The organism is Candidatus Blochmanniella vafra str. BVAF, assembly GCF_000185985.2.
GTDB lineage: Bacteria > Pseudomonadota > Gammaproteobacteria > Enterobacterales > Enterobacteriaceae > Blochmanniella > Blochmanniella vafra.
The window spans coordinates 519,043-634,385 of sequence record NC_014909.2; the positions used below are offsets into that span (position 1 = coordinate 519,043).

The 115,343-nt window shown below is 28.7% G+C and carries 90 protein-coding genes, 4 tRNA genes, 2 rRNA genes and 1 other RNA gene (2 of these 97 only partly in view); 36 read left to right on the forward strand and 61 right to left on the reverse strand.

Going from position 1 to position 115,343, the window contains the following annotated elements; translation table 11 throughout:
* The 9 genes from sbcB to hisIE form a co-directional block, all read left to right on the forward strand.
* Positions 1-1,354 carry the 3' portion of an exodeoxyribonuclease I gene (gene sbcB, locus BVAF_RS02295; protein ID WP_013516773.1) on the forward strand. It extends 122 nt beyond the left edge of the window, so 1,354 of the gene's 1,476 nt are visible here — the last part of the coding sequence; its start codon lies off the left edge, out of view; the stop codon is at positions 1,352-1,354.
* Positions 1,355-1,655: 301 nt separating this feature from the next.
* Positions 1,656-2,555: an ATP phosphoribosyltransferase gene (gene hisG, locus BVAF_RS02300; RefSeq protein WP_013516774.1), complete on the forward strand. Its 900-nt coding sequence runs from the start codon at positions 1,656-1,658 to the stop codon at positions 2,553-2,555.
* Between the two features lie 5 nt (positions 2,556-2,560).
* Positions 2,561-3,874, forward strand: coding sequence for a histidinol dehydrogenase (gene hisD / locus BVAF_RS02305; RefSeq protein ID WP_013516775.1), 1,314 nt, complete (start codon positions 2,561-2,563; stop codon positions 3,872-3,874).
* 1 nt (position 3,875) lies between these two features.
* Positions 3,876-4,946: a histidinol-phosphate transaminase gene (gene hisC / locus BVAF_RS02310; protein ID WP_013516776.1), complete on the forward strand. Its 1,071-nt coding sequence runs from the start codon at positions 3,876-3,878 to the stop codon at positions 4,944-4,946.
* A gap of 22 nt (positions 4,947-4,968) precedes the next feature.
* A complete protein-coding gene (gene hisB / locus BVAF_RS02315) occupies positions 4,969-6,045 on the forward strand; it encodes a bifunctional histidinol-phosphatase/imidazoleglycerol-phosphate dehydratase HisB (protein ID WP_013516777.1) in 1,077 nt (358 codons plus the stop codon).
* On the forward strand, positions 6,042-6,632 hold the full coding sequence (gene hisH / locus BVAF_RS02320) for an imidazole glycerol phosphate synthase subunit HisH (protein ID WP_013516778.1): 591 nt from the start codon (positions 6,042-6,044) through the stop codon (positions 6,630-6,632). The genes hisB and hisH overlap by 4 nt, the downstream gene beginning before the upstream one ends.
* A 3-nt stretch (positions 6,633-6,635) precedes the next feature.
* Positions 6,636-7,397 carry a HisA/HisF-related TIM barrel protein gene (locus tag BVAF_RS02325; RefSeq protein WP_013516779.1) on the forward strand — a complete coding sequence of 254 codons (762 nt, stop codon included), beginning with the start codon at positions 6,636-6,638 and terminating at the stop codon, positions 7,395-7,397.
* The gene (gene hisF / locus BVAF_RS02330) at positions 7,367-8,143 is read left to right on the forward strand and encodes an imidazole glycerol phosphate synthase subunit HisF (protein ID WP_013516780.1); all 777 of its coding nucleotides are present in this window, start codon (positions 7,367-7,369) and stop codon (positions 8,141-8,143) included. The genes BVAF_RS02325 and hisF overlap by 31 nt, the downstream gene beginning before the upstream one ends.
* Positions 8,137-8,796: a bifunctional phosphoribosyl-AMP cyclohydrolase/phosphoribosyl-ATP diphosphatase HisIE gene (gene hisIE / locus BVAF_RS02335; protein ID WP_013516781.1), complete on the forward strand. Its 660-nt coding sequence runs from the start codon at positions 8,137-8,139 to the stop codon at positions 8,794-8,796. Before hisF ends, hisIE begins: the two co-directional genes overlap by 7 nt.
* A 252-nt stretch (positions 8,797-9,048) precedes the next feature.
* Here hisIE and gndA read toward each other — a convergent pair whose 3' ends face one another.
* Complete coding sequence (gndA, locus tag BVAF_RS02340; RefSeq protein ID WP_013516782.1) at positions 9,049-10,476, reverse strand: NADP-dependent phosphogluconate dehydrogenase; 1,428 nt, start codon at positions 10,474-10,476, stop codon at positions 9,049-9,051.
* Positions 10,477-10,836: 360 nt separating this feature from the next.
* Here gndA and metG point away from each other — a divergent pair, with 360 nt between their 5' ends.
* Positions 10,837-12,486 carry a methionine--tRNA ligase gene (gene metG, locus BVAF_RS02345; protein WP_013516783.1) on the forward strand — a complete coding sequence of 550 codons (1,650 nt, stop codon included), beginning with the start codon at positions 10,837-10,839 and terminating at the stop codon, positions 12,484-12,486.
* Between the two features lie 300 nt (positions 12,487-12,786).
* Here metG and folE read toward each other — a convergent pair whose 3' ends face one another.
* A complete protein-coding gene (gene folE, locus BVAF_RS02350; protein WP_013516784.1) occupies positions 12,787-13,452 on the reverse strand; it encodes a GTP cyclohydrolase I FolE in 666 nt (221 codons plus the stop codon).
* Between the two features lie 283 nt (positions 13,453-13,735).
* Between folE and rplY the strand changes: the two genes are divergently transcribed.
* Complete coding sequence (rplY, locus tag BVAF_RS02355) at positions 13,736-14,041, forward strand: 50S ribosomal protein L25 (protein WP_013516785.1); 306 nt, start codon at positions 13,736-13,738, stop codon at positions 14,039-14,041.
* A 347-nt stretch (positions 14,042-14,388) separates the two neighbouring features.
* Here the strand turns inward: rplY and BVAF_RS02360 are convergent, their stop codons facing one another.
* From BVAF_RS02360 to gyrA, 3 genes are all read right to left on the reverse strand, one after another.
* Positions 14,389-15,519, reverse strand: coding sequence for a D-alanine--D-alanine ligase family protein (locus BVAF_RS02360; protein ID WP_013516786.1), 1,131 nt, complete (start codon positions 15,517-15,519; stop codon positions 14,389-14,391).
* A 214-nt stretch (positions 15,520-15,733) separates the two neighbouring features.
* The gene (locus BVAF_RS02365; protein WP_013516787.1) at positions 15,734-16,864 is read right to left on the reverse strand and encodes a porin OmpC; all 1,131 of its coding nucleotides are present in this window, start codon (positions 16,862-16,864) and stop codon (positions 15,734-15,736) included.
* Positions 16,865-17,364: 500 nt separating this feature from the next.
* Positions 17,365-19,905, reverse strand: coding sequence for a DNA gyrase subunit A (gene gyrA, locus BVAF_RS02370; RefSeq protein WP_013516788.1), 2,541 nt, complete (start codon positions 19,903-19,905; stop codon positions 17,365-17,367).
* A gap of 254 nt (positions 19,906-20,159) precedes the next feature.
* Here gyrA and ubiG point away from each other — a divergent pair, with 254 nt between their 5' ends.
* From ubiG to yfaE, 4 genes are all read left to right on the forward strand, one after another.
* A complete protein-coding gene (gene ubiG, locus BVAF_RS02375; RefSeq protein ID WP_013516789.1) occupies positions 20,160-20,888 on the forward strand; it encodes a bifunctional 2-polyprenyl-6-hydroxyphenol methylase/3-demethylubiquinol 3-O-methyltransferase UbiG in 729 nt (242 codons plus the stop codon).
* Positions 20,889-21,267: 379 nt separating this feature from the next.
* A complete protein-coding gene (gene nrdA / locus BVAF_RS02380) occupies positions 21,268-23,559 on the forward strand; it encodes a class 1a ribonucleoside-diphosphate reductase subunit alpha (protein WP_013516790.1) in 2,292 nt (763 codons plus the stop codon).
* 46 nt (positions 23,560-23,605) lie between these two features.
* Positions 23,606-24,736, forward strand: coding sequence for a class Ia ribonucleoside-diphosphate reductase subunit beta (nrdB, locus tag BVAF_RS02385; RefSeq protein ID WP_013516791.1), 1,131 nt, complete (start codon positions 23,606-23,608; stop codon positions 24,734-24,736).
* Positions 24,711-25,001, forward strand: coding sequence for a class I ribonucleotide reductase maintenance protein YfaE (gene yfaE, locus BVAF_RS02390; RefSeq protein WP_013516792.1), 291 nt, complete (start codon positions 24,711-24,713; stop codon positions 24,999-25,001). The genes nrdB and yfaE overlap by 26 nt, the downstream gene beginning before the upstream one ends.
* 156 nt (positions 25,002-25,157) lie before the next feature.
* Here yfaE and BVAF_RS02395 read toward each other — a convergent pair whose 3' ends face one another.
* From BVAF_RS02395 to fabB, 18 genes are all read right to left on the reverse strand, one after another.
* Positions 25,158-26,681, reverse strand: coding sequence for an NADH-quinone oxidoreductase subunit N (locus tag BVAF_RS02395; protein ID WP_013516793.1), 1,524 nt, complete (start codon positions 26,679-26,681; stop codon positions 25,158-25,160).
* A 49-nt stretch (positions 26,682-26,730) separates the two neighbouring features.
* Complete coding sequence (locus tag BVAF_RS02400; RefSeq protein ID WP_013516794.1) at positions 26,731-28,287, reverse strand: complex I subunit 4 family protein; 1,557 nt, start codon at positions 28,285-28,287, stop codon at positions 26,731-26,733.
* Between the two features lie 77 nt (positions 28,288-28,364).
* On the reverse strand, positions 28,365-30,254 hold the full coding sequence (nuoL, locus tag BVAF_RS02405) for an NADH-quinone oxidoreductase subunit L (protein ID WP_013516795.1): 1,890 nt from the start codon (positions 30,252-30,254) through the stop codon (positions 28,365-28,367).
* A 16-nt stretch (positions 30,255-30,270) separates the two neighbouring features.
* Positions 30,271-30,561: an NADH-quinone oxidoreductase subunit NuoK gene (gene nuoK, locus BVAF_RS02410; protein WP_013516796.1), complete on the reverse strand. Its 291-nt coding sequence runs from the start codon at positions 30,559-30,561 to the stop codon at positions 30,271-30,273.
* Entirely contained in the window at positions 30,562-31,131 is a 570-nt protein-coding gene (locus BVAF_RS02415) for an NADH-quinone oxidoreductase subunit J (protein ID WP_013516797.1), read from the reverse strand.
* 44 nt (positions 31,132-31,175) lie between these two features.
* The gene (nuoI, locus tag BVAF_RS02420; RefSeq protein ID WP_013516798.1) at positions 31,176-31,721 is read right to left on the reverse strand and encodes an NADH-quinone oxidoreductase subunit NuoI; all 546 of its coding nucleotides are present in this window, start codon (positions 31,719-31,721) and stop codon (positions 31,176-31,178) included.
* 30 nt (positions 31,722-31,751) lie between these two features.
* Positions 31,752-32,720: an NADH-quinone oxidoreductase subunit NuoH gene (gene nuoH / locus BVAF_RS02425; protein WP_013516799.1), complete on the reverse strand. Its 969-nt coding sequence runs from the start codon at positions 32,718-32,720 to the stop codon at positions 31,752-31,754.
* Positions 32,717-35,539, reverse strand: coding sequence for an NADH-quinone oxidoreductase subunit NuoG (nuoG, locus tag BVAF_RS02430; protein WP_013516800.1), 2,823 nt, complete (start codon positions 35,537-35,539; stop codon positions 32,717-32,719). Before nuoG ends, nuoH begins: the two co-directional genes overlap by 4 nt.
* 120 nt (positions 35,540-35,659) lie before the next feature.
* Positions 35,660-36,994 (reverse strand): NADH-quinone oxidoreductase subunit NuoF, encoded by a 1,335-nt coding sequence (nuoF, locus tag BVAF_RS02435; RefSeq protein WP_013516801.1) that lies wholly within the window; start codon positions 36,992-36,994, stop codon positions 35,660-35,662.
* Positions 36,995-37,005: 11 nt separating this feature from the next.
* Complete coding sequence (nuoE, locus tag BVAF_RS02440) at positions 37,006-37,473, reverse strand: NADH-quinone oxidoreductase subunit NuoE (RefSeq protein ID WP_013516802.1); 468 nt, start codon at positions 37,471-37,473, stop codon at positions 37,006-37,008.
* 90 nt (positions 37,474-37,563) lie between these two features.
* The gene (gene nuoC, locus BVAF_RS02445; protein ID WP_013516803.1) at positions 37,564-39,354 is read right to left on the reverse strand and encodes an NADH-quinone oxidoreductase subunit C/D; all 1,791 of its coding nucleotides are present in this window, start codon (positions 39,352-39,354) and stop codon (positions 37,564-37,566) included.
* Positions 39,355-39,498: 144 nt separating this feature from the next.
* Entirely contained in the window at positions 39,499-40,167 is a 669-nt protein-coding gene (locus BVAF_RS02450) for a NuoB/complex I 20 kDa subunit family protein (protein ID WP_013516804.1), read from the reverse strand.
* 2 nt (positions 40,168-40,169) lie between these two features.
* Positions 40,170-40,547: an NADH-quinone oxidoreductase subunit A gene (gene ndhC, locus BVAF_RS02455; protein ID WP_236608342.1), complete on the reverse strand. Its 378-nt coding sequence runs from the start codon at positions 40,545-40,547 to the stop codon at positions 40,170-40,172.
* 185 nt (positions 40,548-40,732) lie between these two features.
* The gene (folC, locus tag BVAF_RS02460) at positions 40,733-42,019 is read right to left on the reverse strand and encodes a bifunctional tetrahydrofolate synthase/dihydrofolate synthase (protein ID WP_013516806.1); all 1,287 of its coding nucleotides are present in this window, start codon (positions 42,017-42,019) and stop codon (positions 40,733-40,735) included.
* A gap of 138 nt (positions 42,020-42,157) precedes the next feature.
* Complete coding sequence (gene accD, locus BVAF_RS02465) at positions 42,158-43,027, reverse strand: acetyl-CoA carboxylase, carboxyltransferase subunit beta (RefSeq protein ID WP_013516807.1); 870 nt, start codon at positions 43,025-43,027, stop codon at positions 42,158-42,160.
* 265 nt (positions 43,028-43,292) lie between these two features.
* Positions 43,293-44,060: a tRNA pseudouridine(38-40) synthase TruA gene (truA, locus tag BVAF_RS02470; protein ID WP_013516808.1), complete on the reverse strand. Its 768-nt coding sequence runs from the start codon at positions 44,058-44,060 to the stop codon at positions 43,293-43,295.
* 288 nt (positions 44,061-44,348) lie between these two features.
* Entirely contained in the window at positions 44,349-45,464 is a 1,116-nt protein-coding gene (locus tag BVAF_RS02475; protein WP_013516809.1) for a 4-phosphoerythronate dehydrogenase, read from the reverse strand.
* Positions 45,465-45,893: 429 nt separating this feature from the next.
* Positions 45,894-47,105 carry a beta-ketoacyl-ACP synthase I gene (gene fabB, locus BVAF_RS02480; RefSeq protein ID WP_013516810.1) on the reverse strand — a complete coding sequence of 404 codons (1,212 nt, stop codon included), beginning with the start codon at positions 47,103-47,105 and terminating at the stop codon, positions 45,894-45,896.
* Positions 47,106-47,885: 780 nt separating this feature from the next.
* On the opposite strand from fabB, the gene prmB reads away from it, so the two are divergent.
* The 3 genes from prmB to BVAF_RS03220 all read left to right on the forward strand — a co-directional run bounded on the left by prmB (position 47,886) and on the right by BVAF_RS03220 (position 50,218).
* The gene (gene prmB / locus BVAF_RS02485) at positions 47,886-48,782 is read left to right on the forward strand and encodes a 50S ribosomal protein L3 N(5)-glutamine methyltransferase (protein WP_013516811.1); all 897 of its coding nucleotides are present in this window, start codon (positions 47,886-47,888) and stop codon (positions 48,780-48,782) included.
* Positions 48,783-48,807: 25 nt separating this feature from the next.
* The gene (gene aroC / locus BVAF_RS02490; RefSeq protein WP_013516812.1) at positions 48,808-49,869 is read left to right on the forward strand and encodes a chorismate synthase; all 1,062 of its coding nucleotides are present in this window, start codon (positions 48,808-48,810) and stop codon (positions 49,867-49,869) included.
* A 277-nt stretch (positions 49,870-50,146) separates the two neighbouring features.
* Positions 50,147-50,218 (forward strand) — tRNA-Arg (locus tag BVAF_RS03220).
* Between the two features lie 208 nt (positions 50,219-50,426).
* On the opposite strand, the gene BVAF_RS02495 is transcribed toward BVAF_RS03220, so the two are convergent.
* Both BVAF_RS02495 and gltX read right to left on the reverse strand, forming a co-directional pair.
* Positions 50,427-51,665: an Nramp family divalent metal transporter gene (locus BVAF_RS02495; protein ID WP_013516813.1), complete on the reverse strand. Its 1,239-nt coding sequence runs from the start codon at positions 51,663-51,665 to the stop codon at positions 50,427-50,429.
* Between the two features lie 1,806 nt (positions 51,666-53,471).
* Entirely contained in the window at positions 53,472-54,914 is a 1,443-nt protein-coding gene (gene gltX, locus BVAF_RS02500; RefSeq protein WP_013516814.1) for a glutamate--tRNA ligase, read from the reverse strand.
* A 138-nt stretch (positions 54,915-55,052) separates the two neighbouring features.
* On the opposite strand from gltX, the gene BVAF_RS02505 reads away from it, so the two are divergent.
* Positions 55,053-55,124: transfer RNA gene (locus BVAF_RS02505), tRNA-Val, on the forward strand.
* 68 nt (positions 55,125-55,192) lie between these two features.
* Positions 55,193-55,265: transfer RNA gene (locus BVAF_RS02510), tRNA-Lys, on the forward strand.
* Between the two features lie 138 nt (positions 55,266-55,403).
* On the opposite strand, the gene ligA is transcribed toward BVAF_RS02510, so the two are convergent.
* Positions 55,404-57,200: an NAD-dependent DNA ligase LigA gene (ligA, locus tag BVAF_RS02515; RefSeq protein ID WP_013516815.1), complete on the reverse strand. Its 1,797-nt coding sequence runs from the start codon at positions 57,198-57,200 to the stop codon at positions 55,404-55,406.
* Between the two features lie 314 nt (positions 57,201-57,514).
* Between ligA and cysK the strand changes: the two genes are divergently transcribed.
* From cysK to ptsI, 3 genes are all read left to right on the forward strand, one after another.
* Positions 57,515-58,459: a cysteine synthase A gene (cysK, locus tag BVAF_RS02520; protein WP_013516816.1), complete on the forward strand. Its 945-nt coding sequence runs from the start codon at positions 57,515-57,517 to the stop codon at positions 58,457-58,459.
* 371 nt (positions 58,460-58,830) lie between these two features.
* Positions 58,831-59,088: an HPr family phosphocarrier protein gene (locus BVAF_RS02525; protein WP_013516817.1), complete on the forward strand. Its 258-nt coding sequence runs from the start codon at positions 58,831-58,833 to the stop codon at positions 59,086-59,088.
* A gap of 51 nt (positions 59,089-59,139) precedes the next feature.
* On the forward strand, positions 59,140-60,861 hold the full coding sequence (ptsI, locus tag BVAF_RS02530; RefSeq protein WP_013516818.1) for a phosphoenolpyruvate-protein phosphotransferase PtsI: 1,722 nt from the start codon (positions 59,140-59,142) through the stop codon (positions 60,859-60,861).
* A 345-nt stretch (positions 60,862-61,206) separates the two neighbouring features.
* Here ptsI and cysA read toward each other — a convergent pair whose 3' ends face one another.
* Genes cysA through cysP form a run of 4 tightly spaced genes read right to left on the reverse strand, consistent with a single transcriptional unit; the run spans position 61,207 to position 65,032 of the window.
* Complete coding sequence (cysA, locus tag BVAF_RS02535) at positions 61,207-62,274, reverse strand: sulfate/thiosulfate ABC transporter ATP-binding protein CysA (protein ID WP_013516819.1); 1,068 nt, start codon at positions 62,272-62,274, stop codon at positions 61,207-61,209.
* Between the two features lie 32 nt (positions 62,275-62,306).
* Positions 62,307-63,131: a sulfate ABC transporter permease gene (locus BVAF_RS02540; protein WP_013516820.1), complete on the reverse strand. Its 825-nt coding sequence runs from the start codon at positions 63,129-63,131 to the stop codon at positions 62,307-62,309.
* A gap of 36 nt (positions 63,132-63,167) precedes the next feature.
* A complete protein-coding gene (gene cysT, locus BVAF_RS02545; protein WP_013516821.1) occupies positions 63,168-63,998 on the reverse strand; it encodes a sulfate/thiosulfate ABC transporter permease CysT in 831 nt (276 codons plus the stop codon).
* 2 nt (positions 63,999-64,000) lie between these two features.
* Positions 64,001-65,032 carry a thiosulfate ABC transporter substrate-binding protein CysP gene (cysP, locus tag BVAF_RS02550; RefSeq protein WP_013516822.1) on the reverse strand — a complete coding sequence of 344 codons (1,032 nt, stop codon included), beginning with the start codon at positions 65,030-65,032 and terminating at the stop codon, positions 64,001-64,003.
* Between the two features lie 750 nt (positions 65,033-65,782).
* On the opposite strand from cysP, the gene BVAF_RS02555 reads away from it, so the two are divergent.
* The 3 genes from BVAF_RS02555 to dapE all read left to right on the forward strand — a co-directional run bounded on the left by BVAF_RS02555 (position 65,783) and on the right by dapE (position 70,072).
* A complete protein-coding gene (locus BVAF_RS02555) occupies positions 65,783-66,625 on the forward strand; it encodes a transaldolase family protein (protein ID WP_013516823.1) in 843 nt (280 codons plus the stop codon).
* 143 nt (positions 66,626-66,768) lie between these two features.
* Complete coding sequence (tkt, locus tag BVAF_RS02560) at positions 66,769-68,769, forward strand: transketolase (protein ID WP_013516824.1); 2,001 nt, start codon at positions 66,769-66,771, stop codon at positions 68,767-68,769.
* A 130-nt stretch (positions 68,770-68,899) separates the two neighbouring features.
* Positions 68,900-70,072 carry a succinyl-diaminopimelate desuccinylase gene (gene dapE, locus BVAF_RS02565; RefSeq protein WP_013516825.1) on the forward strand — a complete coding sequence of 391 codons (1,173 nt, stop codon included), beginning with the start codon at positions 68,900-68,902 and terminating at the stop codon, positions 70,070-70,072.
* A 169-nt stretch (positions 70,073-70,241) separates the two neighbouring features.
* On the opposite strand, the gene BVAF_RS02570 is transcribed toward dapE, so the two are convergent.
* The 12 genes from BVAF_RS02570 to guaB all read right to left on the reverse strand — a co-directional run bounded on the left by BVAF_RS02570 (position 70,242) and on the right by guaB (position 82,316).
* Entirely contained in the window at positions 70,242-70,547 is a 306-nt protein-coding gene (locus tag BVAF_RS02570) for a hypothetical protein (protein ID WP_148259511.1), read from the reverse strand.
* Between the two features lie 83 nt (positions 70,548-70,630).
* Complete coding sequence (gene dapA / locus BVAF_RS02575) at positions 70,631-71,509, reverse strand: 4-hydroxy-tetrahydrodipicolinate synthase (protein ID WP_013516826.1); 879 nt, start codon at positions 71,507-71,509, stop codon at positions 70,631-70,633.
* A 333-nt stretch (positions 71,510-71,842) separates the two neighbouring features.
* Positions 71,843-72,100 (reverse strand): hypothetical protein, encoded by a 258-nt coding sequence (locus BVAF_RS03205; RefSeq protein ID WP_148259512.1) that lies wholly within the window; start codon positions 72,098-72,100, stop codon positions 71,843-71,845.
* Positions 72,101-72,639: 539 nt separating this feature from the next.
* Positions 72,640-73,266: a uracil phosphoribosyltransferase gene (upp, locus tag BVAF_RS02585; protein ID WP_013516827.1), complete on the reverse strand. Its 627-nt coding sequence runs from the start codon at positions 73,264-73,266 to the stop codon at positions 72,640-72,642.
* Between the two features lie 610 nt (positions 73,267-73,876).
* Positions 73,877-74,509, reverse strand: a complete 633-nt coding sequence (gene ureG / locus BVAF_RS02590; RefSeq protein WP_013516829.1) for an urease accessory protein UreG — start codon at positions 74,507-74,509, stop codon at positions 73,877-73,879.
* A gap of 122 nt (positions 74,510-74,631) precedes the next feature.
* Positions 74,632-75,315, reverse strand: coding sequence for an urease accessory protein UreF (locus BVAF_RS02595; protein WP_013516830.1), 684 nt, complete (start codon positions 75,313-75,315; stop codon positions 74,632-74,634).
* A 330-nt stretch (positions 75,316-75,645) separates the two neighbouring features.
* Positions 75,646-77,349: an urease subunit alpha gene (ureC, locus tag BVAF_RS02600; protein WP_013516831.1), complete on the reverse strand. Its 1,704-nt coding sequence runs from the start codon at positions 77,347-77,349 to the stop codon at positions 75,646-75,648.
* Between the two features lie 6 nt (positions 77,350-77,355).
* On the reverse strand, positions 77,356-77,664 hold the full coding sequence (locus BVAF_RS02605; protein ID WP_013516832.1) for an urease subunit beta: 309 nt from the start codon (positions 77,662-77,664) through the stop codon (positions 77,356-77,358).
* A 36-nt stretch (positions 77,665-77,700) separates the two neighbouring features.
* Positions 77,701-78,003 (reverse strand): urease subunit gamma, encoded by a 303-nt coding sequence (locus BVAF_RS02610; RefSeq protein WP_013516833.1) that lies wholly within the window; start codon positions 78,001-78,003, stop codon positions 77,701-77,703.
* Positions 78,004-78,023: 20 nt separating this feature from the next.
* Positions 78,024-78,878: an urease accessory protein UreD gene (locus BVAF_RS02615; RefSeq protein ID WP_013516834.1), complete on the reverse strand. Its 855-nt coding sequence runs from the start codon at positions 78,876-78,878 to the stop codon at positions 78,024-78,026.
* Between the two features lie 260 nt (positions 78,879-79,138).
* Positions 79,139-80,728, reverse strand: coding sequence for a glutamine-hydrolyzing GMP synthase (gene guaA / locus BVAF_RS02620; protein ID WP_013516835.1), 1,590 nt, complete (start codon positions 80,726-80,728; stop codon positions 79,139-79,141).
* Positions 80,729-80,846: 118 nt separating this feature from the next.
* A complete protein-coding gene (gene guaB / locus BVAF_RS02625) occupies positions 80,847-82,316 on the reverse strand; it encodes an IMP dehydrogenase (RefSeq protein WP_013516836.1) in 1,470 nt (489 codons plus the stop codon).
* 495 nt (positions 82,317-82,811) lie between these two features.
* On the opposite strand from guaB, the gene mqo reads away from it, so the two are divergent.
* Positions 82,812-84,359 carry a malate dehydrogenase (quinone) gene (gene mqo, locus BVAF_RS02630; RefSeq protein ID WP_013516837.1) on the forward strand — a complete coding sequence of 516 codons (1,548 nt, stop codon included), beginning with the start codon at positions 82,812-82,814 and terminating at the stop codon, positions 84,357-84,359.
* 107 nt (positions 84,360-84,466) lie between these two features.
* On the opposite strand, the gene der is transcribed toward mqo, so the two are convergent.
* The 6 genes from der to BVAF_RS02660 all read right to left on the reverse strand — a co-directional run bounded on the left by der (position 84,467) and on the right by BVAF_RS02660 (position 91,803).
* Complete coding sequence (gene der, locus BVAF_RS02635) at positions 84,467-85,903, reverse strand: ribosome biogenesis GTPase Der (RefSeq protein ID WP_013516838.1); 1,437 nt, start codon at positions 85,901-85,903, stop codon at positions 84,467-84,469.
* Between the two features lie 74 nt (positions 85,904-85,977).
* Positions 85,978-87,258 carry a histidine--tRNA ligase gene (hisS, locus tag BVAF_RS02640; protein ID WP_044026135.1) on the reverse strand — a complete coding sequence of 427 codons (1,281 nt, stop codon included), beginning with the start codon at positions 87,256-87,258 and terminating at the stop codon, positions 85,978-85,980.
* Positions 87,259-87,355: 97 nt separating this feature from the next.
* A complete protein-coding gene (ispG, locus tag BVAF_RS02645) occupies positions 87,356-88,444 on the reverse strand; it encodes a flavodoxin-dependent (E)-4-hydroxy-3-methylbut-2-enyl-diphosphate synthase (RefSeq protein ID WP_013516840.1) in 1,089 nt (362 codons plus the stop codon).
* A 279-nt stretch (positions 88,445-88,723) separates the two neighbouring features.
* Positions 88,724-89,824: a dual-specificity RNA methyltransferase RlmN gene (gene rlmN, locus BVAF_RS02650; RefSeq protein WP_044026136.1), complete on the reverse strand. Its 1,101-nt coding sequence runs from the start codon at positions 89,822-89,824 to the stop codon at positions 88,724-88,726.
* 183 nt (positions 89,825-90,007) lie between these two features.
* Entirely contained in the window at positions 90,008-90,415 is a 408-nt protein-coding gene (gene ndk, locus BVAF_RS02655) for a nucleoside-diphosphate kinase (protein WP_013516842.1), read from the reverse strand.
* Between the two features lie 203 nt (positions 90,416-90,618).
* Positions 90,619-91,803 (reverse strand): IscS subfamily cysteine desulfurase, encoded by a 1,185-nt coding sequence (locus BVAF_RS02660; RefSeq protein ID WP_013516843.1) that lies wholly within the window; start codon positions 91,801-91,803, stop codon positions 90,619-90,621.
* Positions 91,804-92,245: 442 nt separating this feature from the next.
* Between BVAF_RS02660 and BVAF_RS02665 the strand changes: the two genes are divergently transcribed.
* Entirely contained in the window at positions 92,246-93,082 is an 837-nt protein-coding gene (locus BVAF_RS02665; protein WP_013516844.1) for an inositol monophosphatase family protein, read from the forward strand.
* Between the two features lie 16 nt (positions 93,083-93,098).
* On the opposite strand, the gene glyA is transcribed toward BVAF_RS02665, so the two are convergent.
* From glyA to lepA, 7 genes are all read right to left on the reverse strand, one after another.
* Complete coding sequence (gene glyA / locus BVAF_RS02670; RefSeq protein WP_013516845.1) at positions 93,099-94,358, reverse strand: serine hydroxymethyltransferase; 1,260 nt, start codon at positions 94,356-94,358, stop codon at positions 93,099-93,101.
* Between the two features lie 179 nt (positions 94,359-94,537).
* Positions 94,538-95,005, reverse strand: a complete 468-nt coding sequence (gene tadA / locus BVAF_RS02675) for a tRNA adenosine(34) deaminase TadA (RefSeq protein WP_013516846.1) — start codon at positions 95,003-95,005, stop codon at positions 94,538-94,540.
* A 178-nt stretch (positions 95,006-95,183) separates the two neighbouring features.
* Complete coding sequence (gene acpS, locus BVAF_RS02680) at positions 95,184-95,543, reverse strand: holo-ACP synthase (protein ID WP_044026137.1); 360 nt, start codon at positions 95,541-95,543, stop codon at positions 95,184-95,186.
* Positions 95,521-96,309, reverse strand: a complete 789-nt coding sequence (gene pdxJ / locus BVAF_RS02685; protein ID WP_013516848.1) for a pyridoxine 5'-phosphate synthase — start codon at positions 96,307-96,309, stop codon at positions 95,521-95,523. The genes acpS and pdxJ overlap by 23 nt, the downstream gene beginning before the upstream one ends.
* 289 nt (positions 96,310-96,598) lie before the next feature.
* Positions 96,599-97,294 carry a ribonuclease III gene (rnc, locus tag BVAF_RS02690; protein ID WP_013516849.1) on the reverse strand — a complete coding sequence of 232 codons (696 nt, stop codon included), beginning with the start codon at positions 97,292-97,294 and terminating at the stop codon, positions 96,599-96,601.
* 70 nt (positions 97,295-97,364) lie between these two features.
* Positions 97,365-98,366 (reverse strand): signal peptidase I, encoded by a 1,002-nt coding sequence (lepB, locus tag BVAF_RS02695; RefSeq protein WP_013516850.1) that lies wholly within the window; start codon positions 98,364-98,366, stop codon positions 97,365-97,367.
* Positions 98,367-98,420: 54 nt separating this feature from the next.
* Entirely contained in the window at positions 98,421-100,211 is a 1,791-nt protein-coding gene (gene lepA, locus BVAF_RS02700; protein ID WP_013516851.1) for a translation elongation factor 4, read from the reverse strand.
* Between the two features lie 149 nt (positions 100,212-100,360).
* Here lepA and ung point away from each other — a divergent pair, with 149 nt between their 5' ends.
* Positions 100,361-101,029, forward strand: coding sequence for a uracil-DNA glycosylase (gene ung / locus BVAF_RS02705; protein ID WP_013516852.1), 669 nt, complete (start codon positions 100,361-100,363; stop codon positions 101,027-101,029).
* A 286-nt stretch (positions 101,030-101,315) separates the two neighbouring features.
* On the opposite strand, the gene grpE is transcribed toward ung, so the two are convergent.
* A complete protein-coding gene (grpE, locus tag BVAF_RS02710; RefSeq protein ID WP_013516853.1) occupies positions 101,316-101,906 on the reverse strand; it encodes a nucleotide exchange factor GrpE in 591 nt (196 codons plus the stop codon).
* Positions 101,907-102,031: 125 nt separating this feature from the next.
* On the opposite strand from grpE, the gene nadK reads away from it, so the two are divergent.
* The gene (gene nadK / locus BVAF_RS02715) at positions 102,032-102,907 is read left to right on the forward strand and encodes an NAD(+) kinase (RefSeq protein ID WP_013516854.1); all 876 of its coding nucleotides are present in this window, start codon (positions 102,032-102,034) and stop codon (positions 102,905-102,907) included.
* A gap of 106 nt (positions 102,908-103,013) precedes the next feature.
* Positions 103,014-103,412 (forward strand): outer membrane protein assembly factor BamE domain-containing protein, encoded by a 399-nt coding sequence (gene bamE, locus BVAF_RS03260; protein WP_013516855.1) that lies wholly within the window; start codon positions 103,014-103,016, stop codon positions 103,410-103,412.
* A gap of 62 nt (positions 103,413-103,474) precedes the next feature.
* Here the strand turns inward: bamE and BVAF_RS02725 are convergent, their stop codons facing one another.
* On the reverse strand, positions 103,475-103,912 hold the full coding sequence (locus BVAF_RS02725) for a type II toxin-antitoxin system RatA family toxin (protein WP_013516856.1): 438 nt from the start codon (positions 103,910-103,912) through the stop codon (positions 103,475-103,477).
* 164 nt (positions 103,913-104,076) lie between these two features.
* Here BVAF_RS02725 and smpB point away from each other — a divergent pair, with 164 nt between their 5' ends.
* The 4 genes from smpB to pssA all read left to right on the forward strand — a co-directional run bounded on the left by smpB (position 104,077) and on the right by pssA (position 106,976).
* Positions 104,077-104,538 carry an SsrA-binding protein SmpB gene (gene smpB, locus BVAF_RS02730; RefSeq protein ID WP_013516857.1) on the forward strand — a complete coding sequence of 154 codons (462 nt, stop codon included), beginning with the start codon at positions 104,077-104,079 and terminating at the stop codon, positions 104,536-104,538.
* 49 nt (positions 104,539-104,587) lie between these two features.
* Positions 104,588-105,020: a transfer-messenger RNA gene (ssrA, locus tag BVAF_RS03140) on the forward strand.
* A 151-nt stretch (positions 105,021-105,171) separates the two neighbouring features.
* Positions 105,172-105,501, forward strand: a complete 330-nt coding sequence (locus BVAF_RS02735) for a DMT family transporter (RefSeq protein WP_013516858.1) — start codon at positions 105,172-105,174, stop codon at positions 105,499-105,501.
* A gap of 95 nt (positions 105,502-105,596) precedes the next feature.
* A complete protein-coding gene (pssA, locus tag BVAF_RS02740; RefSeq protein WP_013516859.1) occupies positions 105,597-106,976 on the forward strand; it encodes a CDP-diacylglycerol--serine O-phosphatidyltransferase in 1,380 nt (459 codons plus the stop codon).
* Positions 106,977-107,072: 96 nt separating this feature from the next.
* On the opposite strand, the gene BVAF_RS02745 is transcribed toward pssA, so the two are convergent.
* The 3 genes from BVAF_RS02745 to BVAF_RS02755 form a co-directional block, all read right to left on the reverse strand.
* Positions 107,073-110,133: ribosomal RNA gene (locus BVAF_RS02745) — 23S ribosomal RNA — on the reverse strand.
* Between the two features lie 219 nt (positions 110,134-110,352).
* Positions 110,353-110,425: transfer RNA gene (locus tag BVAF_RS02750), tRNA-Glu, on the reverse strand.
* A gap of 139 nt (positions 110,426-110,564) precedes the next feature.
* Positions 110,565-112,187 (reverse strand): 16S ribosomal RNA (locus BVAF_RS02755).
* Together the 16S and 23S rRNA genes with 1 tRNA gene alongside form the textbook arrangement of a ribosomal RNA operon.
* Before the next feature lie 505 nt (positions 112,188-112,692).
* Between BVAF_RS02755 and purH the strand changes: the two genes are divergently transcribed.
* Positions 112,693-114,375: a bifunctional phosphoribosylaminoimidazolecarboxamide formyltransferase/IMP cyclohydrolase gene (gene purH / locus BVAF_RS02760; RefSeq protein WP_013516860.1), complete on the forward strand. Its 1,683-nt coding sequence runs from the start codon at positions 112,693-112,695 to the stop codon at positions 114,373-114,375.
* Positions 114,376-114,657: 282 nt separating this feature from the next.
* Here purH and rpoC read toward each other — a convergent pair whose 3' ends face one another.
* Positions 114,658-115,343: the final stretch of a DNA-directed RNA polymerase subunit beta' gene (gene rpoC / locus BVAF_RS02765; protein ID WP_013516861.1), read on the reverse strand. The gene runs 3,565 nt beyond the window's last position; 686 of the gene's 4,251 nt are visible here — the last part of the coding sequence; its start codon lies beyond the right edge, outside the window; its stop codon occupies positions 114,658-114,660.

A 115,343-nucleotide genomic window follows, 5' to 3' on the forward strand; every position in this document is an offset into this window, starting at 1 on the left:
AATAGCTAAAAAAGAAATTTTTTTTTGCCAAATACCCCATGATTATCTTCCCAATCCAGAATCTGTTCTTACTACAGGAATCACTCCTCAATATACTTTACAATATGGTTTAACAGAATCAGAGTTCGCATATCGTATCTTTAATATTTTTAACAAACCAAACACATGTATAGTTGGATATAATAATATCAATTTTGATGATGAATTTACCCGACACACTTTTTATAGAAATTTTTGTGATCCTTATTTATGGGCATATAATCATGGAAATTCTAGATGGGATTTATTACCTATATTAAGAGCTTACTATTCTCTATATCCTGAGAAAATCTATTGGCCTATCAACAACAAAAATAAAATTAGTTTTCGACTAATTGACTTAACATACGCTAATCACATAGAACATTTAAACGTTCATGATGCAATGTCTGATGTATATGCTACCTTAGAAATTATGAAACTCACACAAAAAACTCACCCATATTTTTTTCAATTTTTATATAATCACCGTACTAAAGATCAATTAAAAAAAATAATCAATTTTGATTTTATTGATCCTTTAATTTTCATTTCTAATACAATAAACGATACATATAACAACTTTATAAAATTTTTAGCACCTATCTCTTGGCACCCTAACAATAAAAATATTCTTATAGCCTACGATTTAAATAGCAAACCAGACTTATTATTAAATTTAAACATAAACAAACTATATCAAAACTTATATCAAGGCACACAAAACTTATCTGATCTTTTTAAACAAATCCCATTACAATTAATCAAACTCAATTCGTGTCCTATTTTAATTCCAATTCATCTGATTAAAAAAGAAAACATCTTTTATTATAAAAATTCTTTATTTTCTTATTATCAATATTGTTTAAAAAATTTAAACTTCATTCAAACAAACATAAATCATACTTATTTAAAAAACAAAATCAAAACATTTTACACAACAATTGAATCTTATTTCAAACTAAAACAAACATATCAAAAAGTTCATGTAGATAATCAATTATATTTCAAATTTTTCAATTTTTCTGATCGTCAACTAATTAATAAAATTCGCAACACTAACATACAACAATTATCTAAAATAAAAATAAATAGTACTGATACGCGTCTAAAACTGTTATTTTTTTTTTATAAAGCTCGAAATTTTCCTTACAGCCTGAATGTAAAAGAACAAAAATCATGGCTAGACTATAAACGTCTACTACTTCAACAAAGCAAATTCCAAAATTATCTAACCAATATTGATAATCTTCTATTACATCAAAATAATTTAATTCAAATTAATCTCTTACACAAATTAAAACAATATTATAAACACTATTTAAATACTATTTAATAGTCATATTATCCATTGTATTATGGATAACAAATATATCAACAAAGAAAATTCATTAATTTCGGTGAAAAAATTTAATTGAAGTACAAATTATATACATAATATATAAAGTAACTAAATAATATTTAATCCTATACAAATGTCATCAAATTAGATAAAATAACCAAATAAAAATTATCATTTAATCATCAATTACACATATTAATTATAATACATTTTTTTAATAAAACTAAAATGCTTTTATTATACGTATACTAAATATTTTATTCATCATCATAGTATAGTGTCAAGGCCAAATATCATGTTGAACAAATCAAGATTGCGAATTGCAATGCAAAAATCAGGCAGATTAAGTAAGGAGTCTAAACAACTATTAGAAAGATGTGGTATTAAAATCAATCTACAACAACAACGCTTATTAGCATTTGCAGAAAATATGACTATTGACATCATGAGAGTAAGAGATGATGATATTCCAGGATTAATCATGGATGGAGTCGTCGATTTAGGAATTATCGGAGAAAATGTGTTAGAAGAGGAATTATTAACCAGACGCTCGCAAGGAGAAAACCCTTGTTACATTAGATTAAGACGACTAGATTTTGGAGATTGTAGATTATCAATGGCCTTACCTGTAGATGATCCATGGGATGGTCCATTATGTTTGCAAGGAAAACGTATTGCTACCTCTTATCCGAATTTATTAAAACAGTATTTAGACAAACTAGGAGTGTATTTTAAACCATGTTTATTAAATGGTTCCGTAGAAGTAGCTCCAAGAGCTGGACTAGCGGATGCAATTTGTGATCTCGTCTCAACTGGCGCAACATTAGAAGCTAATGGATTACGTGAAGTTGAAGTAATTTACCGATCTAAGGCATGTCTAATTCAACGACCTGGACAATTATCTTATATGAAACAAACATTAGTAAATAAATTACTAATTAGAATACAAGGAGTGATCCAAGCTAGAGAATCTAAATATATCATGCTACATGCTCCTGCAGAACGATTAGAAGAAATTATTAATTTACTACCTGGAGCAGAAAGTCCTACAGTGCTACCATTAGCAGGGAACCAAGATCGCGTAGCGATATACATGGTAAGCAATGAAACATTATTTTGGGAAACTATGGAAAAATTAAAACATTTAGGAGCTAGTTCTATTTTAGTATTACCAATAGAAAAAATGATGGAATAAATTTTATGAATTTTGATAACTATCTTATACCCATTTATTGGGATCATTGTTCTTTATCTGAAAAAAAAATATTACTTACACGACCAGTACATAAAAATAAAAATAAGGATATTTATTCAAACGTTAAACACATATTAGATCAAGTCTCTCAATATGGAGACAGCGCTTTAATACAATTTAATTTATATTTTGATTGTATTCAAACAAAATATTTGAAAATCCCATCACAAACCATTAATAATTCAAAAAAATATTTATCAAATAAAACAAAACAAGCAATATGTTCTGCATTTAATAATATTCATCAATTTCACCAAAAACAATACTTTTCAGAAATAGATTTAGAACCTATCCCTGGAGTACATTGTACACAAATAATTAGACCTTTAAATAAAGTTGGTTTATATGTGCCAGGAGGTACTACTCCATTACCTTCAACAGTAATGATGTTAGGAATTCCTGCTCAAATCGCAAAATGTAAACGAGTAATATTATGTTCTCCTCCTCCTATTTCCAACATAATATTATACACTGCTCAACTCTGTAATATTACAGAAATCTATCAAGTAGGAGGAAGCCAAGCTATTGCTGCTATGGGATTTGGTACTCAATCTATTCCAAAAGTCAATAAAATTTTTGGTCCCGGAAATATTTGGGTTACTGAAGCTAAACGACAAATAAATTATAGAACTACAGATGTAGCCATAGATATGTTAGCTGGCCCATCTGAAATATTAATAATAGCCGACGAAACAGCTAACCCAATTTTTATTGCAGCAGATCTTTTATCTCAAGCAGAACACGGACCAGATTCTCATGTTATTCTTATAACTCCTAATATAAATATCGCTACACAAACACGAAACGAAATATATAATCAAATAAAAAATCTCTCTCGTATTGATATAATTAATAACTCATTAAAACATGGATGTATAATTATTACTAATAATATTATAGAATGTTTTGATATAAGCAATGATTATGCTCCAGAACACCTACTCATACACATTAAAAACGCTAATAACTATCTAAAATATATCACTAATGCGGGATCAATATTTCTAGGCAATTGGTCTCCAGAATCTGCTGGAGATTATGCAAGTGGACCTAATCATGTATTACCTACATATGGAAGTTCTGCTAATACATCCGGATTAGGAGTAACTGATTTTCAAAAAAAAATATCAGTTCAAGAATTAACTCAAAATGGATTGATAAAATTATCAAAAACCATTATAACATTAGCACAAATTGAACAATTAAAAGCCCATGAATATGCTATCACACATCGGGTAAACTATATAAAAAGGAAATGAAATGAATATTCATTGTCTAGTTAGAAATCAGATATTAACTCTACAACCATATCAATCAGCTAGAAAATTTGAATATTCAGGAAAAATATGGCTCAACGCTAATGAACATCCCATAGCTCCTCATTATAAATATAGTAATACAAATAATTTAAACCGCTATCCAATGTGTCAACCAAAAGAATTAATACATAATTATGCGACTTATTCTGGAGTACAAAATAATCAAGTTTTAGTTTCAAGAGGATCTGATGAAGGGATTGAATTACTCATGAAAGTTTTTTGCGATCCAAATAAAGATACTATCATTTTCTGCCCTCCAACTTATGGCATGTATAAAACTAGCGCAGAAATTTTAGGAATTAATTACCGAATGATTCCTACTATAAATAACTGGCAATTAAACTTATCATCTATCGCATCGCAATTAAATCATGTCAAATTAATATATATTTGTCATCCAAATAATCCTACTGGAAATATTATTAATATAAATAGTATAATAAAATTATTAAAAATCGTTGAAAATAAAGCTTTATTAATCATTGATGAAGCATACATTGATTTTTGCTCTAATAACAGCCTAGTCAAACTACTATCAATACACCCAAATTTAATTATTCTTAGAACTTTATCGAAAGCTTTTGCTTTAGCAGGATTGCGTTGTGGATTTACTTTAGCTAATGCAGAGATAATTAAATTACTAAAAAAAGTAATCGCTCCTTATCCTATACCTACTCCAGTGATCGATATAGCTACTCAAGCGCTCACTCCTGAAGGGATTAAATATACTCAAATCAGAATAAAACAAATTCACAATAATCGTCACATATTAATAGAAGGTCTAAAAAGATGTTCCTGTGTTCAAACAATATTTCCTAGTTGCACTAATTACATACTAGTAAAATTTACTCCCAAATATCAAGTGTTTAAAAAATTATTACAGCAAGGAATCATATTAAGAGATCAAAGTTATCAATGGGGATTGACAAATTGTTTACGTATTACCATTGGATCATATGAAGAATGCCAACAAATAATTTCTATTTTACAAAATGAACAATTCTACACTTAATGAAACAAAACATGGAGTTATCATGAATGATAATAAAATACTATTTATAGATCGAGATGGCACTTTAATTCATGAACCGGAAAATAATTTTCAAATTGATTCATTAGAAAAACTATCGTTAGAACCCTACGTTATTCCTGTTCTTACAACATTAAAAAATATCGGTTTTAAATTTATAATAGTGACAAATCAAAATGGATTAGGAAGCCTGACATTTCCCTACAATAAATTTAACAAACCTCATCAAACAATGATTCAAATTTTTAAATCACAAGGCATTATATTTGACCAAATATTAATTTGTCCACACTTACCTGAAGCACAATGTAATTGCCGAAAACCAAACATTGGTCTAGTATCTAAATGGTTAAAAAATAAACTACTAAACAAATTCAACAGCTATGTAATTGGAGATAGAGATACTGATATGCAACTTGCTACTAATATGGGAATTCAAGGAATACAATATCATCAAAAAAATTTTAATTGGATACAAGTACAAAATCATATAACTCAAAATAGCTATAGATCTGCCCATATTCAACGTATCACTAATGAAACTAACGTAGATATCAAAATATGGCTTGATCAGTATAAAAAAAACTACATCAATACTGGAATTAATTTTTTTAATCACATGTTGGAACAAATAGCTATTCATGCAAAAATCCGAATACATATTATAGTACAAGGAGATTTACACATTGATGATCATCATACAATTGAAGACACCGCGTCAGTATTAGGAGAAGCTATAAAAAAATCATTAGGAGAAAAAAAAGGCATTGGTCGTTTTGGGTTTACCCTTCCAATGGACGAGTGTACTGCACACTGCATATTAGATTTATCTGGACGAGCATATTTAGATTATCAAGCACAATATGATTTTCAAAAAATAGGGGATTTAAGTAGCAATATGATAGAACACTTCTTTAGATCATTATCCTTAAAAATGGAGTGCACGTTACACTTAAAAGCACATGGAAAAAATGACCATCATAAAGCAGAAAGCTTATTTAAAGCGTTTGGGCAAACATTACGTCAAGCAATACATATATATGATAATCATGTCCTCAGCTCTAAAGGCACTTTAATATGAAAATAGTAATCATTGATACTAAATGCTCAAATTTATTCTCTGTAAAAACTATACTAAAAAGATTAGGATGCAATCCAAAAATTACTAATAACCCTGACATCATATTAAAGGCAAATAAACTATTTTTGCCAGGTGTAGGCACTGCATTTACAGCTATGCAACAACTAGAAAAAACCAATCTTGTTCAATTAATCAAAAATTGCACTCAACCAATTTTGGGTATTTGCTTAGGAATGCAATTATTTGGATCAATCAGCGAAGAAAATGATAACATAAAAACTTTAGGAATTATTAATACTCCTGTGATACGCATAAAATATAAAAAATTATCGGTACCACATATGGGATGGAACAACATTATTTTTTTAAAAAAACATCCTTTATTTCATGGTATAAAAAATAATCATTTTTTCTATTTTGCACATAGTTATATTATGAAATTAACTCAATCAACTATTGCCTATACTAAATACGGAGAATTATTCAGCGCAGCGATAGCATATAAAAATTTTTTAGGCGTACAATTTCATCCAGAAAAATCAAGCGCCCCCGGAAAACAATTGCTTAAAAATTTTTTGGAGATGTAATATATGATTATCCCCGCTTTAGATATTATAAATGGAAATGCAGTAAGATTATATCAAGGTAATTATCAAGCTCAATCCAATTATGGAGATCCTGTAAATATTTTACAAAAATATATACAACAAGGAGCTACAATAATTCATTTAGTAGACCTATCAGGAGCAAAAAATCCGAAAAATAAACAAACTTCATTAATTAACAAATTAATTCAAAAAACTAAAAAATCTGACTCTAAAGTAAAAATACAAATAGGAGGAGGTATACGTAGCGCTCTAGATATAAAAAATTTATTAAAATCAGGAGCAAATCGTATAATATTAGGGTCCATAGCTATTACACATCCAAAAGAAACAAAAAAATGGTTTACATACTTTGATCCTGATATTTTAGTCTTAGCACTAGATGTATATATTGATTTTAATAAAAATAAAAAAATAGCAATTCACGGATGGCAAAAAAAAACCGATATACAATTAGAACAAGTAATACAAGAATATAATCTTGTAGGTTTAAAACACGTATTATGTACGGATATTTTAAGAGATGGCGCTTTATTAGGTAGTAATATTAATTTATATAAATCAATATGCCAAATCTGGCCAAATATATTTTTTCAAGCTTCTGGAGGCACTATTCAATTAACTGAAATATTTAAATTAAAACAGGCCGGAGTTAACAGCATTATTATCGGTCGAGCCCTATTAGAAAATAAATTTACCCTTAACGAGGCTATATCATGTTGGCAAAACGCATCATCCCTTGTTTAGATGTAAAAAATAACCAAGTCATTAAAGGAGTGCAATTCCGAAATCATGAAATAGTAGGCGACATTGTATCGTTAGCCCAACATTACGCAAAATCAGGAGCAGATGAATTAGTGTTTTACGATATATCAGCATCTCCTTACAACAAAATAGTAGATAAAAAATGGATATTAAAAGTTGCTAAAGTTATTGATATTCCATTCTGCGTTGCTGGAGGGATCAACACTATAACTCAAGCTAAACAAATATTAAAATTCGGAGCAGATAAAATCTCAATAAATTCTCCAGCTTTAATGAATCCATCATTAATTCAGGATTTAGCTGAACATCTAGGAACACAATGCGTGGTAGTCGGGGTCGACATTTGGTTTAACTCTACAGAAAATATCTATCAAGTTAAATGTTTCAGTGGAGATAGTCATCATATGAAATCTACCCCATGGAAAGTATTAGATTGGATTAAAAAAATTCAAGAATATGGAGCTGGAGAAATTGTGCTTAACATAATGAATCAAGATGGCATGAAAAATGGTTATGATTTACATCAATTATTAGAAATTCGAAAACATTGTAAAATACCTTTAATTGCTTCCGGAGGGGCTGGATCTTTTCAACATTTTTTAGATGTTTTTAATTACTCTAAAGTAGATGGGGCTCTAGCAGCTTCTGTTTTTCATAAGAACATTATCAAAATTACTGAATTAAAAAAATTTTTATTTAAAAAAGGGGTGAAAGTTAGATTATGTTAAACAATAATGATAAACAGCACGAATTAAATTGGATTAAAAATAATGGATTAATTCCAGCTATTATACAACATTCAGTTTCAGGAGAAATATTAATGTTAGGATATATGAATAAGCAATCAATGTCCGAAACTGAAAAAACAGGGTATGTTACTTTCTTTTCAAGAAGTAAAAATCGATTATGGGTTAAAGGAGAAACCTCTGGAAATTTACTAAAATTTATAAATTGGTATCCAGATTGTGATTCAGATTCATTATTAATTTTAGTATTACCTCAAGGCTATACTTGTCATAAAAATACTAGCAGTTGTTTTTATCCCGCATCTACTGATTTTAGTTTTTTATATCAATTAGAAAATATTATATCTATGAAAAAAAAACATAATTATGCATTAACCCAAAATCAAAAAGAATTATCATCATATACATCTGATCTTTATTCTAATGGTATTGAACGTATAGCCCAAAAAGTTGGAGAAGAAGGTTTAGAAACTGCTCTAGCTGCAGTCTCTCGTAATTCAACAGCACTAGTTAATGAAGCAGCGGATTTAATTTATCATTTATTAGTTTTGTTACAACATGAATCATTAACTTTTAACAAAATTATTCAAGAATTAAAAAATAGAAATAAATTAAAAAATAAAAAAATTAATTAAAAAATCAAGAGAATTATATATTATTATACATAATAATACTTTCCACATTACAATTAAAACTAAAAAACAACTCTATGTTAATACTACAATATTGATAAATTTGGATTAATATTATTTACTTTAATTTAAATTTTAAAACTACAAATTTAAATTAAATTAACTATCTAACGTACAAACAAATAAATATATCAATGTGTATACAACACATTGATATATTTATATTTTTTTATAAAAAAACAATTAAACTTTCTACTAATCCAAGTAACTCCATTGTGTATGAAATACTCCAGGCTTATCTAAACGACAATAAGTATGAGCCCCAAAATAATCTCTTTGTGCTTGAATAAGATTAGCAGGTAATTTAGCACTACGATAACTATCGTAGTACGATATTGCAGAAGATAACGCAGGCATGGCAATACCATAACTAATTCCACAAGAAACAATTTCTCTTAAAGATTGCTGATATTTATTTGCAATATTTACACAATACGGCGCTAACAATAAATTCTCAATTCCCGGCGTTATAGAATAAATATCTATAATATTTTGTAAAAATTTAGAACGAATAATACAGCCAGATCTAAAAATTTTCGCAATTTTCTCAAAATTTAAATTCCAATTATTATGTATAGAACTTACTCTAAGTTGATAAAAACCTTGTGTATATAAAATAATTTTACTTAAATATAAAGCTTGTCGAGCCTTTTCAATCCAATTATCCACACTTTCTGTAAAAATATTAACGTTATTATTAATAGGACTTAATAATATTGTTGATGCTTTAACACGTTGCTCTTTTAACATAGATAAATAACGAGCAAAAACTGCCTCAGTAATCATAGTTACAGGAATCTCCAAGTCTAAAGCATCTTTAGTAGACCAAGCTCCTGTGCCTTTGTTTCCAGCAACATCAAGTATATACTCTAAAACAGGCAAATTTGTTTCTTCATCTTTTTTCATAAAAATCTTAGTAGTGATATCCATAAGATAACTATTTAATTCCCCTTGATTCCATGAATTAAAAACTTTTATTAATTGACTATAAGTCAAACACAGTACTTGTTTTAAAAAACAATATATTTCAGAAATTATTTGCATATCTCCGTATTCTATGCCATTATGTACCATTTTAACATAATGACCAGATCCATTTGGCCCAATATACTCAACACAAGCCTCATTATCAATACGAGCAGCAATTTTTTTTAACAAACAAGATATGATATCATAAGCATCTTTTGATCCTCCAGGCATTAAAGATGGTCCTTTCAGCGCTCCTTCTTCTCCTCCGGAAATTCCTAATCCAATAAAATGTATTTTTTTCTCTAATAACTTTAAACTACGCCGAATAGTATCTTTATAAAAAGAGTTTCCTCCATCAATCAACACATCACCATCGTCTACATAATTTAATAAAGATTGAATTAAGTAATCTACACAACTTCCTGAAGTAATCATCAAAAATATTAATCTTGGTTTTTGTAATGCACAAACAAATTTTTCAAGAGAAAAATAAGGAGTAAGATTTTTTTTTAAATTATTTTGAATTATTTGTGTAGTCTTACCTGAAGAACGATTATAAATTGCGACATTATAACCTTTGCTCTCAATATTCAATGCTAAATTTCGACCCATAGTTCCCATACCTACAACACCAATTTCTTGTTTTTTTAACATAAACACCCCTGCCCATACATTTCTATTTATTTTCTTACATAAAATAATTTAATATATAGAATGAAAAAATTATTATTTATTATTATTATTTATATGCAATTAGATTATTTTATACTATTATACTGTATGCATACGTAATGTTTAAACACTAGTAGATATATACTATCAAATATATAATTGACTACTTCATAAAACCCCCCTTCTTTTAAATTTTTATTAATTAACAAAGCAGCACAATATCATACATATAAATTTAATATTATGTTACTTTCTGACAAATAAACATAGTAGAAATATATATTTATTCAGTATATACTACAATATCGAGAATTATTACAATAATTTTAAATAAGTATTTACATGTCTAACAAAAAAATTTTAGTTACTTGTGCATTACCATATGCAAACAATTCTTTACACATTGGACATATGCTAGAACATATACAAGCTGACATTTGGGTCCGTTATCAACGGATGCAAAATAATACTGTATATTTTATTTGTGCTGATGACGCTCATGGAACAGCTATTATGTTAAAAGCACAACAACTTAATATTAATCCAAAAATAATGATATCAAATATTCAAAAAGAACATTATAAAAATTGCTATGATTTTAATATTAGTTATGATAATTATCATTCTACACATAGTAAAGAAAATCGAGAATTACTATATGAGATTTATTTGAAATTAAAAAATAATGGATTAATTAAAACTAGATTTATTTCGCAACTGTATGATTCTAAAAAAAAGATATTTTTACCAGATAGATTTATTATCGGAACATGTCCTAAATGTCATACATCTAATCAATATGGAGATAATTGTGAGCAATGTGGAGCTATTTATACCCCTATGGAGTTAATTGATCCGAAATCAGTTATTTCAGGAACCACTCCTATCACAAAAAAATCTAAACATTTCTTCTTCAATTTGCCAATTTTCACAAAAATGTTACAACATTGGGTATATTCTGGAGTTTTACAACAGGAGATCTTAAATAAAATAGAAGAATGGTTTAAATTAGGTTTAAAAGAATGGGATATCTCTAGAGACTCTCCATATTTTGGTTTTAAAATTCCAAATACAGGCTCTAAATATTTTTATGTATGGATGGACGCGACTATAGGATATATGGGAACCTTTAAAAATTTATGCAAAAAAAATAAAAATATATTTTTTGAGGATTTTTGGGATATACATTCAAAAAATGAATTATATCACTTTATTGGAAAAGATATTATTTATTTTCACAGTCTATTTTGGCCAGCTATTCTAGAAGGAAGCCAATTTAGAAAACCCACAGGCATATTCGTGCATGGACATGTTACATTAAATGGATTAAAAATATCTAAATCTAAAGGGGCGTTTATTAAAGCCAATACTTACTTATCATATCTTCATTCAGATTATTTAAGATATTATTATGCTACTAAATTATCCTCTAAAATTAATGATATTGATTTAAATTTTAATGATTTTTTTAATAAAATTAATTCAGATATTATAAATAAAATATTAAATTTAGCAGCTAGAAGTGCAAGTTTTATAAATCAATATAATGACGGTCAATTATCTTCTAAAATAGAAGATCCAAATTTATATAACTTTTTTATCAATTTTAAACATTCTATTGGAAAAGCATTTAAAAATAGAGAATTTAGCGAAGCTATGCGCAGCATTATGTCATTAGCAGATGAAGCAAATAAATATATCGATCAACATTCTCCATGGCATATTATTCATCAAATAGGAGAAATAAAAAACGCAGTATCTATTGCTTCTATGGGTATTCAATTATTTAGAATTTTAATGACTTATTTAAAACCTGTATTACCTATATTATCAAAATATAGCGAAGATTTTCTAAATACTCATTTATTATGGAATACTCTTGATACACCTTTAATAAATCATAAAATTAACAAATTTGAAATAATATTTCGTCGTATTAATTACAACCAAATCGAATCTATAATCAATTCATCGCACCCCCATCATCAATGAAATGTTTTTTATAAAACTTATTACTATCAAAAATCAAACAATAAAAATCATATTTTACAAATTTATAAATTTAGAAAAACTGCGCTTACATTACTTAAGCAATATTTATATATTGATACATTTTACATTATATGCTTAAATACATAATGTTATTAATAAATTCAAAACTAACACATCAATTATACAATTTTATAAAGATATAATAATTCGAACTAATTCTTCTCCTATTAGGATGAAAAAAAATTCTACTTTTCTACATAACACCTCTTTTATTCTAACCCAAATTATATATATATCTATTTAACTATTAGTATATGTAATAGTATGAATAAATTCTCTTCGAATATTTTCATTAGATTTAAATAATCCTCCCAATGCAGTAGTATTTGTAGTACTTGTAATATCATGTATCCCTCTTGCTTTGACACAATAATGCACAGCATCGATAAATATTGCTACATTATTAGTATTCAATAACGTTTGTAATGCTAAAAAAATTTGTTGAGTTAATCGTTCTTGCAATTGCGGCCTCTTAGAAAAAAATTGTACTATTTTATTAATTTTTGATAAACCAATTACACTATTTTCTGGAATATATGATACAGTAGCTTTTCCATTAAAAATAATAAAATGATGTTCACATATACTAGTAATATTGATATTACGTACCGTAATCATCTCATTTATTTTCATTGTATTTTTTATAACTGAAATTTTAGGAAAATTTGAATAATCTAACCCAGAAAAAATTTCTTCCACATACATTTTTGCAATACGTTTTGGAGTATGAAAAAGACTATCATTGTTTAAATTTAACTTAAGAAGATACATAATAGCTGCCATATGATCTTCAATTTGATTCATACGAATTCTATTATCTATATCTAATTCAATTACAGGATTTTCCAATCCTTGAATTAACAAAGCATCTCGTACCAACAACGCCTCTTGAGTTAATGTAGACATATAATTTTCTCTAAATAATTTTTGTTACTAGTATACAAAAATAATACACCCATACCTATTCTAATTAATAGTATTATAATATTAATCAAAATAATTAATTTCTCTAAAATTTAGAACAATTCACGAATAAATATGCAATAATTATTTTTCAAAATACATAAAATACCAAAAAATTTTATTTAATAAAAAGATATCTGTTGCTAAAGTTGAGTTTTTTAAAATTTTATATATAATTTATATATCATGATATTAACGATGACACGTATAATACAGGTAGTCATACATGTTTAAAATAAACGCTGAATTACGTATTGCCATAAAAACGGCTGGAGTCCGTCGTTTACGAAATCAAGAAAAATGTCCAGCTATCATTTATTATAAAAATAAAAAATTTGAAAATTTACCTATTATATTAAACAATAAAGACATTCAACATCCAAATTCTATCATTCATTTTTACAAAAATAATATTTTAAAATTAAATATACAAAACAAATCAATAGTTCAGGTGCAAATAAAAGAAATACAATATCATCCTTATCGATCAAAAATTATTCATATAGATTTTATGTGTTTTAAATATAATTAAAATCAAATTAAATAACCAAAAATGCATTCAGATTACTAATCTGCACTAAATTTAATTAAATAATTAATACACCTCAATATATACCTTAATTCTCAATTTAAAAAATAAAATAAACTTTTTTCTAAATAATAAAAGACTAAAAATAGTACAATTGTAAGTTAAATTACACCATACAAAGTATTGCTGCGCTACTTTTTACATAACTATATGAATTTTTCTATTTTTATTTTATTCTTTCTACGTAAAAAAATGTGTATTATCGACATATACCTCGATTTAATAACAACTATACCATGTGAAGGGTATTGGCAAAAAATCTGAAATAAACCCTTTCATGCTGATTAAAATCAAAATATCATTTCAAATATACACAAAATAATAAAACTATATTTTTCCCACTCATAACGTTCTAAAGATAGTGTGATAAGTTTAGTTAATAACAAAGTAGGGGAAATTCCTGTTGCTTCCCATAGTTTAGGATACATACTATGACTAGTAAATCCAGGTAAGGTATTAACTTCATTAATAATAATTTGATTATTTAATGTTAAAAACATATCTATTCGAGCCATTCCAGAGCAACTTAAAGTTTGAAATGCACATATAGAATAATGTCTAACTTTATCACTAATTATATTAGTAATTAAGGCGGGGATTATCACCTCTGTTGTACTACTTATATATTTTTTATAATATGTATAAAATCCATTATCATTATTACTGTTAATAACAATCTCACCGCATACACTAGATATAGGATCATCATTACCTAAAACTGCACATTCCAACTCTCTTCCAACGATACACGGTTCTACCATTATTTTATCACCATATGCAAATGCCACATCTAATGCTTTATTAAAAACATTTTGATTAGTAACCTTTGATACGCCTATTGAAGAACCTTGATTTACTGGTTTAATAAAAAAAGGTAATCCAAACATATTATAAAAACTAACAAAAGTTATATTTGATCTTTCATAATGTGAAAAAGTTTTAAACGAAGCTACTGGTAATCCTGAATCACGTAACAAACGCTTAGTGATAGTTTTATCCATGCAAATAGAAGATCCTAAAATACTTGAACCAACATAAGGTAAATTCATAATACGTATTAGTCCTTGTAAAGATCCATCTTCTCCGAATGAACCATGAATTATCGGGAAAATCACATCAATTTTCAATAAAGCACTAGTAATATCATCAGTAAAAAAAACAAATCTACCAGAAAATTGTTTTATCATCACTGGAATATATTTATTCTTCTGCTCTCTAGAATCAGAAAAAATATTTCTAGATACATCATTATATATAATATACCAACCCCCATGTTTACTAATCCAAAACACAACTATCTCAAAAAGATTTTTATCAATATGTTGCATGATATAAGCTGCTGATTGTAATGAAACCTCATGTTCTGTTGAACATCCACCACAAATTAATCCAACTCGTAATATATTAAAATTAATCTCCATATATACAAAATTGTTTAAACCCCATGTACATTTCGGTATTATATAATATCTTCAACTATTGATTAAGTTCTAAGGTTTATAAAGAAAAACAAAGAAGCAAAAAAATTTAATGGTTTTTAAATTAATTAAGCTTCTTTGTTTTTCTTTATAAACCACACAACACTGCAATACTTTTCTTTCTCTTTCTCAAGAGATTATTAAAAACTTCATCTAATTAAAACAAATAAGATAATCCTACCGCAAACATATCATCAGTACAAATTTTTGCAGCAGTAGTAAAATCATTTTTAACTAAAAGATTTAACCTATAATCCATAGTAGCAGAAATTTTCTTATTAAATAAATAGCTACTACCTAAGGTCACATATTTTTTAAGATAATTTCCATACCCGTTATCTAAATCACTAGCTTTTGAGTGTAAATAAGATATTGAAGGTGTCAACCCGCAATTAAATCTATATTGAGCTATAACTGACACATTTCTTGTTTTATTAGCGAAACCATACATACTTTCTGGATTTAAAACTTCATCAAAGTTCCCAAAAGGAGTCATATTATAAGTTTCTCCATAAACAGCAGCGATATACGCTCCGTAAGCATCATATTTAACACCAACATAATATGCTTCAGCAGGATCTTCATTACTACAATCACTATCTAAGCTCCTCTGATCAAAAGTACGATTACTATTCGCATAAACTACAGAAGCAGCCATTCCATTGTTTAAATGATAAGACGCAGAAATTCCGTAACCTTCTCCATTAGAGGTTTTTACTGTTCGTCCTGTTGCTTTATTAGTATTATTTTCTCCTTGATATTGAACAGCAAAATTTAATCCATTTAATAAACCAAAGAAATTACTATTACGATAAGTAATAACATTTGATGCTCGACCAGATAAAAAATTATCTGATAAAGACGTATCCCCTCCAAATTCTGAGGAAAAATCTGTCCAAGATTTTACATCATGCAATATTCCATAATTTCGACCATAATCAAAACTTCCAAAATTTCCAAGTTTAACTCCCAGATAACCTAAAAGTGCATGCCCATTATCTGCTAAATACATACCTTCCTCAACGTTTTTTAAAGGAAATTCATGCTCCCATCTTCCAAAACCCGAAATTTTATCTCCATTCAAATATGTTTCACCAAACAATCCATACCTCACAAATGAATAATTGCTACTACTATTATTAGAACTTTTTGAAAAATATTGTCCCCCTGATATATTCCCATACACATTTAATATATTTCCATTTTTGTTATAAATTTCAGAAGCACCAAAAGCACTTGTTGCTATAACCATAGTCGCAATCAAGTTAGCAAAACACCATAATTTCATATCCTATACCTCATCATAGAAAAACCTACATCTATTTATTAATAATTCACTTTTTATCTTCTTAATTAATTTTATTCTATTTGTATTCTTATCATACAAAAATTAGTGTACTAAAGTAACATATTCAATGCTCATTACATAACAATTCATATCATATCTTATCTTGCAATAAGATACAAATAATTCCTTAATTTTAACAGCTATTCTTAGTATACAGATACAACAAATTAAACAATTATTCAAATAAAATTTTTTGAAATCTGTAACATCCCTAAATACTTATTCCATTAACAATAAAATTACTACTTTTTTACATTATAAATACAACATCAATAATTATTATTTTATTTAATCACGACCACACCCACATTCCAATAATTTATTTTCTAGTTTTACAGACTTACCATGCACACTACTATACAATTACATAAAAATTTAATTATATATAGATCACAACATATATGATATCACATAATATTTACATTATTTATTACATTACTCTAATTAGAGTCTACTGATTCTACCACACGCTGCAATCCAACTACATGCTCATCACAAGCAGTACGAATTAACATAACCCCTTTAGTATTACGTTTAATAATATTAACTTCAGAAACACGAATACGCACTAATCGACCAGCATCAGTAATTATCATTATTTGATCATCATGGCTAACTTGCACAGCTCCTACTACATTGCCATTTCTTTCTGTAACTTTAATAGAAATTACCCCTTTAGTAGAACGAGATTTTAATGGATATTCCGATTGATCTGTGCGTTTACCAAATCCATTTTTAGTTATAGTTAATATAGAACTTTTATTTTTCGGTATAATTAAAGATACTACTCGATCTCCTTGCAACAAATGAATACCTTTAACCCCAACTGCTGAACGCCCCATACTACGCACCTGAGTTTCCTTAAATCTCACAACCTTACCATAAGCAGTAAATAACATAACTTCATTATTCCCGTCTGTCACATCAGCTCCGATCAATTCATCACCTACATTAAGATTAAGCGCAATAATACCAACATTTCTAGGTCGACTAAATTCCATAAGCGCAGTTTTTTTTACAAATCCACTGCTAGTAGCCATAAATACTTGATGTCCCTTTGTATACTTTTGAATCGGCAAAATAGTAGTAATGCGTTCATTTACGTCTAAAGGTAATAAATTAATAATTGGTCGGCCACGTGAACTACGTTTTACTTCCGGTAAGCGATATACTTTCATCCAATATATGCGACCATAATTAGAAAATAATAAAACAGTATCATGAGTATTTGCTATGAGCAACTGAGTAATAAAATCTTCTTCCTTTATACGAGTAGTTAATTTCCCTTTTCCTCCTCGTTTTTGTGCTTCATAATCAGTTAATGGTTGATACTTAACATACCCTTGATAAGACAATGTTACGACAACATCCCTTTGATTAATTAAATTTTCTACATCAATACTAGGAATAGTATTATTAATTTCAGTCCGACGGATATCGCTGTATTCTTCCTTAATAGAAACTAATTCTTGACGAATTACATCCATTAACGAACTTTTATTCTTCAAGGTAAAAATCAATTTTTCCATTTTCTTTAATAAAGAATCATATTCTACTAATAATTTATCATGTTCTAAGGTAGTAAGTTTATGTAATCGTAAATCTAAAATAGCCCGTGCCTGATTTTTAGTGAAATAACATTCATTATTTTTGGTAAAATTATTTTTATCTAACCACTCCGAATTTAATAAATCAATAGATATTGACTTTCTCATATTTGTGACATCATTTGCCCTCCAAGATTGAGATGTTAAAATACAACCAGCATTAAAAGCACTATTAGAACGACGAATTACTTCAATTACAATATCTATATTAGATAAAGCTATTACTAACCCCTCTAAAACATGAATGCGGTTACTAGCTTTTTTCAATTCAAATAAAATACGACGTGTTATAACGGAACGACGATGACATATAAAAGCAGATAAAATATCTTTTAACGACATTACTTTTGGTTGCCCATGATGTAAAGCAACCATATTAATCCCAAAAGATACTTGTAACTGCGTTAAAGAATATAAATTATTCAATACTATTTCACTAATAGCATCATGCTTAATATCAATAACTACTCTCATTCCATCTTTATCAGATTCATCACGCAAACTATGTATACCATCAATACGTTTTGTTTTTACTAATTCTGCAATTTTTTCCAATAATTTAGATTTATTAACTTGATACGGAATTTCATATACTATTATAGATTCTCGTCCAGTCTTAACATCAGTATTAATTTCCGCTCTAGCTCGAATGTAAATTTTACCTTTACCTGTTTCATATGCTTTTTTCAGTTCGCTACAATCATTAATAACAGCAGCAGAAGGAAAATCTGGACCTGGTATGTGTTGCATCAATTCATCAATAGTAATATTTTCATTGTCAATAAATGCTAGACAACCATTAACTACTTCAGAAAGATTATGAGGTGGAATATTTGTAGCCATTCCCACAGCAATTCCAGACGATCCATTAATTAAAATATTCGGAATTCTGGCTGGCAATACCTCAGGAATTCGCTCAGTACCATCATAATTAAACTCATAATCAACTGTTTCTTTTTCTAAGTCAGATAATAATTCATTTGAAATTTTAGACATACGTATTTCCGTATAACGCATAGCAGCGGCTGAATCACCATCTACTGACCCAAAATTTCCCTGACCATCAATTAAAACATAACGCATTAAAAAAGGTTGCGCCATACGAACAATGGTATCATATACCGCTGAATCACCATGAGGATGATATTTACCTATAACGTCTCCCACTATTCTAGCAGATTTTTTATAATTTTTATTCCAATAATTCCCAAGAATCTGCATAGCAAACAGTACCCGACGATGTACCGGTTTTAATCCATCTCTAACATCTGGTAAAGCTCGTCCTATAATTACAGACATAGCATAATCTAAATAAGAACGTTTTAATTCTTCTTCTATATAAACTTGTGTAATTTCTTTAGCACGATCATTCATATAATAATATCCTTGTATATTATATATATATCTACATAATAAAACTATCCAAAAAAGTAACTCAGTATTATACTCTCGTTTACTTTTTAAAAACACATTAAAGACAATTTCCTGTTATTATTTAAGATAAATTTATATTTTTAATAATATAAATAAGTACATTTTTATAGTTTGAAGTTATCAATAAAACAACATACTACGAAATAAATAACTTAACAAAAATACAAGTTTAATTAATTTAATACAAAAATATTATGAACAAAAAAATCACTAAAAACTTAACAAAAAATATCGATCCTAAAGAAATTAAACGATTTAATCTATCTGCCTCACAATGGTGGAACACTAATGGTATATTTCAATCTTTACATCATATAAATAACACACGTTTACATTACATTATTAAATATAGCAATGGATTACATAAAAAAAAAATATTAGATATTGGGTGTGGAGGAGGGATTCTTTCAGAAAGCATGGCTAGAAAAGGAGCAAAAGTTACCGGATTAGATTACAGCTCTAATTCATTAAACATAGCTAAAAAACATGCCTTATCTCACAATCTAATAATTAATTATAAACTTGAAACAATAGAACAGCACTTACTCAATCATACTAATCATTACGATATTATAACTTGTATGGAAGTTTTAGAACACGTACCTAACCCATTGGAAATAATTAATGCTTGTTCTTCCATGATTAAAATAGGAGGGTCAATATTTTTTTCTACATTAAACCGAACTCTAAAAGCATGGTTATTAGTTATAATTGGCGCTGAATATATTTTTAACCTCATTCCTAAGGGGACTCATACCTTGGAAAGGTTTATCACGCCATCAGAACTACTTGATTGGATCGATATAACTAAATTAGAAGCAAACAATATCTCTGGAATATACTATAACCCATTTACTTACAATTGTATGATTACACAAGATATAAGCGTAAACTATATATTACATACACAACGAACACTATAATTTAAAACAATAACGTTATTTACTATTAATTTTTATACACATGAATATATGTCTATTACAAACAACACATATAATATTATTATTTTATAATTCACAAAATACAATAAATAATTATTGATTCTATAATGCTATCAACCAAAAATTTAATTAAATAATGATACAATTTATTTAATTAAATTTATTACAATTTTTATATAAATACTTGTTCTACACCTACTATAACAATAGTAAAAATTATTTTATATTTAAAAAGCAATAACATATGATTAAATAACTAAAAAAATTTAAACTACTTCCTCATCAATATAAAATTTTACTTGATTAAATTAACATTATTAATTATTTATTAATATATAACTAAATAAGGAAATATATCAGTATGAATCAAACTTTACTAGTTACTAAACGAGATGGACATCATGAGCCTATTAATTTAGAAAAAATTCATCGCGTAATTAATTGGGCAGCTCAAGGTTTAGAAAAAATTTCAGTTTCACAAGTTGAATTACGTTCTCATATACAATTTTACAATGGAATAAAAACTTCTGATATTCAAGAAACTATTATCAAAGCAGCTGCAGATTTAATCTCTAAAGAAGAACCAGATTATCAATATTTAGCAGCGCGTTTATCAGTATTTCACCTACGTAAAAAAGCATATGGACAATTTGAACCACCTAAACTTTATGATCACGTATTACGACTTGTAAAAATTGGCAAATACGACAAACATTTACTAAACGATTATACTCATAACGAATTTGAACAAATGGATACATTTATCGATCATTGGAGAGATATGAATTTTTCATATGCTGCAATTAAACAACTAGAAGGAAAATATTTAGTTCAAAATCGAGTAACTGGAGAAATTTACGAAAGTGCTCAATTCTTATATATATTAACCGCAGCATGTTTATTTGCTAAATATCCTAAAAATACTAGAATGGACTATATAAAAAAATTTTATAATGCAATATCAACATTTAAAATTTCTTTAGCAACTCCCATTATGTCTGGAGTACGTACTCCAACACGACAATTTAGTTCTTGTGTATTGATTGAATGCGATGACAGTCTTGACTCTATTAATGCTACATCTAGTGCCATTGTAAAATATGTTGCACAACGTGCAGGGATCGGTATTAACGCTGGGCGAATTAGAGCAATAGGTAGTCCGATACGAAATGGAGAAGCATTTCATACAGGATGTATCCCTTTTTATAAACATTTTCAAACAGCTGTTAAATCATGTTCTCAAGGAGGAGTAAGAGGTGGAGCAGCCACTTTATTTTACCCTATCTGGCATTTAGAGATTGAAAACCTATTAGTTCTAAAAAATAATAGAGGGGTAGAATCTAATAGAATACGACATTTAGATTATGGAGTTCAAATTAATAAATTAATGTATCAACGCCTTATAACAGGAAAACATATCACATTATTTAGTCCAGCTGATGTGCCAGATCTATATGAATCTTTTTTTTCCGATCAAAATTTATTTGATTATTTATATCACAAATACGAAAATGATCATAAAATCCGACAATTAAAAATTAAAGCAATAGAATTATTTTCTTTAATGATGCAAGAACGCGCTTCTACCGGAAGAATTTATATTCAACATACAGACCATTGTAATACTCATAGTCCGTTTAATAGCGCTCTTGCTCCAATTCGTCAATCTAATTTATGCTTGGAAATAACATTGCCAACTAAACCATTAAATAATATTAATGATACGAATGGAGAAATAGCTCTATGCACATTATCTGCTTTTAATCTCGGTAACCTCAACAATTTAGATGATTTATCTGAACTTTCCACTTTAATCGTACGTGCACTAGATGCCTTATTAGATTATCAAAGCTACCCTGTATTAGCTGCTCAATACAGCGCTAAAAATCGTCGATCTTTAGGAATAGGAGTAATCAATTATGCCTATTATTTAGCAAAACATGGAGTACGCTACTCAGATGGCAGCGCAAATACACTAACTCACCACACATTTGAAGCTATTCAATATTATTTATTAAAAGCTTCTAATTTGTTAGCTAAAGAAAAAGGGGCATGCGCATGGTTTGATGATACGTCATACGCACAAGGAATTTTACCTATTGACACATATAAAAAAGATCTAGATTATATAATTAGTGAGCCATTACGCTATAATTGGGAAGAATTACGTAATCAAATTAAACAATATGGATTAAGAAATTCTACTGTGTCCGCGTTGATGCCATCAGAAACTTCTTCACAAATTTCTAACTCTACAAATGGCATTGAACCTCCAAGAGGCTATATTAGCATAAAGGCATCAAAAGATGGTATCTTACGTCAAGTAGTGCCAAATTGTGAAAAATTAGCATCTAATTACGAATTACTATGGAATATCCCAAATAATCAAGGTTACTTAGAATTAGTAGGTATTATGCAAAAATTTATCGATCAATCTATCTCAACTAACATGAATTATGATCCATCTTGTTTTCCAGAATCTAAAGTACCAATTAAACAATTATTATCCGATCTATTATATGCATATAAATTAGGTATTAAAACATTGTATTATCACAATACTCGAGATGGATTTTCAGAAACACAAAAAAAAATAGAGTATAATAATAATCATCAACCAAATACCTGTGCAAGCGATGCTTGTATCATGTAAAATACTTCTTATTTTATAACATTCAATACACAACAGACAGGATAGTATGATGTACACAACTTTTTCTAGAAAAAAAAATAATCAACTCTTAGAGCCAATGTTTTTAGGACAACCAGTGAATATTGTCCGATTCGACCAGCAAAAACATATCATTTTCGAAAAATTGATCGAAAAACAACTATCTTTTTTTTGGAGACCAGAAGAAATAGATATTTCTAAAGACCGAATAGACTACCAATCTCTTCCTGATCATGAAAAACATATTTTTATTAGTAACTTAAAATACCAAACATTACTAGATTCTATACAAGGCAGAAGTCCAAATATCGCTTTATTACCTTTAATTTCTATTCCTGAATTAGAAACTTGGGTAGAAACTTGGTCATTTTTTGAAACTATTCATTCTCGTTCTTATACCCATATTATTCGTAATATTGTAACTCATCCATCTTCAGTGTTTGATGATATTGTAACCAACAAAGAAATTTTAAAACGAGCAAAAGACATCTCAATATATTATGATGATCTAATTAAATTAACTAATTACTATCATATTTTAGGACCAGGAATACATACAATAAACAAAAATATTGTTGCCGTAAACTTGCATGAATTAAAGAAAAAATTATATTTATGTTTGATTAGTATTAACGTGTTAGAAGCTATTCGGTTTTATGTAAGTTTTGCTTGCTCTTTTGCATTTGCAGAACGCAAACTAATGGAAGGTAATGCTAAGATTATACGTTTTATCGCTCGAGATGAATCTTTACATCTTAGCGCAACTCAGCATATACTGAACTTAATGCAATCTGGAGCAGATGATCCAGAAATGGCTGAAATTAGCCTCATGTATCAGTCAGAAAGTTATAATTTATTTTTAATGGCCGCAGAACAAGAAAAAATGTGGGCTCATTATTTATTTAAAGATGGATCCATGATAGGATTAAATAAAGAGATATTATGTCAATATATTGAATATATCACAAATATACGTATGCAAGCAATTGGATTGAAAGCCCCTTTTCATATTAAGGCTAATGTAATACCCTGGATTAATTCATGGTTGGTATCAGATAACGTTCAAGTTGCGCCTCAAGAAGTAGAATCAAGTTCTTATTTGGTAGGTCAAATCAATACTCAAATTAATGATGATGAATTTAATAATTTTCAATTATAAAATTATTATTATAAATGCACACATATCTCATAACATACACTTCATCTATAATAATATTAGATTTCAATCTTTATTAGAAGCATTAGAATATCACAAAATACCTACAAATTATCAATGCAGATCTGGGTATTGTGGAAGCTGTCGGGTTAATTTAATACAAGGACAAATCAAATATCACTCTCAACCTTTAGCGTCTAGTTTTTCCTCTAAAGAAATCTTTATTTGTTCTTGCTTCCCTGAGCAAGATATCATCATAAAAATATAATGTTTATCGAAAATAAACAAATACCACGCAAATTACTGATTCATTTCATATTATAACTTGTTTTAAAAATATAAAATTCTATTTTTTATAAATAATATAAAAAATTTATTTATTATTCCTCAAAATAACTAATGTATATTACTATTTATGACAGAATTACATTGACTGAATTAAACAAATTATAGATTGAGGATATAAACCACAATACAAGATAATAATCACCATGATTATTATCATCCACCCTTCTATTTTATAGATCCAATTAGAAAGAAAATTAAAATCAATAGCAATATTACTTCTCTTCATAGAATAATCACGGAATAAATTAGCCATAATTTTTAAATAAAAACACATACTAATAATACTACTAATTATTATAAAAGTAGTAAGTATCCATAATTTACTACTTACTCCTAATAATAATAAGTAAAATTTACCAATAAAACCAAAAGTTAAAGGAATCCCTGCCAATGATAATATTATTATTGTAAACATTACTGATAATACAGGTGACTTCCAAAATAAACCATCATATAAATAAATTAAATCTGAGTCTTTATTATCCTTTTCTACGCACGAGCCTGATACCATATTAATTATTCCGAATACTCCTATATTAGCGATTAAATAACTTATAAGATACACATGAATAGCTTCTTGAGCTATCACAGTATTAATATATAATGTACTTAACATTGCTAACAAATACCCTGAATTAGTTATTGAAGCATAGGCTAAAATACGCTTAATACTCCTTTGTTGTATAGCCATAATACTACCAAACAACATAGACAAACATGCTGAACTTAACAAAAAAATATAAAGTATTTCATTATATTGATCTGGTAAGATTAAAAAAAATCGGATTAATGCAGAAACTACAGCAACTTTACTACCAGTAGCTAAATACATAGATACCGAAGAAGATGCTCCTTGATATACATCAGGAACCCATACATGAAATGGAACGAAAGATAATTTAAAACCAATCCCTACCATCATCATTGATAATCCTATAACTATCAATAACATCGGAGATAGCTGATAACATGTAATTTTAGTATTACTATAAGTTAACATTAATTCTTTAATCTCAATAAAAGATAAAGACCCAGATCCACAATATATAAAAGCTATCCCAAATAATAAAAAAGATGATGAAACTCCAGATAATATAATATATTTAATACCTGATTCTATAGATCGTTTCTGAAAAACAGAATAACTAATCAACCCACACATAGGAATAGAAACTAATTCAATTCCTAAAAATAATATTACTAAATGATTTGTAATAGTTAACAATACCCCCCCCATAGTAGACAATAATAGTAATAAATAAAACTCATCTCTTCGATCATTTGGATAAGATAATAACCATGAATATCCTGATATAACGCTAGCTAAGCTTGAAAATACCACTAATACTGTATGCAATATAGAAAAATTATCAACATAAACCAACTGAAAAATATTTGAATTTTCTTGAATGTTATTTTTGGTCGATACCATCATATTGAAAGATAACACTACTGATACAATCAATCCAACTACTGTTACTATAGCATGCTTCAAATTTCCTCTATTCCATGCTATGGATAACATAATAACAATAATTGTTATACCTATAATCAATATAGGTAATAAAATTACCATATTATCCCAACAATTTTTTATCATAATAAAAATTACTATCCTTATTTTTTATAAAATTCAAATGTAACAATTATCACGTACGGTCATATTTTTGCAATCGCATATATATATACTGCGTAGTTTTATATGAAGTATCTAAAATAAATTGAGGAAATAATCCAATTAAAAAAATACACATAAGTAATACTATGCTGATCAATTTTTCACGAAATCCTATATTCACAGAAAACCCACGTATTTTTGATGGAAAACCATAATATACTTTTTGCATTAAAATCAAAGAATAAATAGATGAAAATAATATACTAACTAAAGCAGCTATTATCGCAATAAACGGAGCAGTCTGAAAAATTCCAAACAAAATTATTGCCTCCCCAACAAAATTTCCAGTTCCGGGAATACCTAACATCGCAACTACAAAACATAAAGAAAAAACAGGAATAAAATTTATATTATTCCATAAACCACCAATTTCAGTAATATTGCGAGTATTAAATCGTTCATACAGTTGTCCAGATATCATAAACATTCCAGCAGCAGATACACTACATGAAATCATGTGTATAATAGCTCCTTGATAAGACAAATGATTATTGCTATAAATTGCAATTAATATTAATCCCATATGAGATATATTTGCATATGCAATTATTTTCTTAATATCAGTTTGAGCGCAAGCCATCCAAGACCCATAACAAATATTTAATAATCCTAAAAGCATCGCAACCAAAGAAAAATCTTGAGCAGCACAAGGACAAAATGGTAAAACAAACCTAAAAAAACCATAAATCGATGTTTTCAATAAAATACCCACTAAATCTACTGATCCCATTATAGGAGAAAAACTATGAACTTCTGGTAACCAAGAATGAAAAGGGACAATTGGCATTTTTATTGCAAAGGATAAAAAAAAACCCAACATAAAACAATATTCGATATTTCTTGGCAATTTGACTTGTAATAAAGTATCGTAATCAAATGACCAAAATCCATTCATTTGATAATTAAAATAGGAAATTATTACAATAGATACTAACATACATAAGCCACTAAATTGAGCATAAATAAAAAATTTAGTAGCAGAAATAACTCGTAGGTTTTTACTTTTAAACTCAATATACCCCCACTCAGAAATTAGAAAATACATCGGAATTAATGTAATTTCCCAGAAAAAAAAGAATAAAAACATATCTATTGATAAAACAGCTCCAATTCCACTACCTAAAAGACACAATAAATTTAAGTAAAATAAACCTTGCGAGCGCTGATGACAATCTACATTACTATTCCAAGCCCCTAATACAGCTACAAACCCTAAAATTCCAGATAACATTAGCATTAACAACGATAACCCATCTAATGCTAAATGAAAATTAATCCCAAATCTTGGAATCCAATCTGCTATATATTCTAACTGCCATAAAGAAGTAGGCTGATTCATTATTACAAACTTACTGAAAAGCAAATTAAAACACTCTATTTGACATAACCATAATATTGAACTAATTAGTAATACTATACTTACTCCTAATAAAGCGACCCATCTAGGAGCAAACACACTAATCTGTTCTAATTGCCAAGATAATAAACCGAAAATAAACGGAATTAATACTATAGTTAATAATAACATTATATTTTATCAATCCCCTCTCCTGTAAATATATATAAATTGTATAATTAATATCTATTATTATACTTCTATATATGTCACATATTTAAATTCATTAAAAGCACAAGCAATGAAATTATTGCTCCAACATTCATTAATAATATATACCAATGTATTTTTCTACTTTCAATATATATTAAGCATCGACCTAACCAATCACAAAAAGATGCACACATATTTATTCCCATTCCAATAAAATCATCATAATAAAATAATTTATTTACTATATAAGCATACGGCCTTACAAATATTCTTTTATATAACCAATCTATCCCCCATCCATAATGACACAATAAAACTAAATACCGTGTTATCAGTTCTGATGATAATTGACCTTTAAATATAACCATATTCCATGTTCTATACATATCATTATTAAACCAAAATACATATGCTATCCACATCCCTAAAAATACTAAAATTTCAGAAGTCATAAGAAAATATATTTTTTCATTATCAAACATATAAAAATCATTATTATCGATACTACCTAATAAAAATAATGGTATTTTTATTCCTACAACTGTAGATAAAATTAATAAAATAACTAAAGGCAAATACTGACTGATCTCGAAACTAACCTTAGGATTAATCAACTGTTTTCCATGAAAAATTATAAAAATCATACGAAAAATATAGATAGGAGTTAAAAAAACTCCTATCATTCCTAAAATTAAAAAAAAATAATTATGATTATCAAATATATTTAATAAAATTATTTTTTTAGAAAAAAAACCAGAAGTTAACATAGGGAATCCAGATAACGAAGCTCCTCCTACTAAAAAACAAATATAAAGGAAAGGCATTGATTGAAATAACCCCCCCATTTTAAAAATATTCTGCTCATCTTTACATGCTCGTATTAACGACCCTGCTGATAAAAATAATAAAGCTTTAAAAAAAGCATGAGTTGTTAAATGATAAAACGCTCCATCCCAATTTTTTTCTCCTAACGCTAAAAACATATATCCTATTTGACTTATAGTAGAATAAGCTAAAATTTTTTTAATATTACTCTGAAACAACGCAGAACAACTAGCTATAACTAAAGTAATTGCTCCTACTAGACTCACCGCCCACAAAATATATGAATTAACTAAAAAAAAATCATTTAAACGATAAATTAAATATACTCCAGCGGTCACCATAGTAGCAGAATGAATTAAAGCAGATACTGGAGTGGGGCCAACCATAGCACTCACTAACCACGTTTGTAAAGGAAATTGAGCTGACTTAGTTACAGTTCCTATTACAAAAAAAACAGAAACCCAAGAAGATAAGGTAGTTGATAAACATTGTGGAGACAATTTCAGTAATTTATCTAAACTTAATGTATGATATTGATCATACAGCATAAATAACGCACACATTATACATATATCTCCAAATCGAGTAACAATAAATGCCTTTAATGCTTTATATCCATTTCCAGGATTTAAATAATAAAAACCTATTAATAAATAACTACACAAACCTACTCCTTCCCATCCAAAATACATTAATAATAAATTATCCGAAAGTATTAACAGAATCATATTAAATATAAATAAATTAATATAAATAAAATAACGAGAATATCCTTCTAGACCCCGCATATACCCAACAGAATATATTGAGATTATAAAACCAACTCCAGTAATTATAGATAGCATTAACAAAGACAAACGATCTAATCGAAATGCTATTTTCATATTCATATTATCTATTTTAAACCATGAACATAACTCCCGAACAATCATAAAATCAGCAGCATTATCATAAAAATGATAATAAAAATTAAATATTAAAAACACAGTAACACATGCCGATATTCCGATCCCACCCCCTCCTATTATAGCAATAATATTCTGTCCAAATTTTCTTTGAAATGCTACTAATATAAAAAAACTTAATAATGGGAATAACATGGTTAAAATAAATACATTCATTTACATATCTCAATTTTTAAATTATCTCATCAGTATTTAATGTCCCATAACGCCGATATAAATGTAATAACAACGCTAATGACACTGCTGACTCAGAAGCAGCCACAGTAATAATTAACATATACATAATTTGACCATACTCTTGACCTAAATACGTGCCTACTACTACAAACGCTAAAGCTGCAGAATTAATAACAATTTCTAATCCTAATAACATGAAAAAAAAATTCTTCTTGATTATCACTCCCAATAATCCTAATACAAATAAAATAATAGATAAAGATAATCCATGTGATAAAGGAATCATTTACTTATTTTTCTTATTATTATTAATAAAAACAACATTATCAAAACAAGTTTTACTTTCTTGAGCTATATGTAATACAGAAATTAATGCCCCCAATAACAACAACGACGCTATTTCTACAACTAAAATATACTCTCCATTTCCTCCAAATAAAGTAATACCAATCTGTTTAACAGATATTGCTCCATTTTTTATATTAATAAAACAATTGTCTATTCTACCAATAGAATATAATAAAACAAATAATAAACTACTCATGAAAAGTGATACACCTAAATTAAATTTCTTCAATAAAAATGACTCACCTGTTTTATTATCAAAATTTATAGTAACACTATCTATATCAAGCATCATTATTACAAACAAAAAAAGAACCATAATTGCACCAGCATAAACAATAACTTCTATAGCTCCAACAAAAGAAGCTTTTAAAGAAAATAAATTCAATGATACAGATAACAACGAAAGAACTAAATATAATAATGAATGCACTGTATTATTATTAAAAATCACACAAATAGTCGCCAATATTGATACACACCCAGATATATAAAACAAAACAACCATCATATTTTAATTATCTCCTTATTATAATAATGATATTTAATTAAAAATTAGGGTAATATAGTTTTAACGTTTATAGGTTTATCTTCATTTTGAGCTTCTCCTTTATTTTTATTATCACATGTCACTCCAGAAATGTGATAGAAATCATATTCTAATTGTTTTCCTTGACCCGATACTAATAAATCAGATTTCTCATATACTAAATCACCTCTTTTAAAATCACTCATTTCAAAATCTGAAATCAACTGAATAGCTGCTGTTGGACAAGCTTCCTCGCACATACCACAAAAAATACATCTAGAAAAATTAATTCTAAAAAAATCAGGATACCACCGACCGTCAATAGTTTCTGATTTTTTCAAAGAAATACACCCCACAGGACAAGACACCGCACATAAATTACACGCTACACAACGCTCATTACCTAATTTATCTCTAGTCAAAATAATACGACCACGATATCTAGATGATACTTTACACGTAATATCAGGATACATCTGTGTTTCTCGTTGATTAAATGCTTGCCTACCAACCATCCATATACTACGTAAAATAGAAAAGATATGTATAAAAAACTGTTTTAGTTTTATCATAATTAATATATTGCCCAATACAAAAACTACCTATATCAAAATAATAAAAGCAGTAATCAATAAATTTAATAAAGTTATAGGTAATAATAATTTCCAACCAATGAACATAACATGATCATAACGAGGCCTGGGTAAAGAAGCCCGAATTAATATAAATAATAATATAATGATACTTGTTTTAACAATAAACCATATTATAGAAGAAAAATAAGGTCCTGACCACCCCCCAAAAAATAAAACAACCATAAACGATGATATCACTATAATACTAATATATTCAGAAATAAAAAATAAACTAAATTTCATTCCAGAATACTCAACATGATAGCCTGCAGCCAATTCTTGCTCTGATTCTGGTTGATCAAATGGATGTCTATGACATAACGCTAAACTAGATATAAAAAACATAATAAATCCTAAAAATTGAGGTACTATATTCCATAAGTTTTCTTGATCTTGTATTATATGCAATAAATTAAATGATCCAGCTTTCACAACTACTCCCATTAAAGATAACCCTAAAAATATCTCATAACTTAACGTTTGAGCAATAGCTCGAATAGCTCCAATTAAGGCATATTTATTATTACTTGACCAACCTGCAAGCAACACTGAATATACCATCAACCCTGATACCATAAGAAAAAATAGTATTCCAATATTACAATCAAATATCACTGAATTAGGCATAAAAGGAATAATAGGTGCAATCATTAAAGACATAATAAATGCAACTATTGGAGCTAACGTAAATATATATCGATCAGAAAAAATAGGCACCCAATCTTCTTTAAATATAATTTTTATCAAATCCGCTAATAATTGTAAAGATCCCTGCCAACCTACCCTATTGGGTCCGTACCGATTTTGAAAAAGAGCTAACAATCTACGTTCAATAAAACTCATGTACGCTCCACATGCCACTATTATAAACAAAACACATACCGAATATGAACTAATCACTAAAAATTCTAATAATTCTGTAAAATTAACAATCATTCTTTAAAAAATCCCTCTATACTTTCTACATACATACCTAAAAAAAACACAGGCACTCCTGGAAAACCTATTGGTAATCCAATATGTTTCTGAGGTAAATTAACACTAATTTTTATTGGTAAACGAAAACTATATCCACCACACATAAATTGGACATATATAGCTTCTTTTAAATTAAACCGATCAGCATCTAATGAACTAATCATTGCATATACAGGAGGCATACAATCCTGAATACATCTCGTCCGCTGAGACATACAGTCGCTACCAAATAGATGCCAATAAGGAGCTATTAACCATCTATTCTCATTATTAACCGAATCAATTTTAGGAATCATCATGTCAAACCACCTTGTCCTTTTATATATATCACCATCATTATTTTTACAATTTTTATGACTAACTCCATTAAATAATCGAATACCTGGATCTTTTGGGTATAAATTTCCACCTACTTGATCTTGAAATTTATTCCATGATTGAGGAGAATTCCAACCAGGAGCCCAAGCAAATGCTACCTGATTATATAGTGATTTCGTATTACGATGATTACCTTCCATTGAAAAAGTAAACATTGTTTCATTATTTTTCGAAATACAAGGTTCATGTATATTTAAATTTGAATGCATAGAAGTACGCCCACTATAACGATGTGTAGACTGAGCTATTTTTTGACCATGGACTCTAAAATTTGACTCCGGAGCTGCATATTTAATTCCAATCAATTCTGGAAAACAATATACAACAGAATTTATGACATCATCAAGATGTAATTTTTCCGTTCTGATACAATTAGTATATGCATCATGTATTAAATACAACCACCTCCAACTTTCTAAAATCTCTGTATTTTTAGTATAAAAATTAGGATCATACAATCTAAAAAATCTTTGAGCTCTTCCTTCATAATTCACCACAGTACCATCGCTCTCTACAAAATTAGCAACTGGTAAAACCAAACTCGCTTTTTCTTGAATTAAATTATATTGATGATCTAAAACTATTAAATAATTAATATTCTTTAACATATTGCTGATTCTTTTCATGCTGATGTAACGATATAAATCATTTTCTAACACAATAACAGTAGTACGTGATAATGAAGATCCTGCTGTTATATTACTGCTATCATCAGCACATAAAACGTCAAAGGCATCGTCAAGACTTTTATCAGTCATCATAGCTAAACCTATACTATTAACATCCTGAGTAATAAAAAGAATTCCTGCATCTTTTTTTATTTTTTTTAAAGAAACAGCAATATTAGCAGCAGCAATAATCAACTCTTTACTTCCAGCATTACTTCCAGAAATAATCAATGGCTTACGCGCTTTTTTTAATTGTTGCACCACTAGATTGAGCTTAACATTTAATTCAGTACTAAAATCTTTAACAAAAAAGTCTGTGCTATTTAATGCATGAGCTACAGAAAAACAAAACCTAGCCTGATTTAATGCAGAATCATAATATGTTACCATAGCTAAATCATCTAATTTTGTTCTATCAAACCCAATAATTAACAATGGATATTGAACATTTTGGGATAAATTAGTTACAGATATAGATTGCCAATCAAAAATTCCTTCAGATTCTGCTATTTTACTTAATTTTCTTTTAACTGCTTGTCTTACTGATAATGCAACACGCGCTCCAGTTTGGGTTATATCTTCTCCTAAAATCAATATCGCATCATAATCTTCTATCTCACGTACTGATGGAACATGAATTCCACTGTTATTTAATATTTCAAGTATTAATAATAATCTCTCTTGCTCAGAAGAATTAACTCCAGAATAAAAATTATCTGCTCCAACTAAATTTCTTAAAGCAAAATTACTTTCAATACTTGCTCGAGATGACCCTATTCCAATTATTTTCTTGCTATCCTTTAAAAAATTTACAGAATCTTCTATAGCATTACCTGAATTAATTTTAATATAACAATTATTATGGTACTGTTTTAATGGATTTGTTGGTCGATTACTAATATTCACATAACCACAACCAAATCGCCCTCGATCACATAGAAAATACCCATTTATTTCACCATTATAACGATTTTCTACCCGACATAATTTACCATATCGCTCACCTACAATAATATTACACCCCACACTACATTGTTGACATATACTAGGGGCGAAAGTCACATCCCACTTTCTAGTATAGTTCTTTGATTGTGTTTTATCAGTAAACACCCCAGTAGGACATATTTCTACTAAATTTCCAGAAAACTCATTTTCTAAAATACCATCTTGAACACGACCAAAATAAATATTATCGTGAATACCAAATACACCTAAATCATCGCCACCTGCATAATCTCGATAATAACGAATACATCGATAACAAGTAATACAACGATTCATTTCATGAGAAATAAATGGACCTAAATACTGATTATAATGAGTACGCTTAGTAAATCTATAACGTCTAAAAACATGACCAGTCATCACCGTCATATCTTGCAAATGACAATTTCCTCCTTCTTCACATACAGGACAATCATGAGGATGATTAATCATTAATAACTCTAATATACTTTTTCTAAATTCTTTAAGCTCCTCTTCAAAAATAGAAACATACATATCTTTTTCTACAGGAGTCATACAAGACATAACTAGTCTGCCAGAATGTACATTAATAGTATCATTTTTATACAACTTCACGGCACATTGCCTACAAGACCCAATACTTCCCAATTCTGGATGCCAACAAAAATAAGGAATATCAAAACCTAATGATAAACACACATCTAAAATATTTTTTGATTTATCTACAAAATATTTCTTACCTTCTATATAAACAGGAATCATCATATATTAATATCCATTTTTAATATAGGCCATATAAATACATATGATGTATTTATCTGCTACACAAATATTTTTTATAATATCATTTTCATCAAAATTAATTCATTCTACAAAAATATTAATCTAAATAATTTGAATAGTGGAAATTTTATTAGAAACATTCAAATTATTTAAATGAATTCCAGCTTCAAATTCACTGCGAAAATATTTTAAAGCACTTTGTAAAGGTTCTATTGCTCCAGGAGCATGTGCACAAAAAGTCTTTCCAGGTCCTAATAAATTACATAAATGCTCTAAAATTTCAATATCTCCAGGATCACCATTATTTTTTTCTAATGAAATAAGTAATTTGACTATCCAAGGTAACCCTTCTCTACACGGGGTACACCATCCACACGATTCCCTAGCAAAAAATTCTTCCAAATTACGCATTAAACTAATCATATTAACAGTATTATCTATCGCTATTGCCATCCCAGTTCCAAATCTACTACCTATAATGCTAATACTATGAAAGTCCATAGGTGTATCTAAATGATTTGGAATTAAAAAATCCGTACTGGCTCCTCCTGGTTGCCATGCTTTTAAATATAAACCATCACACATACCTCGAGCATAATCTTCCAAAATTTCCCGGGCGGTAATACCAAATGGTAATTCCCAAACTCCTGGATTTTTTACTCTTCCAGAAAAACCCATTAATTTAGTGCCAGAATCATTACTATATTTATTAGAAAGATTTTTATACCAACTTACCCCATACTCTATAATACCAGGAATATTACATAATGTTTCAACATTATTAATACACGTAGGTTTACCCCACAATCCTGATTGAGCAGGAAATGGAGGTTTAGATCGAGGCACAGCCCGCTTTCCTTCCAATGCGTTAATTAAAGCAGTTTCTTCCCCGCAGATATATCTCCCAGCTCCTGTGTGCAAAAATATATCTAAACTAAATTCAGTATTTAAAATATTTTTACCTAACAATCCTGCCGAACGTAATTCAGAAATAGCAAAATTTAAATATTTAGCTGCAATCATGTATTCATAACGCAAAAAAATATAAGCAACCGAAACACTTAAAGCATATCCTGCAATCAATATCCCTTCTAATAATAAATGGGGCAATCGTTCCATCAATAAACGATCTTTATAAGTACCAGGCTCCATTTCATCCGCATTACATATTAAATAATTAACCTTCAATATTGACTGATGTTTTATCATCATAGACCACTTTAAACCAGTTAAAAACCCACCTCCACCACGACCTCTTAATCTAGATTTATTAATTAATTCAACAATATCTAATTTAGATAAACACGTAATTGCTTTACGTAAAGCAAAATATCCATTTTTCGATTGATATTCGTGCAACCATACTGGTCGTTTATCTAAACGCATTCTCCAAGTCAACGGATTACTTTCTGGATCCAAATATTTATTTTTCAGCATAGTGTATTTAATTATCGATATAAATTTAAGATTTTATTAATTTTTGATAAAACAATGTGTGAATATACATCCTCATTAATCATAATAACAGGAGATTTATCACACATACCTAAGCAACAAGTAGGCAATAAGGTAAATTTATTATCTTTAGTAGTGTTTCCAATTTTAATATTTAAAATACATTCTAAAGTCTTTTTAATAGCATTACACCCAGTAACATAACAAACTATACTGTCACAGTATCGTATAATATTTTGACCCACTGGCTGTCTAAAGATTTGATTATAAAATGTAGCTACACCTTCTACATCTGATACCGATATGTGTAATATTTGTGCAATTAACACAATTGCATCATCAGATACCCACCCGTAATTTTTTTGTACTATTTTCAATGCTTCTATAGAGGCTGCTCGGGTACTCTCATAGCAATTACACTCCTCCCGAATAATACTTAATTCTTCCTTAGTTAATTGCATTATAATATATGTTGCATTTTATAACAGTTAATACATTATGAATAATATTCTACTATACTTCTATCTTTACTGTCATATTTATTTTATTTACTAACGATCTACATCCGACATCACAAAATCTATGCTACCTAAATAAGCAATTAAATCAGATATTAAACTACCCCTAATAACAGATGGAATTTGTTGTAAATGAGGAAAACTTGGAGTACGAATTCTAGTACGATAACTCATAGTATTACCATCGCTGATTAAATAATAACTATTTATACCTTTAGTTGCTTCAATCATTTGTAATGATTCATTCGGTGGAATCACAGGACCCCAAGATACCTGCAAAAAATGCGTAATTAAAGTTTCTATATGTTGTAATGAATATGTTTTTTCAGGAGGAGTAGTTAAAGGATGAGTAGACTTAATAGGACCTTCCGGCATGTTATTCAAACACTGATCCAAGATACGTATACTTTGATACATTTCTTCTACTTTTAAGACAACCCTATTATAACAATCACTAATCCCGTTTCCTACAGGAACATCAAAATCGAAATTCTCATACCCAGAATATGGTCGAGATTTTCGTATATCAAAATCAATACCAGTTGCTCTTAACCCAGCCCCTGTTACTCCCCAATCTAACGCTTCCTTAACACCATACGATCCAATTCCACAAGTACGCTTTTTTAAAATATCATTTTTTAAAGACATTTCAATATAGAATGCAATTCTCCTAGGCAGCCAAGACAAACACTGTTTTAATAAATAATCCCAATTATCAGGTAAATCACAAGCCACTCCACCAATTCTAAACCAAGCCGGATGCATTCGAGCTCCAGTTATTGCCTCTATTACATCATATATTTTTTGTCTATCAGTAAACGCTAAAAATACTGGGGTCATTACTCCTATATCTTGCAAGTAAGTGCTAACATAAAGCAAATGACTGTTAATTCTAAATAATTCGGATAACATAATGCGAATAACCTTTGCTCGATCTGGCACAATAATTCCAGCAAGCTTTTCAACAGCTAAAATATAAGGCATTTCATTAACGCAACCACCGAGATATTCAACTCGATCAGTATAAGGTATATAACTATGCCATGATTGACGTTCTCCCATTTTTTCTACCCCACGATGATGGTATCCAATATCTGGAACACAATCAACAATTTCTTCTCCATTTAATTGCAAAACAATACGAAATACTCCATGAACTGATGGATGATTTGGGCCCAAATTAAGAAACATAAAGTCTTCATTATTATTACGTTGTTTCATCCCCCATTCCTCTGGATTAAATGTTAATCCCTTCATCGCTAAATCTTCTTTTTGTTTTGTAAGAGTAAAATCAGGGATAAATTCTGTAGCTCGAGCTGGGTATTCCTTTCGTAACGGAAAACCTTTCCAGTATTTAGGCATAATAATACGAGTTAAATTTGGATGATTATCAAATTTTATTCCAAACATCTCCCAAGTTTCTCGTTCATACCAATTAGCATTCATAAATATAGAAGTAATCGTAGGAACATTCATGGATTTTTCTAATAAAGGAACTTTTAAAATTATCTCAGAATTTATTGAAATAGACATTATATGATAAAACACTGTGAAATCAGCTTCCGGTAAATTCTCACGATGTATTCGCAATCTTTCATCAATACCATGTAAATCATACAACATCACATACGGTTTTAAATTACTCTTTAAAAATTTTATTATAGGTACTATTTTTTGACGCGATATCCACACTATTACAGCGTCGGTATAAGCAAATTGTACTATAAAATTAGATGATCCAAATTTAGAAATCAAACTGCTCAAAATATAATTTTCTTCACGAAACAATAAATTATTATCATTATCTTTATTATTACTATTCATACGTTTATGATAAACTCATTGTATTAAATAAACATATCTACCCACATTTATCCATCCATTTTTATGTACTGATATAACTCAAGACATATATATGTAAAATCAAATAAACACAAACCATATTATACTTTCTCAACATATAAAGCACTAAACTTCTGTATGATATAATTCTGCAATACGAGAATCACGTTTACGTTCTCTCTCTGATTGCATATTTATACGATATATTCCTTTATCTTTTATAATCCAAGAAAGAGGTCTTCGTTCTTCATAAATAGATTTTTTCAATAATAATAAAGCCTGAATATATGCTTCAGGTCTGGGAGGACAACCAGGAATATAAATATCTACTGGAAGAAATTTATCTACCCCTTGTACCACAGAATAAATATCATACATTCCCCCAGAATTTGCACAAGCACCCATAGAAATCACCCATTTAGGTTCTAACATTTGATCATATAAACGTTGAATTACTGGAACCATTTTAATGAACGGAGTACCAGCTATAACCATGAAATCTGACTGACGAGGAGAAGATCGTAATACTTCTGAGCCAAATCGAGCGACATCATGTACAGCAGTAAAAGCAGTAGTCATTTCTACATAACAACAAGATAATCCAAAATTGTAAGGCCATAATGAATTACCTCTACCCCAATTTACTATTTTGTGCAAAAAAGCAGTTAACTTTCCAAAAAAAACACTTTTTTGAACACATTTCTCCAATGGATCAGAAACTAATTTTTGATCTTGTAACGGATATTGATCATTATCATTTGTATTTGTACGTACTGATGTTAAAGTATATTTCATAATTACCTATCATATTCTTTAAGTAATTTTAAAACATTATCTACATTTAAACAAGTTTTATTACTATTTTCATTTTTTAACGATGTTTCTACCCAATTAAACGCTCCTGTACGTATCAAATAAACTAAACTTATTAATAAAATTATAATAAATATAAATATTTCAATAAAACCCATCCATCCTGCTTCCCGAACAGAAACAGACCAAACATATAAATATATCCCTTCTGCATCAAAAATTACAAAAATCATTCCAATTAAATAAAACTTAACAGAAAATCTCACCTTCGAATTGCCTGTAGACTCAATACCTGATTCAAAAGGAACATGTTTCGATCGCGAATAAGATCTACCACCACAAAAATATCCACACAATAACATAAAAATACACAAAAGTACTGCACTTACTATATAAATACATATCCCTAAATACTTCATATATTTCTTTATTTGAATGTTAATAACACTATAATAATTTTTATATATTTACTACATTATACAAGCGTATTTATTTATGTAAACATCCCATATTAATAATGCTATTAACTCATAATATAAAAATAAATTTACATAATTTTCAATATTAATTTTAAAATAGGATGAACCGCATAAAATGAACCAAATACTAATATACAATCATCAATATCAGAATCATCAACAGCCTTATACCAAGCACTTATTATATCTTCAAAATATTTCACATCAAACCCAGAAAAACAATCAAACACATACTTCATATTTGCAGAACATGGGGTATTTAAATCAGCACAATACCAAACATCAATTAAATTATTTAAACACAACACAGTACTTTTAACATCTTTTCTACTTAACATTCCTATAACTATCCTCACAATTCCTTTTCTTTTCAAAACTATTGGATGTAATTTATTTTTCACATGAGCAGCTGCATGGGGATTATGTCCTACATCTAACACTATAAATGGATTATAATTAACTACTTGAAATCTTCCTAATAAAACAGCATTTTGTAATCCATACTCAATAGATTTCCTAGAAACTTTAAAAGGCAACCAATGTAATATACTCAAAACAACAGCTGCATTTTCCAACGGAATAGATAAAGGCATAGGAAAATTTATTAATAATCCATGAGATTCACTATAACATCTCCATATCCATGTATTATCTTTACAACAATAAAAATCCCAGTCTCTTCCTCGAGCAAATAAAATTGACGAGCAATTCTTTGCTATCTCATCTATAACCAAGGGACGATCTATTTCTCCAACTATAGCCGGTCTATTTACTCGAAAAATTCCAGACTTTTCTATAGCAATTTTATACCGAGTGTCACCTAAAAAATCAACATGATCTATTGCAATATTTGTAATTACAGAAATATCCGGATCTATTATATTTGTAGCATCCAATCGACCACCTAAACCAACTTCTAAAATCACTAAATCTAATTTAAATTGTTTAAATATATTCAATGCAGATAATGTAATAAATTCAAAGTAAGTCAATAAAACACCACTACGTGCATTTTCAACAACAGACATTGATTTTATATGTATATCATCGGGTAATTGTTTTCCACACACACGAATTCGTTCGCTGTAAGATAATAAATGAGGAGAAGTATATAAACCTACTTTAAAATTATTAAATAGTAATATCTGTTCTAACAAATAACATGTAGTTCCTTTACCATTTGTCCCACCTACTAATATACTATAAATTTGAAAAGGTATTAACTTTAAAACTGTTGCTACTTTTTTTATTCTATCTAAATTTAAATCAACTAAAACAGGATTTAAATTTTGTATATAATCCAACCAATCTATCAATGAACATTTTTTTTTAATTGATTTAAAACAAGTATACATATATCATGTCACACATTTTTATTTTATTTAAAATCTAATTAATCACAGTATCTCATATTGGCATAAAACACATTTTTTACTACGATTTTTTATCATCTTATTAATAAGATTAATCTATTAAAAATACATAAAATTTCATCACGCTTTCTTAATAGAAATTGACTGCTTAGTTAACTTAGATAATAAATTTGCCAACCTAATTCGCATATCTGGCCTACGTACAATTAAATCAATCACTCCTTTTTCTAATAAAAATTCACTACGTTGAAAGCCTATTGGCAATTTTTCTCGAACAGTTTGCTCAATAACTCTAGGGCCAGCAAAACCTATCAGCGCTTTTGGTTCCGCAATATTTAAATCACCCAACATTCCTAAACTAGCAGATACGCCACCCATGGTTGGATTAGTCAAAACAGAAATATATGGTAACTTTTTTTTATATAAAAGAGATAAAACCGCGCTAGTTTTAGCCATTTGAATTAAAGATATAAAAGCTTCTTGCATGCGGGCTCCTCCGCTTGCAGAAAAACAAATAAAAGGACATTTAAATTTTAAAGCTTGATTAACACCTTGAACAAAACGAGCTCCCACTGCTCCCGACATTGATCCTCCAATAAAATTGAACTCAAAAGCAGCAGCAATAACTATCATATTATATAATGTTCCTTGCATAACAACCAAAGCTTCCGTTTCTTTAGTTTCTTTTTGAGCTGAAACCAAACGATCTTTATATCTTTTCGAATCTTTAAATTTTAAAATATCTTTAGGTACAAATTCTTTTCCCAATTCAAAAACACCATCCTGATCTAAAAAAGCAAGCAAACGAGCCCTAGCAGAAATTTGCATATGATAATCACATCTAGGACATACCTTCAAATTACGTTCCAATTCTTTAGTATATAAAAGTTGCGAACAGTGACTACATTTAGTCCATATCCCCTCTGGAACATTCATTTTATGAGTAGCCAATATAGTATTTTTATTAATAATGCGCTCAATCCAACTCATTGATCATCTTCTCAACTGAAAACACAAATACATATACACTGCCACCAACAAAATTTGATTCAACAACCAAAACAACACCATTTATATCCTACCTAACATTTATATTATAATATTTATATATAATACTATAGAAATGTTCTAAATATCACATTTCGTATATTACAAAAATTATCATTAATAATCCCCTTAAACATAAATAAACTTTTATACTCATGTATCTATAAAAACCATATCTATATCACTCACTAATTAATCTAAAAATTTTCTACATTCTCTCATCTGAAAGAAAAAAATGATCAGGATACTTCACTTCAGCTAAATACAAGCCATCCGCAGGAGCAGTCATCCCTGCCAATGATCTTTTACAACTCTTTAGTAATTCTAAAATCCATATTGCTGGCCGATTTCCACATCCAACTTCTACTAAACTGCCTACAATATTTCGAACCATACGATATAAAAAAGAGTTAGCTTGTATATCTATAATTACACACTGCCCTATACGAATAACTCGTAAATGATATAAATTCCTACATCTTGAATATGACTGACATCCTGCTGATCTAAATGCAGAAAAATCATTTTCTCCTAATAAATACTGAGCTGCTCTAGACATTTTGCAAACATCTAGTAATTTTGTATAATGCCAAGTTTTTTGAAAAAGAATTGCTGATCTAATTTTATCATTATAGATATAATAATAATAACGCCTAGAAACAGCACTAAATCGAGCATGAAAATCTTGTTTCATTAAACTTACCCAACGAATACAAATACTTCTCGGCAAATAACGGTTAACCCCAAACGTCCAAGCAGATTTCGAATATTTTACATCAGTTTCAAAATGCACAACCTGTCCTAAGGCATGCACCCCAGAATCTGTTCGTCCCGCACAAAAAACTGAAACCGATTCAGCCGTCACTATATTTAAAGCATTTTCTACACAATCTTGAACACTAATTCCATTCTTTTGTTTTTGCCAACCACAATATCTAGATCCATCATATTCAATGCCTAAAGCTATTTTTTGCATTATATTAAAAATAACAACCAATACAAAATAAAAATACACATATATAAAAAATATAATCCTTTTTTATTTTTCTACATTTATAGTACAAATTACATCTATTACTTAAAATAAATAAAACTTTTTAAAAATTCAACTATATACTAACTTAATAATTACCTTGCTATCTTTATCTTACATACATACATAAAGAACTTTTTATTTATTATAAAACTAACTTTATCTAAATAACAACACATAATATTTCTATCATTATATCAATACTCTTATATTAATTCTCCAAACAATCATTTAAAACACGCTAAAACCAAAATTTTTTAACATTTCGGTAGTATAATCTTTTCCGGTATCTACAAAAATAGAAGACCATTCTCTACGAAAAAAATAATATTTACGTAACTTATCAAACCCCCCCGAATTTAACGCATAACTTTTCAGGCAAATATGATCATTATATATATTATAAATAATTTTAATCAAACTATTTATATTGGCTTCATCCATTTTCTTTATACGAATATAATTAATAAAAGATGGAAATAAATTTGACACATTAATTTTATCAGAAATATTAAAATATTGACAAAACGCATTATATATCATAATAATACTCCTTATTTTACTCTCAATAGAATATCCTGCAATATGTGCAGTCCCAATATCTATGCAAAACAACAATGGCAATAACAATTTTGGTTCAAACTCCCACACATCTAAAATGACATTTATTTTTTTCCCATGATCTAAAGCTTTTAACAAAGCAGAATTATCAAATACCTCTCCTCGGGATGTGTTAATCAATGTTTTGTTAGATGGTAATGCTTCTATAATATCCTTATTAACCATATGCCATGTAGGATAACTACCCGTATAAGTTAAAGGCGTATGAAAAGTCAAAATATCTGATTCAGAAACCAAAATTTCCAATGATTTCCAAGATTTATCAGTATTTATTTTTGATAAATAAGGATCGTATAATAAAGTCTGCACACCAAAACTATTTAATCTTTGATTTAATAAATTCCCTATATGCCCTACTCCAATAATACCAACAATTTTATCACGTAAAAAAAAATGATCACGATGAGCTAACCAAAACAAAGCTGAAAAAACATACTCCACAACAGCTATAGCATTACTACCTGGGGCAGAAATATACTTAACATTATTTTTCTCTAAATAATCTTGATCAATATGATCTGTTCCAGAAGTCACAGTCCCAACAAATTTAACCGAACTATCATGTAATAATTCATAATCCACTTTAGTAATCGAACGTACTATTAATACATCTGTATTTTTAATATGTTTATCAGAAAGAAAACGTCCTTCATATTGTCTTAATTGATTAGTTAAGCCAAACAACTCATTAACATAAGGTATTTCCTTATCTGCTAAAATTCTCAAGATTACCTCATATGATGATCATTAATTTCTGTTACTCATAATAAAATATTAATCACATAACTATCACTATACTATTCTCTTAAAATCAAATCATTAAAATTACTGAATGCTATCATTAATATAATAATACTTTATACAATAAAATTGGCTAAATTAAAATTTAATTAAATATCTTTTTACAATAGAGTTGTATAAACTAATGACTCCATTAAAAACTATCCATATTTCTACTACACCTATTTTTAAATTCTTTCCCTTAACTTATCTAACTATCTATTAAAAAATCTTAAATTGATAAAAACATTAATATAACAATTATCCCAATTATTTCCTTAAATAATAAAAAAATAACTTATTCAAAATATAATTTAAACTACAATATAGTTATTATTAATAATCTCTAATCGATAACCATACCTATTCATGCAATTAAATATACTTTTGAATAACCAATGTAGCATTCGTTCCCCCAAAACCAAAACTATTCGTCATAACTGTATTTAATTTTCGATGCACAGGTTGCCTGACGATTTTCATATGATTTAAATATGGATCCAACTGATCAATGTTAATACTAGGAGCAATAAAATTGTACTTTAACATAAGCATAGAATAAATAGTCTCATGCACTCCTGCTGCCCCTAACGCATGCCCAGTCATAGATTTAGTAGACGAAAAATATGGATGATCAGTTCCAAAAACTTCTAAAATAGCCCATAACTCCTTCACATCACCTATTTGAGTAGAAGTACCATGCATATTTATATAATCTATAGGAATAGCAAGATCTTTTAACGCTATTCTCATACATCTTACTGCTCCTTCACCTGATGGCGCAACCATATCAAATCCATCAGAAGTAGCTCCATATCCTATAATTTCACCATAAATATATGCTCCTCTATTCAGAGCATGCATTAATTCTTCTAGCACTACTACCCCCCCTCCTCCCGAAATCACAAAACCATCTCTATTTACATCATATGGCCGAGATGCTTTTTCAGGAATTGTATTGTATTTAGTAGATAAAGCGCCCATAGCATCAAATTCGCATGCCATTTCCCAACATAATTCTTCTCCTCCCCCAGCAAAAACAACAATTTGTCTTCCTGATTGAATTAATTCAAACGCATGTCCAATACAATGAGCAGATGTAGAACAAGCTGAACTAATGGAATAACTTATTCCACGAATTTTAAATGCAGTTGCCAAACATGCTGATATTCCTGAAGCCATAGACCTAGTAACCATATAAGGCCCTACACCCCTTAAACCTTTCATTCTCATATTATTAGATCCAACCACCTGATTTCTAGGCGATCCCCCTCCAGAACCAATAATTAGACCAGTCTTATCACTACCAATTACTTCATCAGATAATTCAGAATCTTGTATAGCTTGTTGCATTGATAAATAAGCATATATGGAAGCATCACTCATAAATCGTACAATTTTACGATTAATTAATCCTTCAGTGTGAAGTTTAATGCCTCCCCAAATATGACTACGCATACCTGATTCTTCTAACTCCTTAGAAAAATTTATTCCAGATAACCCATGTTGTAAAGAACGCAACACTTCACTGTGATTATTACCAATACTCGATATAATTCCCAAACCAGTAATAACAACACGTTTCATTTTACACCTCATATAATAATAGTTTGAGCATTACAAAATACGACTATATTACAAAATATATCCCAAATATTAATTACCTAATATCATTAAAAAATCGTCAAATTCACTATCAACACCTTAACATTATAAAATATCTTATTTGAGTAACACATTTGTTTATATCTATAGTATAATTTAAATATTACAAATATTATTTGTATACTTAAATATATTTGATACAATACTTATTATCTAATTACTAATTAAATTTATGGAAATTATAAACTATATTAATAATATATCTGATTATTATACAACACCTTTCATTTATATGTGCATATTATAGATAATTCGTAATCATATATAAGAATAATAATATGATCTCAAACAGAATTAATGCTACATCATCTTATAATAAATAATTTAATTTATTACTATACATACCCTCATATAAATAAATACAAAAAAATAGACATATATTGCATGATGTATCTCCTATATATTATAGATTCATCATATTGCATTGACTATATATTAATAAAGTTAATAAATACTTATTACAAGCATTGTTATCAATGATATATACATATTATCTATACTTTCTATATCCCGGTTGATATTACAACAACTCATATACAATGATTACAATATTTAACTATATTGTCTCTAATAACATAAAAACAAAAAGTAATTTTATTACTTTATTTGCATATTGATATAATTTTATACTAAAATCACAATATTTTTAATTCTATATATAAATCATATCAGTATATGAACCATAAAAATTAAAAAATACTAATGAAAACATACACTATATTAGATATATTACGATGGTCTATCAGCCAATTTAATTCAACACCACTGTATTATGGACATGGTACGAATAATGTGTGGGATGAGGCACTACATTTAGTTTTAAGTAGTATAAACCTTCCAATCGACACACCAACCGAAATATTTTTTTCTTGTTTAAGTAAAAAAGAACGAGCATTAATCATTAAATTAGTTAATCTTCGAGTACAAAAACGTATACCAGTTCCGTATTTAACAAACAAGGCATGGTTTTGTAATTTAGAATTTTATGTAAATAATCAAGTATTTATTCCTCGATCTCCTATAGGGGAATTAATCATGTCAAATTTTCATGACATTTTACCAACGCCTCCTAAACACATACTTGACATGTGCACTGGAAGTGGATGTATAGCAATTGCTATAGCTATGATAATGTATCCACACTCAGAAATAGATGCTGTAGATCTTTCTATAAAAGCTTTACAAATTGCAGAATATAACATTAAATTATACAATTTAGAAAATCAAATCATCCCTATACATTCTAATTTATTTAAAAATATACCTAAATTTAAAAAATATGATTTGATTGTAATAAATCCTCCATACGTAAACAAAGCAGATATATGCAATTTACCTGAGGAATACCTTCATGAACCTATATTATCTTTATCTGCCAATTGCAACGGATTAGAAATAATTCATCAAATTTTTATACAAATTACTGATTATTTAAATACCAATGGGGTATTGGTATGTGAAGTAGGCAATACTCAAAATGAATTAAAAAAATACTACGAAAATATTCCATTTCATTGGTTTACTCTAAACAACGGAGGAACAGGAGTTTTCGCTCTAACTTATCAACAGCTGCTATCTTTAAATAAAAATTATACATAACATTAAAAATTACGAGGAACAAATTATGACTGGTAATAGTATTGGACAATGCTTTAAAGTTACAACCTTTGGTGAATCCCATGGATTCGCAATTGGAGGAATTATTGATGGAGTACCTCCAGGATTATCCTTAAAAAAAGAAGATATACAACACGATTTAAATAGGAGACGACCAGGCACATCGCAGTACACTAGCCCTCGATCAGAATTAGATATTATAGAAATTTTATCCGGAGTTTTCAATGGAAAAACAACAGGCACTAGTATAGGATTAATGATTAAAAATACTGACCAAAGACCTCAGGATTATGAAAAAATAAAAAATTTATACCGTCCCGGCCATGCAGATTATACTTACGAAAAAAAATACGGATTAAGAGACTATCGTGGAGGAGGACGTTCCTCAGCTCGAGAAACAGCAATTCGAGTAGCAGCAGGAGCTATCGCAAAAAAATATCTTTTAAAAGTTCAAAACATTAAAATCCAAGGATTTTTAGCTCAAATGGGAAACATCTATTGCGATTTAAAAAACTGGGATCAAATAAACAGCAATCCTTTTTTCTGCCCAGATCCTAATCAATTGCAAAAACTAGACTCATTAATACGAAATTTAAAAAAATCTGGAGATTCTATTGGAGCAAAAGTAACAATAATGATAAAAAACTTGCCTGTAGGACTAGGTGAGCCAGTATTTGATCGATTAGATGCAGATCTCGCTCACGCATTAATGAGTATTAATGCTGTCAAAGGAATAGAAATTGGAGACGGATTTTTAGTTGTTACTAAGCATGGAAGTGAACATCGAGATGAAATTACGACCCAAGGAGAATTTAAAAGTAACCATTCCGGAGGAATATTAGGCGGAATAAGCACTGGACAACCTATCGTTATACACATAGCTATTAAACCAACCTCTAGTATAGCAATACCAGGAAAAACTATTACTAAAAACAATGAAGAAACACAAATTATTACAAAAGGTAGACACGATCCCTGCATAGGTATTAGAGTGGTTCCTATTGCAGAAGCAATGACGGCTATTGTGCTGATGGATCATTTATTGCGATTTAGAGCCCAATGTGGATAAATACTCACTTGCACAAAGAGATTTAATAAATATATAAAAACATACTTATTACTACATTAATATTCAAAAACCTTTTACTTAAATTGACATAACAAATATATTTAAACTAATATAAAATTGTTTTAAATAAAATTAATAATTTCTAATACTATAAAATTAACTTAAATTTATTTAAAATGTAATTAAAATATAGTAATTATATTTCTCTTGGTAAAAAATATAAACCAATTAATAACAATTATAATTAAACAATTTTCTATATACTTCTCAATTATTTGTCTTCGTAGTTAAATGGACATAACAAGCTTCTCCTAAAAGCTAATTACAGGTTCGATTCCTGTCGAAGACATAACTGTTATATATACTACAATTAATAAAACATATAAATACTAAAAGTATAACAAAATTAAAAATCACTCTTTTAGAAGTTATAATCTATCTGTGATTTATTAAAAACAGCACTACTATTAACATTATTAATAATATTTACCAAAAATTACTCATTTACTATATCCTGAAAAACCAATAAACACCAAAAAAAATAATTAACTCATTATTCATTCTGTAAAAATACCTATCAATAAATATATATTTAACCCAATTACAATACTTGTAATCATCCACCCAATAAAATTAATCCATGTAGAATTTACTAACTCATTCATGACATTTACATCCCCAGTAAATAACAATAGTGGAATCAATGCCAAAGCAATTCCAAAACTAAGCAATACTTGACTCATAATCAAAATATGAGTTGAATCAATTTCCAAAGCGATAATTATAAACGACGGCAACATAGTAACAACACGACGCAACATCATCGGAATATAAAACCGCACAAAACCCTGCATGACAACTTGTCCAGCTAACGTACCCACTACTGTCGACGATAATCCTGCAGCAGTTAAACTCAATCCAAAAATCACAGCAGCAGTATGATTTAATAATGGAGATAATGTTAAATAAGCTTCGTTTAAACTAGCAACACCAGTATGCCCACTAAAATGAAATACTGCTGCTGCTGTAGCCATCATAGACAAATTTACAAACCCCGCTATAGTCATTGCAATTGCAACGTCTAATTTAGTAGAATCATATCTCTCCAATTTAGTTGCTTCCATTACATTATCTTGAGTCAGAGAAGAATGTAAATAAATAACATGCGGCATGACAGTCGCTCCTAATACCCCAGCAGATAAAAAAACTGCTTCTTTATTAGGTAACACAGGAAACAACATACCCATACCTAATCCAATTAATTCAGGCTTAGAATAAAATAACTCAATACAATATGCACCCGCTACAAATAATAATAAACTACCTACAATTAATTCTAAAGGCTTCTTACCATAATTTTGTAAAGTTAAAATCAAAAAAGTAGCTACACCAGTCAATAATGCTCCTTTAAATAAAGAAATTCCTAATAATATTTGAAATCCAATAGCAGCTCCTATAAATTCCGCTAAATCTGTTGCCATAGCAATTACCTCCGCTTGCACCCAATACATCCATACTATAGACTTAGGAAATTGATCTCGAATATGTTCTGCTAAATTTTTTCCGGTGGCAATACCCAATTTTGCAGAAAGCAATTGAATTAACATAGCCATCACATTAGCCCATACCACTACCCATAATAATTTATAACCAAAAGTAGCTCCAGCTTGAATATTAGTGGCATAATTTCCAGGATCAATATAACCTATTGCTGCTATAAAAGCTGGTCCAAGCAATGTAAGTTTTATTTTTCTTTTAGCATGATTGCTTTCTACATTAGATTGAGTTCTCAACATTCAACCTCTCTATTAATAATATAATTTGATCAACTTCATATTACATACTAACTTTAATAAATCAGTACTATAACAAATTACTATTTTTCAAAATACATATGATTATATCATAGGCTAATTTTTATAAATCATTTAAATACATTATTACTCTTATCCTTTAATTTATACATTTATATCGAATATTCAAATATACAAAAAATAACATATCATGGTAATATATTTTAATTTCAGATTAGATTTATCACTCATTTCAATATTTTGAATAAATAAAAATTTAAATATATTTAATATCACTTTTAAATTCTAACAACAAAAATTTTTATAAAATATTTTATTGTATATACCTAAATTATATTTAAATTCATATAAAAATTTCCATTATCTGAATAATATTATTTTACATATTAAGAAATACATCTGTTTTTTAAAAATACATATACAAAACATTTATATTCCTTACTAAGGATGTATACTTATTATTTTATTGCTACACTTACTAAAATTTCAATTTTTTATAAACGAATAATGTATCTTTATTACCACAAAGAATAAATATTATTTTATTTATATCAGTAACATTCAAAAAATTAAAATCTTTTAATATAAATAAATTATTAATTTTAAAATTAATCTAAAAATTTACAACATTAAACAAATAAACACTATTAAATATCTCTAATATTTACTATATATCGTTACTTCTATAACTACATCCCTATATTTTACGCTATTATTTATAAATATATAAATAATATTATATCCATAACATGTTGTAATGATACTAATACCAGGCATATAGAATATTTTTGTTCATTACAATATTCCTCTTACCTAATCTTATGTATTATTTAATCAGAAATAAAATTGAGCATATATCTTATTTGCCTATAATAAAAATAATTTTTAATTATAAAACATGTTATAATAAAATTTAAATATCTATTATTATCGCTGTAATTTTTTAAAAAAGATACTGACTTACCTATAATTTTATTTTGTTATTAAAATATTATACAAAATTTACTTTCAAAAAATTCGAACAATACTTCTATTGATTAGTTTTAATATCAATATACCACTGAAGTATTTTATTAAAAATAAACAACAACATTATAAAAATTAAATTCAATTCTACTAAATTTAGATTATAACAACTTATAAAATAACAAATATTTATTATTTTTTTACTTAAAAAATCTATAACTTTTATTATTTATATATATTATTCTTTATTTCTAACACATTGACATTATAACTGATATTACTTCAGAATTGCACAAAAACATTTGATATGATATTACAAGATCAACTAATATTAATATATTAATTCATATGAATTAATATATTCCAATTATAATATGAAATTAAGTATTGTCATCCTTTTTTTATAGAACCAAAACAAATAACACATTGCATTTCTCTATACTATACTTTGATGTTTATACACTTATTCTTAATAATACACTGTAATATACATGTTTATATATAAACAATATAAATCTAATATCTAAGCAACACATTAACTTTTTATCTATTACAAAACACTCTACTTAAATCTATTAATTATGTTGCAGTATAATCCTTCCTTTCAAAAATATTAAATCATTATTTACTTTATTATTCTAAACATAGTATTGACATCACATAGTATCGATTTTTATATATAAATTATTTTTCATGCACACTAATATTCATTTTAATACATATATATATTTTGTATAATATTTTTTACTTTAAATATAAAATATAGTATTTTTTAATCAAATTCGTCTGATCATGTAGTTAGAATAATCAAATTAAAAACAATCATTTATTTATATAAGCCTCTGCCTGCTTCAATCGATATAATGCTTGATATTTTCCAAGAAAATATATAATAGTGCTAAGCTCAGGTGAATTACTAGATCCAATTAAAGCAATTCGCAAAGGCATTCCTATTATGCTGATATCCATACGTAATTCGTAAATAGTTTCTTTAATTGCTAATTTAATCAAACTTATTGTCCAAGTACTGATAGCATTTAATTTTTTTATTAAAATTTTTAATATAGGTAAAATAATAGGCGTTAAAAATTTATCCGCAATCGTTGGATTATCAAAAATATTAAACTCTCTATGTATAGACAAAAAATTCAATACCATTTCTCGTAAGGTATTAGAACGTTTTGATAATAATTGTACCACATCAAATAATTTTGGTTTAATAGATTCGGCATCTATATTCTGTTCCTCCATATACTGTAATAAATATTTAGCAACATACTCAACTGGCAAATTATTTATATAATAGTTATTCAACCAGAGTAATCTTTTAAAATCAAACACACTAGCAGATCTACTAACTTTATTAAAACTAAAATACTTTTTCATTTGCTCTACACTAAAAATTTCTTGATTACCATAAGACCATCCTAATCTAACTAAATAATTTAATATTGCTTCAGGTAAAAATCCACCATCTTTATATGTAATCATCCCTACTTGACCATGTCGTTTAGATAATTTTTGTCGATTACCATCTAAAATTATTGGTACATGCACATATTGGGGTATTGTAGCATTTAACGATTTTAAAATATTTATTTGTCGTGGAGTATTATTAATATGTTCTTCTCCTCGTATAACATGAGTAATCTTCATATCCATATCATCTATTACAACACAAAAATTATATGTAGGTACTCCATTCGTTCTGCAAATAATTACATCATCTAACTCTGTATTATCAACTGTAATCATTCCTCGAATGTGATCGTAAAATGTCACTTTTCCAGATAATGGATTAGCAAACCGTACTACATAAGGATTACTTTTATTATTAGTGCAATCATTATTACTATTACTAATGGCACCCATATGATTTTTCATACGACAATAACCATCATACTTAGGTTTCTGACCATCCTTCATTTGCTTTAATCGAAGCATCTTTAATCGATCTAAAGAACAATAACATTTATAAGCTATATTATATTTTAACATATCATTTATTATATAATCATATCGATTCAATCTATCAGATTGAAAATAAGGACCTTCATCCCAATCTAAATGTAACCACCGCATTATAGCAAAAATATTTGCAATGTAATTGTCAGTAGTAGTATTGCTAAAATTAGTATTTTCAATACGCAATATAAATTTTCCCTTTTGCTGCTTAGAAAATAACCAAGCATACAAAGCAGTTCGAATATTTCCAATATGTAATTCACCTGTCGGACTAGGTGCAAATCGAGTTCTAATGGTCATAGTAAACAACATCCAGTTATATTAATTCAAAATATAAATAATATATAATGTATTATATCTGTAATTAATTAAAAAATTTTTTATAAAAACATTTGACTCTACATCACAAATTCATTATATAATCATAATTCAAAAAACAGGTGATTAGCTCAGTGGTAGAGTATCTCCCTTACAAGGAGAGGGCCGGCGGTTCAAATCCGCCATCACCTAATTATTTTTATATTACTCATAAATTATTTTATGTTTTAATTCATCGTATATACTTTAATATTACTCTAGGGTCGTTAGCTCAGTCGGTAGAGCAGTTGACTTTTAATCAATTGGTCACAGGTTCGAATCCTGTACGACCCAGATTCTTTTCATAACAAATTAAGTTTTTTACTAATCTACCTAATCACAAAAATACTTAATCAAAAAATTTAATTTTTACATTGCTAATATCTATAATTTAATAATTTTACCCATTTTATATAAACAAAATAATACAAACTAATTATTTAAAATCCATCTAATCCCAATATCAGGATTGATTAAATCTTTAATATTTTTTAAATTTATTGGATCCTTAAAAAAAGAATATATTGTGAAAGCTATAGAATCTCCTACATATTGTAACGTTGATAAAGATTGGAAATCAGCAGATATTAATTTCTCAATAGTTTTATATTTAACAGCCAAACTATTAGCTACCGATTCTCCAACATTAGGAATACCCAACGCATATATAAAATTAGCTAAGGTAGTGTGTTTTGCTAAATCAATAGATCGTAATAATTTCTCCACAGATTTTACTCCATATCCATCTAAATTAAATAATAAATTTTCCCTATTTAAATAAAAAAAATCCACTGGAGAAAATACTAGATTTTTATCAACTAATTGATTAATAACTTTTTCCCCCATCCCATGAATATTCATAGCTTTTCGAGACACAAAATGCTTCAACATTGATTTACGTTGAGCTAAACATATTAATTTAGCGGGACAACGCAATACAGAAGATCTACAATTAGATGTAATAAGTAAAGTACCACACACCGGACAAAATTGAGGCAATGTTATAACTTTCATATCATTCGTACGTTTCGATAAAATTACTTTCACAATTTTAGGAATCACATCCCCTGACCTTTGCACAAGAACCGTGTCACCAAACATTAAATTAAATCGTCTAATTTCATTAACGTTATGCATACTTACTTTCTTAATAACAACATTATTAATGACTATAGGCTTAATATAAACTATAGGAGTAATTAAACCTGTACGACCAACCTTAAATATTATATCATTTAACTGAGTTAATTTTGATTCTGCAGGAAATTTATATGCAATAGCCCAATGTGGCGCCCTTGTTCCATAACCTAATTTTTTTTGAAATACACAATTATCCACCTTTACAACTATTCCATCAATATCATACTTTAAATTAGACCGTATATACGTTATGTGATCGTAATACTTAAGCACTTTATCAACTCCATTGACTAATTGAATATGATCATTAATTGGTATACCTAACTTTAAACATAATTGTAGCCGATCCCAATGACTATTCGGTAATTCATCAGCTCCAACATAATAACTAATCCCATAGCAATAAAACATTAAAGACCTAGATGCAGTAATATTTGGATTTAATTGCCGTAATGAACCAGATGCTGCATTTCTTGCATTAGAAAAAGGTTTATTTCCAGATTTTAATATTTTCTGATTCAGTTTTAAAAAACACAATTTAGATATAAATATTTCTCCTCTAATTTCTAGTAAATACGGCAACTGCATACCATCATTTTTTCTTAAACATTCAGGTATTGATGAAACTACACGAACATTTTTAGTAACATCTTCCCCAATTTTTCCATCTCCTCTCGTAGCAGCTTTCAATAATTTACCCGATTTATACAACAAACTAATTGCAACTCCATCTATTTTTAATTCACAACAATAAATAATAGATTTATTCTGATTATTATCTCGTAATTTATACTCTATACGATCATTAAATAATAATAATTGAGATTTATTCATAACACTATTTAAAGATAACATTGGTGCTCTATGATATACTTGACGAAAATTATTTTCTAATATCTTACCAAGAAATTTAGTAGGAGAGTTTTCTGTAATTAAACACGGATATTCAAATTCTAATTGACGTAATTCTTGTAAAGTTTTATCATATTCTTCGTCAGATGTTTCAGATTCATTTTTTAAATAATACGCATATTCCCATTGACGTAATTTTTTTATTAATTTTTTTATTCTTTTTTCAATAATCTTCATGATATCAATATCCGATAAAACATTTATTTAAAACACCATAATACATAATGACTAATAAATAACTTTCATTGAAATATCAAAAATTTATACAATTATAAATAGTATCTATAATGTTTACACTATATTATTACTTTCTTGCAATAAAGAACAAAATTAAACAAAATTTAATATATTTACAAATCATAATATATCGCACATACTATAGTGTATAATCAGACCTATTTATATGTAAAAGTTAATATATAAATCCAACTAAAATATACCCCAATAAATTTTTTTGCCTTATTATATATTAAAAAGGAGTATACACATTTATGAACAAAATTTATCAAGACAATTCTTATACTATTGGCAATACTCCATTAGTACGTCTTAACCATATTGGCAATAATTATATTTTAGCTAAAATTGAGTCTAGAAATCCAAGTTTTAGTGTTAAATGTAGAATAGGATCCAACATGATTTGGGATGCGGAGAAAAAAAAATTATTAAATCCTGATGTAGTTATAGTAGAAGCAACAAGTGGTAATACCGGTATAGCCTTATCGTATGTAGCAGCTGCTAGAAACTATAAGTTAATTTTAACTATGCCAGATACTATGAGTATCGAACGTAGAAAATTGATAACAGCATTAGGATCAAAAATAATTTTAACCGCTGGAAATCTTGGAATGAAAGGAGCTATTGCTAAAGCAAATGAAATTGTTTCTAAAAATCCTAAAAAATATTTATTGTTACAACAATTTGATAATCCGGCTAACCCTGAAATTCATGAAAAAACTACAGGTCCAGAAATCTGGAATGACACAAATGGTGAAATAGATATATTCGTCTCTGGAGTTGGAACTGGAGGTACTATCACAGGTGTTGGTAGATTTCTAAAACGTGTACAAAATAAAAAAATTTTTATAGTAGCAGTAGAACCAAAACAATCTCCAATAATCACTCAAAAATTATCTGGAAAACCAATAAAACCAGCACCCCATAAAATTCAAGGCATTGGAGCGGGATTTATTCCTTCAAATTTAGATTTAAATATAATTGATCATGTAGAAACAGTAGATTCAGATGACGCAATTAATTGCGCCAAATTTTTAATGAAAAAAGAAGGAATTTTATCAGGAATATCTTCAGGAGCAGCACTAACAGCAGCAATACAATTACAAAAACAAAAAAAATATATGAACAAAAATATCGTAATTATTTTACCATCATCCGGAGAAAGATATATAAGCACCACTTTGTTTTCTGAGCTATGAAAGCATATTTTTACAAATATATATAATGCTTGTTCTTCTTCATGAAGAATTAATTTATAGCAATGTTCTTATTTTTACTTTTCGTAAAAATATTGTGCATTTTATTTATTATAAACCCCCAAAAAACATTGAATTAATTACATTATATAATAAAATATAAACTTCTTTAAAATCAAAAAATTAAATAAAATATATTTAAAATTGTTTACTAAAATCTATCTTTATAAGAATGAAATTATTCATATAACAAAATAAAACTGCATTAGTATATAAAAGTATATTAATTTAAAAAAATAATGATTTAAATCCTTACATAATTAAGCAATTAAACCGAAATTATATTAATTAATAATACAAAGATGGAGAAAAAAATGTTTCAAAAAGAAATCACAATTACTGCAGTTAACGGATTACATACTCGTCCTGCTACAGCTTTAGTAAAAGAAGCAAAAAATTTTAGTTCTGATATTACAATTATCTCCAATGGAAAACAAGCAAATGCAAAAAGTTTATTTAAATTACAAACTCTAGGTTTAAGTAAAGGCTCTATAATTACTATTTCTGCTCAAGGAAAAGATGAAAAACAAGCAGTACAACATTTAACTACATTAATTGAAAATCTAAAATAGTAATCTTATATGAACAATAAATTAATTTATAATGTCAATACAAACAAAATGATGATTTCAGGAATTTCAGTCTCTCCCGGAATTGTTTCTGGAAAAGCATTATTATTAAAAGAAGAAAAAATCATTATTAATACAAAAAAAATTGCTGCATCTTCTATTACAACAGAAATTCATAAATTTCTTTCTGCTCGTTCTAAAACTATTGAACAATTAAAACAAATAAAACAAAAAGTAAAAAAAGGATTAGAATCTAAACAAGAAACTATTTTCGAGGGACATATTTTACTATTAGAAGATACAGAACTAGAACAAGATATCGTAACACTCATAAAAGAAGAACTATTTAGTGCCGATTCTGCAGTACATTCTGTTATTGAAACTCAAGCAAAAGCTTTAGAAAAATTAGAAGATGAATACTTAAAAGAACGAGCAATTGACGTACGTGATATTGGTAATCGTCTGCTAAAAAATATTCTAAACATACCAATTATCGATCTGAATACTATTACCGAAGAAGTTATTATTATTGCAGTAGATTTAAGTCCATCAGAAACTGCTCAATTAAACTTAACAAAAGTACTAGGATTTATTACTGATGTAGGAGGAAAAACATCTCATACTGCTATTATGGCTCGTTCTTTAGAATTACCTGCAATTATAGGAACAAGCATCGCAACCAAACAAATTGCTAATGGAGATTATATTATTCTAGACGCTTTAAATAATAAAATCTATATTAATCCGGATACAAATATAATTAATACTATAAATATAATAAATCAAAAACATATTGCTGACAAATACGAACTAAAAAAATTAAAATACCTACCATCCACCACTATAGACGGACATCACGTCCGTATATGTGCTAATATCGGCACTATGCATGATATTGTAAAAGCTCAAGAAAACGGAGCTGAAGGAGTAGGATTATATAGAACTGAATTTTTATTTATGAATCGTAATGAATTACCTACCGAAGAGGAACAATTTCAAGCTTATAAAAATGCAGCTGAATATATGTCTAATAAATCTATCATCATACGAATTATGGATATTGGAGGAGATAAAAACTTACCTTATATGAATCTTCCTTATGAAGAAAATCCATTTCTTGGATGGAGAGCAATCAGAATTATGATAGACAAAAAAGATATGTTGCATACTCAATTAAGAGCAATACTGAGAGCGTCTTTTTTTGGTAAATTACTAATTATGTACCCTATGATTATTTCAGTAGAAGAAATACAACAATTAAATATAGAACTAAACTTATTAAAAACTCAATTACGCAATGAAAGAAAAAAATTTGATGAAAATATCAAAGTAGGAATTATGATAGAAACTCCTGCTTCAGCAATAATTGCACACCATCTCATAAAAGAAGTAGATTTTTTTAGTATAGGTACTAATGATTTAACTCAATATACTCTTGCTGTAGATCGAGGAAATAAATTAATTTCTCATCTATATAATCCCATATCTCCATCTATTTTAATTTTAATAAACAAAGTCATTGAAGCATCGCATGCTGCAGGAAAATGGACTGCTATGTGCGGAGAAATGGCAGGAGATGAACTCGCTATCCCATTGTTATTAGGCATGGGATTAGATGAATTCAGTATGAGTTCTACATCTATCCTGCAAATAAAAAAAATTATACGTAATACACACTATAAAGATGCTAAAAAACTAGCTCAAAAAGCATTAAATTACTCCACCACTGAATCTTTAATGCAATTATTAAAAAACAAAAAAAAACAACACATATAATTAAACCTTAAACATGGTACCAAATATTACAAATTTATATAACCTACCCAAATCAAAAACCTATCTAGTTGATTTGTAAAATAAAAAACAACTATTCCTAAAATCTACATAACACTTATGCAATATTAAGTGAATTGCCATATTACATATAATATAAATATATTCAATATCCACAATATATAAATCATTGAATAATATCAATAGTGCTCTCAATAAATCACAAGCATAAAAAACTTATCTGACATTTTTTATATATATATATCACATATAAAAACATCATAATAATCACACATCTACACATAATAATACTTATTAAATTTATTAAAAACAAATTATCATAGGCTATTACAATATTGTCTCACCAGAATATAAGCGAGCATTTTGACCGCTTACATAACAATACATACCAGATTTTGGAACACCAAACACATCTTTAACTCCTAAAATAATAGTTAATAAATCACAATGCCACCCTAAGGGTTCAACGCTCAGTTGCCAATAGTATCCATGCAAATTAACATTTACAATCTTTACTGGCAATGGAGTACAAATACTAAATTCCTTCCTTATTTCCATTTCCCAAGGCCTAAAAAACAATTCAATTTCTCCTTGTACATCCGGTACATAAGATAAAGACCAATGATAAGGACCTATAAACACCTTTGAACCATACACCATTCCATTTACACAATTCACCTCACTTAAAAACTTTAAAACAAATCGAGTTGCTGGCATGCACCAAATATCTTGAGGAGTGCCTATTTGCTCAATATTTCCACAGTTCATAATTACCACACGATGCGCTACTTCCATAGCTTCCTCTTGATCATGTGTTACAAAAACTCCAGTGAATTTTAGTTCATGATGTAAATTACGCAACCAACGCCTTAATTCTTTACGTACTTGTACATCTAAAGCTCCAAACGGCTCATCTAATAACAAAATTTTTGGCTCAATAGCCAAAGAACGTGCTAATGCAACACGTTGTTTTTGCCCCCCAGATAATTGAGAAGGATATCTATACGCTAAATGCTTTAACTGTACCATATTAAGTAATTGCATAACTTTATTATTAATAACTTGTTTATTAGGTCTTTTATGACGCGGCAATACACGCATTCCGAAAGAAATATTATCTAATACCGTCATATGACGAAATAATGCATAATTTTGAAACACAAAACCTACACTCCGATCACGTGCATTTAATTTACTCACGTCTTTTCCATAAAAGCGTAAATATCCACTACTATGACTTTCTAATCCTGCTATAATACGTAACAAAGTTGTTTTACCAGATCCAGACGGACCCAATAACGCCACTATTTCTCCAGATTTAATATATATCGAAATATTAGTTAAGACTGCTCCACAATCAAAAAATTTAGTAATCTTATCAATTTCAATATTCATTGCCCAACCTTCTATATAATACTAATATATATTTACATATTATTTTCATAATAATATTTAAAATAATTTTTAATAAACAACATAATAATTGATACTAATGCTAGCAATGACGCAGCTATAAACGCACCTACAATATTATAATCCTGATACAATAACTCTATATATAAAGGTAAGGTATATGTTTCTCCCCTAATTAACCCTGATACAATAGATGATGCCCCAAATTCACCCATAGCTCGAGCATTAGTAATTATTATCCCACATAATAAAGCCCATCGAATATTAGGAAAAGTAACATACCAGAACATCTTCCACCCTGAGGCTCCCAATAAAACAGCTGCTTCATCTTCTTGATTGCCTTGATTAATCATGACAGGAATCAACTCATTAGCAACGAAAGGGCAAGTGATACAAATAGTCACTAATACTATCCCTATCCATGAAAACATAATTTGTATATTATATGAATCCAACCAATCTCCTATAATACTACCATTAGAGTAACATAACAAATATAACAAACCCACAACCACAGGAGATACTGCTACAGAAATACTTAAAAAAGCTAATAAAAATTGTTTCCCAAAAAAATTAAATCTAGTTATTAACCAAGCCATAAATATTCCAAAAACTACATTGACAGGAATCACTATTAACGCTACAATGACTGTTAACAACACAGCATGAATCATATCTGTATTTAAAAGATTTAAAACCACCATATGTAATCCTGCCGATAAAGCAGATATAAAAATCATAATTAACGGAATAAATAATAAAATTATAGAAATTGATACACTAAAAATAATTAAAATCCATTTTCCCCATTCAATAGATGAAAAAAAATTACTGTTCATTACTTTTATACATTTGATAAAATGTACTCGCCATTATTAAAAACCCTTAAATCTTTGTTGTAATCGTAATTGGAACACATTGATAATTATTAACAATAATAACGAAATCATTAATATCACAGAAGAAATTGCACTAGCTGCAGGATAATCAAATTCTTGTAATCTGACAAAAATAACTAATGATATCACCTCATTTTTACAAGAAATATTTCCAGCAACAAAAATCACTGCACCAAACTCTCCTAAACCACGTATAAACGATAATACTATACCAGATAACCAAGCTGGCGCTAATTCTGGAAAAATTATATTAGAAAAAATCTGCCAATTATTTGCCCCTAAAATTTTTGCCGATTCTTCATATTCTGTAGAAATTTCTTCTAAAACAGGCTGCACAGATCTTACCACAAACGGAATACCCGTAAAAATCATTACAATTGCAATACCTATCCATGTATAAGATAATGATATTCCTGAATGAACTAACAAACTTCCGTACCATCCAGATTCTGAAAACAATGCTGCCAAAGTTAACCCAGCTACAGCTGTTGGTAAAGCGAAAGGCAAATCTATTATAGCATCTAATAATCTTTGACCAACAAATTTATATCTAACAATAACCCAAGATACCATTATACCAAACATTGCGTTAAATAATGCTGCTGTTCCTGCAGATAAAAAAGTTACTTTATACGCTATTAACAATGCTGGATCTGTAATTATATCCCAATATTGACTCCAACTAATTTTACACAACTGAATTACTAAAGCACTCAAAGGTAAAAATAAAACTAAACAAATAAATAATAAACTATTACCAAGAGCTATACCAAAACCAGGTAATTTTTGATTACCAACAAATAACATTATTAATCTTTTCCTACAGATGATAACAATTGATCCAATTCTCCACCACGTCTAAAATGAATTTTCATAATATTATTCCAATCTGCTCCATATTGCTCTTCTACTGTAAATAAATGTACAACAGGAAACATACTTCGATTTATTTGAAGCATACTAGTTACATTTACCCGATATCCAAACTTACTAATAATTTTTCTAGCAGCATCAGTATAAAGATATTCTAAATAGGCCTTAGCTATATTTTGAGTACCATTTCTAACCACATTTTTATCTATCCAAGTTACTGGAAACTCTACTAAAATATTAGGATCAGGTATAATAATTTCATAATTATTATCTTTAAATTGATTTTTTATAAATTTTGATTCTGATTCAAAATTGATTAACACATCACCTTGATCACGATCGACAAAAGTAATAGTAGAAGATCGTCCTCCCGAATCAAATACCATTACATTTTTTAAAACTTTTTTCATCTTACTACGAGTAAGTTCTATATTGTTATTACTGCTTTTTAAAAAAGCAACCCAAGCAGCTAAATAAGTATAGCGTCCATTTCCAGATGTTCTAGGGTTAGGAAATACTATCTTTAATCCATCTTGGGTTAAATCATTCCAATTGTAAATACTTTTTGGATTCCCTTGTCTCACTAAAAAAGACATGGTTGAATAGAAAGGAGAACTACGATTAGGTAATCTATTTTGCCAATCTTTAGGTATTAACTGACCACGATCATGTAATATTTGAACATCTATAATTTGATTATAAGTAACAACATCTGCGCGTAATCCCTGTAATATAGCTATTGCTTGTCTAGTAGACCCTGAATGCGATTGGCGAATAATTAATTTATCTTCAGGATGTATATTTTTCCAATATAGAATAAAATTAGAATTAATTTCTGAAAATAATTCTCGAGATACATCATATGAACTATTTAATAAAATAATACTATACACTGAAGTACATATCAGACAATATAATAATAATATTGTTATTTTTATAATTCGATAAACAACAGCTATAATAATCATACAGAAAATAAAATATATATACTTTTATGAAATAAAAAAATATTTTACTAGAGTGACCCCGATATAACCTTAATAATTCTTTAATTAAAGAATATTACACACTAACCTAGTATGGTATACTAATAACATTTCAACTCATCATATGAGTGAATTTCATTCTCTTTACTGTTAGAAATAATTATATAATTAATGCCAATACTGACCTATCCATATAACACCTATATCATCATATCCAAACCAAATTTGCTTATACAAACAACGATATATACTAACAACATAATATTATTTATTAAATTGTACTATAATAAACAATTTACGGTATTACATATCTAATAATTGCAACGATAACAAGTTTATTAATTTTTTATCTAAGATTAGACAACATTTATATTTGCACATTAGTATACTAATATATATAAAATTACAATATGTCAAATATATTAGATACATTTTTCTTTTAAATTAAATATGAATAATTCTATATTTATTAATTAATCAATTCCAAAAACAATAATGTTTCACATGAAACATAAAATTCTTTACTTTAATATACAATATTCTTTTCTTGTTTTTTAATTCAATTAACTTAGTAAATTATATAAATATATGTTACTTTATGTATAAATTATATTTATGACTTGTGTTCATATTACAAATATGAATGTCAGTAATTTAATATACAACGAATACAAGAATAATTAAAATGACTTCAATATTGATTACCTATATACAATGGAGTTAATAATCATAATGAATCAGCTTGATATCTTAAAAAAAATTCCCATGATTTCATCAAATACTGAAATTATTGAAGATATTGTATTATATAAAATTCAATACACAATAACTCATCACCTATTACTCAGTGTAAAGTCTCCATTATTCACCATATCTGCTATACTATTTGAAGATAATTTAAATTATACCCACAAATTAATACATAATCCAAATAAACAGGTAATTAATGCAAGTCATAAATGCACAGTAAATATTAGATCTAAAATCTTAAAAAAAATTACAGAATGCATTTCCTTCCCCAAAATTAATACAACACTTTTCTTAAAAAAACACTTCTCTATACAACAAGCATATAAATTAATTAAAATTTATCAAGAAAAAAATACAAATACATCACTAGTGTTAACAAAAATTAAAACTACTTGGAAAAGGATCAAATCAACAAAAAAATTAGAAAAATTTAAGATAAAATATATTGTAACATCGTTATTTTTTTTTACTCAGACACATTCATATACTACAAACAATTTATACTTAATATCTCCTTTTATTGTTTATATCGATGATTGGTACAATAAAAATAACTTATTAAAAAGACATTACATAAATAACGATCCTAATGTCAAAACACTAAAAAAAAATTATCATTTTTACAAAACGCACTATAATATAATTACTATGGAACCTAATCTCCATATATTTCAACAAATTTTAACTACTATATCTGAATATGATTATCTAATTCTTTTTCTAAACTTCCTCAAGGAAATATTGTACAAAAATTTAAAATCCGTTGAAGGTCAATTATCTCCATGTAATCTAATAATACTTAATTGCCAAAATCCATTTTCCTAATCAATTTTTTAGAATATAAAAAATAAAATGGAAATTAATAATTTAAAAAAAGGCATCAAAAACTCTTAATAAATCACAATTTATCCAATGAACTATTTATCACAAAACTCTGATTATATTATTAACAACACAAGGAAATAACTATGGAAACACAAACATATAAAACTTTAGCCAATGCTATACGTATACTAAGTATAGATTGTGTGCAACACGCAAATTCCGGACATCCAGGAGCTCCTATGGGCATGGCAGACATTGCTGAAGTCTTATGGAGGGATTACATGAATCATAATCCAAATAACCCAAATTGGATAAATAGAGATAGATTTATTTTATCCAACGGACACGCGTCTATGTTATTATATAGCATCTTACATCTTACCGGATACAACTTATCTATAGAGGATTTAAAAAATTTTAGGCAATTACATTCGAAAACCCCTGGACATCCAGAATATAAACACACAGATGGAGTTGAAATCACTACAGGACCTTTAGGACAAGGTTTAGCTAATGCCGTAGGGTTTGCAATAGCTGAACGAACATTAGCAAAACAATTTAATCGCCCTTCATTTAACATTATTGATCATTATACTTATGTTTTTGCTGGAGATGGCTGTATGATGGAAGGAATTTCTCATGAGGTTTGTTCATTAGCCGGAACCATGCATTTAAATAAATTGATTGTATTTTATGATAGCAATAATATTTCTATTGATGGAAACACTTCAGAATGGTTTACCGATAATACTGCGATAAGATTTAAATCTTACGGATGGCATGTAATTGATAATATTGATGGTCATCATAGAAACTCCATTAAAATCGCTATTGATCAAGCTAGATCAGAATTGAATCGACCATCGTTGTTAATTTTTAAAACCATTATTGCTTTCGGTTCTCCAAATAAAAGCGGAAAAGCTAGCGCACATGGATCTCCATTGGGAAAAATAGAAGTTTATGAAACTAGACGCGCATTGCTTTGGCAAGAAAAAACAGCATTTTTAATTCCGAAAGAAATATATAATGCTTGGAATGCTACTCAATTAGGAGAAAAAAAAGAAAATGACTGGAATAAAATATTCTATCAATATCAAATTCATTATCCTAATTTATCTCAAGAACTTAAAAGACGTATAAAACATGAATTACCTCAAAATTGGGAAATAGAAATAAAAAAAATTATTGAAAAACTAAATATAAATCCTAAAAATCTCGCTACCCGACAAGCATCACAAATTATCATTGAGCATCTTTACAAAAAATTACCAGAACTTTTAGGAGGCTCAGCAGATTTAACCCCTAGTAATCTAACTACTTGTTCTCAATCCACTTCTATCATGCACAATCCTGCAGGAAATTATATTCATTATGGTGTTCGAGAATTCGGAATGACTGCTATAGCCAATGGAATATCCAATCACGGAGGATTTTTACCCTATACTGCAACTTTTCTAACATTTAGTGATTATGCGCGTAATGCTATTCGTATGGCCGCTCTTATGAATACTCATCATATTATGATTTATACTCATGACTCTATTGGATTAGGAGAAGATGGGCCGACTCATCAACCTATAGAACAATTATCAAGTTTACGTATCATTCCTAATTTACAAATCTGGCGACCTTGTGATCAAATTGAAACTGCAATTGCCTGGAAATCAGCAGTTGAATACCAAGGCCCAACTGCTTTAATTTTATCTCGACAAACACTAAAAACACAAGAATACACATCAACACAAATTACTAATATCGCTCGAGGAGGATATATATTAAAAAATTTCCAAGAAGATCTTGATCTAATAATCATTGCTACTGGCTCAGAAATAGAACTAGCAATACAAACATATTATATATTAACTAAAAAAGGATATAAGATACGAGTTGTCTCTATGCCTTCTACCAACCTTTTTGACAAACAACATATAAAATACCAAGAATACGTATTGCCAAAAAAAACATTAAACAAATTAGTTATTGAAGCTGGTAGTGATAATTTTTGGTATAAATATATTGGGTCATACGGAAAAATAATTGGCATAAATGAATTTGGAAAATCTGCTCCAGCACATGAACTATTTAATTTTTTTAATTTTACTATAGATTATGTACTACAAAAATCTTACGAATTATTAAAATAGAAATTAAATTATTACAATAATATGCTTTTATTTGTTAAAAATAAAACTAATAATTTATAGCATGATATTTATTTATTCATAAAATCTAAAAATGAAACTAATTCATCATTATTGATATAACATAAATCATATGACTATTTCACTAATAGAATTAACAAAAAAATTAATCAATCAACCTTCAATTACTCCAAAGGATCATAATTGTCAAAATATTATTGCTTGTTATTTAAAGTCATTGAAATTTAATATAGAACTTATGAATTTTTATGATACACACAACATATGGGCTTATCGAAATGGACAACATAAACAAAAACAACAACATACAACAACATTATTATTTTTAGGACACACAGATGTAGTATCTCCTGGCAATACTCAAAATTGGAAATATCCACCTTTTTCAGGATTAATAAACAATGGAGTTCTATATGGACGAGGTGCATCAGATATGAAAGGGGCTTTAGCAGCTATGTTAATAGCCGCCCAACATTTTATTCAAAGACATCCTAATCATAAAAAAAAGATAGCATTCCTCTTCACTTCTGATGAAGAAGGTTCTGGAAAAAACGGCACCATAAAAGCAGTTCAACAATTAATAGAGCGCAATGAACATATAGAGTATTGTATAGTAGGCGAACCATCCAGTCAAAATAAATTAGGAGATGTAATTAAAAATGGACGACGAGGTTCTTGTACAGGTAAATTAATTATACAAGGTTCATCTGGGCATGTTGCTTATCCACAATTTCTAATAAATCCAATACATTTAACAATACCCATGTTATTTGATTTAATGAATATAAAATGGGATCAAAAAAACAGTATAATATTTCCTAAAACATCTATTCAAATAACCAATATCAATACCGTACCTGCTAATTGTACAACACACAATATTACACCAGATCAATTGATATTAAATTTTAATTTACGATTTAGTGATCAATCTTCTATAAAAAGTATTCAAAATAATATTAACAAAATTTTATCCATGCATTCTTTAAATTATCATATATATTGGGACCCATGTATCTCAGAACCCTATTTTAGTAATCCTGGGAAATTAACCAACGTTGTTACAAATATTATTACAAAACATTATCATTACAATATCATTCCACGATTAGAAACTACAGGAGGTATTTCTGATGGACGATTTATCGCTAAAACAGGATCAGAAGTCTTAGAATTAGGAGCTCTTAATCATACAATTCATAAATTTAACGAACATATAAAATTAACAGATTTAAAATTATTAAGTTACTTTTATTTTAAAATTATGGAAAAAATGCTATTGTAATTTATTATCTAATTAAACATTAGTAACCAAATAACCCCCCTAATTTTAAGTATACAACCACAATAATACCTTTATTATGCTATTTCTAAAAAATTAGAATTTTGTAATCTACTAAAATTTTAGAACATAAAATAATTAAAATTATTAATAAATACAATTCCCATATTTCTTAATTAAGAACATTATTTAATATAACAGGAGGACATATATTCAGATTATTACTACTTGTAAAATCTGTATCTATCTTTTTTATTGTAATAGTATCAATAGCGGGTATATTATACTCAGTATACGGATCAGGAAAAATGATACCTAAATTTTTTGGTATTTTAAGTTCATATAAAAAATAATTGTTTTTACGATTCTTCAAATATTGCAATTTATCATCTGCATTTATTGCACAGCAATAATTTTTTTTATTCATTTCTTTAGAAACAAGGCATCCTGTTAACAACAGGGCGCAAAAAAATTGCAATATCAACCCTATGTATATACAAACAATTCTTTTTTTTATGTATAAATATACATTGGCTATATGTAACATTTAATATATATTACCTATAATAAATTAGCATTTATTAAAGATTGCCTAACTACATTATGATTCTCCTTAGATAAAGGAGTCATAGGTAACCTAAGAGTATCATAAGGTATCAAACCTAACTCTTTACAAGCCCATTTTACTGGAATAGGATTAGAATCAAGAAACAAAGATTTATGTACTGGAATCAAATAATTATTAACGCGATAAGCATGTTTAAAATCATTTTTTTTAGCTAAATCACAAAGAATCGACATTTCTTTTGCTGCGATATTTGCCGTCACAGAAATTACTCCATTTCCTCCTAATCTCATAAAATCTAAGGCACTTAAATCATCTCCGCTAAGTAAAATAAAATCTTCTTCAACTAATTTCTTTATTTGATTAACTCTATTTAAATTTCCTGTAGCTTCCTTAATTCCAATGATATTTTTTATCTTTGACAAACGACCTACTGTTTCTGGCAATAAATCACATCCCGTTCTAGATGGAACATTATACAATATTTGAGGCAATGATGTATTCTCAGAAATCGACTGAAAATGTTTAAATAAACCTTCTTGATTTGGTCGATTATAATAAGGAGTCACGCTTAAACACGCAGCTATTTTGCTATTTTGAAATTGTTGTGTTAACAAAATAGCCTCAGCGGTGGAATTTGATCCAGTTCCAGCTATTATAGGTAGTCTTCCATCACTAAATTCTAAAGTCCACATAACAACATTAACATGTTCTGTATGTGTAAGACCAGACATTTCTCCTGTAGTTCCCACGGAAACAATAGCAGATGTTCCACTGCGCACATGATACTCCACTAATTTTTTTAAACTTTTACGATCTATAGAACCTCGTAAATTCATTGGTGTAATTAATGCAACTATGCTACCAGCAAACATAAATTATCTTCTCCAAAATATAAACAACATACCCTGCTCATTAAAACTATACTAATACATAATAACTACAACAAATAAACTTTAAATATTATTAATGACAAATCATTATTTAAAATCTAATTAAATTAATTCAAACTATTTAAAAATATAAATTTTAATTAATATAATATAATTATAATATTACTAAACTCTATTAATTATAAATACACTTGCACCACCAATAATTGATTCTATAATATAGGACGTAACTATTAAATTCAATAACTAATATTAGTAGATATTGCCTCTATTTTTTATATAAATAAACTAATTTATATATATAATGACTAATATTTAATAATAAAAAAAAGAAAATATACTAAATTTAATTAAAAATTCACAATATTTATGTAATAAAATATTATTAATACAATTATTAATAATTTTATTTCGGAGTATTAACATAATGATATTACAACCTGGAATTAAAGCTCCAATTTTTAATAATATACTTGACCAAAATGGAATATTGATTAATTCTTCTTCTTTTTTAGAAAAAAATACTAATATATTTTTATCTAAAAACCATGACATCCAAGATGTACTATTCAAACTTAAAAATTACACGACAAAATGAATATTTTTAACACACTACAGGTAAAAATTGTTGAAATTAGCTCAGATACACCAAGAAAATTATTAACCTTTTCTAAAAAAAAATATTAAATTTCACACTTTATTATCTGATTCAAAAACACCAAATCTCTAATACATTTTTAGCGCATAAAGAAAAAAATTTATGGGTAAAAATATAACGGTATTCATCGAATTAGTTTTTTAATTAATGAACAAGACATCTTTGAACAAGTATTTAAAAAATTTCAACCTAACAATCATATTCAAATAATTTTAAATTATTTACAAAAAATCAACTCATTGTTCACCTTAGTAGTATTAAGATAATATTACATTAGTATTATATTTAAAAAATTATACACTTACTTATGAGAATATAACGATATATCCTATCTATCAAATATTATCGTGCAACACTATACATTATATCTTCTTATATTATTGAATTTATATTCATACATTAACTTTTATAATGAAATATCATGAAAATAAAATAATTATCTCGTTTTATTATTTTATTTGGTTCCAAAAATTTTATCTCCAGCATCTCCAAGGCCAGGGATAATATAACCATATTTATTGAGTTTTTGATCAATTGAGGCTAAATATAATTCAATATCTGGATGTTTTTGTTCTAAAGCTGTAATTCCTTCTGGAGCAGCTACTAAAGACAAAATTTTTATATTGTTACATCCTGCTTGTTTCAATAAATTAATAGCGGCAATTATAGTTCCTCCAGTAGCTAACATAGGATCTAATAACATTGCCATTCGTTCATTAATCTTAGATGCTAATTTATGAAAATAAGGTATTGGTTCTAAGGTAATTTCGTCTCTATACACCCCTATCATGCTAATACGAGCACTAGGAATATGTTCCAAAACACCATCCATCATACCTAATCCAGCTCTTAAAATAGGTACTATTGTTATTTTTTTTCCTTTGATACGTGTAATTTTTACTAACCCACTCCATCCTTTAATAGTTACTGTTTCTATTTCTAAATTATCAGTAGCGACGTAAGTTAATAAACTTCCCAATTCTGCAGACAACTCTCTAAAACGTTTAGTACTAATATCACAAATACGCATTAATCCTAACTTATGTTGTACCAAAGGATGTTTAATTTCAATTATTTTCATACTATAGTACATTCCTTATAAATACATTATTCTATTATATCAAAAAAAATATTATAATTTGTGATCATAATTCATTACACATAATCAACAATGAGATAACAATATGTAAACTATTTTTTAAATATTAAATATATATGTAACAAAAATTACTATATTAAAATTTTACTCTGTATTCTTCTTAATAAAATTTTAAATATCCTTTAATAATTTATGATATTGTTTATGAATTAATAATATTTTTTACCTAATATATCTGTAATATCAGATATTTTATACCAATGAAAAAAAATAAAGCAAAAACCAGGATTGCAAAAGGAGTTTTTTTAATCAGTTTTATCGTATTATTTGCTCGGTTAATCTTTTCTTTGATACAATCCTGGGATTTTTATAAAAAAACAACTCTTACTTCCATCCCCATCATACTACAAATAATGACAAACATATATGTTAATCTATTTTTATAACTATACATTACTTGTAGTATAATGTTATTATTAATATTCATTATATAATAATGGTGATTATTTTTGTTGGATCAATATATATTGATTCTGAATTTATTTATTACTGCACAAAATAAATATGATTCAAAAAAATAGATTTTAATGCTTTACATAAACACTTCTTGTTGTGATATAAAATCAATAATATTTTGTACTCCATCACCTATTTTAAGATTAGTAAAAATCCAAGAACCCTTCTTATTATGACGAGCTAAATTAATATCGCTATTCATAATATCCAATGAAGCTCCAACATATATAGCTAAATCAATCTTATTAACTATCAATAAATCAGACTTAGTGATTCCAGGCCCTCCTTTACGAGGTATTTTATCCCCTGCAGCGACATCAATAACATAAAAATTTAAATTTGTTAAATCCGGACTAAATGTAGCACTTAAATTATCCCCTCCACTCTCTACAAAAATAATATCTAAATTTTTAAATTTATTTGTTAATTCATCAATAGCTAATAAATTCATGGATGCATCTTCTCTAATAGCAGTATGAGGACACCCACCTGTTTCTATTCCAATAATACGATCAGCTTCTAAAGCACCTGAATCTACTAAAATACGTTTATCTTCTGTAGTATAAATATCATTAGTTACGACTGCTAATTGATATTTATTTTTAAGTCTTTTACATAAAACCTCAATTAATGAAGTTTTTCCTGAACCGACAGGCCCACCTACTCCAATCTTAAGAGGTTTAATTCTATTATTTTTTAATACTACCATCGTTTTTTTAAAATCCTAAAATAATATTATACATCCTGAAATAATATCATAATCATTATTATATAAATAAAAATTTAACATACTACTCAAATAATCAAAAACCAATTACATATCAAATATAACTAAGAACGAAACAGTCGAGAATATTGAATCTCATGACATGAAGATGCTATAGATTTACATAAAAAATTACTGCCTAATTCAAAATCTGATACACTTTTAGATCGATCCCAAACTTGTGAAAAAAAACTTGACAAATATCTTATTAACTGTTGTGCTATATTTTGACCAAAAGGTAATAATTTTAATCCTATAATTACAGAAGATTCTAAAATATTATAAGCATATCCTAATGCTAAATTTTTAATAGGAATATCCCAAGCGTGACCCAACCATGCCACGGATGCTAATCCACTATATTGAAAACCTGAGATCCAATTCTCATCAACAGGAGAATACCATTGCAAAATTAATTTAGACATTGCTTTACCACGTTGCTGTTCCTCTACTCTTAACTCATAAGTATCTCGATATGATAAAACTTGTACAGCACATTGCTCAAATTTCACAGCATCATTAATTTCAGCACAATTATAACAACGCTTTAACATAGGCCAATCTAAATACATTAATTCACCATAAATCCATTGTTTTTGCCAATCTAAAAAATTTTCAATAGATTTAATCCATCCAAATTCGATTGCTGATTCTAATCCTTTAGAATAACTAAAACTCCCCACCGGTAAATTAGAACTAACTAATTGCATAAGCGATAATAACGATCCATCACTTTTATATGTATTCATCGTTGATCAAGAATTATAAATACTTTTTATAAATATATTCAAAAACATATTTTTATATACTAAAATATACATTTTACTATCTCCTGATAGTATAATTATTCATCTCGTATTCTTAAATATACCCAATTGCATACACGCACAAAAAAATATGAATATAAATTCATTAATATCAATATCAGTAATAACTGCTTCTTATTAATATGCTTATCAATAAAAATGCAATATCTACCTTGCATCAAGCAATACACATCTATTAACTAAAACAACAATACATTTTCAATCTACACCCTCCCATTCTAATGGTAAAATATATATACATAAAAATCAATTTTAAAATAAAAAATAACGTTGAGACATAGGTAATACAGAAACAGGCTCACAAATTAATAACTCCCCATCCGCCCGTACTTCATATGTTTGAGGATCCACTTCAATCACAGGTTGCCATGTATTATGAATCATATCTCTTTTTTGAATATTTCTACATTGTTTAACTTTTCCAATCAAACTAATCAATTTTAAACGACCTATTATATCTAAGCTATAACTAATTTTAGATACAAATGTCATTCGAATAAAACGCTTTGCCTGATCACATTCCCCAAACATTGATCTATAATATACTGGTTGTGGAGTAGGTATAGAAGCATTGGGATCTCCCATAATTGAAGATACAATCATGCCTCCTTTTATCACCAAATCAGGTTTAATCCCAAAAAATGAAGGATTCCATAATATCAAATCTGCTAATTTTCCCTGTTCTACAGAACCAACTTCATGAGCAATACCATGAGTTATAGCAGGATTAATCGTATATTTAGCAATATATCTTTTTATACGCATATTATCACTGTATCTATCATCTTCCTTTAATGATCCACGTTGTAATTTCATTTTATCTGCAGTTTGCCAAGTCCTTAAAATTGTTTCACCAATTCTACCCATAGCTTGAGAATCAGAAGAAATCATAGATAAAGCACCCAAATCATGTAAAATATCCTCTGCAGCAATTGTCTCTCTTCGAATTCTAGAGTCTGCAAAAGCTATATCCTCAGGAAGACTGCAATTCAAATTATGACAAACCATCATCATATCTAGATGTTCATCAATGGTATTAATAGTATATGGCATCGTAGGATTAGTAGACGATGGTAAAATATTACTAAATTCACACATTCGTATAATATCTGGAGAATGCCCTCCTCCCGCTCCTTCAGTATGATAAGTATGTATTGTTCTATTATTTATAGCAGATATTGTATCCTCTACAAATCCGGATTCATTTAAAGTATCTGTATGTATAGAAACTTGAATATCAAATTGATCTGCGACATTTAAACAACAATCAATAACAGCTGGAGTTGCACCCCAATCTTCATGTATTTTTAAACCAACCACTCCAGATTCTACTTGTTCTATTAAAGCCTCTGGTAATGAGGCGCTACCTTTGCCAGTAAAACCAATATTAATAGGTAACGAATCCGCTGCTTGTAACATCCGAGATATAAACCATGGCCCAGGAGTGCAAGTTGTTGCATTAGTTCCGGTTGCTGGTCCTGTACCTCCTCCAATTAACGTAGTAATACCAGAACATAACGCTTCTTCTATTTGTTGAGGACAAACAAAATGCACGTGCGTATCAACTCCTCCTGCAGTAATAATCTTTCCTTCTGCTGCAATTACTTCTGTTCCAGGACCAATACATATAGTCACTCCAGGTTGGACATCCGGATTGCCTGCTTTTCCAACTTTAACAATACGACCATTAGCTATTCCAAGATCAGCTTTGACAATGCCCCAATAATCTATAATTATTGCATTAATTAACACTAAATCAACACACTCTTTGTTACTTAATTGACTTTGCCCCATACCGTCTCGTATAACCTTACCACCTCCAAATTTTAATTCTTCCCCATATACAGTAAAATCTTTCTCTATCCTAGCCCATAAATTCGTATCCGCTAATCTAATAGAATCGCCACAAGTTGGGCCATACATTTCCGCATACGCTTTTCTATTTAATTTATACATAAGATATTAACTTAATCTCCTCATAATTTTTTTGCAAAAACCAAAAATTTTTAATTTTCCTGAATATTGCACTAACTCTACTTTTCTAGTTTGACCTGGTTCAAACCGTATTGATGTTCCTGATGGAATATTTAATCGAAACCCAATAGCAACATCTCTATTAAATTTCAAAAAATTATTTACCTCATAAAAATGAAAATGAGATCCAACTTGTACTGGCCTGTCTCCATAATTTAAAACCATAACAGTAGAATATCTTCGTCCAGAATTTAACTCTATTAATCCATCTATTATATACAACTCACCTGGAATCATAATTTTCAATTTCCATATATTACGTTAAACTTTTTATTAAATTATTGGATCATGTATGGTTACTAACTTAGTCCCATCAGGAAAAGTAGCTTCTACCTGAACATTAGAAATCATTTCTGGCACTCCTAACATTACATCATTTCTACTTAACACAGATTTACCTAATTCCATTAATTCAGATACATTTTTACCCTCACGAGCACCTTCTAAAATAACAGCACTTATCAAAGCTATAGCTTCAGGATAATTTAATTTTAACCCTCTATTACGTCTTTTTTCTGCTACTAAAGCAGCCATGAATATTAATAACTTATCTTTTTCTCTGGGTAATAATTTCATAAAATTATAAAATCCCTATTTTATGTAAACCACACACGTGGTATCACAGCTTTTTTACCAATTATAACAGGACGTATTATACTCCAAATTCTAAACAACAACTTTCTTAGCTTGTGACTATCATTACCTAATAACCTCACTATTAATAATGTATTTAATAATGTCGCCCCTCCTATTTGCTCATCTACAATAGATCGCACTAATTGTTGAACTTGTTTTAACATCATTAAATTCGCTGGAATTGCAAATAAAAAAGCACTAATTTTAAATCCACCCAATTGGGTGTTAACACAATTCTCTTGTTGATCACTAACTCTTAAACGATCTCTTAACCCAACACAACCAAATTTACATATATATAAAGAAACATCTATTTTTTTTGGAATTTCATGCACTCCAATAATATTAGTACTACCAAAACATAGAATTTCAAATGAAATCATGCAAGCTCCTTTGTCCAACTGAAAAGTCGTATGTATTCGTGCCTTCGATTTAGGCAAAAAAATATTACCTTGAGGGATCCATTCTAAAACAGCATTACTTTTTATTCTAAAGAAATTTTCTTGATATGCTACCTTTCCATTAGTTCTATAAAATTTACTGAAACTAGGAGTAGTTAGCAATGCACGACTTCCAGGTTCCAAATTTACTAATAACCGCAATTGATCTCCACCTACCATTCCTCCAGGAGGATGTAATAAATATACATGAGGTGTCATTTCATCATCTTCTGGATAAAAACTTTTTTGTACCATAAATGGGCCCAAATGACTATTTTTCACTAATACACTGCGTCTTTTTTTCAAAGAAAAACTTAATTCTAATTTTCCCAACCACCCATCATGCAATTTATATAACCACACATCTTTTATCACAATAATCACGTACTATATTAATTTTTATTAAAGTACTATGCATTTTTAATACATCACTCATTATGCATAGAATAAATACATTTTTCTTTATCTACACATTATGTCAAAAACTTAAAACCTACCACAACATTACTGTTTTTAAAAAAACCCAACAGCCTTGATCTTCATATTATTTATATTCACTAAATAACACAACAATACATACAATTTTTTATCCTTATCTTATTTATCTTGTACTCTTAATAACTTAGCATCATCAATCATTCCCATTCAATAGTAGCAGGAGGTTTAGACGAAATGTCATATACGACACGAGATACATCCTGAATTTCATTCACAATCCGATTAGATACTTTATCTAAAAAATCATAAGGTAAATTTACCCATTTAGCAGTCATAAAATCTATTGTTTCCACTGCTCTTAACGCTATAACCCATTTATATTTACGATTATCTCCTTGTACTCCTACTGAAGATATAGGCAAAAACACTGCAAACGCTTGATTAATTTTAGTATATAAATTTCTATTACGAAGCTCTTCAATAAATATTTGATCTGCTTGTCTTAATATATTACAATATTCCTCTTTTACTTCTCCTAATATCCTCACAGCCATTCCAGGTCCTGGAAATGGGTGTTTATATACTACGTCCTGAGGTAACCCCAATCTCAAACCAATTTTACGTACTTCATCTTTAAATAATGTTTTTATAGGTTCTAATAATTTTATATTTAAATAATCCGGCAGACCTCCTACATTATGATGGGATTTAATTACATTAGGTGTTGAATTATTATACACTGCAGATATACCAGATTCAATTACATCTGAACATACAGTCCCCTGAACAAGCCATTTAATATTTTTTACTTTATCGCTATTAATATATGTTTCAAATATTTCTATAAATACCCTACCCACTACTTTCCTTTTTTCTTCTGGATCCACAACACCAACTAAAGCACTTAAAAATCGTTTCTCCTCTGATAAGCACACAATGTTTAAATATTGATACTTTTTTTTAAAACTACTAAGTTTTTCAATTTCATCATAACATAACAACCCATTATTCACAAACACACACACAAAATTATTACCAATTGCATATTTTAATAATAAAGCAGTAACACACGAATCAATCCCTCCAGAAAAAGCAAGCACTACTCTATCCCTACCCACTACTGCTCTCACTGTTTTAATAATATCTTTAATAATATTACTCGGTTTCCAAAAAGATTCACATTTACAAATATCGGTAACAAATCTATTTAAAATATTATTCCCTTTTTTAGTATGAGTAACTTCTGGGTGAAATTGTACCCCATACCAATGATATTTTTTATGAGCCATAATAGCAATCTTATTATATTGAGTTAAACCAACAATATTAAACTCATCAGGAATAACAGTAACTACATCCCTATGACTCATCCACACATCTAATATTCTATACCCGTCTCGATTAGTAGAATCATAAATACCATTCACTAATATATTTTCGGTAACAATCTTTACTCGAGCATAACCAAACTCTCCTTGATTATCAGAATATCGCACCGTGCCGCCTAATTGGGCAACCATAATTTGCATACCGTAACATATTCCCAGTATTGGAATATTTAATTTAAAAATAACACTAGGAATACATGGATTATCTTTCTGAGTTACACTACATGGACCTCCAGAAAGAATAATGCCATGAGGATTTAGTTCATAAAATTTCGATACGTTACAATTCCAAGCATATGAAACAGAATAAACTCCCAATTCCCTAATTCTTTTCAAAACTAATTGAGTATATTGAGATCCAAAATCCACAACCAAAATCCGATATTTAGTGCATTGCATATATTCTATTTAATCTTCAGTAATTAAAATTAGCTAAATATATGATATCGTATACCATAACTTTCCATCTTAACTCATATAAAAATCGTATCCATAACTAACAATAATAATTCCTTTTTTATTTCAACCGATAATTTGGAGCCTCTTTTATAATTGTCACATCATGCACATGCCCTTCTCTCATTCCAGAATAACTGACTCGTACAAATTTTGTTTTCGTTCTTAATTCATCAATAGTTTCACACCCTGTTAATCCCATGCAAGAACGCAATCCCCCCATCAATTGGTGTATAATCGTTTTCAATTTTCCTTTATAGATAACCCGACCTTCAATCCCCTCAGGAACTAATTTTCCAACAACATTTTCATCTTGCTGAAAATATCGATCAGATGAACCCCGATGCATAGCCCCTAAAGACCCCATCCCTCGGTAACTCTTAAATGATCGGCCCTGATAAAACTCTATATCTCCTGGAGATTCTTCTGTTCCTGCTAATAAAGAACCAACCATAACGCAATGTGCTCCAGCTGCTATCGCTTTAGCTATATCTCCAGAAAATCTAATTCCTCCATCAGCAATAACAGGTATATTAGTATTCTTTAATGCTCTAGATACATTATATATAGCAGTAATTTGAGGAATTCCCACTCCAGTGACAATCCGTGTTGTACATATAGACCCCGGGCCTATCCCAACCTTCACTGCATTAACTCCAACTTTTTTTAAAGCTAATGCTCCTTCTGTAGTAACAACATTCCCCCCTATAATAGGTAAATCAGGATACAATTTCCGAATCGTTGAAATATAATTCAATACACTTTCCGAATGTCCATGAGAAGAATCAATTAATAAAATATCCAAACCAGCTTTAACTAACCCATCAATTCTACTCTTATAATCTGTGTTTATACCTATTGCTGCTCCAACTCGTAATCGTCCATCCTTATCTTTACATGCATTTGGTTTACGCTCTGATTTTTCAAAATCCTTTGCAGTAATCATTCCTTTTAAATGAAATGAAGAATCCACCAATAATATCTTTTCTACTCTTTTCTCGTGCATCTTAGCAAGTACTATTTCTCGATCTTTCTTTTCACATACTGTCACTAATTGAGCTTTAGGAGTCATAACATTGGAAACTAAAGTATTTAAATTATCTATAAAACGTACATCTCTACTGGTCACAATACCTACTAATTCATTTTTATTCACTACTACTGGATACCCAGCAAAACCATTACGACGAGTTCTTTCTTTTACTTCCAATAATGTAGTATTAGGAGAAACGCACTGAGGATTAGTAACTACACCACTTTCATGACGTTTTACACGACTCACTTCGTTAATTTGCTCTATTAAAGACATATTTTTATGTATAAAACCTACTCCACCCTCTTGAGCTATAGCAATAGCTAAATTAGATTCAGTTACTGTGTCCATAGCAGCAGATACAATAGGAATATTTAAAAAAACAGAATTTGTTAATCGAGTTTTTAAAATTGCTTCTATAGGCAACACAGAAGATCTCTCCGGCACAAGAGATACATCATCAAACGTTAATGCTTCCTGAAAAGAAAAACGCAACATTATACAATCTTAATTTTATGTTATTAATAAAATGTTATACAAAATTATAAAAATAAAATATATAAATATTTTTTATACAAAAACTATTATGCTAAACCCTTGATTATTATAAATATATATATCATCAATGATATAATAAATAACAACAGTTTTTCAACTAATATGCAAATTATTAATTTATTGGTTAAAGATCATGTATCTCGCTGCACATATAAACAATAACAATATTACATAATTTCTTTCGTGTTTCTGTATCTTCTAACCATAAATCACAATATGTTGCAATATCGTTAAATTAATCAATAATCTATTTAAAAACTACTAAACAAAATAATTTATCATATCTTTTATTAAAAGTATTGAATATTTCTATAAAAAAATATAGCATGTTAACAATATCAAATGTTGTTAGTGTTATTAACACATCAGCTTACTGATAAATAATTATCACCTGAAATATACTAAAAATTAGTGTAGTAATTTTGACAAGTTTAAATGAACAGTAATACTTTTGATCAAACACCTGTGCAATTAAATAAAAAAAATGTACTCCCCCCTATTGATGTTGTATTAATTGGAGCCGGCATTATGAGCACAACCTTAGGGATGTTTATAGCAATGCTGGAACCAAACTGGAAAATAAATGTATATGAACGACTACATAAACCAGCTCAAGAGAGCTCTAATGCCTGGAATAATGCAGGTACAGGACATGCTTCATTTTGTGAATTAAATTACACCGAATATAACGATGTAGATAAATCCATTAATATTGAAAAAGCACTCTCAATAAATACCGCATTTGAATTATCATTACAATTTTGGGCTTTTTTAACTAAAAACAATATTTTAAAAAATCCTAAATCTTTTATACGAAATATTCCACACATCAGTTTTGTAACTGATGATAAACATATTTCCTTTTTAAGGAAACGTTTTCAAGCTTTAAAAACAAACAACATTTTTAATGGAATGATTTACTCTGAAAATTCTAAACAAATAGAGTCATGGATTCCTCTTATTATGACAGGAAGAAACAAAAATCAAAAGGTAGCTGCTACATATATGGAAATGGGAACAGATGTAGATTTTGAAGAAATTACCCAACAAATATTAAACCAATTAAATAAAAATTCTAATTTTAATATATACTTCCAACACAACGTAACAAGCATACAGCCTCATAACAATAATACTTGTTGGAATATATCTATAATTAATACACAACATAAAAATAAACAAAACGTTTATGCAAAACACGTATTTATTGGAGGAGGAGGACAATCTCTTAATCTATTACAAACTTCTGGTATTCGAGAAACTAAAGGATATGCCGGATTTCCAGTAGGAGGACAATTTCTCATTACATACAACCCCAAAATAGTATCACAACATTCAGCAAAAGTATACGGTCAATCCTCTCTTAATATGCCTCCTATGTCAGTCCCGCATATGGATGCTCGTATACTTAATGGAAATAAAGTTTTATTATTTGGCCCTTTTGCAACCTTTAGTGGAAAATTTTTAAAATATGGATCTTGGTGGGATTTATTTTATTCTTTAAATAAACATAATTTAATCCCAATAATCCAAGCTGGATTAGACAATAAATTTTTAATTAAATACCTAATTCATCAAGTAACCATGTCTCATAAGGATCGAATCAATTCTCTTAAAAAATTTTATCCTGAAGCACATATTAAAGATTGGTCATTAATACAAGCGGGACAACGGGTACAAATTATAAAAAAAAACCAACATAATAGAGGTACACTACAATTTGGGACAGAAATAGTCAGTTCAAATAATGGATCTTTATCCGCGCTTCTTGGAGCCTCTCCAGGAGCATCAATTGCAGTATCAATAGCAATAAGATTACTACATATTATGTTTAATACACAAATACACAGTAGTGCTTGGCAAACTAAACTTCAAGAAATAATACCAGTATATTCTCAATATATTCAAAATAATAATATCATTATAACAAATCAACTCATAAAAAATACAAGAGATGCATTATCTTTAACCTTTACAGAATAAATAAAAAAAATAATAGCAATTTATTTCAAAGAAAATAATGCCTCTGCTACTAATTATTTTATTAAAACAACATAATTTTTTTTAATCTAAAATATATATTTGATTTTTTAATAAGACATAGATTTAACACCCTCTTTAAATTTTAAATGAAAAAAAATTCCATCAAAATTTAAAGCACGACAAAAATATTTTTTCAAATATTTTCTATATTCATTAGGTAACCTATTAATTTGAGTTCCATAAATAATGATAGTTATAGGATCATATCCTCCGATATGCACATACTTAAACTTCGGAATACCCCCTCCTCTTACTTTTGATACAAATGGTGGAGTACATTCCGTAATAGCTTTATTCATTATACTAGTTAAAAAAACCGTATTAATAATTTTTGAAGCATCAAAATGTATTTTTTCTATAGATTTAAACAATAATTTTACTCCATATCCATATAATGAAGAAATAAAATGCATTTTAACTGTTGAAAATCCTAAAAAATTTAGTTTCCTTGTTAAGGATTGCAAAATAATTGATTTAGAATTTTTTATCAAAGGAGAAAAATTATCCCATTTGTTTAAAGCTATTACTAACGATCTACCATGACGTATAATAAAATTTAATAAAGATAAATCCTGATCTACAATTCCTTCATTAATATCAATTATTAATAAAATTACATGAGCATCTTTAATGACTTGAAATGTTTTTAAAACAGATATTCGTTCAGGTAAATTATCAATATATTTATTATTCCCACGTCTTATCCCTGCTGTATCAATTAACATATACTTTTGGTTATAACAAATAATAGGTATATATACAGAATCTCTAGTGGTACCTGGAATACTAGAAGTAATCACACGACTTTCTTGTACCACGTAATTTATAAAAGTAGACTTGCCAGAATTTGGTCTCCCTACCACGGCCAATTTTATAGAATTATTCTCAGAAACTAACGATACTGTTTTTTTATTTTTCTTATCTATAAGACATAATGTGTTTTTTTTATCTAAAAAAACTTCTTTTTTAATTTTTAAGAAAATCTTATCTAGTAAAATATCAATTCCATACCCATGCATCGCAGAAATAACTATTACTTCCTTTATTCCAAAAGAATAATAACTATACTTAGTTTCTAAATTTTTATTTTTAAACCTGAAATTATCAATTTTATTGATCACGACAAATATATTATTTTTTCCTAATTTACGCAAATTACCAATAATATTATAATCTATTGATGATTCATAAGCACGTCCATTTACCACAAACAATACAATATCAGCCTCTCGAATAGCTAAATTTGTTTGATAATTAATAGCGTTTTGAAGGAACGAATCACTAGATTCGTCAACTCCTCCTGTATCTACAATAATACATTTATCATTTTTATGTTGAATATAACCATACTGCCTATCCCTAGTAACACCAAAATAATCTGCCACTAACGCTCGATAATTTTGAGTTAACCTATTAAATAAAGTAGATTTCCCTACATTTTTTTGACCAACTAAAACGACAATAAACAATTCTTTTTTATCCATTCAACATAACCAAATTTAATGAATTCAAATAATAACCATAAATTTATTTTGATATCATCATCTATTCATGATAATTAATACAAATTTTTAAATTTTTTAATAACCTCAGTATATGAAACAGTTTCTTGGCTTTTACACACCAAGTCTTTTAAAACAACAGTTTTTTCATAAACATTGTGATCATTGATAATTAAAACAAATCGGGAATTATTTTTTATAGCTCGATTAAACTGTTTATCAAAATTTCCACCCCCCTGATTCATCATTAAACGTAAAAACGGTAATTCATTTCTAATATGTTCTGATAACATAAAAGAATACTGTTGAAAACAACAACTTAAATTAATTACATATACATCTATATATACACATGAAGAAGCTACAATAGCATTATTATCCACATCTTTCATCAATAATAATAAACGTTCTAATCCTATTGATAATCCTACGGCTGGTACGGATTGCCCTCCTAACTGTTTTGTTAACTCATCATAACGCCCACCTGCGCAAATAGTTTTTTGAACCCCTAATCTATTTGTCACCCACTCAAAAACCGTACTATTATAATAATCTAATCCACGAACTAAATATGGATTAACAACATAAGACACTCCAGATAAATCCAATAATTTACATAATTTATTAAAATGATTCTTAGAATACTCATCTAAATAATCATATAAAATCGGCGCTTTCATCAATAACTTTTTAAGTTGAACATCTTTTGTATCTAAAATACGAATCGGGTTAGAATATAATCGACGAATTGCATCACTATTTAAACTATCTTTATTTTTTTCTAAAAAATTTATTAATTTAGATCGATATATTATTCGAGATGATAATAATCCAATAGAATTTAATTCTAACGTCAAATGCTCACTAATTCCTAACATCTTCCAACAACGCACAATAATTAAAATTAATTCAACCTCTATATCTGGGCCAATTTGTCCAAAAGCCTCTATACTAAATTGATGAAATTGTCTATATCTACCTTTTTGGGGACGCTCTCTACGAAACATTGGCCCCATATACCACAAACGTTGTTCTTGATGATAAAATAAAGAATGTTCAATTCCAGCTCGAACACACCCAGCCGTACCTTCTGGTCTTAATGTTAAATTATTTCCATTCCTATCATTAAAATTATACATTTCTTTCTCGACAACATCTGTTACTTCCCCGATCGCTCTTTTAAATAAATCTGTAAATTCAACAATAGGAAACCTAATTTCATTATACCCATAACTATTTAATACAGTTTTGAGAATATTTTCTACACTCTGCCATAAAACAGCATCCTGAGGCAAACAATCATGCATACCACGAATAGATTGAATTTTTTTCATCACTACATAAATACTACAAAATTTGATAATGTAACAAAACTCTCACGAATATGCATACACAATATATATTATTGTGTGTATATAAATACACATTAAAAGATTACGATGTGATAGATTTAGCTCGAATTCGACGCTCTAACTCATCGACTATAGATGAATTATCGCAACGTTCTTTTTGTCTAATGCCATTTTCATATATCCCGCTTTTATTTTTAGCCCCTGCAACTCCAATAGTTGATGATAATGACTCACCCGGCCCATTTACTACACATCCAATAATAGATACATCCATAGAAGTTGTAACATCACATACCTTTTTCTCTAACTCATTTACTACATCAATGACATTAAATTCCTGCCTTGCACACCCTGGGCAAGCTATAAAATTTATCCCTCTGCTTCTAATCTTTAAAGCTCTTAAAATATCAAATGCCACTTTAACCTCTTCGACAGGATCGGCAGCTAATGACACACGTATAGTATCTCCAATTCCTTCCAGTAATAACAACCCTAATGCTATTGAAGATTTAACTGTTCCATTTCGTAATAATCCAGACTCAGTCAAACCTACATGTAACGGTTGCTCAATTTTTGATGATATTTCTTTATATGCACGTAAGGTAGAAAATAAATCCGAAGATTTAACGCTTACCTTAAATTGATGAAAATTAAATTTATCTAAAATATCTATATGACGCATTGCAGACTCTAATAAAATACGTTCTACAGAACTGTCTTTATATTTATCTACTAAATCACGCTCTAAAGATCCAGAATTCACTCCAATTCTAATAGCAATATTTTTGTCTCGAGCGCAATCTACTACAGCTCTAATACGATTATTGTTACCAATATTACCAGGATTAATCCTTAAACAATCAGCACCATATTCTGCAGCTTTCAATGCAATACGATAATCAAAATGAATATCAGCCACTAACGGTACATTAACAACTTTAAGTTTGATTTGTTTAAACGCTTCAGCTGCATCCATCGTAGGAATCGATACCCGTACAATATCAACTCCTGCTTTCTTTAAGTCGTTAATTTGATTAACTGTTCCTGAAACATCTACAGTCCGAGTATTTACCATAGACTGAACCGCAATAGGTGCACCATCTCCTATTGGAACATTACCAACATATATACGAGTAGATTTCCGACGAATAATATTAGTCAAATTATTCATATTATCCTCACAATTCTATATTGTAATACATATAAATATAAGCATTTTTTCACACAGTTATGTTAATACAACCTAAAACTCATCTACTGTTTTATAGCACAATACCATTGTGCACATTAAAATATAAAATATTATCAACATTAAATAGATTAAAATTTATAAAGACTAATTATTGTTAATACATTTACAGATACAAATATATATCACTGTATTTATAATTATGATTATAAACTTGACTGATGATATAACAACACATCATATATAATATACCTTTATTAATCAATTTATCTCACCCATCAATTGTCCACACGAGGCATGAATATCAGCTCCTCGTACTTTCCTAATTGTTGTAACAATTCCATAATTTTTTAAAACTTTATAAAAATTATTTAACCTAGCATCAGAGGTACTCTTTAAATATTTAATATTCTTAATGGAATTCCAACGCATTAAATTTACTTTACATGGCAGAGTAATAAGTTTTTTTGCTAATTCATGAGCATGTTCTATCTCATCATTAATACGATTTAATAATACATACTCAATTGTCACTTTTTTATTGTTTGATTTTGTTTTTTGTAAATAACAACGAATTGATTGTAATAAACAATCAATATTATATTTTTTATTAATTGGCATAATTTTGTTTCTGATAACATCATTAGGAGCATGCAAGGATACAGCTAACGATACATCAACCATATCTTTTAACTTATCTATACCTGGAACCACTCCGGATGTAGATAATGTTACATGATGTTTAGACAAATTAAAACCAGAACTATTCAATATAATTTGAATAGATGATACGACATTCATCAAATTTAGTAAGGGTTCCCCCATACCCATGAATACTATATGAGTAATAGGAATAAGATTATTACAATTTTTTACTTGTTGTTTATTATAATGAGAAATAAATCGAGCTATTCTCCAAACTTGACCAACAATCTCTGACGTTCTTAAATTTTTAATAAACCCTAATTTTGCTGTACCACAAAAACTACATCCTAAAGCACATCCAGATTGAGACGATATACATAAAGTAGCTCTATTATTATCAGGAATATAAACTGTTTCAACATATTTATCATCATGAATTCTCATCATCCATTTTCTTGTTCCATCTGAAGATTCTTGTTCATGAGTAATTATAGGCGCGTTAATTTCTGATATTTGATTTAATTTCACCCTTAAATCCTTGTGTAAATTAGTCATTTTATTAAAATCACTACAATACTTCTTATAAATCCAATCCATTATTTGATCAGAACGAAAAGCACATTCCCCTAATTTATTAAAAAACACCAATAATTTTTTAGGAGACATATCGAGTAAATTTATTTTTTTTAGCATCATCAAATATTCTATCGTATCAATATCTAATTATTAACTGATATTACACATATACGCCTAATATTGCCACCCATATTATTAATAATACGTCTCCTACCCATACATTTATACAATCTAAAAGCCATTATTTATCTCTCATCTATCGAACGGATAATAATACATTAAATATATATAATCAATTTATAAATTTAATACATTCATTTTGAATCATTTGTCAAAAAAATATGATATTTCAAACTGAGCAGAACTTTTAGAATCTGATCCATGAATAGCATTTCTAGTATAATTCTCTCCATAATCAGCTCTAATTGTCCCAGATAAAGCATCACTTGGATTAGTAGCACCTATAATTTCACGATTTCTTTGAATAGCACAATCACCTTCTAAGATCTGAATAAATATTAAACCAGAAGTCATAAATTGAATCAAATCATTAAAAAAAAATTTATTTCGATGTACATAATAAAACTCTGAAGCTTGCTTCCATGTAAGCTGTAACATCTGAACCGATACTACAACTAATCCAGAAATCTCAAATCGATTAATTATAGCTCCAATTATGTTTTTAGAAACTGCATCAGGTTTAATTATTGATAACGTGTGTTCTTTTCTCATATTTATTGCCTATAAAATTCCAAATATCACACTCTTATCTCTTCTCTTGTTAAATAAATAAAAACAAAAATTTTCTATTTTACTATATACTTATGATACAACTCATTAACAATTTAAAAAATAAAAAATCATTTAGAAACAACAATCATTTTAATATATTTGCATAATTATTTAAATACACTGTAATATCAATTATATTATTATCATAATAAATGAATCATTTCATTTAACTTCATAACTATAGCAACAATCTGATGGATAGCGTAATCTATCTCTTCTTCTGTTGTGAATCTTCCTAAAGAAAATCTAATTGAATTATATGCAAGTTCATTAGGTATCCCTAAAGCTGTTAACACATGAGATACACTCATCGTATCAGAAGTACATGCTGAGCCAGAAGACAAAGCAAAATCCTTTAACGCTATCATTAATGTTTCGCCATCAATATTACGAAAACTCACATTCAACAATGTACCAATACAATGATTTAAATCACCATTAACCATAATGCCTTCAATTTGTTGCAATCCTTTCCACAAACGATTTCGCATTGTTTTTAAATAACTCATCTCTACTTCCATCTCTTTTTTAGCTATTTGATACGATTCAGCCATTCCAACAATTAAATGTACTGGCAAGGTCCCAGATCGCAAACCATATTCATGCCCTCCTCCATGTATCTGAGCAATAAGATTAACTTCCGGGTTTATTATTCTATTATCACTATATTTACGTATATATAGCCCTCCAATACCCTTTGGTCCATACAATTTATGAGCACTAAAAGACATTAAATTTACCGGTAATACAGATAAATCGATGTGTAATTTTCCAACACTTTGAGTAGCATCTACATGAAATATAATATTATTAAGCTGGCATAACTTACCAAATTCTGCAATATCTTGAATTATTCCTATTTCATTATTAACATGCATGATAGATACTAATATAGTATCATCGCGCAATACTTGATTAATTTGATTGATATCAATTAATCCATTACGTTGGGGAACTATTCTTGTAATTTCAAAACCCTGTTTTTCAAGACTACGACATGTATCAAGTACGGCTCTGTGTTCAGTGGCACTAGTAATAATATGTTTACCTTTTTTATAACAAGAATGCGCTATACCTTTAATAGCTAAATTTATCGATTCAGTAGCTCCTGAAGTAAAAATAATTTCACTAGATCTAGCCCCAATTAACGACGCAATATGTTTTCGAGATATTTCTACTGCCTCTTCTGCTTTCCAGCCATAACAATGAGATCGAGATGACGGATTACCAAATATCCCATCTACCATCAAATACTGATACATCTTATCTGCTACCCTTACATCTACTGGAGATGTAGCAGCATAATCAAAATATATCGGCAATCTCATTCTGTATATACTCCACAAACAATAAAAGTCACTTTAAAATTTAAAATTATAATATATAACTCTCATCCATATAATAAAAATCCAATATCCACATCATTGTTTTTGATTCATCTCATTATTAAAAAATAACTAAATTAATACATTACATGTACATACATAAAAATATAATATATAATATTACATATTCATATAAATATTATATTTTAATTAAAAATTTTTCATATTATAATACACCATTCCCCTAATTATTACTTAATAAACTTCACATATATTTATTGCAATTCGTATTTTAAATATACATACATAATCATCAAATAAATATTACATTTATAATACACCATAAAATATAGTATATTACTATTACGCATTGATTTTATCACTAAAATTATATTTTAAACAACTATAAATAATTTTTCATACACTCTGTATATAAAATAAATATATGCACCCAATACTCAACATTGCTATGCAAGCAATAAGAAAAGCTGGAAATTTTATCATTAAACAATATGAATTTTTCGGTAGAAACAATATTAGACTACCAAATTATATTCAAACCTTTTTAAATGATGTACGCAATGAATCTAACCAAATTATTTCCACAATTATTAAAAAATTTTATCCTTCGCATATAATTATTGATATTCATAACACACACACTATTATGTCTATTCGAGAGCATAATCAAACGTACTGGATTATCGATTCTATCGATAGTGACATCAATTTTAGTAAACAGTTTCCATTCCTTACTTTATCTATTGCTGTACAACAAAACAAAAATATTGAAATAGGTGTAATATATGATCCTATCCACAATGAATTATTCAGTGCATGTCGAGGAAAAGGAGCTCGATTTAATAACTACCATCGCATTCGATTATATCAAAATAATAATATTTTCCCCCCATCAAATAATTTTATGTTTACGGCAATATCATGCGATACTGAATATACACAATATAATAACCGTGCTATACGTATATTAAATAAATTACATAATTCTCAATCCCAAATGATTATGAATTTTAGATGTACTGGATCTGTAAATTTAGATTTAATTTATGTTTCAATGGGCAGAACAGACGGATGTTTCATACTTTCTTCAAACAAAAACATCAAACTAATTAGTAGTGTTTTAATACTCAAAGAATCAGGGGGAATAATAACTGATTTTGAAGGTAATAATATTAACGATTATCTATTTAATGAAAACGTAATAGCAGGACACCCTAAACTAATAAAGAAAATACTACCCTTAATAAAAAAAAATATTTAATTCCGTTGTACAAATCTCATATTTTTATCTTCGAATACACTGGATATAAATTACATTTTTTTAATACGTTTTCTTTTATAGTTAAAATAATTTTTTCATTATTTATTTGTTTTAAAATATCACTTATCCATTCAGATAATTCTAAAATATCATCATTATTAAATCGACGCTTAGTTATAGCAGAGGTTCCAATACGTATCCCAGAAGTAATAAAAGGAGGTCTACTATCATTAGGAATACAATTTTTATTAACAATAATATTAGCTCGTTCTAAAGCTAAACTAGCATCTTGTCCAGTAATATTATGATTCGTTAAATCTAACACAAATAAATGATTCTGCGGGACACCAGAAATTACTTTAAATCCACGCAAAGAAAACTCTCTAGCCATTACTTGAGCATTTTCTACCACTTGTCTTTGATATCTCTTAAAATCTAAAGTCATTGCCTCCTTAAAAGCTATAGCTTTAGCTGCAATAACATGAACTAAAGGACCACCTTGTGATCCAGGAAATACTGAGGCATCTATTTTTTTATAAAAATCTAAATTATTTGCACTATTACTACTACTTCCATTGGATAAAATCATTCCTCCTCTTGGTCCAGACAACGTTTTATGTGTGGTAGCTGTTACAACATGAGCATAAGGAATTGGATTAGGATACACTCCAGCCGCTACTAAACCAGCAACATGGGCCATATCAACAAAAAAATACGCTTTAACAGAGTCAGCAATTTCTCGCATTTTATCCCAATTAACAATACCTGAATATGAAGAAAATCCACCTATTATCATTCTAGGTTTATGTATTTGCGCTAAACATTGTAATTGTTCATAATCAATATTTCCAAATTCATCCAATCCATAAAACACAGTATTATATAATTTTCCTGAAAAATTTACCTTTGATCCATGAGTCAAATGTCCTCCATGTTGTAAATTCATGCCTATTATTGTATCTCCAGGATTTAATAAAGCATTATAAACAGAAAAATTTGCCTGAGAACCAGAATGGGGTTGTACATTAACATATTTAGCAGAAAACAACTTTTTAGCTCTATCTATAGCTAATTGTTCAATTAAATCAACATACTCACATCCTCCGTAATAACGATGCCCAGGATATCCTTCTGCATATTTATTAGTAAAAGCAGAACCTTGAGCCCTCATAGCTTGAGGACTAATATAACTTTCAGAAGCAATTAATTCTATATGTTGTTCCTGTCTAATGATTTCTTTTTTTATTATATTCCATACTTCAATATCATCATGCATATATCAACTACTAAACAATAATCAACACCATAAAAAAGAACTATACAATAATACACAAATTAATACAACTATACACATCCTAACCCTAATAACCTACTTTATATATTACTATTATATTTACATACCTCAATCTAAATTATAAGACTATTACGCACAACTGAATGTTATTCAGTACATATTTAACGTTTATATTTAAAAAAATCCCTTATCTGTTTAGAGCAAACTTCAGATAACACCCCTGTTTTTATATCACACTGATGATTAATCATGGCATGATCTATAAAATAATTAATCCTTAATAAATTTATCCATCGTATTTTATTCCCTATTGCTCCACACACTAATCTATGAATACGAGCATTAATTATTGCCCCAACACACATAATACACGGTTCCATAGTTACATACAAAGTAGTATTCAACAACCGATAATTACCTAAATAATTCCCTCCTACACGCAATGCTATAATTTCTGCATGCGCACTAGGATCATGAAATATTAATGCAGCATTATACCCGTACCCCACAAGTCTACCATCATATACCAATACCGCTCCTATTGCAACATTTCCAGACAAAGCCGCAACACTAGCTAAGGTTATAGCATAACGCATCCATATTATATCCATATCCAACAAATCAAACATAATGCATATATTTTGAAATTACGATGGTAATCAAAGTAAATAATTTACAAAATAAATCATTAAAACTCATATTATTTTTTAATATATCTATTTTCTTTATTATTTTTAAAAGAATAGATTGCAAATCTATGAATCAAATTCACTGCGCTTTTTAGATAAAAATAAAAAAATTATAATATTAACACTCTAAAATTACTACTGCACAAGCATACACACGAGTATCAGTTAAAGTAACATATGTCTTTTTCAAAGCCAATCTTTCAGCTAACTGGGCGGCACAAGAAAAAAAACGCAACCCCGGTTGTCCATAATCATCATTAAATATTTCAAATTGATTAAAAGCTATTCCTTGTTTCATACCCGTCCCAAATGCTTTCGATGCTGCTTCTTTTGCAACAAATCTCTTGGATAAAAAATAAACAGAATTTTTTTTTTGATAATAAATCTCTAATTCTAATTTACTAAGGATACGTTGAGCTAATTTATCTCCACTCCGCACTATTATTTTTTTTATCCTATCTATTTCTATTATATCCATTCCTATTCCATGAATCACTACGGATCCTCCTTGATTCTATTAATAATGTTTTCATATCTAATATTGCTTGCAATAAACCATCAAATATAGCTCTACTTATAATAGAATGTCCTATATTTAATTCTTGTATTTCAATAAACTTTGAAATAGCTTGTACATTACTATAATTAAGTCCATGACCAGCATTTACTATTAATCCACAATTGTCAGCATACTTTATGCTATTTGCTATTCGTTTATATTCTGTATCAATTATTCTAATATTATTATTATTTAAAGCATTAGCATATAATCCTGTATGTAATTCCACACATGCAGCTCCAATTAAACACGCCGCATCTATTTGTTTTTCATCAGGATCAATAAATAACGAAACTCGAATTCCAACATCTTGCAATTTACTTACTACATCTTTTAATCTATTGACCTGATTAATTAAATTTAATCCACCTTCAGTAGTAAGTTCTTGACGTTTTTCAGGAACTAAGCAACAAAAATCAGGTTTTATTTGATATGCAATATTGATCATTTCATCTACTACTGCAATTTCTAAATTCATAGTAGTCTGTATAGTCTCTCGAAGCAATTTAATATCTCGATCTGTAATATGTCTTCTATCTTCTCTTAAATGCACAGTAATACCATCTATCTTTCCTGATTTTTCTGCGATGAACGCAGCATGCACAGGATCAGGATATTTAGTTCCCCTCAAGTTTCTTATAGTTGCTATATGATCAACATTTAAAGCTAACAATACGTCAGACATAACTCAACTCACATAAAATTCTGTATAATTTACCTTACACTAATATACCCACCCACTTTTAATTACATTAATTTAACATAATAAAATTCATAAAACACAATCCATGTATCCTTCCTCCTCTTCCTAAGCAGGATACAAAAAAACAAATAATTTTAATACATTAAATTACTATTAATACCCCCCCAAAAATAACATTTATACATCTAATAAAATTATATAATCTACATTATTTACTTAAATAAAAAATTATTTCTCAATAAAAGATTTGATGTGTATATTACAATCGAAATTATCCTTCACAATCTTCATTTTGTATTAATATTTTTAAAGCATTTTCTGCTGCTGATTGTTCAGCTTTTTGTATGCTAGATCCATACCCTATTGATGGATCTGTTAATTGACTAATCTGGCAGAATATAGTAAACATCTGACTGTGCGCTTTACCTTGAATTCGATTTACATAATATATAGGCAAAGGACAACCATGTCGTTGTAAATATTCTTGCAAACGAGTTTTAGGATCTTTTTGTTTATTCATAAAATTTATTGCATTTAAATGACATAAATACCAATTATTAATTAGTATTTCTACAGTTTTCATGTTACTATCTAAAAATACCCCTCCTATTATTGCTTCAACTGTATTCGATAAAATAGACTCGCGACTAATTCCACCATTTTTTAATTCTCCTTGTCCTAATTTTAAATATTCCCCCACATTAAATTCTTTAGCTAACCTTACTAAAGTTTTAGAACATACTAAATTCGACCGTATTCTACTCATATCGCCTTCACTAATACAATTATATCTATGATATAATAGATTAGCAACCACATAATTTAGTATAGCATCACCTAAAAATTCCAACCTTTCATTATGTTGATTACTAAAACTTCTATGTGTTAAAGCTAATTCTAATAAATCTAATTTACAAAAAAAATATCCTAATTTTCCTTGAAGTACATTAAAATCTAAAGAACTCATATATAAAAAACACTCAAAAAACTTATATGCATCTCATAAACTTACCAAATTATATATATATTATCAATTTTCATCGTATTATATTTCCTATTCTATTAAACTGTATACCAGTAGGCCATTGTCTTTCTTGTTTTTTTAAACTCAACCAAATCATTACAGCTTTTCCAATAATATTTTGAGTAGGCACACACCCCCAATAACGACTATCTGAGCTATTATCTCTATTATCACCCATTACAAAATATTCATTTTTAGGAACAATCCACTCAGATACTAAATGACTAGAATGTTGATCATACATTTTCATAAACCTAATATCTCCAGGTGAAATCATGGTTAAAATATTATGTTTTAAACCACCGAATGATTCCACAGTTTCAACCAATCTAATTCCATCAGGATAATCTTTTACCGAATCATCCTCAATTTTTATAAAATTTGTATTTATTTCTCCAGTTCTAGATTTGTAAAAAGTCTGAACAAAATTACTTAACATAATATTACTATAAGTAATTGATAATTCTTTGCTATATTCACCATGATCATCTATAGGATATATTATTAATTTTTTACTTATTATATTGTAAATTATTTTATCCCCAGGTTCACCTATTACTCTTTTAATATAATTTAATTTTAAATCCTTAGGATATTTAAAAACTACTAAATCTCCACGTTTTGGTTTATTAAAATTAATTAAAGTCTTATGATTAATAGGATCTTTAATCCCATATACAAATTTATTTACTAAAATTAAATCTCCAATTAACAAAGTAGGCATCATAGATCCAGATGGAATTTGAAATGGTTCAAAAATAAATGATCTAAATATAAAAATCAGTAATAATACTGGAAAAATAGAAGAAATACATTCATATGATTTTGAAAAAAACAATGTAAATAAATTTAAAACATTATTTGAGCTCCAACAATCACTTTGAATTTCTTTTAAATTTATTTTTTTAAATTCATTTCGTTTATACAAAAAAATCACATATAATTTTTTTAATATCCAACATATACCTGATAAGCCTGTAATAAACATTAAAATGAAGGAAAATGTATTAATCATATATATATAAACCTATCACATAAATATTAAAATAAACACTGAAAGACATAATATTCAGTCATTTCTACTTAAAAGAGATAAAAAAGCTCCTCGAGTTAAACTAACATTCCCTAACTGTTTCATTCTTTTTTTACCCATTTTTTGATTATACAATAATTTATTTTTTCTAGTTATATCTCCACCATAACACTTATGTGTAACATTTTTTCTTAATTGTTTCACAGTATTACGACATATAATCCGATTACCAATAGCTGCTTGAATTGAAATATCAAACTGTTGTCTTGGTATTAATAATTGTAATCTATTTATCAATGCATAACCTTTTCTTCTCACTAATGTTCGATGTGTAATCATCGCCAATTCATTAATACGTTTGCCATTGATTAATATCTCTAAACATACTACATCAGATACCTGAAATCGCTTGAACTCATATTCAAATGAAGCATATCCCCTAGAAATTGACTTAATATTATCAAAAAAATCTAATATTATTTCAGACATAGGTAATTCATAAATTAAAGACACCTGATCTTTTTTATAATTTAAAGATATTTGAACACCTCGTTTTTTAGTACACAATTCAATAATTCTTCCTAAATATATTTTTGGAAATACAAAACTACACAAAGCAATAGGTTCACGTATTTCTTTAATATTAGGTATAGATAAAAATTTAGCTGCATTATCTACAGATAATATCTTATTTCCAATAGTTAATATTTCATATGCCACCTCTGGAGCAGTAGCAACTAAATCTACAGAATATTCTCTTTTCAATCTTTCTTGGATAATATCCATATGTAATAAACCTAAAAATCCACAACGAAAACCCAATCCTAAATATTCCGAGTTTTCCGGTTCATAATGTAAAGATGCATCATTTAAACTTAATTTATACAAAGCATCAGAAAAAAATTTATGTGTTGTAGATCCAACAGGGAACAACCCTGAGTATACACAATGTTGAACTTTTTTAAACTTAGGTAACGCCACTTTTGCTGGATCTGCCACTGCAGTTAAAGTATCTCCTACTTCAGCGCTTGCAATATGCTTAGAAGCATACACTAACCATCCTACTTCTCCACAATGCAATAAGGCACATTCTATTTGTTTTGGAGTAAATATACCTATTTGCTCTACAACAAAAATTTTTTCTGTGCTCATAGATTTTAGCATATCACCTTTATGTATAACTCCATTTTTAACACATATTAATGACACCACCCCTAAATACTTGTTAAACCATGAATCAATGATTAATACTTGCAAAGGAGCATTAGGATCACCTTGAGGAGGAGGAACATTATCAATTAAACATTCTAATATTTTAGATACTCCAAAACCAGTTTTTGAAGAACATAAAATTATATCTTTTATATTAGTCCCAATAACATTATGTATTGTCCTAGACATTTGCTCAATATTTGCCGTTAATAAATCTACTTTATTTAAAATCACAAGAACTTTTAAATTCATTTCCATAGCAATTTGATAATTAGCTACAGTTTGAGCCTCAATACCTTGAGATGCATCAATTACTAATAAAGCACCTTCACATGCTGATAAGGAACGAAATACTTCATGAGTAAAATCAACATGCCCAGGAGTATCTATTAAATTTAACTTATACCTTTCTCCATTTTTAGAAACATAATTTAAAGTTACACTTTGAGATTTAATAGTAATACCACGCTCGCGTTCTAAATCCATAGAATCTAAAACTTGTGATTTCATTTCACGTTCATTCAGCCCCCCACACATTTGAATAAATCGATCAGATAATGTTGATTTACCATGATTAACATGAGCAATAATAGAAAAATTACGTATATATTTCATTTTATATATTTGACTTTCTCCATATTGACTAAAACTACATATATTATAAATGTAAATATTTATAATATCGATATAAATAACAATATTTACATTATTAATATAAACATCAATGCTATACTTAACAAATTTATTATATAAAAATTATTTTTATGAATCAAAGATTAACCTGGAAACTTTTGCTATCAAAAGAAACAAAACTTCCTTATTTTAAAAAAATATTTAATATTTTAAACCAAAAAAATAAATTAGGGATCACTATTTATCCTAAATCCACTGATATCTTTAATGCGTTTCGTTTTACCGAATTTGAATCTGTAAAAGTTGTAATACTAGGACAAGACCCCTATCATAGACCTAATCAAGCACATGGACTTGCTTTTTCTGTTTCTCCTGGAATTACTCCACCTCCTTCGTTAAAGAATATTTATAAGGAGCTATCAACCGATATTTCTGATTTTATTACTCCAAAACATGGTTACTTACTATCTTGGGCAAAAGAAGGAGTTTTATTATTAAATAGTATTTTAACCGTTGAACAAGGAAAGAGTTGTTCTCACGCATATATTGGATGGGAAAAATTTACTGATAAAATCATACATATACTTAATATCTATCAAAAAAATATTGTATTTTTACTATGGGGTAATTATGCTAAAAGAAAAGGTAAAATTATAAATACACAAAAACATTATATTTTAAGTGCTGCGCATCCCTCCCCTCTATCAGCACATTATGGATTTTTAGGATGCAAACATTTTTCTAAAACTAATGCACTTTTATTAAAACATAATAAAAACACTATTAATTGGAAATTGTAAAAATTTTAATCTGCTTTATATTTAATTCGAACAAATAATATTTATTTATTCGCAGCATCCCCCTAAATCCTATACCAAACTTATCAATACAAAACATAAAAGCATATTAAGGATTTATTATCTGCATATATAAACGATACACTAAAAATATTCATAATTTATGATTTTCTTAATAAGAAAATTTCTTACACTCATCACAAAATTAATCATATTTTATATAAAAATGGTTACATAATGATCACATATATAAATAATTATTATTTAACTTATTCAATAATAAACAACTTCAACATTTAGATTTCGATACGGTCACCATAGCCGGCCGAATCAATCTTCCATTAAGCAAATATCCTTTCTGAATAATCGTTAATACTTGATTGGCCTGACATTCCTTTGACTCTATTGTAGATATTGCCTGATGTATTTCAGGATTAAATGGAACATGAATTTCATGTATAGATTCTACTCCAAATTTATACACAGTATCCAAAAACGATTTTAGAGTTAAATCAATGCCTTCTACAATCATAGAAAAAGAATTATTAGTACGATCAACCATACCTAATGCCCGTTCTAAATTATCAATCACTGGTAATAATTCTGCCACAAATCTCTCTAAGGCAAACTTATGAGCTTTTTCTATTTCTTGTATATTACGTCTACGAATATTTTCTATTTCAGCTTGAAGACGTAAAACAGTATCTCTTTCATGTTCTTTCAGTTGAGATAACTGCAATTCTAATTTAATAATTTGATCATTTTTTAAATCAATAATATTATTGATATTGGAGGTAGATTCTGACGACTCTTCTTTCAAATTTACTGCATTAGAACAAGCAATCTTATCATCAAGGTTATCTTTATTATTATCTATCATGAATTTTCTCCGTTTCTTAATTATATATTTTATAATTCAGTTATTATAAGGATGAATAGCAGGTATTCAAGACTCATTTATAATGAATAAAAAATATAATTTATACAAAAAAGGCTCAAAATAACATGACTATTTCTATTTTTCACACCATTGGTCTTATAGGGAATACTTATTACCCCCAGGCAATACATATATATTATACATTATATAACTGGTTGCATAAAAAAGGAATTAAGGTTATAATAGAACAACATACTGCTAATTTATTACATGCACGTAAAGCAATTATAGGCAATTTAAAAGATATAGGAAATCTCGCTGATTTAGCAATAATTATAGGTGGAGATGGAAATATATTAAGAGCCGCAAATATTCTTATTAGATATAACATTAAAATAATTGGAATTAATCTAGGAACTGTAGGATTTCTTGCTGATTTACATCCCAAATCTGCATTAGCAGAATTATCAAAAGTATTAACAGGAAACTTTACTAATGAAAAACGTTTTTTATTAGATGTAAAAATAAAACGTAACAATACCGTATTCAAATTAGGTACCGCTATTAATGAAGTTATTTTACATACTAATACAATTAGGCAATTAATTAAATTTAAATTATACATTAATAATAAATTTATTTTTTCCTCTCGATCAGATGGTTTAATTATTGCTACACCAACAGGATCTACCGCATACTCTCTTTCTGCTGGAGGACCAATTGTCACTCCTGCAATAAATGCAGTTATTTTAATTCCAATATGTCCACATATCTTATCATCACGACCAATCGTAGTTGACAACAAAAGTATAATTTCTTTAAAATTTTCTCAATTTATATCAAAAATCAGATTAGGATGTGATAACCAGGCTCCAATTAATATTTATGGAAAAAAAGAAATTTTAATACAACGCAGTAATTATTTTCTCGATCTCATACATCCTAATACTTATAATTATTTTAAAAATTTAACTATAAAACTCGGATGGTCAAAAAAATAATTAGATAAAAAATTTGATGTATTTACTTATATTAACAAAAAAAATTAAAGTTCATTATAATAAATTTTATCAATACTATTCATCACATACAAATAAATCCAAAAAAATGGATAAAAAACCACACATTAAACTAAAAAAAAAATGGAACCCATTTAATAGAATCCATATATATTACTATATATGGATTCTATTAAATTCTAACTGTAGCTCCATAAATCAAATTAATTATCATTTAAATTATTTAAATACAAAACAAGGCTCGTACCTTCAATCACAAGATATACAAAAAATTCGTATCGGTATGACAAAATCTGAAATTCTTTCAAATATTGGTATAACTCCGACCTTAAAAAATTGTTTCGGATCAAACATATGGTATTACATATATCACCAATATATTAATGGTAAATTACAATATCAAACTGTTATTCTAACATTCAATAATAATGATATATTAACTGATTTCAATATTTTAAATAACATTAAAAAAAATAATCATAATTAGAATATTGACTCTATCTACTTATTGAATCGTAATTAAAATAATAAAAAAATTAAAATAACTTTTTAGAAACAACTATATATGTTCTTAGCTCTTAAAATAAATATTTTTATTATATTTTTATATACTTTCTGAAAAGAATAATTAAAAAACTTTTTAAATAAAACAGATTTAAATTCATAATAAGAAATATACTCTATTTTACAAATTACATTAGTTACAGGTACAAATTGCCAACAACCATAAAATGATTTAAATGGACTATTTATTAAATAAATTATAATACTCTTATTTTTCGTAAAAAAATTATGAGTAATTACAGATTGCTTTACTCCACTCACAGTAAAATGAATTTCAGCAATCAATTCAGTATCACTTTGTTGTATAACATGTATTAAATTGCACCCCGGAATAAACTCAGTATAAGCCCCAACATCATTGATTAAACAAAACATTTGTTCTACACTGTAAGGAACTAAAGCTAAACATTTAACATAACACATTTTTATTTTATTATTTCAATATATAACATTTTCTTATTGCTAAATAATGATATTTATGTATGTACAATAAATAAATATAAAAATATCTGTTGTATCTTATATCCCGAATAGGATACATAATAATATTAAAAATTAGTATTTACTATTTATTTAAATCAAAAAAAATGAATCAATCATACTCTAAGCAAATCATACAAAATAAAGGTGTATATCATAAATACTTTATTGAAAAAAAAATAGAGTCTGGATTAGTATTATTAGGATGGGAAGTGAAAGCAATACGATCTAAACAAGTGGTTATTGATAATAGTTACATATCTTTTCAAAACCAAGAAGCATTCATATATAATTCTTTTTTTAAAAAAATAAACACAAATAATAACCCAATTTATGATACGAATCGTATTCGAAAATTATTATTAAAAAAACAAGAATTACTATTTTTAAAAGAAAAAATTAAGCGTTATAAATATACCATAGTAATTATAAATCTATTTTGGAAAAATTCATGGATAAAGGCTACTATTGGATTAGCTAAAGGAAAAAGAAATTTTGACAAAAGAAATATTGTTCATTCAAATGAATGGAAATCTAAAAAACAAAATCTTGTTAAATATAGACAATAGTATTTGTATTTACATAATTTTGATGATATAATAAAAATTACTTATATTAGGGGCTGATTTTGGATTTGACGGAATATCTTAAGTTTAAAGTGCATGTCGAGGGGAGATAGGCCTCGAAAAAAAATCTCGAAAAATAATTGCAAATTACAATTACAATGAATCTGCTGCGCTAGCAGCTTAACCAAACTAAACCATTGGAGATTCCCTTTCCGAACTAAAAATTACTCTTAATTTTAGGTTCGTATAGTGTATAATATATTAAGATACACTGAAGTATAAAATACAAAGAAAGGTTATAAAATAATAAGAGTGCTCGTTATAAGTGCGCTTTTACACATAACGAAAAATAAAAATTAAAAGCTAGTTGAATTAAAAATTGATCTTAATTTATTTTCAATGAAACTCATATAAGATCTAAACATGTAGTAACTATAAGCTGTAAGAAGTTCTGGACGCGGGTTCGAATCCCGCCAGCTCCACCATTATATAAAATTTAAAAAGAATTTAAAATTCTTGTTTTTTAACCCAAAAAGATTTTATAAAAATCAAAATTAAAGTGTTTGTTATTTTTAAACCAGCTAATCTCAAACCAAATTATTCTATATATTTCAATTATCAATAAAATAAATTTATATGGATTACTTATATTTATTCGTTGCTATTATTTCAGAAGTAATTGCTACAACTTCATTAAAAGCTTCTGAAGGATTAAGTAAATTTTGCCCTGCTGTCGTAGTAATAATAGGTTATTCTTTATCTTTTATATTATTATCATTGGTATTACGCACCATACCTATGGGTATAGCCTATTCTTATTGGGCTGGATTAGGTATAATATTTATTACTTTTGTGGGATATTTTTTTTATAATCAGAAAATAGATATTTATTCTATTGTTGGTATCATATTAATAATTACTGGCATTATTTTAATTAATATTTTTTCACAAACAGTAAAACATTAACGTTAAAACCCATATAATGGCAGCATATTTTAATATGTAATAAATAATTATAAAGTTTTAACTTTAATTTATTTTCATAACAAATAGGTATATTTGTGTTTCACAAAATAAAAAAAAGTAAAAATCAACTCAATTATAATATACACAATAAATTTTTAATAGAATTACCAAAAATCACACAAAAATCTAAAGATTTTAAAGTTATATACAGCCCTAAGGAATTTTATTCAGCACTATTAAATGCTATTTATCAAGCTTATCAGCATATTTACCTTGTTGCTTTATATTTAGAAAATGATCAAGGAGGGCAAAACATCATAAATGCTATCTTAAATGTAAAAAAAATTCGTCCATCAATACAAATTAAAATTGTAGTTGATTGGTACAGAGCTAAAAGAGGAAGATTTGGTGAATCTACATATTATACCAACATATACTGGTATAATGATATTATTAATAAATATCCACATACTGATATTGCAATATTCGGAATTCCAATAAATATTAGTGAAATATTAGGAGTTTTACATTTAAAAGGCTTTATTATTGATGATACTATATTGTATAGTGGAGCTAATTTAAATAACGAATATTTACATATCTATGATAAATATCGACACGATCGTTACCATATTATAAAAAACAAAATTTTATCCTATACAATGTTAGAATATATTGAAAAAACATTATTAAATTCTAAAGTAACTAAAAAATTTAACCAACACGAGCTTTTACCCAAATTAAATAAAAATAAAATTTTAATATTTAGAAACAAATTACGAAAATTTACTTATAATTATACAAATAATGCCAATTTTAATGAACTTTCAATTTCTCCTTTAGTTGGATTAGGTAAAAATAGTATACTTAATCAAACAATATACCATTTAATATCTTCAGTAAAACATAAAATAATTTTTTGTACTCCTTATTTCAACATACCCAATACATTCATTCGTATAATACATTCATTATTACATCAAAATAAAATTATAGAGATTATTGTAGGCGATAAAATTGCAAATGATTTTTACAATGCTAATCAAGAACATGAACCATTTAAATTTATTAATGCTTTACCATACTTATACGAAATTAATTTACGTTTGTTTGTAAAAAAATTACAAAATTTTATTGATAATAAACAACTAATTATTCGCTTATGGAAAGCAGGCAATAATGGATATCATATTAAAGGCATATGGGTTGATGATGAATGGCAATTAATTACTGGAAGTAATCTAAATCCTAGAGCCTTACGATTTGATTTAGAAAATGCCTTACTCATTCACGATCCATTAAACGAACTAATACATCAAAAAAAACAGGAATTAAATCAAATTCAATCTTATACCTATCTAATCCCTCATTATACATCCTTACAAAATATTTCTGATTATCCTGCAAAAATTAAACGATTGATTCTTCGAATACGTCAAATTAAATTTGATAAACTAATAAACAAATTATTATAAATTTAATAATTATCGTAAAAATTTTTTATTAATAACCTTTTTGATCTCAATTGATTTTCTATTAATTTTAAGCTACAAAAGATCTCAAATATTGCGAAGTTAAGTTCTCACGGGTCCATTAGTATCGGTTAGCTGAACATTTCACAATGCTTACACATCCGACCTATCAACGTCATCGTCTTTAACGTCCCTTCAGGAGGATGATTTTCATCTATCCTCAGGGAAGACTCATCTTGAGGCAAGTTTCCCGCTTAGATGCCTTCAGCGGTTATCTTTTCCGCACATAGCTACCGGGCAATGCCATTGGCATGACAACCCGAACACCAGAGGTGCGTCCACTCCGGTCCTCTCGTACTAGGAGCAGCCCCTCTCAATCTTCCAACGCCCACGGCAGATAGGGACCGAACTGTCTCACGACGTTCTAAACCCAGCTCGCGTACCACTTTAAATGGCGAACAGCCATACCCTTGGGACCTGCTTCAGCCCCAGGATGTGATGAGCCGACATCGAGGTGCCAAACACCGCCGTCGATATGAACTCTTGGGCGGTATTAGCCTGTTATCCCCGGAGTACCTTTTATCCGTTGAGCGATGGCCTTTCCATACAGAACCACCGGATCACTAAGACCTGCTTTCGCATCTGCTCGAACCGTCGTTCTCGCAGTTAAGCTAGCTTATGCCTTTGCACTAACCTTACGATTTCTAACCGTAATTAGCTAACCTTTGTGCTCCTCCGTTACTCTTTAGGAGGAGACCGCCCCAGTCAAACTACCCACCAGACACTGTCCTTAATCCGGATAACGGATCGAAGTTAGAACATCAAATATTAAAGGGTGGTATTTCAAGGATGGCTCCATAAAAACTAGCGTCTTTACTTCTCAGCCTCCCACCTATCCTACACATCAAAATTCAACATTCAGTATCAAGCTATAGTAAAGGTTCACGGGGTCTTTCCGTCTTGCCGCGGGTACGCCGCATCTTCACGGCGAATTCAATTTCACTGAGTCTCGGGTGGAGACAGTCTAGCCATCATTACGCCATTCGTGCAGGTCGGAACTTACCCGACAAGGAATTTCGCTACCTTAGGACCGTTATAGTTACGGCCGCCGTTTACCGAGGCTTCGATCAAGAGCTTCTTTTCTTTTATCAAAAAAATAACCCCCTCAATTAACCTTCCGGCACCGGGCAGGCGTCACACCGTATACTTCCACTTTCGTGTTTGCACAGTGCTGTGTTTTTAATAAACAGTTGCAGCTAGCTGGTATCTTCGACTAACTTCAGCTCCAGAAGTATATAATTAAATATATTCTTTCACCTACATATTAGCGTGCCTTCTCCCAAAGTTACGGCACCATTTTGCCTAGTTCCTTCACCCGAGTTCTCTCAAGCGCCTTAGTATTCTCTACCTAACCACCTGTGTCGGTTTATGGTACGATTAGATATAACCTGAAAAGCTTAGAGGTTTTTCTTGGAAGCATAGCATCAATTCCTTCACCAACTTAATGGTTAGTCATCACATCTTAATGTATGAAGATTGGATTTTCCTAATTCTTCCATCCACTTGCTTAAACCGAGACTACCGATCCTCGGCGAACCTAGCTTTCTCCGTTACCCCATCGCAGTTACATCCAGTACAGGAATATTAACCTGTTTCCCATCGATTACGCCTTTCGGCCTCACCTTAGGGGTCGACTTACCCTGCCCCGATTAACGTTGGACAGGAACCCTTAGTTTTTCGGCGAACAGGTTTTTCACCTGTTTTATCGTTACTTATGTCAGCATTCGCACTTCTGATACCTCCAGCATGCTTTACAACATACCTTCTCAGGCTTACAGAACGCTCCCCTACCCAATATGAAATACTTATCCTTACCCATTCCCCCAAAAAATGATATTTATAAAATTTTAGTGAATAAATAAAAACAAGAACTGTTATTGTCGCAGCTTCGGTACATAATTTAGCCCCGTTACATCTTCCGCGCAAGCCGACTCGACCAGTGAGCTATTACGCTTTCTTTAAATGATGGCTGCTTCTAAGCCAACATCCTGGCTGTCTAAGCCTTCTCACATCGTTTCCCACTCAATTATGATTTAGGGACCTTAGCTAGCGATCTGGGTTGTTTCCCTCTCCACAACGAATGTTAGCACCCGCTGTGTGTCTCCCGTAATAACATTCTTTGGTATTCGCAGTTTGCATCGAGTTGGTAGCTCGGTTTGAACCCCTAATCGAAACAGAGCTCTACCCCCAAAGATGAATTTACGAGGCGCTACCTAAATAGCTTTCGGGGAGAACCAGCTATCTCCCGGTTTGATTGGCCTTTCACCCCTAACCACAAATCATCCGCTAATTTTTCAACATTAGTCGGTTCGGTCCTCCAGTCAGTATTACCTAACCTTCAACCTGTTCATGGTTAGATCACCGGGTTTCGGGTCTACATCCTGCAACTATAAAGACGCCCAGTTAAGACTCGGTTTCCCTACGGCTCCCTTAATCAGTTAACCTTGCTGCAGAATATAAGTCGCTGACCCATTATACAAAAGGTACGCAGTCACAAATTTATACTAATCCATATTAACAAAAATTAATATAATATAAATTAAAACTTGCTCCTACTGCTTGTACGTATACGGTTTCAGGTTCTATTTCACTCCCCTAACCGGGGTTCTTTTCGCCTTTCCCTCACGGTACTAGTTCACTATCGGTCAGTCAAGAGTATTTAGTCTTGGAGGATGGTCCCCCCATCTTCAGACAAGATACCACGTGTCTCGTCCTACTCACTGAGCCTACAAATTAATATATTTTCAGATACGGGGCTATCACCCTATATTGCTAACTTTTCCAAATTATTCTCTTAATACATAAATAAGTAATATTACACGCTCTGGACTAGTCCCGGTTCGCTCGCCACTACTACGGGAATCTCAATTGATTTCTTTTCCTCAGAGTACTAAGATGTTTCAGTTCCTCTGGTTTGCTTCATTTAGCTATGAATTTACTAAATGATAATGCACAACTTAAATTGCATTAGGTTTCCCCATTCGGATATTACCGGCTAATAACGCTTCAAATCAGCTCACCGATACTTTTCGCAGATCTGCACGTCCTTCCTCGCCTTTGACTGCCAAGGCATTCACCGTATACGCTTACATCACTTAACTTCGCAATACTTGAGACCTCTTTTTTCCACAAAAACTCAACACGCAAGTAAACACACTTACCTGTTGTTACTATTTTATAGCAGTATTATTTTCGGTTTTGTATATTGCACACATTAATATATGAAAATACTATTCATATAGTATGTAAAACCAATACATCCACTTTGTTAAAGAACAAAAAACTAAACAAAAAAATTACACCCCTATTTTACTAACTCTGTCCCCTAGGGGCTTCGAACCCCTGTTGCCGCCGTGAAAGGGCAGTGTCCTAAGCCTCTAGACGAAGGGGACTCTTCTTTATCTAGATTCATCTACATCATCATACATAAAAAAATCTAACAAAACACTTTCCCTATTACAAACTTACTTTCTTTGTTAAAATATCAACTTAACTTGTGATAGACACCCTACTTACATACATCATCTTAAGTAAGGAGGTGATCCAACCGCAGGTTCCCCTACGGTTACCTTGTTACGACTTCACCCCAGTCATGAATCACAAAGTGGTAAGCGCCCTCCCTTTATTACAGCAGGGTTAAACAACTTACTTCTTTTGCAACCCACTTCCATGGTGTGACGGGCGGTGTGTACAAGGCCCGGGAACGTATTCACCGTGACATTCTGATCCACGATTACTAGCGATTCCGACTTCATGGAGTCGAGTTGCAGACTCCAATCCGGACTAAGACGTACTTTATGAGGTTTGCTAACTTTCACAAGATCGCTTCTCTTTGTATACGCCATTGTAGCACGTTTGTAGCCCTACTCATAAGGGCCATGATGACTTGACGTCATCCTCACCTTCCTCCGGTTTATCACCGGCAGTCTCCTTTGAGTTCCCGACTTTACTCGTTGGCAACAAAGGATAAGGGTTGCGCTCGTTGCGGGACTTAACCCAACATTTCACAACACGAGCTGACGACAGCCATGCAGCACCTGTCTCAAAGTTCCCGAAGGCACCCACATATCTCTATGTAGTTCTTTGGATGTCAAGAGTAGGTAAGGTTCTTCGTGTTGCATCGAATTAAACCACATGCTCCACCGCTTGTGCGGGCCCCCGTCAATTCATTTGAGTTTTAACCTTGCGGTCGTACTCCCCAGGCGGTCGATTTAACGCGTTAGCTCCGAAAGCCACAACTTATAGTCACAACCTTCAAATCGACATCGTTTACAGCATGGACTACCAGGGTATCTAATCCTGTTTGCTCCCCATGCTTTCGTACCTGAGTGTCAGTTTTCGCCCAGGGGGTCGCCTTCGCCACTGGTATTCCTCCAGATCTCTACGCATTTCACCGCTACACCTGGAATTCTACCCCCCTCTACGAAACTCTAGCCTATCAGTTTCAAATGCAGTTCCTAAGTTAAGCTCAGGGATTTCACATCTGACTTAATAAACCACCTACGTACTCTTTACGCCCAGTAATTCCGATTAACGCTTGCACCCTCCGTATTACCGCGGCTGCTGGCACGGAGTTAGCCGGTGCTTCTTCTATAGGTAACGTCAACTAATTTTGATATTAGCAAAACTAAATTCTTCCCTATTGAAAGTGCTTTACAACCCTAAGGCCTTCTTCACACACACGGTATAGCTGCATCAAGGTTTCCCCCATTGTGCAATATTCCCCACTGCTGCCTCCCGTAGGAGTCTGGACCGTATCTCAGTTCCAGTGTGGCTGGTCGTTCTCTCAAACCAACTAAGGATCGTCGCCTAGGTAAGCCATTACCTTACCTACTAGCTAATCCTGTCTGGGTTCATCCGACGGTGTAAGGCCAATTTTAACTACTTTCTTCCCATATTGATTGAAAAAAACAATCAAAAAAAGTCCCCTACTTTGGTCTCATCGACTTTATGCGGTATTAGCTGTCGTTTCCAACAGTTATCCCCCTCCTTCGGGTAGATCCCCAGATTTTACTCACCCGTTCGCCGCTTGCCAGACAAAACACACATCTTCATTTAAAAATGAAAATGCATACTTCCCGTTTGCCGCTCGACTTGCATGTGTTAAGCTTACCGCCAGCGTTCAATCTGAGCCATGATCAAACTCTTCAATTTTTAAAAATCAACACACCATTCCTCAATTCACTAACTACAGAACGGTAATTAAAAACCATTACTTTATTTTTAAAATCTTACTGAAACGCATGTGTTCAAGTGTCTACACAAACTCTTCTTCTTAAATTACCTATTCCAATTCTAATACAACCATTAAATATTACTACAAAACTTTTTTATTCATCTTCTTTCTATATTAAACTATACGAATCTCTAACTATTACATTAAATTTCATTTAATAATATAGAATATAAGTTAGTAACACACTTCAACAACACTGTCAACAACATTTTATATAAAATTGTTAATTTTTTTTCAAAACCTAAAATTAACAATTTATTACAAAATAATAAATTATTTTTTATTTAACTTATTCATCTATTCTATAGTAGAATATTTCTGAACAAAATTAACAACACAAATATTTTACTACACTAGTAATAATTAGTAGAAATTAACAGCTCAAAATACATACTAACACCTAATATACAGGAAATTACAATTATGTCATCGTTATTACCTATTCATCAAGCACTTATTAGTGTATTTAATAAATCTGAATTATTAAATTTTTCAAGAGCTCTATTTAAACAAGGAGTATGTTTAATATCTACAGAAGGTACTGCTCATATGTTATCAAATGCCGGAGTTACAACACATCCTGTATCTAACTATACTAAATTACCAGAACTTATGAATGGACGAGTTAAAACATTACATCACAAAATATCTGCTGGTATTCTAAATAGAAAAGGAATAGATGACACTATCATGCATAAATATAACATCAAACCTATTGATATGATCGTGGTAAACTTTTATCCATTGAATGAAATACTAAAAAAAAATAATAATTACGATTTAGATAAAATGTTAAATCATATTGATATTGGAGGACCTAATATGGTAAGAGCAGCTGTAAAAAATTATAAAAATAAAGTTGTGATAATAGACCATAACGATTACAACAATATTCTAAGCGAAATGGCTATATACAATGGCTCAATTAGCTTAAAAACCCGATTTATTTTAGCTAAAAAAGCATTTAGGTATATTACTCAATATGATTCAGCAATACTAGATTATTTTAATAACGATACACTACACAAATATCTCCACCAACCTGTTCTCAACAGCACTCATAAATATATTCATTATTCAAATAAATCCCCATTCCCTAATACTATGAATTGTATGAATTTAAAATTCATAAAAAAACAAAATATGAGATATGGAGAAAATCCACATCAACGCGCCGCGTTATATCAAGAAGCACAATATGCTCAACAAAAAATGATTGGTACTGTGATTACTTCAAAACAACTTCAAGGAAAACCATTATCCTATAATAATATTACAGACATAGATACCGCTTTAGAGTGCGTAAAACTATTTACTCAACCAACTTGCGTAATCGTCAAACACACAAATCCATGCGGTGTTGCAACAGCTCATACTATTAATGATGCTTATCATAAAGCTTATCAAGCTGATCCTATATCCGCATTCGGAGGAATTATTGCTTTTAATCAACCTTTGAAAGATGAAAAAACCGCTCAATCTATCATTAATCAACACTTTATAGAAGCAATTATCGCTCCAGATATTAATCAAAACTGCCTTCAAATTCTATCTAAAAAACAAAACATACGAGTACTAAAATCAGGTATGTGGCAAAATCCCAATACTTCATCACTTAATATTACAAATAATAACAATATAGATTTTAAAAAAATTTCAGGAGGATTATTAGTACAGGATTACAATCAAAATTGTATTAACGATTTACAAAATTTAGAAATAGTTACCACTACTCATCCCACTGATCAAGAAATGCAAGATTTATTATTTTGCTGGAAAATAGTGAAATTTGTTAAATCTAACGCCATAGTTTGTGGAAAAAATTATCAAACAACTGGGATCGGAACAGGTCAAATGAATAGAGTATTTGCTGTAAAGATAGCTACTGATTTACAACCAAGGCATTCTTCTATAAATGTAAAAGGGTCTGTTTTAGCTTCTGACGCATTTTTTCCATTCACAGATGGAATTCACGTAGCTGCCCAAATGGGAATCCGGGGTATTATACAACCAGGAGGATCTATTAAAGATAAAGAAATAATAAACACTGCCAACAATTATAAAATTGCTATGATTTTCACTCATGTCAGACATTTTAGACACTAAATATGTATTCATAATTTCAAATCTACCTTTTTTTACAATACAGCCTGATTTCAACTAAATCACTACTACATAAATGAAAAATACTCTGGTTCACTTAAGCTGATATTGAAATACTATAAATCTTCCATTTTAATCTAAAATAAATTATAATGTTTCATTTTTTTTTAACATCCCCCCAAATTAAAATTTTCCTCTACATTTCTGTATATACTTTATTTTTAATTTATTTCAATATTTTTAAAAATAAAAATAATCATCCTATTACACACAGACTAACTAAATTTAAGTTGTTGCATTCAATAATTCAGTCAGATTTGCTGATGCTTCATCTGCCGTTACTGAAATACTTTCAGGTTTAATTGTCTTTGTTATATTACCATCCTCAGTATATTTTTTAGTAACATAATTCTTTAAAATACGTTCTTGATGGTAAGAATATCCAGTTCCAGCTGGAATTAAACGCCCAACAATTACATTTTCTTTTAATCCTCTTAATTCATCTCTTTTCCCTGCCACAGAAGATTCTGTTAATACTCGAGTTGTTTCTTGAAAAGATGCAGCAGATATAAATGATTCTGTAGCTAAAGATGCCTTAGTAATCCCCAACAAAATACGTACAGAATCTACCTTTATCTTCCCCTCTCCTTCTAATCTTCTATTAGCAATTTTAATACGTGAATACTCTACTTGTTCTCCTGTTAAAAAATCTGAATTACCAGGATTAGTAACTATAGCCTTTCTCAACATTTGCCTGATAATTACTTCTATATGCTTATCGTTAATTCTTACTCCTTGTAACCGATAAACTTCTTGAACCTCATTCACAATATAACTTGTAACAGCATGTATACCTCTTAATCGTAAAATATCATGAGGAGATTCTGGCCCATCAGAAATTACATCCCCTCTATCAACATACTCTCCTTCAAAAACATTCAGATGACGCCATTTAGGAATCATTTCTTCAT

What these genes read in the sequence shown, in the direction of transcription:
- guaB (WP_013516836.1), bottom strand. Translation starts at nt 82,316, where the DNA reads ATGTTGCGTTTTTCTTTTCAGGAAGCATTAACGTTTGATGATGTATCT.
- ndk (WP_013516842.1), bottom strand. Translation starts at nt 90,415, where the DNA reads ATGAGAAAAGAACACACGTTATCAATAATTAAACCTGATGCAGTTTCT.
- folC (WP_013516806.1), bottom strand. Translation starts at nt 42,019, where the DNA reads ATGTATACTTGTTTTAAATCAATTAAAAAAAAATGTTCATTGATAGAT.
- upp (WP_013516827.1), bottom strand. Translation starts at nt 73,266, where the DNA reads ATGAAAATAATTGAAATTAAACATCCTTTGGTACAACATAAGTTAGGA.
- gyrA (WP_013516788.1), bottom strand. Translation starts at nt 19,905, where the DNA reads ATGAATGATCGTGCTAAAGAAATTACACAAGTTTATATAGAAGAAGAA.
- hisD (WP_013516775.1), top strand. Translation starts at nt 2,561, where the DNA reads ATGAATTTTGATAACTATCTTATACCCATTTATTGGGATCATTGTTCT.
- BVAF_RS02365 (WP_013516787.1), bottom strand. Translation starts at nt 16,864, where the DNA reads ATGAAATTATGGTGTTTTGCTAACTTGATTGCGACTATGGTTATAGCA.
- hisG (WP_013516774.1), top strand. Translation starts at nt 1,656, where the DNA reads ATGTTGAACAAATCAAGATTGCGAATTGCAATGCAAAAATCAGGCAGA.
- tadA (WP_013516846.1), bottom strand. Translation starts at nt 95,005, where the DNA reads ATGTTTGATTTGTTGGATATGGATATAATATGGATGCGTTATGCTATA.
- accD (WP_013516807.1), bottom strand. Translation starts at nt 43,027, where the DNA reads ATGAGTTGGATTGAGCGCATTATTAATAAAAATACTATATTGGCTACT.
- nuoE (WP_013516802.1), bottom strand. Translation starts at nt 37,473, where the DNA reads ATGCAATTAACTAAGGAAGAATTAAGTATTATTCGGGAGGAGTGTAAT.
- BVAF_RS02595 (WP_013516830.1), bottom strand. Translation starts at nt 75,315, where the DNA reads ATGAATACATATAAAAGTGATGGATCGTTATTATCGCTTATGCAATTA.
- ubiG (WP_013516789.1), top strand. Translation starts at nt 20,160, where the DNA reads ATGAACAAAAAAATCACTAAAAACTTAACAAAAAATATCGATCCTAAA.
- ndhC (WP_236608342.1), bottom strand. Translation starts at nt 40,547, where the DNA reads ATGTTATTGTGTGGATATTTTTGTGGTGGTAGATCTTATTCGCGATCG.
- tkt (WP_013516824.1), top strand. Translation starts at nt 66,769, where the DNA reads ATGGAAACACAAACATATAAAACTTTAGCCAATGCTATACGTATACTA.
- gltX (WP_013516814.1), bottom strand. Translation starts at nt 54,914, where the DNA reads ATGACCATTAGAACTCGATTTGCACCTAGTCCGACAGGTGAATTACAT.
- pdxJ (WP_013516848.1), bottom strand. Translation starts at nt 96,309, where the DNA reads ATGTCTGACGTATTGTTAGCTTTAAATGTTGATCATATAGCAACTATA.
- BVAF_RS02735 (WP_013516858.1), top strand. Translation starts at nt 105,172, where the DNA reads ATGGATTACTTATATTTATTCGTTGCTATTATTTCAGAAGTAATTGCT.
- yfaE (WP_013516792.1), top strand. Translation starts at nt 24,711, where the DNA reads ATGAATTTAATAATTTTCAATTATAAAATTATTATTATAAATGCACAC.
- dapE (WP_013516825.1), top strand. Translation starts at nt 68,900, where the DNA reads ATGACTATTTCACTAATAGAATTAACAAAAAAATTAATCAATCAACCT.
- lepB (WP_013516850.1), bottom strand. Translation starts at nt 98,366, where the DNA reads ATGATTAATACATTTTCCTTCATTTTAATGTTTATTACAGGCTTATCA.
- hisH (WP_013516778.1), top strand. Translation starts at nt 6,042, where the DNA reads ATGAAAATAGTAATCATTGATACTAAATGCTCAAATTTATTCTCTGTA.
- prmB (WP_013516811.1), top strand. Translation starts at nt 47,886, where the DNA reads ATGAAAACATACACTATATTAGATATATTACGATGGTCTATCAGCCAA.
- nuoF (WP_013516801.1), bottom strand. Translation starts at nt 36,994, where the DNA reads ATGCTGAAAAATAAATATTTGGATCCAGAAAGTAATCCGTTGACTTGG.
- BVAF_RS02360 (WP_013516786.1), bottom strand. Translation starts at nt 15,519, where the DNA reads ATGGAGATTAATTTTAATATATTACGAGTTGGATTAATTTGTGGTGGA.
- hisIE (WP_013516781.1), top strand. Translation starts at nt 8,137, where the DNA reads ATGTTAAACAATAATGATAAACAGCACGAATTAAATTGGATTAAAAAT.
- folE (WP_013516784.1), bottom strand. Translation starts at nt 13,452, where the DNA reads ATGTCTACATTAACTCAAGAGGCGTTGTTGGTACGAGATGCTTTGTTA.
- truA (WP_013516808.1), bottom strand. Translation starts at nt 44,060, where the DNA reads ATGCAAAAAATAGCTTTAGGCATTGAATATGATGGATCTAGATATTGT.
- smpB (WP_013516857.1), top strand. Translation starts at nt 104,077, where the DNA reads ATGAATCAATCATACTCTAAGCAAATCATACAAAATAAAGGTGTATAT.
- BVAF_RS02415 (WP_013516797.1), bottom strand. Translation starts at nt 31,131, where the DNA reads ATGATGGTTGTTTTGTTTTATATATCTGGGTGTGTATCAATATTGGCG.
- BVAF_RS02325 (WP_013516779.1), top strand. Translation starts at nt 6,636, where the DNA reads ATGATTATCCCCGCTTTAGATATTATAAATGGAAATGCAGTAAGATTA.
- BVAF_RS02525 (WP_013516817.1), top strand. Translation starts at nt 58,831, where the DNA reads ATGTTTCAAAAAGAAATCACAATTACTGCAGTTAACGGATTACATACT.
- ung (WP_013516852.1), top strand. Translation starts at nt 100,361, where the DNA reads ATGAATCAAAGATTAACCTGGAAACTTTTGCTATCAAAAGAAACAAAA.
- glyA (WP_013516845.1), bottom strand. Translation starts at nt 94,358, where the DNA reads ATGCATGATGATATTGAAGTATGGAATATAATAAAAAAAGAAATCATT.
- rnc (WP_013516849.1), bottom strand. Translation starts at nt 97,294, where the DNA reads ATGAGTTCTTTAGATTTTAATGTACTTCAAGGAAAATTAGGATATTTT.
- hisF (WP_013516780.1), top strand. Translation starts at nt 7,367, where the DNA reads ATGTTGGCAAAACGCATCATCCCTTGTTTAGATGTAAAAAATAACCAA.
- ptsI (WP_013516818.1), top strand. Translation starts at nt 59,140, where the DNA reads ATGATTTCAGGAATTTCAGTCTCTCCCGGAATTGTTTCTGGAAAAGCA.
- gndA (WP_013516782.1), bottom strand. Translation starts at nt 10,476, where the DNA reads ATGTTAAAAAAACAAGAAATTGGTGTTGTAGGTATGGGAACTATGGGT.
- cysK (WP_013516816.1), top strand. Translation starts at nt 57,515, where the DNA reads ATGAACAAAATTTATCAAGACAATTCTTATACTATTGGCAATACTCCA.
- hisB (WP_013516777.1), top strand. Translation starts at nt 4,969, where the DNA reads ATGAATGATAATAAAATACTATTTATAGATCGAGATGGCACTTTAATT.
- BVAF_RS02540 (WP_013516820.1), bottom strand. Translation starts at nt 63,131, where the DNA reads ATGAACAGTAATTTTTTTTCATCTATTGAATGGGGAAAATGGATTTTA.
- BVAF_RS02665 (WP_013516844.1), top strand. Translation starts at nt 92,246, where the DNA reads ATGCACCCAATACTCAACATTGCTATGCAAGCAATAAGAAAAGCTGGA.
- guaA (WP_013516835.1), bottom strand. Translation starts at nt 80,728, where the DNA reads ATGCAATGCACTAAATATCGGATTTTGGTTGTGGATTTTGGATCTCAA.
- der (WP_013516838.1), bottom strand. Translation starts at nt 85,903, where the DNA reads ATGGATAAAAAAGAATTGTTTATTGTCGTTTTAGTTGGTCAAAAAAAT.
- purH (WP_013516860.1), top strand. Translation starts at nt 112,693, where the DNA reads ATGTCATCGTTATTACCTATTCATCAAGCACTTATTAGTGTATTTAAT.
- nuoH (WP_013516799.1), bottom strand. Translation starts at nt 32,720, where the DNA reads ATGATTGTTAATTTTACAGAATTATTAGAATTTTTAGTGATTAGTTCA.
- nuoC (WP_013516803.1), bottom strand. Translation starts at nt 39,354, where the DNA reads ATGAATAGTAATAATAAAGATAATGATAATAATTTATTGTTTCGTGAA.
- cysA (WP_013516819.1), bottom strand. Translation starts at nt 62,274, where the DNA reads ATGAATATTGAAATTGATAAGATTACTAAATTTTTTGATTGTGGAGCA.
- BVAF_RS02395 (WP_013516793.1), bottom strand. Translation starts at nt 26,681, where the DNA reads ATGATAAAAAATTGTTGGGATAATATGGTAATTTTATTACCTATATTG.
- nuoK (WP_013516796.1), bottom strand. Translation starts at nt 30,561, where the DNA reads ATGATTCCTTTATCACATGGATTATCTTTATCTATTATTTTATTTGTA.
- ispG (WP_013516840.1), bottom strand. Translation starts at nt 88,444, where the DNA reads ATGAATAATTTGACTAATATTATTCGTCGGAAATCTACTCGTATATAT.
- cysT (WP_013516821.1), bottom strand. Translation starts at nt 63,998, where the DNA reads ATGTTATTTGTTGGTAATCAAAAATTACCTGGTTTTGGTATAGCTCTT.
- rplY (WP_013516785.1), top strand. Translation starts at nt 13,736, where the DNA reads ATGTTTAAAATAAACGCTGAATTACGTATTGCCATAAAAACGGCTGGA.
- mqo (WP_013516837.1), top strand. Translation starts at nt 82,812, where the DNA reads ATGAACAGTAATACTTTTGATCAAACACCTGTGCAATTAAATAAAAAA.
- hisC (WP_013516776.1), top strand. Translation starts at nt 3,876, where the DNA reads ATGAATATTCATTGTCTAGTTAGAAATCAGATATTAACTCTACAACCA.
- dapA (WP_013516826.1), bottom strand. Translation starts at nt 71,509, where the DNA reads ATGTTTGCTGGTAGCATAGTTGCATTAATTACACCAATGAATTTACGA.
- nrdB (WP_013516791.1), top strand. Translation starts at nt 23,606, where the DNA reads ATGATGTACACAACTTTTTCTAGAAAAAAAAATAATCAACTCTTAGAG.
- nuoI (WP_013516798.1), bottom strand. Translation starts at nt 31,721, where the DNA reads ATGATAAAACTAAAACAGTTTTTTATACATATCTTTTCTATTTTACGT.
- bamE (WP_013516855.1), top strand. Translation starts at nt 103,014, where the DNA reads ATGGATAAAAAACCACACATTAAACTAAAAAAAAAATGGAACCCATTT.
- BVAF_RS02610 (WP_013516833.1), bottom strand. Translation starts at nt 78,003, where the DNA reads ATGAAATTATTACCCAGAGAAAAAGATAAGTTATTAATATTCATGGCT.
- nadK (WP_013516854.1), top strand. Translation starts at nt 102,032, where the DNA reads ATGACTATTTCTATTTTTCACACCATTGGTCTTATAGGGAATACTTAT.
- BVAF_RS02450 (WP_013516804.1), bottom strand. Translation starts at nt 40,167, where the DNA reads ATGAAATATACTTTAACATCAGTACGTACAAATACAAATGATAATGAT.
- BVAF_RS02660 (WP_013516843.1), bottom strand. Translation starts at nt 91,803, where the DNA reads ATGAGATTGCCGATATATTTTGATTATGCTGCTACATCTCCAGTAGAT.
- aroC (WP_013516812.1), top strand. Translation starts at nt 48,808, where the DNA reads ATGACTGGTAATAGTATTGGACAATGCTTTAAAGTTACAACCTTTGGT.
- grpE (WP_013516853.1), bottom strand. Translation starts at nt 101,906, where the DNA reads ATGATAGATAATAATAAAGATAACCTTGATGATAAGATTGCTTGTTCT.
- metG (WP_013516783.1), top strand. Translation starts at nt 10,837, where the DNA reads ATGTCTAACAAAAAAATTTTAGTTACTTGTGCATTACCATATGCAAAC.
- ureG (WP_013516829.1), bottom strand. Translation starts at nt 74,509, where the DNA reads ATGGTAGTATTAAAAAATAATAGAATTAAACCTCTTAAGATTGGAGTA.
- nrdA (WP_013516790.1), top strand. Translation starts at nt 21,268, where the DNA reads ATGAATCAAACTTTACTAGTTACTAAACGAGATGGACATCATGAGCCT.
- BVAF_RS02605 (WP_013516832.1), bottom strand. Translation starts at nt 77,664, where the DNA reads ATGATTCCAGGTGAGTTGTATATAATAGATGGATTAATAGAGTTAAAT.
- ligA (WP_013516815.1), bottom strand. Translation starts at nt 57,200, where the DNA reads ATGAAGATTATTGAAAAAAGAATAAAAAAATTAATAAAAAAATTACGT.
- cysP (WP_013516822.1), bottom strand. Translation starts at nt 65,032, where the DNA reads ATGATTATTATAGCTGTTGTTTATCGAATTATAAAAATAACAATATTA.
- ureC (WP_013516831.1), bottom strand. Translation starts at nt 77,349, where the DNA reads ATGTATAAATTAAATAGAAAAGCGTATGCGGAAATGTATGGCCCAACT.
- fabB (WP_013516810.1), bottom strand. Translation starts at nt 47,105, where the DNA reads ATGAAACGTGTTGTTATTACTGGTTTGGGAATTATATCGAGTATTGGT.
- nuoL (WP_013516795.1), bottom strand. Translation starts at nt 30,254, where the DNA reads ATGAATGTATTTATTTTAACCATGTTATTCCCATTATTAAGTTTTTTT.
- BVAF_RS02400 (WP_013516794.1), bottom strand. Translation starts at nt 28,287, where the DNA reads ATGTTATTATTAACTATAGTATTAATTCCGTTTATTTTCGGTTTATTA.
- BVAF_RS02725 (WP_013516856.1), bottom strand. Translation starts at nt 103,912, where the DNA reads ATGTGTTATGTTAAATGTTTAGCTTTAGTTCCTTACAGTGTAGAACAA.
- nuoG (WP_013516800.1), bottom strand. Translation starts at nt 35,539, where the DNA reads ATGATGATTCCTGTTTATATAGAAGGTAAGAAATATTTTGTAGATAAA.
- BVAF_RS02495 (WP_013516813.1), bottom strand. Translation starts at nt 51,665, where the DNA reads ATGTTGAGAACTCAATCTAATGTAGAAAGCAATCATGCTAAAAGAAAA.
- lepA (WP_013516851.1), bottom strand. Translation starts at nt 100,211, where the DNA reads ATGAAATATATACGTAATTTTTCTATTATTGCTCATGTTAATCATGGT.
- acpS (WP_044026137.1), bottom strand. Translation starts at nt 95,543, where the DNA reads ATGGATATAATAGAAATAGATAGGATAAAAAAAATAATAGTGCGGAGT.
- BVAF_RS02555 (WP_013516823.1), top strand. Translation starts at nt 65,783, where the DNA reads ATGAATCAGCTTGATATCTTAAAAAAAATTCCCATGATTTCATCAAAT.